This window comes from Stenotrophomonas sp. Steno-Z2 (assembly GCF_056393235.1).
Window position 1 is genome coordinate 1 of sequence record NZ_JBWJOY010000006.1, and the last position, 114649, is coordinate 114649.

The window sequence follows — 114649 nt, forward strand, 5'->3', positions numbered from 1 at the left end:
AGGCCCGCGCCACCCGTGCCGGGCGTGATAATCCCCGCACACCCCCTTGGAGCCTCGCCATGTCCCGCTGGATCACCCTCGACACCGCCCACGGCCCGGTACGCGCCTGGCAGGCCCTGCCCGAGGGCCCCGCGCGCGCCGGGCTGGTGGTGATACAGGAAATCTTCGGCGCCAATGCCCACATCCGCCGCGTGGCCGACCAGTACGCGGCCGACGGCTACGCCGTGCTGGCGCCGGCGTTCTTCGACCCGCTCGAACCGGGGCTGGAGCTGGACTACGACGCCGCCGGCACCGCCCGCGGCAAGGCGCTGGTGGGCGAACTCGGCGTGGACCGCGCGGTGGACATCGTGGACGCCGCCGCCCGCGCCCTGGCGCCCTGCGGCAAGGTCGGCACCGTGGGCTACTGCTGGGGCGGCACCATCGCCATGCTCGCCGCGCAGCGGCTGGGGCTGCCCTCGGCCAGCTACTACGGCGCGCGCAACGTGCCGTTCCTGGATGCGCCGTTCAAGGCCCCGGTCATCTTCCATTTCGGCGAGCAGGACCCCTCGATCCCGCCGGCCGCCGTTGCAGCGCATCGTGAAAAGCAACCGTCGATGCAGGTATACGTGTATCCGGCCGACCACGCCTTCAACCGCGAGGTCGGCGCGCACTACCACGCTCCGAGCGCCACGCTGGCGCGCGAACGCACCTTGGCCTTCTTCAGCGAGAACCTGCGATGACCGAAGTTGTGACGTCCGATTTCGAGCTTGACACCCGCCTTGCCGCCGACAGCGTGCTGATCGCCGACGGCCCGCTGTCCCAGATCCGCCTGATGAACGACGACCGCTTCCCCTGGGTCGTGCTGGTCCCGCGCGTCCCCGGCGCCAGCGAGTGGATCGACCTGGACGGGAACCAGCAGCGCCTGCTGCTGGCCGAGATCAACCAGATCTCCCGCCACCTGAAGCAGAAACCCAACGTCACCAAGCTCAACATCGGCGCGCTGGGCAACATCGTGCCGCAGCTGCACGTCCACCTGGTCGGCCGCCACGAAGGCGATGCCGCCTGGCCGGGGCCGGTCTGGGGCAGCGGCCCGGCGCAGCGCTTCGACCCGGCCGTGCTCGCCGAGCGTGTCGAAATCTGGCGCCAGCGGCTACGATAGCCGCCACTTCAACCAAGGACCCGCAAGTCGATGCGCTCCAACCTGATCGCCGCCCTGATCCTGATCGTCGTCGGCCTGTTCTTCCTGGCCAAGAACCTGGGCTGGATCAACGGCAACATCGGCTCGATGCTGGCCACCTGGTGGCCGGCCATCCTGGTGGCCGTGGGCATCGGCATGCTGTTCGGCCGCGGCAAATAGCCCGGCAGCCGATGCAAATGAAAAGGGCGCGGAGTTCCGCGCCCTTTTCCATCGAGGCGTCCGCCACCGCCGCTCAGGTGCGCGGCAGGGTCACCCCGGTCTGGCCCTGGTACTTGCCGCCGCGATCGCGGTAGGAGGTCTCGCAGATGTCGTCCTTGTCGGCCTGGAAGAACAGCATCTGCGCCACGCCCTCGTTGGCGTAGATGCGCGCCGGCAGCGGCGTGGTGTTGGAGAACTCCAGGGTCACGTGGCCTTCCCACTCCGGCTCCAGCGGCGTCACGTTGACGATGATGCCGCAGCGCGCGTAGGTGCTCTTGCCCAGGCACACCACCAGCGTGTCGCGCGGGATGCGGAAGTACTCCACCGTGCGCGCCAGCGCGAACGAGTTCGGCGGGATGATGCACTCGTCGGCCTCGATGTCGACGAAGCTCTTCGGGTCGAAGTGCTTGGGGTCGACGATGGTCGAGTTGATGTTGGTGAACACCTTGAACTCGCGCGAACAACGCACGTCGTAGCCATAGCTGGAGGTGCCGTAGCTGACGATGCGCTGGCCGTCGACCCCGCCATTGTCGGCGAAGCGGACCTGCCCGGCCTCGTACGGCTCGATCATGCCGTGCTGCTCGGACATGCGGCGGATCCAGCGGTCGCTCTTGATGCTCATTCGAAGTTCCTGGTGGCGATGGAACCCGGCCCGCGGGCCGGAGGGAACGCGATTCTAGCCCAAGCCCGGCGCCGGGCAGCGGCGCCGCGCCCGGGCCGGCGCCAGGTTCAGACCAGCGAGGAAACGATGGGGATGCCCGCGCGCGGGCGCCTGCCCAGCTCCTCGACCATGCGCTGCGCCGCGGCCACGTAGGCCCGGGCGGCCGCCGACTCCGGCGCCGCCGCCACGATCGGCGTGCCGGCATCGCCCTGCTCGCGGATGCCGATCTCCAGCGGCAGCGAGCCCAGCAGCGGCACGCCGTACTGCGCGGCCATGCGCTGGCCGCCGCCCTCGCCGAACAGATGCTCGACGTGGCCACAGCTGGAACAGGTATGCACCGCCATGTTCTCCACGATGCCCAGCACCGGCACCTCGACCTTCTCGAACATCTTCAGTGCCTTGCGCGCGTCCAGCGTGGCGATGTCCTGCGGCGTGGTCACGATCACCGCCCCTGCCACCGGGATCTTCTGCGCCAGGGTCAGCTGGATGTCGCCGGTACCGGGCGGCAGGTCGATCAGCAGGTAGTCCAGGTCGTCCCAGCGGGTGTCGTTGAACAGCTGGGTCAGCGCCGACGTCGCCATCGGCCCGCGCCAGATCATCGGCGAGTCCTGCTCGACCAGGAACCCGATCGACATGGTCTCCACCCCGAACGCCCGCATCGGTTCGATCGACTTGTTGTCCGGGCTCTCCGGCCGCCCGCTCAGCCCCAGCATCGCCGGCACGCTCGGCCCGTAGATATCCGCGTCCAGCACCCCCACCCGCGCGCCCAGCCGCTGCAGCGCCACGGCCAGGTTCACCGCCGTCGTGGACTTGCCCACCCCCCCCTTGCCGGAACCGACGGCGATGACGTTGCGGATGCGGGGATGGGGGGAAAGGCCCTTCTGGACGCGGTGGGCGGGTGCTGGCGAAGCAGAGGGCGGGCTTTTCATATCACAAAATTTCCTATGAAACTTTTCCAAGACGGGGTGTTTTCTGATCAAAAGTTGGTTAAAGTCACGTTACGTTCACGTGATATTTCATGTCCATTCAGAGACATAAGCGTCGTGAGCACACCCATTCTAGCTACTAAGGGGATACATCCAGTGCAGATCCGTAATCGCACCATGGCCAAGCGCAGCGTTCTGAGCAGCGCGCTGTTCGCGGCCCTCGTGATGCCCGGCATGGCCTTGGCACAGGACGCCGACAAGTCCAGCAGCGCGCAAGGAAGCCAGGCTGACAACTCCACCACCAATCTGGATCGTGTCTCGGTCGTCGGGTCGCGCATCAAGCGCGTCGACGTCGAAGGCCCGGCCCCGGTCACCGTGATCACCCGCGCGGACATCGATCGCGAAGGCTTCCAGACCGTCGGCGACATGCTGCAGACGCTCTCCCAGAACACCAGCGCGTCATTCACCGGCGACCTGGCGGTCAACGGCTTCACCCCCAACGCACAGGTCGTGAACCTGCGCAATCTGGGCCCGGGCTACACCCTGACGCTGATCAATGGCCGCCGCCCGGCCCAGTATCCCCAGCCCTATAACCGGGACAACAACGTCGTCAACGTCAAGGCGATCCCGATGTCCATCGTCGAGCGCGTCGAAGTGCTCACCGGCGGCGCGTCGGCGATCTACGGTTCCGACGCCGTCGCCGGCGTGGTGAACCTGGTCCTGCGCGAGAACTATGACGGCAACCAGCTGCGCGGCACGGTGGGCACCACGCAGGAAGGCGGCGGTGACAGCGTCAACCTGGAGTACACCGGAGGCCGCACCGGCGACCGCTGGAGCACGACGTTCGCGCTGCAGTATGCCGAGAACGAACCGGTATTCGGCACCCAGCGCGACTTCATGGCCGACACCCGCAACAACCCGTGGGGCCTGAAGCTGCAGCCGTCGCTGTCGCTGGTCGCCATCAGCGCCGCCGGTCTGGCGGGCCCGCCCGGCCACAACATCCTGGAGCTGACGCCCGAGCAGTGCGCGGCGTTCGGATATGAACCCGGCCAGTCCGCCACCCGCGGCAACTGGTGCGGTTCGTACACCCAGGACGGCTCGCGCAGCATCTGGAACAAGAACCGCAGCTATTCCGGCTACATCAACGGCAAGTACAACTTCAACGACAACATCGAAGGCTTCTCCAGCCTGACCTACTACAAGGCCGACTCCAAGGCCAGTAGTGGTACCGAGTTCTGGGGCACCGCTGGCAGCCCGTTCACGCCATCCGGCGTGTTCTACGATCCCAACTTCGGCGACCTGCTGCAGTTGCAGCGCGTGTTCAACCCGTTCGAACTGGGCGGCAACGAAGCTGCGTCCACCTTGTACAGCGAGAAGACCTGGGACGCTACCGTAGGCGTGCGCGGCACCTTCGCCGATCGCTTCGACTGGGAGGTGTACGCCAGCCATTCGGAGTACAGCTATTCCTCCGACCAGCCGCGACTGCTCGCCAAGGCCGTCAACGACTACTTCCTCGGCCAGCGTCTGGGCACGATCTCGGGCTATCCGATCTATGAGCTGAACATGGATCGCTATACCTCGCCGATCACCCCGGAGATCTACCGCTCGTTCTCCACGCGTGTCCGCAACGAAGGCGAAACCGCGTCGTCCACGGTGAACTTCAACTTCTCGGGCGATCTCTTCGAACTGCCCGCCGGTCCGGTTGGCTTCGCCGGCGTGATTGAAGGCGTGCGCCAATCCACCACGCTCGAGAGCGATCCCCGTACCAATCCGTTGCGCCCGGTCGACGACCAGACTGTCTACAACCTGGTCAGTTCTGGCCGCACCGATGGCCAGCGCGACCGCTACGCGGTTGGCGCCGAGTTCCGCATTCCGATCCTGAGCAGCCTCAGCGCCAACCTGGCTGCGCGCTGGGACAAGTACGACGACATCACCGCGGTCGACGACGCCGTCACCTACAACGCCGGCCTCGAATGGCGCCCGTTCAGCAACCTGCTCGTCCGCGGCACCTACGCCACCAGCTTCAAGGCACCGGACATGCAGCTGGTCTATGCCGAAGGCGCCGCTTCCTACTCCAGCATCCTCGATGAGTATGCTTGCCGTTCGGGCATCGGCCTGGGCCAGGCGCTTGATGGCAACGGCAAGCCGATCCCGCGCCGCACCGTGGACTGCAACGTCAGCGGCGACAAGACCCTCTACCAGACGCAGAGCACCATCGCCGGCAACCCCGGCCTGAAGGAAGAAGAAGGCACGTCGATCAGCGCCGGCTTCGTCTGGGACATCATGGACGGCATGTCGCTGTCGGTGGACTACTGGCGCATCAAGCTCGAGGACGCGGCATCCCAGCTCAGCTCCGCGTACCTGCTGGAAACCGAAGCCGCTTGTCGCCTCGGCTCCTACGAGGATCCCGACAAGGCCCCGCCGAGTGCGAGCCTGTGCAACAACGTCCTCTCGCTGATCACCCGTACCAGCGCCCCCGGCACGACGCTGGACGGCCGCATCGAACGCATCAACCAGGCCTACATCAACACCGCGCTGCGCGACATCAGCGGCATCGACAGCACCTTCCGCTACCGCAAGACCACCGACCGCTGGGGCACCTTCCGCTTCGAGGGCAGCCACTCGCTGAACCTGACCAACAAGTACAAGCAGCTGCAGGATGAAGAACTGATCGACTACCGCGACCTGCGCCCGATCGTCTTCTACCCGGAGCGCAGCCGCCTGCGTGCTTCCGGCAGCTGGGAGTACAACGACTGGACCACCACGCTGTACGCCACCCGCATGGGCTCGGCCTGGACGGCCCGCGCCACCACGCCGAACCAGTGCTACACCGGCGTGAACAGCGGTATCTGCTGGGGGCGCCGCCTCGCTCCGTTCTTCCTCTGGAATGCGTCGGTGGCCAAGAACTTCGGCCCCAACGTGACCGCCCAGTTCACCGTGGTCAATGCGTTCAACAAGCAGTACCGCAACGACCCGGGCAACAGCACGTATCCGTACTTCAACTCGTATATCGGCGCGGACCCGCTGGGACGGCGCTTCTACATGAGTGTCTCGTACAGGTTCTGATCACCAACCCGAGAGCCCGGCTACCTGCCGGGCTCTCTTCATCAGGGCCATACACCCGCAATCGTGCTCCAGGAGCAAGGACTCACCCCATGGAATACCTGAAATCAGCGGTGTTCGCTGCGGCCATGCTGGCGGCGAACTCCGCGATGGCTGCACCGCAGCCGTCGGTCAAGGACTTTGTCGGCCACCCGGCCTACGGGACCGCCCGCATATCGCCGAACGGCGACTATCTCGCCGTCACCGTGGATCACGGCGAACAGGACATACTCACGATCCTGCGCACTTCGGATCTGAAACCGCTCAAGGTCGTCCAGCTGCCGGACCAGAAGAGCGTCGGGCAATTCGTCTGGATTTCCCCCGAACGCATCATGTTCAACTCCGTCAAGAAGCTGGGCGGCTACGCGCAGCCGTTCGCGCTCGGCGAATGGTACGCGGTCAATGCGGACGGTTCGCAGTCGGTGCCCGTGATCTTCCGCGGTACGCGTGATGCCACCCAGCGCGGCAAGACGGTCGGCTCGGAGTCGTATTCGCTGCTGGACACGCTCAAGGGCGATGACCGCAACGTCATCATGCAGGCGCGCTACCCCCGTTCGAGCGAGGGTGCCGGCACCGAGGTCGTGCGCGTCGATACGATCAGCGGCAGGCGCACTTCGCTGGGGCGCGCGCCCAAATCCAACTGCTCCATCGCGCTGGATGCAGAGAAGGCCCCGCGTTTCGCGGTGTGTTCGTCCACCCGCGACGAATCGGGCGAGTACGACGAACGCACCGAGCTCTATCGCCGCGATGGCCAGAACTGGACGCTGGTCAATGCATCGAAGACCGACGGCAAGCACCTGTCCGTGGAACGCACTACGGACAACGGCACCGTTTTCGCCTGGCAGGACGACGGCAAGGCCCCGGCGGCGCTCGGCACGCTTGATACGACGACCGGCGAATTCAAGCAGCTTTTCGTCGATCCCGTGGCCGAAGTGTCGCAGCTGATCTGGTCCACCGACCGGAACAGCCTGATCGGCGCCGTCACCGAAGCGGGCGCCCCGAAAGTCACCCTGATCGACGAGACCAGCCCGGATGCCGAGCTCTATGCATCGCTGGCGGCCGCGTTCGAGGGCCAGAAGGTCGACTTCTCCAGTTACACCGAAGACGGCAGCCGCATCCTGGTTTCCGTATACAGCGACAGCAACCCGGGAGAGCTCTACCTGTTCGACCGCGCCAGTGGCAAGGCCCGTTTCCTGATGTCGCGCATGGCGCATCTGGACAAGGACAAGCTGGCCACGACCAGGCCATTCTCCTTCACTTCCCGTGATGGACGCCTGGTCCATGCGTTCCTGACCCTGCCGCGCGGCTCGGAAGGCAAGAACCTGCCGCTCATCGTCAATCCGCATGGCGGCCCCATCGGCCCCCGCGACAACTGGGGATTCAATCCCGAGGCGCAGCTGTTCGCCAGCCGCGGCTACGCCACCCTGCAGGTCAACTACCGCGGCTCGGGCGGCTACGGCAAGGCGTTCCAGGACGCGGGTCACCAGCAATGGGGCCAGGGCATCCAGAACGACATCCTGGACGCGACGCACTGGGTCATCGACAACGGCTATGCGGACCGGGACAGGATCTGCATCTACGGCGGCAGCTTCGGCGGCTACTCTTCGCTGATGGCCCCCATCCGCGAACCCGGGCTGTTCAAATGCACCTTCGGCTACGTAGGCGTCTATGACGTCGACATGATGTTCAAGAAGGGGGACATTCCGCAGAGCGAGTTTGGCCAGCGCTATCTGCGCCGGACCCATGGAACCGACCAGGCGTCATGGGCGCAGAACTCGCCGGCACGCCGTGCCGCCGAAGTGAAGATTCCGGTTTACCTCGCTGCCGGCGCGCGCGACGTGCGCACGCCGCCGGAGCAGACCGAGCTGATGAACAAGGCGCTTATCGAAGCGGGCAACAAGCCGGAGGGACTGATCATCCAGCCAGGCGAAATGCACGGCTTCTATGGCGAGGAAGCGCGCGTCAACCTTTATACCGAGATGCTCGACTTCTTCCGCCGCCATATCGGAGATGGCTCGGTGACCGTAGGCCAGGCGTCTTCGGTTCCGAACGCGAAATGACGTGACGGGTCACTTTTTCGGCTTCGCCGCGTCTTTGTGGTGAAGCTCTCGGACGGGGGGCGTTGCCCCCCGTTTTTTTTTGCGGGGTGACTTTCAGCCGTTGACCGGAACAGCCAGCAACGGACAATCCAGATGCGACAGGGAATGCCCAAGGAACCACAGGAATGAACAGCAGACACACACCACTTGCAGCCCTTCTTCTCTCTCTGGCCCTGGCCTCATCGCCCGCCGGAGCCGCGGAAAAGCCGCCTGCCGATCCGACCTCGGATCCGGTGATGGTTACCTCCGGTTTTCTGAGCGGACATCCGGACCTGCGTTTCCGGCTGCTTGCGCTGCAGAAACGGAGCGAAGGAAAAATGGAGGCGGCGTTCGGCTTCTTCCAACGCGCAGCCTATTATGGCGACAAGCCGTCTGCCGGCATGGTCGCGGAAATGTTGTGGGATGGCACGGGCACTTCGAAAGACCGGGCTTCGGCGTATGCGTGGATGGACCTGGCCGCCGAACGCGGCTATGAAGGGTTCCTCGATCTCCGCGAGCGGTACTGGGCCATGCTCGATGAGGCGGAACGCAAACAGGCAATCATCGCCGGGCAGGACATCTACGCTCGATACGGCGATGCGGCCGCTCTGCCCCGTATTGCCACGGCCCTGCGCTTCGAGCGCCGCCGGATGACAGGCAGCCGCACCGGGTTCAGCGCGAACCTGCGCATCATTGTTCCCACCCCGGGCGGCGGCACGGAATTGATCGAAGGCTCGAAGTTCTATGACGAGCGCTACTGGGACCCGGTCCAGTACCAGCAATGGCATGATTCGATCTGGCGCAAGCCGCGGGTTGCAAGAGTCGATATCGGCGAAGTATCCCAACTGCCGCAGGCAGATCTCGATACGCGTATTCCCAAGGTCGAACCGGCTCCCGAAATGATGGAGCCCGAGCCCACGGACGAGATGCCGATACTGGACAACGGGCAGACCCGCCCCTGAGGGGGATTCCGCGCCCGGTCCGCCGCTGGAAAGCGGACCGGCGCTCCTCATGGCCTGCTCTTCCTCGACAACGCAGCGAGCTACGGAACGTTCATCCCGGCATCGGGTGTAGCGAGGCCCGAGGAGATGCCATCCGGCGATTTCGCCGCACCCGTTCAGCCTCCCAGGATGACGTGCGCGGCATTATGCCCCGGCGCCCCCGTCACGCCTCCGCCCGGATGCGTGCCTGAGCCGCACAGGTACAGGCCGGGAATCGCGCCGCGGTAGTCGGCCTGGCCCAGCATCGGGCGGGCGCTGAACAGCTGGTTGAGGCTGAGCGCGCCGTGGAAGATGTCGCCGCCGACCAGGCCGAAGGTGCGTTCGAGGTCCAGCGGGCTGAGGATCTGCCGGCCCAGTACCGAGGCGGCGAAGCCGGGAGCGTGGCGTTCGACGGTGGCGATCATCAGGTCGGCCACTTCCTCGCGGTGGTCGTCCCAGCTGCGGCCTTCCGGCAGCTGCGGGGCGACGTGCTGGCAGAACAGGCTGGCCACGTGCTGGCCCGGCGGCGCCAGCGAGTCGTCCAGGGTGCTGGGAATCAGCATCTCCACCACCGGTTCGCGCGACCAGCCATGGCGGCGCGCGTCCTGCCAGGCGCGGTCCATGTAGTCCAGGCTGGGGGCGATGATGATGCCGGCGGTGAGGTGGTCGCCCTGCCCCGGCAGCACGCTGAAATCCGGCAGGCGCGACAGTGCCACGTTCATGCGGAAGGTACCCGAGCCGCAGCGCCAGTTCGCCATCCGCTCGCCGGTGGCGGCGGGTACGTCGGCGGGATCGAGCAGCCGCTCGTACAGCAGTTTCGGGTTCACGTTCGCGACCACCGCCCTGGCGCGGATCACCTCGCCGCTGCCGGTCACCACGCCCACCGCGCGCCCGCCTTCCACCAGCACCCGCTCCACGCCGGCGCCGGTGCGGATCACCGCGCCAGACCCGATCGCCGAACGCGCCATCGCCTGGGTGATCGCGCCCATGCCGCCGATGGCGTGCCCCCATGCGCCCTTGACGCCGTTGCTCTGCCCGAACACGTGGTGCAGCAGCACATAGGCGGTGCCCGGCGCATACGGGCTGGCGTAGTTGCCGACGATGCCGTCGAAGCCGAACAGGGCCTTGATGGGTTCGCCCTCGAACCAGCGGTCCAGGTACTCGGCGGCGGAGATGGTGAACAGGTCCAGCAGCTCCTGCTTCAGGCCGGCGTCCAGCCCCTGCAGGCGCCGCCCCAGCTGGCCGGCCTTCCACAGTTCGGGCAGCGCGCGCAGCCAGCCGCCTTCGGTCACGTTCGGCGGCGGCTGCAGCGCCACCGCGCGCAGCACGTCGGCGAACACCTCCAGGCGCTGCTCGTAGGCCGGCAGGCGTTCGGCATCGCGGGCGGAGAACTTCGCCACTTCCGCGCGGGTGCGCCCGCCGCCGGCCAGCAGGTAGCGGCCATCGGGCAGCGGCAGGAAGTTGTTGATCCGTCGCGGCACCACCCGCAGGCCGTGGCGTTCGAGCTGCAGGTCCTCGATCACCCGGGGCTGCAGCAGGGACACCGTATAGGAGGCCACCGAGTTGCGGAAACCGGGGTGGAATTCCTCGGTGACCGCGGCGCCGCCGACCACGTCGCGCCGCTCCAGCACCAGTACACGCTTGCCCGCCCTGGCCAGGTAGGCCGCGCATACCAGGCCGTTGTGGCCGCCGCCGACCAGGACCGCATCCCACTGCCGTGAAGAACTGTCTGTCATGGGCCCTGTATATCACTCCGCACGCCCCGCCGGCCCCGCCCCACCGGCATGACCTTCGACACCCTTTCGGCGACGGTTACAGGCGTATCTTCTGCGCACGCCCCTGTGATCGGGGTCTCACCCCATGCACCGAATCCGGCCTGGAGGCCTCCTGTGATCGTTCGCAAACCCCAGATTCTCCTGCTGACCCTGGCCGTCTCGGCCGCGCTGGTCGGCTGCAAGAAAGAAGAAACCCCGGCGGCCGCCGCCGCGCCGGCGCCCGAAGCCGCCGCCGAACTGAAGCTGGACGAGTCCAAGCTGCCGGCCTACAACGCCTTCACCGCGGCCGACCTGGATCCCGGCAAGGACGCCTGCACCGACTTCGGCGGCTACGTCAACGACAAGTGGCTGAGCGCCAACGAGATCCCGGCCGACCGTACCAGCTGGGGCGCCTTCACCATCCTCGACGAGCGCTCGGTCGCCGTGCAGCACCAGCTGGCCGAGCAGGCCGCGGCCATGAAGAACGCCACCGGCGTTGAAAAGATCGTCGGCGACTTCTGGGCCTCGGGCATGGATGAGGCCAGGATCAACGCGCTGGGCATCACCCCGCTGAAGGCCGACCTGGAGGCCATCGACGCGCTGGCCGACAAGGACGCCATCGCCAACTACCTGCGCACCAGCGCGGCCAAGGGCGAGAACGTGCTGTTCGGCTTCGGTCCGGAAGCGGACTTCAAGAATTCGTCGATGAACATGGCCTACGCCAGCCAGGGTGGCCTGGGCCTGCCGGACACCACCTATTACACCGACGCCAGCAAGGCCGACAAGCTCAACGCCTACAAGGCGCACGTGGCCAAGGTGCTGGAGCTCAGTGGCGTTGCCGCGGCCGACGCCGCCAAGCAGGCCGAGGACGTGGTCAAGTTCGAAACCCGCCTGGCCAGGGCCTCCAAGTCCAGCGTCGAGCTGTCGCGCGACGTGTCGCTGTACTACAACCCGGTCACCGTCGCCGACGCCGACAAGCTGACCCCGAACTTCAGCTGGAGCCAGTTCTTCCAGGCCCAGGGCATCGCCACGCCCGAGAAGTTCTCGCTGGCCATCCCGGGTTTCCACCAGGAAGTGAGCAAGATGCTGGGCGACACCGACCCGGCCGTGTGGCGCGCCTACCTGCGCTTCCATACCGTCGACGGCGCCTCGCCGTACCTGAGCGATGCCTTCGTGCAGGAGAACTACGCGTTCTACGGCAGGGAGCTCAACGGCCAGAAGGAAATCAAGCCGCGCTGGAAGCGCGTGCTGGGCACCATCGAGAACGACGCCGGCGAAGCCTTCGGCCAGATGTACGTCAAGGTCGCCTTCTCCCCGGAAGCCAAGGCCAAGATGGAAGAGCTGGTCAAGAACCTGGCCGCCGCGCTGAAAGACCGCATCCAGAACCTGCCGTGGATGAGCGCCGAGACCAAGGCCAAGGCCATCGCCAAGTGGGAGACCTTCACCCCGAAGATCGGCTACCCGGACAAGTGGCGCGACTGGAGCGGCCTGCAGACCTCGCATGACGACTACCTGGGCAACATCCGCGCCGCCACCGCGTTCAACTACAAGTTCGCGCTGTCCAAGATCGGCCAGCCGGTGGACAAGACCGAGTGGGGCATGACCCCGCAGACGGTCAACGCCTACTACAACCCGCTGCAGAACGAGATCGTGTTCCCGGCCGCCATCCTGCAGCCGCCGTTCTTCGATCCCAACGCCGACGACGCGCTGAACTACGGCGGCATCGGCGCGGTGATCGGCCACGAGATGACCCATGGTTACGACGACCAGGGCAGCCGCTTCGGGCCGACCGGCAACTTCGAGAACTGGTGGACCGAGGCCGATGCCAAGGGCTTCTCCGGCCTGACCGGCAAGCTGGTCAAGCAGTTCGACGAGTACAAGGTGGGCGACCAGAACGTCAACGGCTCGCTGACCCTGGGCGAGAACATCGCCGACCTGGGCGGCCTGGCCACCGCCTACGACGCCCTGCAGAAGGCCAGCGCCGGCAAGGAAGATCCGAAGATCGACGGCTTCACCCGCGACCAGCGCTTCTTCTTCAACTGGGCGACCGTGTGGCGCACCAAGTACACCCCGGAGAACGCCAAGGTCCGCCTGGCCACCGACCCGCACGCACCGGCGCAGTTCCGCGCCATGGGCGCGCCGTCGAACCTGCCGACCTTCGCCGCTGCGTTCCAGTGCAAGGCCGGCGCGCCGATGGTCCGCACCGGCGACAAGCAGGTGGTGATCTGGTAAGCCGCGGCTGACGCCACGGCAACGACGAAGGCCCGGAGCGATCCGGGCCTTCGTTTTTCCAGGCAGGACCGCGGCCACACCCGCGCCGCTGCCGGCTTGTTAAACTCCGCCCACTTTCAATCCATGATGGATTCGCTGCACATGCCCAACGTTCGCCCGCTTTCCCTGGCACTGACCCTCGGCCTGGCAGCCCTGCTGTCGGCGCCCGGCGCCGACGCCGCGCGCAAGAAGGCGGCCCCGCGCGCGCCAGCGGTCAGCCCCGCCTGCACCGATTTCCACGACCAGGCCAACGCGGACTGGCTCAACGCGAACCCGGTGCCGCAGGTCGGCGCGGTGACCGCGCTGGGGCAGCTGGCCGAAAACGCACGCAACCAGCAGCGCCAGCTGCTCGAGCGCGCGGCGACTGCGCCGCAGGGCAACGTGCAGAAGCTGCTGGGCGACTTCTGGGCCAGCGGCCTGGACGAAGCGGCGGTGGAGGCCGATGGGTCCAAACCGATCGCGCCGCTGCTGGGCCGCATCAACGCGATCAGGAAGGCCAAGGACATCCCCGCCTCGATCGCCGCGCTGCACCAGGTCGGCATCCCGGTGGCGTTCAACTTCGCCCCGGACGTGGACCTGAAGGCACTGGACCGCCACATCGGCTACTTCATGCAGGGCGGCATGGGCCTGCCCGACCCGGCGTTCTACACCCGCACCGACGCCGATACGGTGGCGCTGATGGGCCGCTACCGCGCCTATGTGAAGCAGATCCTGGCGCTCACCGGCACACCGGCCAACCGGCTCGACGCCGAATCGGCGCTGGTGATCCAGCTGGAAACCGAACTGGCACGCAGCGCGCAGCCGCTGGCCGGCATCAACAATCCGTTCAACAACTACGCGCCGGTGGCCACCAGGGACCTGACCGGCCGCTACCGCAACCTGCAGCTGGACGCCTTCCTCAAGGCGCAGGGCGTCAACGACGACCTGGTGTCGCTGTCCGATCCGGCGCTGTTCCAGCAGCTCAACGGCCTGATCACCCGCCTGCCGGCCGAGCAGTGGAAGGCCTACCTGCGCTGGCGCGTGGGCGATGCGATGGCGCCGTACCTGTCCAAGGCCTACCGCGACGCCGAGTTCGAGTTCCGCGGCCGCGTGCTGCGCGGCCAGGCCATCGCGCCGGCGCGCTGGGAGCAGGTGCTGGATGCGATCAATGTCGCCGCCGGCCCGATGCTCGGCCACGAATACGCCGCCGCCTATGTCAGCCGCGACGCGTTGCGCCAGGCCGGGCTGATGGTCGACCAGATCCGCGAAGCGCAGATCGCCGCGGTCAAGCGCAGCACCTGGATGAGCGCCGAGGCCAGGAGCGAGGCCGAAGCCAAGCTGGCCGCGCTGAAGATCGAGATCGGCAAGCCGCTGCGCGACCTGGACTACACCGTGCAGCCGATGGGCCGCGGCAGCTTCGGCGGCAACATGCTGATCGCCTCGACCTGGCGCCACGCCCAGGAGATGAAGCGCATCGGCAAGGGCAATGCCGACCGCCGCTGGGACGTGCTGCCGCAGCAGCCGGCGCTGTCCTACGACCTGGCGCAGAACCGCCTGATCGTCACCGCCGCCGCGCTGCAGGGGCCGATCTTCACCGATGCGGCCGGCCTGCCGGGCCAGTTCGGCGCCTATGGCGCGCTGGTCGCCCACGAGATCAGCCGTGCCATCGACGCCAAGGGAGCGCTGGTCGATGCCAGGGGCGAACTGCGCAGCTGGTGGACGCCGGCGGACAAGAGCGCTTGGACGCTGATCGGCAACCGCGTCGCCGCGCAGTACGGCGCCTATGCGTTCCCGGGCGTGAAGGACGCCAGGGTCAACGGCGAACTGACCCGCGACGAGAACATGGCCGACCTCTCCGGCGTGGAGATCGCCTGGGACGCGTTCGTCGCCGCCCAGCCCGATGCCAAGCCGGCCGACCACCAGGCCTTCTTCCGCGCCTGGGCGTCGCTGTGGCCGCAGCAGCTCTCGCCCAACGAAGCCGTGCAGCGCCTGACCTCCGAGCCGCGTGCACCGGGCCGCTGGCGCACCAACGGCCCGCTGGCCAACCTGCCGGCCTTCGGCGCGGCGTTTCAGTGCAGGCCGGGCCAGCCGATGCAGCGTACCGAGGCCGAGCAGATCAGGATCTGGCGCTGACCGGCGCCACCGCAACGAAGCACGAAAAAGGCGCGGAAATCCCGCGCCTTTTTTCGTTTCCCGCGTCTGCAGATGCGGGGGTTCACCCGCATCGGGCCCTGGCTTGAACCTCAGGCAGGCCCGGCATGCATGACGCGCATCCGCGCGTCACTTCACCCGGCGCAGGTGGTTGGGCCGCCCGCCACCGCCACGGCGGTTGAACGGCGGCTGCCCGCGCCAGTAGCGGATCAGCAGCCAGCCGAACAACATGCCGCCCAGGTGCGCGAAATGCGCCACGCCCGGCTGCCAGCCGGTGAAGCCCAGCATCAGCTCGATGGCGCCGAACACGATGACGAAGGTGCGCGCCTTCATCGGGATCGGCGGGAACAGCAGCATCACCCGCTGGTTCGGGAACAGCATGCCGTAGGCCAGCAGCAGGCCGAACACGCCGCCGGACGCGCCCAGCACCGGGCCGCCCTCGCCCACCAGCGCCGCCACCAGCAGCTGGCACAGGCCGGCGCCGGCCACGCACACCAGGTAGTACGTGGCGAAGCGCTTCTCGCCCCAGGTCAGTTCCAGCGGCGCGCCGAACATGAACAACGCCAGCATGTTGAAGAACAGGTGGCTGAAGCCGCCGTGCAGGAAGCCGTAGGTCAGCAGCTGCCAGGGCTGGAAGTTCTGCCCCGGCGAGAACGGATCGAAGCCCCCGGAACTGATCGGCCACAGCATGAACGGCTCGAACGTTTCCATTCCCAGCAGGAAGGGTTGCTGCAGGACGAACAGGACGACGTTGGCGATCAGCAGCGCCTTGGTGACGGTGGGCAGTCGGGGAAACATGGCGGCATCCTTGGGAACTGCCGCCATGATAGCCGGGGATGCGGCGCGGCCTTCCGCTGCGTCATCGCTTCGCGCTGACGCCCCACGGTTTGCATGGCAAACCGCAGGCCCCATCTCGTGCTTCCATACCCCCGCCGCTTCGCGGCCGCCCCCTGACTCAGGGGGAATGCGTCATCGCTTCGCGCTGACGCCCCACGGTTTGCATGGCAAACCGCGGGCCCCATCTCGGGCTCCCATACCCCCGCCGCTTCGCGGCCGCCCCCTGACTCAGGGGGAATGCGTCATCGCTTCGCGCTGACGCCCCACGGTTTGCATGGCAAACCGCGGGCCCCATCTCGTGCTTCCATACCCCCGCCGCTTCGCGGCTGCCCCCTGACTCAGGGGGGAATGCGTCATCGCTTCGCGCTGACGCCCCACGGTTTGCATGGCAAACCGCGGGCCCCATCTCGGGCTCCCATACCCCCGCCGCTTCGCGGCCGCCCCCTGACTCAGGGGGCTTTCCTCCGGTTACAACGGCGGGTGCTGGCGGTCAGTTGTGCGCTCGATCCGCGCATGTGAAACCCACTGGCGCGGAGTCCTCTCTCTCCGCCCCTGCTTCAGGCTGGCCCCCAGATCTGGGCATCCAGATCGCGCGCCGGGCGCGCGCGCCGGACCCGGCCGTTCTCGACCTGGACGCCCTCGGCGCGCAGGCGCTTGGCCTGTTCGCGCCAGCCGGCCGAGCCCTCGGGCAGGGCGATGCGCCCGTCCGAGCGCAGCACGCGGTGCCATGGCAGGGTCCGGTCGTCGTTGTCGGCCAGCAGCCTGGCCACCAGCCGCGCGCGGCCCGGCAGCCCGGCGCTGGCCGCGACTTCGCCATAGCCCATCACCTGCCCGCGCGGGATGGCGCGGATCGCCGCCAGGATGCGTGCACGGACCGTGCCGGCATCGTCGGCGCGGCTCACCGCCTGCGGGCCACGCCGCTGCCCACCAGCAGCACGCCCAGCAGCACCAGCACGGTGCCGGCGCTCTGCCACGGGCCCATCGGTTCGTCGAGCAGCCATACGCTCAGCACAATCGTGGATACCGGCCCCAGCATACTCACCTGCGCGGCCAGCGAGGAACCGATGCGCTTGACCCCGACCATGATCGCCAGCACCGGCAGCACCGTGCACACGGTGCCGTTGAGCAGCGACAGCCAGTACACCGGCGCCGGCTGCCTGCCCAGCGCCGCCAGCGGCTGCAGCAGCAGGTACTGACCGATGCACAGCACGCAGGCCACGGTGCTGGCGTAGGCGGTCAGGCGCACCGCCCCGATCCGCGCCACCGCCTGCCCGCTGCCGAACAGGTAGACGGCGTAGCTGAGCGCGCTGGCGAACACCAGCGCCGAACCGAGCAGCGTGCGCCGGCCATCGAGCTGGATGTCGTGGCCGAACGCCAGCAGCACGCCCAGGTAGCTGACCAGCAGCGCCGCCACCTGCAGCCGCGTCGGCCGCTGCCGCAGCACCACCAGCGCGATCAGCACCACCAGGGTCGGGCTGAGATAGAGGATCAGCCGTTCCAGCGTGGCGGTGATGTACTGCAGGCCGAGGAAATCCAGGTAGCTGGACAGGTAATAGCCGCTGAAACCCAGCACCGCCACCCGCCACAGGTCGCCGCGCGACAGCGCCTGCGCCCGGCGCGCGGCCCAGGCGCCCATCGCCACGAAGAACGGCAGCGCGACCAGCATGCGCAGCGCCAGCAGGGTGGTGGCGTCGGCGCCGTGGCGGTAGGCGAGCTTGACGATCACCGCCTTGCCTGAGGCGGCGATGGCGCCGATGCCGGCCAGCAGCAGGCCGCTGGCGAGCAGCCGGCGCGAGGAGGTGGGCAGCGGCGAAGCCGCGGCCGCCGACGGCGCCGCATCGGCGGCGCGCCTGGAAGAAGCATTCACGGGATGACGGCATCCGGGGGAGATGGCCCGGGCATTATCCCGCCTGCGGCGCGCTCAGCGCATCAACACCACTTCCTCGGCCGCGGTCGGGTGGATCGCCACCGTGTCCTCCATCTGCCGGCGGGTCACACCGGCCTTCAGCGCCACCGCGAAGCCCTGCAGGATTTCATCGGCGCCCTCGCCGAGCAGGTGGATGCCGACCACCTTCTCGTCCTCGCCGGCGCAGACCATCTTGAACAGCGCGCGCATCGGCCCGTCGCCGAGCGACTGCAGCATCGGCCGGAACCGGCTGTGGTAGGTGCTGACCGTGTCGAAGCGCGCGCGCGCCTGTTCCTCGCTCAGGCCGACGCTGCCCAGCGGCGGATGCGAGAACACCACGCTGGGCACGTTGTCGTAATCCAGCCGCGCCTCCGGCTGGCCGCCGTACAGGCGGTCCATCAGCCGGCGCGCGGCGGCGATCGCCACCGGCGTCAGCATCGCCTGCCCGGTCACGTCGCCCACCGCGCTGATGCCGGGCACGGAGCTGTCCTGGAACGCATCGACGACGATGGCGCCCTGCTCGTCGAGCGCCACGCCCACCGTTTCCAGCCCGAGCCCGCGCGTGCTCGGCGCGCGGCCGGTGGCGAACAGCACGGTATCGAACGCGGCACCGGCCGGTTCGTCCTGCAACTGCACGCCGATGCCGCCGGCGCGCCGCTCCAGCGCCTGCAGCCGGCAACCGAAGCGCACGGCGATGCCCTGCTGGCGCAGGTTGTCCGCCATCTGCGCGGTCATCTCGGCGTCGAACCCGGACAACAGGCGCTGCCCGCGCGCCAGCAGCGTCACCTCGCTGCCCAGCCCGTGCAGCACCCCGGCCAGTTCGACCGCGATATAGCCGCCACCGACGATGGCCACGCGCGACGGCGCGGCCTGCAGGGCGAAGAAATCGTCCGAAGTGCCGCCCAGCGCGGCACCGGGCAGGTCCGGCTTCAGCGCATGCGAACCGGTGGCGATGACGATGTGCCGGGCCTGCAGCCGCGTGCCGTCGTCGCATTCCACCGTCCGCGCGTCCAGCAGGCGGCCGCGCCGCGCGATGTGCGCCACGCCGCTGTCCTGCAGCCGCTGGCGGTAGCTGGCGTGGATGCCATCGATATAGCGTTGCCGACGCTGCAGCAGCCGCGGCCATGCCAGCTGCGGCGCCGCCGGTACGTCGAACCCCAGCTGCGCGGCGAGCGCGATGCGTTCGGCCAGGTCGGCCGCCAGCCACATCGCCTTCTTCGGCACGCAGCCGACGTTGACGCAGGTGCCGCCCAGCAGCGCGGGCTCCAGCATCGCCACCTTCGCGCCATGCGACGCGGCGCGGAACGAGGCCGCCAGGCCACCGGAACCACCGCCGAGCACGACCACGTCGAAGGACTGCGTACTCACGGGAAGAACTCCGCAGCGCGGGTGCAGGGCGCGATCATCGGCGCGCGTCCGCTGGTGAAGTCGGCCATTGCTCTCTCGTCCCATTGCCCATGCTGGCTGCGAGCATGCCATGCCCGGCCGCGGGACAGGTTCGCGCCGGCATCGGACGGTGACAGTCCCGGGGACGCCCCGCCCTCGCCCAGCGGGCAGGCCCTGCTGTCAGGCGTCCGTTTCAATGCGGCGCAGCGGCGGCAGGCGCCAGTAGGTGATCGCCCGCCACAGCCATTCCATCGGCCCGAAGCGGAAATGGCGCAGCCAGACCCGGCTGAGCGCCACCTGCGCGGCGAACAGCGCCACCGCGAACAGTAGCTGCCACGCCCGCCCCATCTGTTCGAACCCGCCCAGTCCGTAGCCATAGAACAGCAGCGTGCAGAGCAATGACTGCCCCAGGTAGTTGCTCAACGCCATGCGCCCGGCCGGCGCCAGCCCACGCAGCGCGTGGCTCCAGCGCACGCCCCAGGCCAGGTAGCCCAGGCACATCAGCAGGCCGGCCACCGAGCTGGCGGCATAGGCCACGGCCGAGCGCAGGTCGAACCGCCCCGGCGCCAGCCACGGCTGGTACCAGGCACTGGCCAGCATCAGCGCCAGGCCCAGCGGCAGCGCGCCCCAGCGCAGCCAGGCGAACAGGCGCCGGTGGTCGGCGGGGCGGGCGATGGCGCCGCTGCGCGCGAACCAGCTGCCGATCAGGAACATGCCCAGCACCTGCGGCCCCACCACCAGCAGCGCGCCCAGCGACGCGCCGAAGTCGCGCAGCCGCTGCAGCACCGCCTGTGCGTAGGTGCCATGCCCGTAGGCCTGCCGCTGCGCCTCGATCGCCGCCTGCGCCTGGGCCGCCTGCGTGGCCAGCGCGTCGGCCGGCATCAGCATCACCACCGCGCCCAGCAGCAGCATCAGCCCCACCGCCGCCAGGTAGGCCAGCACGCCCATTACCGGCAGCCAGCCGCGCGGCGCCTCGCGGAAGGGCAGCAGCAGGAAGGACAACAGGGCATAGGCGACCAGGATGTCGCCGGACCACAGCAGCAGCGCATGCGCCAGGCCGATGCCCAGCAGGCCCAGGCTGCGGCGCAGGTAGAAGCGGTTGAAATCACGCCCGGCCACTTCGGCGCGCTGCGCCATCACCGCGAAGCCGGCGCCGAACAACAGCGAGAACAGGGTGAAGAACTTGCCCTGCACGAAGAGGTAGACGAAGGCGTCCGCCCAGCGGTCTACGCCCTGCCAGTGCGGGTCGATGCCGCTGGTGGACAGGTCCAGCGGGCCGACGAAGGCCTCCATGTTCATCAGCAGGATGCCCAGCAGCGCCAGCCCGCGCAGGACGTCGAGCGTGGCGATGCGCTCGGCCGGCGCGATGGGCTGGAAGGTGGCGATGGACACGTTACGCGGTTCCCCCGTGGATGGACCGGCGATTAGAGCATGCGCTCATCGCCAGCGCCCCCCCGGCACGCCGCCCGCCGCAAACGAAACGGCCCGCACAGGGCGGGCCGCTCGCTGCATCGTTGCCGGTCGGCGATCAGTGGTGGTGGCCGCCGTCGCCGTGCACGTGGCCGTGCTGCACTTCTTCCTCGCTGGCCTCGCGGACTTCGACGATCTCCACGTCGAAGTGCAGGTCCTTGCCGGCCATCGGGTGGTTCAGGTCGACGTCGACCACGGTCATGCCGACCTTCTCCACGGTCACCGCGCGCGGGCCGAAGTTGGTCTGCAGGATCACCTGCTGGCCCGGGGCCAGGCGGGTATTGCCGAAATGCTTCTTCGGCACGCGCTGGGTCAGGCCCTCGCGGCGCTCGCCATAGGCATCGGCCGACTTCACGTCCACGCCGAAGCTCTCGCCGGCTTCCTTGTCCATCATCGCCGTCTCCAGGCCCGGGATGATGTTGCCGTGGCCGATCAGGATCGCCAGCGGTTCGCCACGCTCCCGGGAGCTTTCGATCGGCTCCTGGCCGACTTCGGAAACGGTGTAGTGGAAACGGACGACGCGGTCTTTTTCGATCTTCATGCGCAACTCTTCAGTGGCTGCCCGCTGGCAGACGTTGGGGCGGCCTTGCCGGCCGACGGGGAGGCGGCCATCATGGCAGCCGTCTTGAGGTGGCGCATTATCCGGGCTCCATGCACATCACGCCAGTTTTACGGTACCGCCGCTGGCGGCTGCCGGCCCTGTTCGCCGCGGCCGCCGTCCTGGCCGCCTGCGGCCACGCCCCTTCCAGAAAGCCGCCGCCTCCCCCGGCCTCCCACGCCTGGCCGCAGGTGACGCCGGCCAACCCGGCCGCCGCTTCGTCGGTGCTGATGCGGGCGCTGGGCCTGGTCGGCACGCCCTACCGCTACGGCGGCAACACGCCCGAGTCCGGCTTCGACTGCAGCGGGCTGGTCAGCTACGTCTACCGCGACATGCTGGCGCTGAACCTGCCGCGCACCTCGCGCGAGCTGGCCGCGCTGCAGGGGCCGCGCATCGCCCCGCGCCAGCTGGCGGCCGGCGACCTGGTGTTCTTCGGCGACAAGGGCAATGTCTGGCATGTCGGCATCTACGTCGGCGAAGGCCGTTTCGTGCATGCGCCGAGCACCGGCGGCACGGTCCGGCTGGACTATCTGGAAGGCCCGTACTGGCGGGACCATTACACCGGCGCCAAGCGCGTGCTGCGCTGAAGCATGATGAAAGTCACGCTTCATAATGAAAATTTAACGAAATTTGTACCTATACAAGCTGTTCACAAGGCATGATCGCCCATCGATTTTTTCCGTGACTGCCGCGTGACGAACGAAAATCCGTCCCTTCCGGGTCAACCCGGTCACCGAATTCCCGCATTCCGCCGGCTGCTGTGCGCCGTGGCGCTGAGCTTCGCCGCCGTTCCGGCCTTCGCCCAGAGCGCCGCTGACGCCGATCCCGCCGCGACCAGGCCGGCCGCCGCCAGGCCCGACACCCAGCGCAGCAAGGCCGACGCCGCCGCTACCGCCACCCTGGCCGCCCTGCTCCCGCACCTGGCCGCCAACGACACCATTCCGCTGATGGACCGCTCGGCCATGTTCGCCGGCGACCTCGGCCGCCTGCTCTCGGCCTACGACGCGTCCAAGAGCGTGGCCAGCGCCACCGATTCGGCACTGGCCAACGACAGCGACGGCAAGGTGCAGTCGATCCTGCGCCGCGCCATGACCCTGCTGGGCACCCCGTACCGCTGGGGCGGCACCTCGCCGGACGCCGGCTTCGACTGCAGCGGCCTGGTCGGCTACGTGTTCCGCACCGCGCTGGGCATCGAGCTGCCGCGCGTCTCGCGCGAGATGGCCAGCCAGGCCAGCAACGAACTGATCAAGGACCGCTCGGCGCTGGTCGCTGGCGACCTGGTGTTCTTCGGCCGCCGCGGCCGCGTCGACCACGTCGGCATCTACGTCGGCGAAGGCCGCTTCCTGCATGCGCCGAGCACCGGCAAGGACGTGCGCACCGATACCCTGCTCAGCGGCTACTGGGGCGACAAGTTCATGCAGGCGCGCCGCCTGGACCTGTAACCGGCGCGTCCCTCCCCGATCCCCGGAAAGCCGCGGCCCCGCCGCGGCTTTTTTGTTGCCGGCGGGTCCGCCGGGCGGCTGAATGCCCGGCAGGGGGTTTTTCCAGCGCATTCAGGCACATATTCCGCTTTCCCGCGCATTTCCCGCGGTTCACGAAAGGTATAAGTTGGCCGCTTGCAGCAAGGTGACCGCCATGTCCGCAACACCTGCTCCCTCGCGCCGCTGCGTCATCTGGTTCGGCACGCCCTGTTCCTCGGAACGGGCGCTGCTGGCTTCCGGCGGCTGGCATATCCGCGCGGTGTCGCTGTCGCAGACCGGCGGCGTGGGCATGCGCAGCGAGGACATCGTGATCGGCGTGCTGGATTTCAGGACATGCGCCGGCCGCGATCTTGCGGCCGCCGCCGAAGTGGCCACGGCGTACCGCCATCTTCCGCTGTTCGCGCTGCTGCCGCCGGTGCCGGACGAGAGCGATGCCCAGCTGCGGCACGCGCTGTCCCGTTGCCGGCACCGGTTCCCGCATCCGCTGGACCATGCCGACCTGCTGCGGCAGCTGGCGTCGCTGCAGGAAACCTCGACGCCGGGCGGAGCCGACGACGCCTTCGCCTGCCTGCTGGGCGAGAGCAGCGCGATGCTCGCCATGCGCGCGACCCTGCGCAAGTTCGCGCCGGTCGACCTGCCGGTGCTCATCACCGGCGAAACCGGCACCGGCAAGGAAGCCGCCGCCCACGCGCTGCACCGCCTGTCGCCACGCAACGGGCATCCCTTCCACGCGGTCAACTGCGGCGCGATCGCGCCGACCCTGCTGCAGTCCGAACTGTTCGGCCACGAGCGCGGCGCCTTCACCGGCGCCACCGCCCGCCGCGCCGGGCTGTTCGAGAGCGCGCACCGCGGCACCGTGTTCCTGGACGAGATCGGCGACCTGCCGATGGAGGCGCAGACCAGCCTGCTGCGGGTGCTGCAGGAAGGCACGATCGAGCGGATCGGCAGCAACCAGTCGATCCAGGTCGACGTGCGCGTGCTGGCCGCGACCCACGTGGACCTGGAGCAGGCGATGGCACAGGGCCGCTTCCGCAGCGACCTGTATTACCGCCTGAACGTGCTGCGCCTGTCCATGCCGGCGCTGCGCCAGCGCGAGGGCGACATCGAACTGCTGGCCATGCACTTCCTGCAGGAGTTCCGTGCGCGCCACCTGATCCGCGCGCGCGGCTATACCGCGGCCGCATGCCGGGCGCTGGCGGATTTCCACTGGCCGGGCAATGTGCGCGAGCTGCTCAACCGCGTGCTGCGCGCGGCCATCACCAGCGACAACGAGCTGATCGACTGCGCGGAGCTGGAGCTGCCCGCGCCCGCCGAAAGCCGGGCGCAGCAGCAGGACGCGCGCCTGCGCGACGAGCGCGAAACGCTGGTGGCCTGCCTGGCGCGCAGCCAGTACAACGTCAGCGCCTGCGCGCGGCTGATGAAGGTCTCGCGCGTCACCGTCTACCGCCTGTGCCGCAAACACCGCCTGCAGCTGGAGAGCCTGCGCTGAGCGGCGGGCGTGCCCACCGCTACAGCATGTAAGGCACCTTGAACGCCAGGCTGAAATCGGGCGCGTCGGGCGTAAGGCCGATGCCCAGCATGCTCACCAGCGTGGTCCTGGGCGTCAGCGCATAGGTCACGCCCAGGTTCAGGGTGCCCGCGTTGGCGTCGCTGCCGATCACCTTGACCCATTGCCCGCCCCTGTAGCGGGTCGAGGCGCGGGCACTGAGCCTGTCGCTGAAGGAAATGCTCAGGCTGGTGCGCTCGTTGAACGCGAACGCGACGCCGGCGCCGAAATAGTAGGCGTCGCCCAGCTGCACCTGGCCCGGGTTGACGGTATCGGGGTTGGAGTCGATGTCGCCGAAGCCGCGCTTGAACGAGCGGACGTAGCCGATGTTGCCGAACAGGATGGCCGGGTCGGCGGTCTTCACCGCCGACAGGCCGATGCTGGCCTGCCACAGCCCGTTGCCGGTGGGCTGTTCGGCCGGCACCGCGAACCGGATGAAGTCGTCGTCGTCGCGCTCGATCACCTTCCAGTCCAGTCCGTAGGGCTCGCGGCCGGTGGGTGCGGTGATGCCCACCGTCATCACCGTCTCCGGGCGTCGTCCCTTTTCCTGGAACAGCCGGTAGTTCGCGCTGGCGGTGATGTCGCCGATGCCGGCGCCGTGGGTTTCCTCCTGCGCGATGGCCGCCGCCGAGCCCCCGGCGCCGCCCTTCTGGTAGATCGTCTTGCGCGCGATGTACGGCACGTCGAGGTTGAGCGTCAGCCGTGGATTGACGCCCCAGCGCGCGGCGAAGTCGTAGGTCAGCGAATCGGACTCCACGTTCTCGATGGCGATGTTGCCCAGGAAGATCGCATCCAGCGCCAGGAAGCCGTTGAGGGTGAGCTGCTTGCGGTCGTAGCGCGCGTAGGTGAGGCTGTTCTCCAGCGTCAGCCGGCGGTTGAACAGGGCCGACTGCTGCTGTTTCACGTCGTCCACGCTGCGCCGCGCCGCTTCCTTCGCGGCGTGCGCCTCGCTGGCGCTGCTGGCATAGCCCTCGCCCGCGTCGGGCGGCGCCGTGGGCATCGTGGCCGGGGCCGCGGGCGCCGCCGTCGCGGCCTTGCCACCGAGGCGCGCCTGCATCGCCTGCACCTGCATGTCCAGCTCGCGCAGCCTGCGGACCTCCTGCGCATAGCTGGCCTTGAGCGCTTCCAGTTGCGCCATCAATGCCTTGACGCCCGCCTCGTCGTCGACGGCCTGCGCCGCGACTTTCGACGGGCACAGCGCAAGGCCCACCAGCGCCGCCATCGCCAGCTGTTTCATTGTCGGATTCCTCGATCGATGCCCGGTTGCCACTGCCGGCCACGCCGGCTCATTGCCCTGCCGCGATGCCGCCGCCACGGGTCAGCGCGATGGCCTGGGCCACGTTCTGCACCAATGACGGATTGCCGGCCACGCCCTGCCTCACCAGGTCGATCTGCAGGCGGTTGGCGGCCTGTTGCCCGTCTCCGGCCAACGCGATGCGCTGGCCCACGCTGCCGCTGCGCAGCCACTGCTCCACCGCCCCCTGTCCGTCGATCTGCAGCAGCACGCGCGCCGCGTCGCCGTCGAAAGCGGCCACGGCGCTGGCGCCCTCCACCTGGCGCCGCGCCTGGCCGCTGGCGGCGGCGCTGCTACCGTCGGGCATCGCGCCAGCGTCGCGCACGGTCAGCTGCAGGGCATTGCTGGCCCGGTTGCCGTCGCCGGCCACCTGCACGCTCTGCACCAGCCCGGCCACGTTGCGCAGCCCGCTGCCATCGATGCTGCGCCCGCCGCCGCCGGTATCGGGCAGCGGCGCATCGGCCGCGGTGATGCTCACGCTGGGCGTGAAACTGACCCTGGGGATCTTGCCGTTGCCGAAATCCATCGCCAGCGTCAGTGCGCCCTGCAGTTGCTGGCCGGAAGCGGTCTGCCAGCTGGAGATCATCGTCACCCCGAACCACGCCACCGCGTTGCCGCCCACGGTATAGCGTCCGCGCATCAGCCCCAGTTCCGCGTCCGGGATTTCCTGCAGCTTCCGGCCCGGCGCGCTGCCGGCATCGGCAGCAAGCACGGGGAAGGCCGTGGCCAGTGCCAGCACCAGGCCGGCATGCATCGCGATGTTCATGATCCTTGTCCTTCAAAACAGGTCGGCGTGGGTAAAGCCGAAGTCCACCAGCTCGGCGTCGGTGATGGCGCCCGCTCCCTGCCGCGCGTAAAGCGCGCGGGCACTGGGCCTTTCGCCGGGCGCCAGCAGCACGGTGTTGCGGTCGAAATCGCTGCCGATCACGATGAACACCGCACGCGAGGGCCATGCGGCGAGGAAATCCGTCAGCGGCACCGACCGGTTGCCCAGGATCGGGTCGGCCAGTTCGGCCGTGTCGCCGCGCACCTGCTTGAGCACGACGAAATGGCGGAAGCCGCGCACGTCCATCAGCACCAGCCCGGGAACGCGCAGCGAACGCAGCCGCTCTTCGCTGATCCGGTAACCGCGGCCACGCATGCCCAGCGATTCGACATAGCGCTTGATGTCCAGCAGCGAGAAACCGCGCTGGCGTACCAGCGCCGGGTCCGCCACGCCCATCATTCCCTCGATCACCGTCGATTCGTCGGCTTCCAGGTGGTAGGCGTAGCGCAGCACCGTGGCCAGCGCCGCCGCCCCGCAGCTGTAGTCGGTGTGCTGCCTGACCAGGTGGCGGAAACGCCGTTCCTGCATGCTCTCCACCGGCTGCCGGTAGAGCGCGCCATTGGGCAGCACGCCGCCGAAGGCGACGTCCGCGGCGGCGCAGGGCCAGGCCATGCACACGGCCCAGGCCAGCAGCAACATCCTGCGATACATGGCGGTTCTCCGGGGTGTGTTCGACAGGTGGGAGCCCCTGTCCGCAGGGGACGGGCAAGGGCTCCCGGGATCGCCCGGCCATTGGCGGATGGCCGGGCGCTCGCTTGCGCCATGGCGCGCCGTTCAGCGGCGGGCCACGACTGTCACTGGCCGCCTTCGCCGCCACCGCCTCCACCGCCGCCGGTGGACGGCTGCGCCACCGCAAGCGCCAGGCTGTTGGCCTGCAGGTTGCCGGTGCCGGAGGAGACGTTCACGCCGATGTTGCCCGAGGCCCCGCTGAAGGCGCTGCCGGACAGGCTAGCGGTGTTGGTGGCGTCGACCGCGATCCAGTCGATGTCGACCACCTGGCCGCTCAGGCTGGCCACCAGGTCGGCCGTGCCCATTTCCGAGAACGACAGGTTGCCGTGCTCATCCGTGTCCCAGGCCATGCCGCCCACGCCCGGGCGGTTGGGGTTGGCGACCGCGCCCTGGGTCTGGAAGTCCCAGTCGCTGTGCCCGGTCTGGTTGCCGCCCGGATGCGTGTTGCCGGTCCAGTTGTCCGGGTAGAAGTTGGTCTTCTGGTAGGCGTTTCCGGTGCCGTTGTAGGTGCCGGTGCCGGTGCTGCGGGTGGTGCCCGCCACGCGGCCGCTCAGGTTGAGCGTATAGCTGTTCACCACGTAGTCGTAATACCCGTTGTTCTCCACGTGGTTGCCGGTGGAGACCTGGTTGGAACTGATGCTCGACTGCGCGTAGGCGGACGTGGCGACGGAAGCGGCGAGCGCGTTCTTCTGCTCGTTGTTGTTGCCCGAGGTCACGTTGACGCCGATGTTGCCGGCGGCGTTGGCGAAGGCGTTGCCGCCGACGCCCGCGCTGTTGGTCACGCCGTGGTTCATGGTGGCGTTGTTCATGCCGCTCTGGTTGACGAACACCTCGGCGTCGGCCATGCCGAAGCTGAAGGAGGCATCGGCCGCCGACAGCGAGGCGGCGTTGTCCTGGGCATTGTTGTCGCCGGCGGCGACGTTGAAGCCGAGGTTGCCCGAAGCGGCGGAGCCGACGTCGTCGGCGATGGACGCCGTGTTTTCCACCAGGCCGTTCTCGGTCGTGTTGCCGGAGATCGACTGGCGGTTGTCGACCACCGCGATCGCGGCCGAGTCGATGTCGATGTCGCCGCTGATGGTCGGGTCGCCGGAGAACTGGATGTCCGAACCCAGGCGCAGGTCCTTCTCCAGGTTCACGTCCACGCCGTGGTTGTTCTTCTCCCTGCGTTCGTCGGAACTCACGTTGGAGGTCTTCTGCACGTTCTCGTGCACCTCGGTGTTGGAGCGCGAGTCGGAGTAGCGCAGCGTCGCGGCGGCATCCAGCTTCAGGTCGACGTCGGTATCGACCGTGGTGTTGGTGGTGGTATTGGTGGTGGTGTTGGTGCGCGTCTCGGTCACGTTGTGCTTGTGATCGATGTTGGCGCTGGCGTTCTGGTCGTCCGCCGCACTCGCAGCCGCGCTGGCGACCAGCGTGGCAACGGCCATGGCGAGTACCGTCCATTTGACATTCGCTTTCATGGTGCCCTCTTCAGGTTTCTCGATCGGGTGGATGGAACATGGCTCACGGGATGCCTTGCACGGAAATGCCGATGCTGTTTTCCACGGCATTGCCTGATCCCGCTGTCTGGTTGAGTTGCAGCACACCACCGAAGCCGCGCAACGCGGATGCCTCCACCGCCACCTTGCGGATGGCGCGTGGATCGCCGGCAACGAACCGCTCCCCTGCCGACGCGAACGCGGACGGCGCGGCCATCGCCTCGTCCCCCGCTTCGCGTATGCCCTGTGCGGCCAGGGAAACGACCACGGAGTTGAGCTCCGTATTGCCGCCACCACTGGCCTGGTTGATCGAAACGATGCCGCCGGCGCCGGCCAGCGCATTGCCGCCGATGCTGGCTGACGCCGCCAGCGGCGCGTCGGCATGGCCGTCCGTCTGCGACTGGCGCGCATGGCCGCCGGCATCGGCGCGGCGGCCGACCGCCACGCTGCGCAGGTTGGCCTGCAGGTTGAGATCGCCCGCCGCCTGGTTGATGCCGATGGCGCCCTGGCTGCCGGCCAGCGCATTGCCGTCGATGCGGCTGCTGTGCTCCTGCAGGTAGGCGAGCATCGGCGCGTACGGGTCGGCGGCCTGCTGCGCCCGGGCGGTGGTGCTGCCCGCCAGCAGGAGCGCCGGCAGAAGCAGGACCGGCAGGCGGCCGACGGGAGCGTGCGTGGCCATTCAACGGCCTCCCGGTCCGGCCGGCTGGCCCATCGGGAACTGCGCCAGCGCACCGCGTACCTGGTCGCCGATGCCACGGGTGGCGCCACCGACCGCGCCCATCGGCCCGCCGATGGTGCGCGCGAGTTGGGCGCCGGACAGCGCCCCGCCCTCGCCCATGGCACGGCCCAGCGTGGTACCGACCATGCCGCTGGTCACCCGTTCGACGGTGGTATGCCCGGCAGGTGCGGACGGGGACCGGTCCGTCGCCGAGTCGATGGCGGCATAGCCGTCCTCATCCAGCTCGTCGATGCCGCCGCCGATGCCCAGCGCGGCGGCCAGTTCGCGGCGCGGCGAGGGATCGACGATCAGCGCCATTCCCGGCGGCTGCATGCGGTACGCCGGCCGGGTGGGAACATCGCGCAGCAGCACGATCTCGCCGGGTTGCGGCTTCACGCCCTGGCGCGCGCCCGAAGCCTGGACGGTGGCGCTGGCGCCCATCGCCAGCAGCCCGCCGATCAGAATCGGAAACAGTGGTGGGTTCCTGCCTGCCATCGCCCTGCCCTCCCCGGTCAACGCGGGAGGCGGAGCAGCATCCGTGCCAAGCCTCGTTTTCATTCAAAAACAAAGACTTGAAGCACTACGCCCGGTGACTGGCCTGTATCACCCTTTACATCGCGCAGCGCCCCGGGCCGTCGGCCGGCGCGCAGGGCGGCGCGGCGCACGGGCGCCGCACCGCGGTGTATCAGTCAAGTTACAGTTGCCGCTGCCCGGCGTTACACCCGGTGCGGTTGCCGGATCGGCGGGCCGGCGCGGCCTTGGCGGGAACGCCGGGGCAATGCGCATCCAGGTCAGGCGACGGCGCATGCCGCGGCAAACCCACGACCACCACGCGCAGGCGGCAGCGCCGCCATCCGGGCCGGAAACGCTCCGGCCCGGATGCGGTCGCCTCAGCGTTCCTCGACGCCGAAGCTGCCGAACGGCGCCAGCTGCGGGGCCACCGCGTCGCGGTCGCCCACCACGATCACCGACTGCGCGTCCGGCGCGTAGTAGCGCGCGGCCACGTCCTGCAGCTTCGCCGCATCGACCGCGCGGATCCTGCCCACGTACTGGCCCAGGAACTCGGCCGGCAGGCCGGCCAGCCAGTTGCTGGCCAGGGTGCCGGCCACCGCGGCCTGCAGCTGGTTGCTGATCAGGTAGCCACCGGCGACGTAGCGCTTGGTCGACTCCAGCTCCGCGGCCGGCACCGGCTCCCTGCCCAGCCGCTCGAACTCCCTGAAGAACTCCTTCAGCGACGCGCCGGTGACCTCGTTGCGCACGTCGGCCGACGCCACCAGGTTGCCTCCGGCGCGCAGCGCCGCCAGGCGCGCGCCAGCGCCGTAGGTGTAGCCCTTTTCCTCGCGCAGGTTCTGGTTGAGGCGGCTGCTGATGCCGCTGCCCAGCACGGTGCTGGCCAGCTGCAGCGGCACGTAGTCCGGGTCGGTGGCGGCGATGGCCGGGCGGCCGATCCGGAACGTGGACTGCACGCTGCCGGGCCGCGGCAGGATGGTGCGCTGGGCTGCCGCCTGCCGCGGTGCCGGCGCCGTGTCCGCCGCCGCCTCGCCCTGCCCCTGCCAGTCGCCGAAGGCGCGTTCGGCCTCGGCGAACGCGGTCGCCGCATCGATCCGGCCGGTGATCACCAGCAGGCCGTGCGCCGGACGGAAGCGGCGCGCGTGCTCCTGTTTCAGCGCCGCCGGGGTCAGTGCAGGCAGGGTGGCCTGGTCCAGCTGCGTGCGTGCATAGGGATGGTCGCCATAGACCGCCTTCAGCAGCGCGCGCGAGGCGCGGAAACCCGGCTGGGCCTCGGCGGCCTTGAGTTCCTGGGCGGCATTGGCGCGGGCCAGCTCCACCTCGTTGTCGGCGAAGGACGGCGCGCGCGCGACTTCGGCCAGCAGCGCCAGCATCGGCTTGGCCTGCGAGGCCAGCGCCTGGGCGCTGAGCAGCAGGCCATCGACGCTGGCGCTGGCGCCGATGCTGCCGCCCATGCCCTGGGCCAGCTCGGCGATCTGGCGCGCGTCGTGCGCCTGGGTGCCCGCGGTGAGCAGCTGCGCCAGCACGCTGGCGAAACCCGGCGTGGCGGCGGCATCGGCGGCCAGCCCGGCGTCGCGCATGGCCAGCACGTAGTCCACGCGCGGCAGCCCGTCGCGTGGCACCACCCACACTTCCAGCCCATTGCCCAGGGTCCTGCGCGAGATGTCCGGCACCGGCAGCGGCTTGTCGGCGGCGTAGCCCGGCAGGCCGGCGGGCAGGTCCGGCGTGGCGGCGTTGGCGCCAGCGGAGGCGAGCGACAGGGCCAGGCCCATCGCGAGCAGGCACGGCATTGGCTTGATCATGGCGGTGTCCTCACTTCTGCGCGGCGGGGGCCAGCATCGCCGCCGGCTTGCGGTCGATGACGGTGCGGTTGGCGGTGGTCAGGTAGGTGCGCGCGGCGCGCTGCACATCGGCGGCGCTGACCGTTTCGATCCAGCCCGGAATGCGGTTGACCACGTTGGCATCGCCCCACAGGGTCTGCAGCTTGGCCAGGGTGTCGGCGCGGTCCAGGAACATTTCCAGGCCGTCGTACCACTGCGCCAGCAGCTGGGTCTTGACCCGCGCCAGCGTGGCTGCATCCACGCCCTCGGTGGCGACCCGGGCGATCTCCGCGTCGATGCCGGACAGCACCGCGTCGGCGTCGTGGTCGGGCTTGTACATCGCGAACACCACGAACAGGGTCGGGCCGTCGTATTCCCAGGCGCTGGTCAGGCCGTAGAGCGATTCGACGTTCAAGGCCAGCTGGCGGTCCTTGACCAGCCCCTGGTGCAGGCGCGAGGCCTCGCCATCGGCCAGCAGCGCGCCCAGCACCGCCATCGGCGCCTGGTCGCGGCTGCCGCGGTCGGGCATCTTCCAGCCCACCGCCAGCGCCGGCACCTGCGCCAGCGCGTCGGACTGCTGCAGGCGGATCTCCTTGGTATTGAGCCCTTCGGCGTAGTCCGGGCGCGGCGGCGTCGGCCGTGCCGGGATGTCGCCGAAGTAGCGTTTGGCCAAGGCGAAGCCCTGTTCCGGGGTGACGTCGCCGGCGATGGACAGCACCGCGTTGTTGGGGCCGTAGAAATCACGGTGGAAGCCACGTACGTCGTCGAGGCTGGCGTTCTCCAGGTCGTCGAAGCTGCCGTAGCCGTCATGGTTGTTCTCCCATTTGGAGAACGCGTGCTGGCCGATGTCGATCCACATGAACGCGCCGTAGGGCTGGTTCTGCACGTTGTTGCGGATTTCCTCCTTGACCACGTCCTGCTGGTTCTTCAGCGTCTCCGGGTTGAAGTCCAGGGTGCGCATGCGGTCCGCTTCCAGCCACAGCATCGGCTCCAGCGCCGACACCGGCGCGGTCTCGATGTAGTTGGTGAAATCGGCGCGGGTGGAGCCGTTGTTGCGGCCGCCGCCGCCGGTGATCACGCTGTCGAACACGCCCTTGCGCGCCTGCGGCGTGCCCTGGAACATCAGGTGCTCAAACAGGTGCGCGAAGCCGGTGCGGTTGCGCGGTTCCAGGCGCATGCCGACGTGGTAGACCACGCTGACGCCGACCACCGGCGCGCTGTGGTCCTCGGACACCACCACGGTCAGGCCGTTGTCGAGTTTCTCGACCGCCACCGGCACCCGCCACTGATCGGCGTTGGCGGCAGCCGCCGTGCCGGCCAGCGCGCAGCCGGCCAGCAGGAGCATGCGTTGCAGCATCATGGAGCGACTCCTTTCGTTGTCATGGGCAGGCCGGACGGCCGCCGCCACCATAATGCCCCCGCGCCGCGCGGGTATCCGCCGGAGGTCACTCCTCCGACGGACGGTCAGTCCACCCCGACGCCGGCGCGGACCGGGGCGTCGTAGACCTGCTGGTCCAGCAGCCCGGTTTCCTTGGCCACGATCACCGGCACCACCATCTGCCCGGTGACGTTGGTCATGGTGCGCATCATGTCCAGCACGCGGTCGATGGCGTACAGGTAGCCGATGGTCTCCAGCGGCAGGTTGGCCGCGCTCAGCACCACGGTGGCCATCACCACCGCCGTGCCCGGCACGCCGGCGGTGCCGAAGCTGCCCAGCACCGAGGCGATCAGCACCACCACGTACTGTTCCGGGGTCAGCGGCACGCCGGTGTACTGGGCGATGAACACCGCGCACAGCGCCGGGTAGATCGCGCCGCAGCCGTCCATCTTGATGCTCGCGCCCAGCGGCACCGCGAAGGAGGCGTAGTCCTTGTTGACGCCGAGGTTGGCGGTGATCGACCGCATCGCCGCCGGCATCGCCGCGAAGCTCGAGGAGGCCACGAAGGCCACCTGCATGCCCGGCGCGGCGCCACGGAAGAACTTGATCGGGTTCAGCCCGTGCGCCAGCAGCAGGCCGCTGTAGACCACCACGATGTGCAGCGCGCAGGCCACGTACAGCGCCAGCACGAAGCTGCCCAGCGGCAGCAGCTTCTCGAAGCCGTAGCTGCCGACCAGGCCGGCGATCAGGCCGAAGGTGCCCAGCGGGGTCATCTCCAGCACGAAGCGGGTGACCTGGATCATGATCTCGCTCATCTGCCCGGTGAGCTTGCGCGCCTCGCTCACCTTGTCGCCGAGCTTGACCATGGCGAAGCCGAGCAGGCCGGCGAAGAAGATCACCGGCAGGATCGAGCCGCGCCCGGCGGCCAGCACGGTCTCGCCGGCGGCGTTGACCCTGGTGCCGATGCCCGACAGCGCGTAGAACACGTTGGACGGCACCACGTCCATCAGCACCTTGGCCACCGACGGCACGTCGCGCGGGGTGTAGGCGCTGTCCATCGCCAGGCTCAGGCCACCGGTGCCCGGCTGCATCACCGTGCCCACGCCCAGGCCCACGCATACCGCCAGCGCGGCGGTGACGATGAACCACAGGAAGGTGCGCCCGCCCAGCGCGGCCACCGACTTCTGCCCGTGCAGCGAGCCGATGGCGCTGATCACCGCGAAGAACACCAGCGGCACGGCGATCATCTTGATCAGGGTGACGTACAGCTCGCCCAGCGGGCCGAACCAGACCTCGGCGGCCGGGCCCAGCACCCAGCCGGCCAGCGCGCCGAGCACGAAGCCACCTGCCACGCGCTGCCAGAACGGAATCCGCAACCAGGCAGAGACCAGCTTCATAGAGGGGATCCGGGAACTTTTTCAGGGACCGGCACGATAGCGCAAGCCCGGTGACGGCACGATCCCCGTGCGGAAAAGCTGCGTGTCATCGGCATGCCTTTTCGGGATTGTCATAATGGCCGTCTGTTCATGATCGATGGTCGACCGCATGCGCCACGCCACTCCCCTGCTCGCCGCCCTGTCCACCCTGCTGCTCGGCGCCTGCGCCAGTACCGCCGCGCCCAGGGCGCCGCAGGCCTTCGCCGTCGAGGTACCGGCGGTCAGCCACCCGCAGGGCGAGACCCCGCAATGGTGGTACCGCAACGGCGCCGCGCAGGCCGCCGCCAACGGCGCGATGGCCGGCAGGGCGAAGAACGTGATCCTGTTCCTGGGCGACGGCATGAGCCTGACCACGGTGGCCGCCGCGCGCATCCTGGAAGGCCAGCGCCACGGCAACCCGGGCGAGGAGAACCTGCTGTCCTGGGAACGCTTCCCGGCCACCGCCTTCAGCAAGACCTACAACACCGATTCGCAGACCCCGGATTCGGCCGGCACCATGACCGCCATCACCACCGGGGTGAAGACCCACATGGGCGCCATCGGCGTCAGCGCCGGCAGCCGCAGCGACTGCGCCGACAGCCTGGGCAAGCACGCCCTGACCTGGCTGCAGCTGGCCGACAGCGCCGGCATGGCCACCGGCGTGGTGTCCACCGCGCGCCTGACCCATGCCACCCCGGCGGCGACCTACGCGCATTCGCCGGACCGCAACTGGGAGAACGACACCGACCTGCCGGAAAAGGCCCGCGCCGCCGGCTGCGTGGACATCGCCCAGCAGCTGCTGTCGACCTCGCGCTATGGCCGCGGCCCGCTGGTCGCGCTGGGCGGCGGCCGCGGCCAGTTCACCACCATCAACGAGCAGGACCCGGAATACGCCGACAAGGTCGGCCTGCGCCTGGACGGTCGCAACCTGGTGGCCGAATGGCAGGCCGCCCACCCGCAGGGCGCCTACGTGTGGAACGCCGAGCAGCTCAAGGCCGCCGCCGATGCGCCGGCGCTGCTGGGCCTGTTCGAGCCCGACCACATGCAGTACGAGCAGGACCGCGCCAGGGACCCGGCCGGCGAGCCGTCGCTGGCCGAGCTGACCCGCGCCGCCATCGCCAACCTGTCCAGGCATCCGGAAGGCTACGTGCTGATGGTGGAAGGCGCGCGCATCGACCACGCCAACCACAGCGGCAACGCCGCGCGTGCGCTGGGCGACACCATCGCCATGTCCGACGCGGTGCGCGCGGCGGTCGAGGCGACCTCGGCCGAGGACACCCTGATCATCGTCACCGCCGACCATTCGCATACGCTCAACTTCGTCGGCTACCCGGCGCGCGGCAACCCGATCCTGGGCAAGGTCCGGGACAAGGGCGGCGAGGATGGCGCCGGCGGCCTGGACCTGGCCCGCGACGCCACCGGCCTGCCCTACACCACGCTCAGCTACGCCAACGGCCCGGGCTACACCGGCGCCAGCAACCGCCAGCCGGCCGGCCCCAAGACCTTCCCGCACATGCCCAGCAGCTACGAGCCGGCGCAGGGCCGTCCCGACCTGACCCATGTCGATACCGAGCACCCGGACTACATGCAGGAGGCGCTGGTCCCGGCCAAGGCCGAGTCGCACGGCGGCGAGGACGTCGGCATCTGGGCGCGCGGCCCGGGCAGCACCGCGGTGCGCGGCACGATGGAACAGAACGCCATCTACCACCTGATCGTGCAGGCCACCCCGCGCCTGCGCGAGCGCCTGTGCGCGCAGGGCACCTGCGATGCGCAGGGCGTGCCGGTGGAGCTGCCGCAGCCGGCGAAGTTCGAACGCAGGGCGCCGTGAACCGCACGCGACAACATGCGTCGGGGCCAGCGGCGGCACTGCTGTCGCTGGCCCTGCTGCCCGCCCTGGCCTGCGCCGGGGAAGCCTGCCATCGCCGCGACACCGAGCGCTTCGAGGTACTGCCCGGCTGCATGCAGACGGCGCCGGGCACGCTCGCCCTCGGCGCCGGCGCACTGGCGCGGCTGCGCTTCGACGAAAACGGACTGGCCACGCTGCAGGCCGGCCGCCAGTACTACTACGTGCGCCGCGACGGCACCTACCTGCCGGTCATCACCTACGACAACGGCCCGGACTACTTCGCCGAAGGCCTGGTCCGCGCGCGCGTGGACGGCCGGATCGGCTATTACGACACCGGCCTGCAGCCGGCCTTCGCCGCGCGTTTCGACTGGGGCTTCCCCTTCCGGAACGGCAGCGCAGAGGTCTGCAACGGCTGCCGCGAGGGCACGCCCGACGCCGGCGGCCATACGGATATCGTGGGCGGCACGCGCTTGCGCATCGACCGCCAGGGCAACGCGCTGCCCGATTCCCCGTAACGGAGGGGGCGGCCCCTCCCGCGTGGCCGGCGCGCATCGAAAACACATGGGACAGGGTTCACCTGCACCGCATTGGCCGCCGATGCGCGGAAGGAGGATCCGTCCGCATGCCCCTCGCGGCTGAAGCCGCTCCTACAATGCGGCGATGGAATCGTGCCTGTCACCGCTGACTGACGTCGCCACGCCGGTGCTGGTCGGTTTCAGCGGCGGGCTGGACTCGACCGTGCTGCTGCACCTGCTGGCGGACGCCCCGGCTGCGCGCACGCATGGCCTGCGCGCAGTGCACGTGCACCACGGGCTGCAGCCCGCCGCCGACGCATGGGCCGCGCACTGCCAGCGCGTCTGCGATCAATGGCAGGTGCCGCTGCAGGTCGTGCGCGTGCAGGTGGACATGGCGGCCGGCGAAGGCCTCGAAGCCGCCGCGCGCCGCGCCCGCTACGCGGCGTTCGCCGGCCTGCTGCAGGCAGGGGAACGGCTGGCGCTGGCACACCACCGCGACGACCAGGCCGAGACCTTCCTGCTGCGCGCCCTGCGCGGCTCGGGCGTGGAGGGACTGGCGGCGATGCGCGGACACCGCCAGTTCGGCGCCGGCCAGCTGTGGCGGCCGCTGCTGCACACCCCGCGCGCGGCGCTGGAAGCCCATGCCCGCCGGCACGGCCTGCACTGGATCGAAGACCCCAGCAATGGCGACGAGGCCTTCGACCGCAATTTCCTGCGCAACGCGGTGATGCCGCTGCTGGCCAAGCGCTGGCCTGACGCGGCCGCCGTATTCGCGCGCAGCGCAACGCTGGCCGGCGAGGCCGCGGCGCTGCTGCAGGCGCAGGACGAACGATGGCTGCACGCCTGCCGAGCTGGCGATGGCGATGACGGCGACGCGCTGTCGGTCGCGGCGCTATCGGCGCTGCCGGAGCCCGCCTGCGCCCGCGTGCTGCGGCTGTGGGTCCGGCAATGCGGCCTGCCGCCGCTGCCGGGCAACGGCGTGGCGCGCATCCAGCACGACCTGCTGGGCGCCGGCCACGACCGGCAGGCGGAGTTCCGCTGGCAGCAGGCGCGCATCGTGCGCTGGCGCGACCGCCTGCATGCCGTGGCCGGGCTGCGTGGCTGGCCGCCCGGCTGGCAGGCCGATTGGGACGGCCGCGCGCCGCTGGCGCTGCCCGATGGCGGCATGCTGGCCCTGCAGGGCGCGCCCGGCTTCGACGCGCCGCTGCAGGTACGCCAGCGCGAGGGCGGCGAACGCATCCAGCTGCCCGGCCGCGGCCACTCGCACCTGCTCAAGCACCGCCTGCAGGCCTCGGCCATCCCGCCCTGGCTGCGCCCGCACCTGCCGCTGCTGTGCGATGGCACGCAGGTGCTCGCCGCCGGCGACCGCATCCTCGCCGCACCGCTGCACGACTGGCTGCAGGCGCGCGGCGCGCAGCTGCGCTGGCAGGCGCCGGACGGCGCGAATTGACCCGTTACCGCCCGCCGCTCACACTTGCCCCATGTCCAAGAAGTCCCCCAACGAGACCTCGCCGGTCGCCCACTTCGAGCAGTCGCTGGAAGAACTGGAGCAGCTGGTGGAGAAGATGGAAACCGGCGAACTGAGCCTGGAGCAGTCGCTGGCCGCCTACGAGCGCGGCGTCGGCCTGTACCGGCAATGCCAGCAGGCGCTGGAACAGGCCGAACTGCGCGTGCGCATGCTCACCGACCCGGCGCAGCCGGAGAAGTCCGAACCGTTCCAACAGGCCGGCGATGTCGACTGAGGCCCTGTTCGCCGGCTGGATCGAACGCACCGGACAGCACCTGCACGCCGTATTGCCCGACCCCGACACCGCGCCGCAGCGCCTGCACCAGGCCATGCGCTACGCCGCGCTGGGCGCCGGCAAGCGCATGCGGCCGCTGCTGGTGCGCGCCACCGGCCACCTGTTCGGCGCCGACCCGGCGCTGCTCGACGCACCGGCCAGCGCGGTCGAGCTGGTCCACGCCTATTCGCTGGTGCACGACGACCTGCCGGCGATGGACGACGACGCCCTGCGCCGCGGCCGCCCCACCACCCACGTCGCCTTCGACGAGGCCACCGCCATCCTGGCCGGCGACGCGCTGCAGACCCGCGCCTTCGAGCTGCTGGCCGAAGCGGCGCTGCCGCCGGCGCTGGCCGTGGCCTGCCTGCGCACCCTGGCCACCGCCTCCGGCGCGGCCGGCATGTGCGGCGGGCAGGCGCTGGACATCGACGCCACCGGCCGCCAGCAGCCGCTGGCCGCCCTTGAGCGCATGCATTCACTGAAGACCGGCGCGCTGATCCGCGCGGCGGTGCGCATGGGCGCGCTGTGCGGCGGCGCCGGCGACGCCGACCTGGCAAGGCTGGACGGTTTCGCCGATGCGCTCGGCCTGGCCTTCCAGGTACGCGACGACATCCTCGACGTCGAGGCCAGCTCCGAGCAGCTGGGCAAGACCGCCGGCAAGGATGCGGCGCAGGACAAGTCCACCTTCCCCGCGCTGCTGGGCATGGACGGCGCCAAGGCGCGGCTGGAAGCGCTGGCCGTGGTCATGCGCGATGCGCTGGCGCCGTTCGGCCCGCGCGCCGACGCGCTGTCGGCGCTGGCCGAACTGGCGATCCGCCGCTCGCATTGACGCAGCGCCCGTGCGCGCCTCGGTGCGCGGCGGTACCTGCCCGGGAAGCACCATCGCGCCGCAGGGCGCGCTCCCGCGCATGACCGGCAGGAAGCCGGCCGGCGCGGTTTTTCGCGAAGGCTTCCCGCCAGGGATGCGGCAACAAAAACCGCCGGGAGCGGTTTTTGACATCGCCTGCCGATGGCCCAAAGGGTTCCCGCCAGGGATGGCGGGAACAAAAAAGGCCCGGGAATCCCGGGCCTTTTCGTTGCGCTGCCGCCGGATTACTTGATCAGGCGGATGGCGAACGGATAGCGGTAAGCCTGGCCCTTGTTGGCTGCCAGACCGGCGACGATGCTGAGCACGATGCAGGCGATCCAGGCGATCAGGTTGATCAGCGCGCCGATCAGGATGATCGAAAGGATGGTGCCGATGATGTAGACGCCCAGCAGCGTGAGCTGGAAGTTCAGCGCTTCCTTGGACTGGTCGGTGAGGAACGACTTCTGCGGGTTGTCCTTGTTCACCAGCCACATGATCAGCGGCACGATGAAGCCCAGGATGATGCCCGACAGGTGCACCAGCATGGCCAGGGTGTTGTCGTCGGAGCCGGCCGCCGGCGGAGTGCTGTTCTCGTAATCGCTCATGGTGTTTCCTTTACCTTGGTCTATGGAATGTGTGGGGTGCTGTCATCCGCGGTCCCCCGGATCGCCCCGCCGCGGCGGCTGCCGAAGAATACGTCAATCGTCGCCCGCGACCGTCATTCTCCCGACAAGGATCGATCCTGTCGAGACATGCGAGCGCGGATCGACGTCGCTGCCCACCGCCTCGATGCTGGCGAACATCTGTTTCAGATTGCCTGCGATGGTGATGCCGTCCACCGGCCAGACGATCTCCCCGTTCTCGACCCAGAAGCCGCCGGCGCCGCGCGAGTAGTCGCCGGTCACGCCGTTGACGCCCTGGCCCATCAGTTCGGTGACCAGCAGGCCGGTTCCCATGCCCGACAGCAGCGAGCGCAGGTCGCCGGCATTGGCCGCGACCTTGAGGTTGTGCACGCCACCGGCATTGGCCGTGGTCTGCAGGCCCAGCCGGCGCGCCGAGTAGCTGCCCAGCACGTAACGCTGCAGCACGCCGCCGCTCACCAGCGCCGAATCGCGCGTGGCCACGCCCTCGCCGTCGAACGCGCACGAGCGCAGGCCATGGCGCAGCCGCGGCTGTTCGTCCATGTGGAACCAGTCGGGGAACAGCTGCGTGCCGGCGCTGTCGAGCAGGAAGCTGGCGCGGCGGTACAGCGCGCCGCCGGAGATGGCCGACAGGAGATGGCCGACCAGCGAGCGCGCGACTTCGGCGACGAACAGCACCGGCACCTGTCCGGTCGCCAGCGAACGCGGCTGCAGGCGGGCGACGGTGCGCTCGGCCGCGCGCCGGCCGATGGCTTCCGGGTCCTGCAGGTCGGCCCGTGCGATCGCGCTGCTGTACCAGCCGTCGCGCTGCATGCCGTCGCCCTGCCCGGCGATCAGCGCGCAGCCGATGGAATGGTGGCTGCTGCGCTCGCGGCCGATGAAGCCGTGCGAGTTGGCATAGACCGACAGGCTCTGCGCGGTCGCCACCGAGGCGCCATCGGAATTGGCGATGCGCGGGTCGGCGCCGCGCCCGGCCGCCTCGCAGGCCAGGGCCAGGTCCACCGCGTGGCGGGCGTCCAGCGCCCACGGGTGCCAAGTGTCCAGGTCGGGGAAATCACGCGCCATCAGCGCGGCGTCGGCAAGGCCCGCGGCCGCATCGTCCTCGGTGTGGCGAGCGATGGCGCAGGCCTGGGCCACGGTCGCCTCCAGGCTGCTCTCCTGCAGGTCGGCGGTGCTGGCGCTGCCCTTGCGCTGGCCGAAGTACACGGTGACGGCGATGCCGCGGTCATGGGTGGATTCGACCGTTTCCACCTCGCCCAGGCGCACGTTCACCTCCAGGCCGAGGTCCTCGCTGCAGCTGACCTCGGCCTGGCTGGCGCCCAGCGCGCGGGCCTTTTCCAGCAGCCGCTGCGAGATGCCGGCCAGCTGTTCCAGCCGCTGCAGGCTGTCGTCGCTGGAGTGGGTTTCGGTGGGGTTGGTGTCCAATGCTTTATCCTTTCAGGTCTTCAGCCATGCCGCCGTTCCCTTCTCCCCCTCGGGGGAAGGTGGCGCGGAGCGCCGGATGAGGGTCGACGGAGCCAGCGATGCTTGAAGCATCCGGACTCCATTTCCCCTCACCCCAACCCCTCTCCCGGCGGGAGAGGGGCTTTCCACGGCAGCTGGCGGGTACATGCGAACTTTAATCGAGTAACAAGGCAATGCGCGGACGCGACGAAGAGACCGGCGAATTTTTCAGCGAGAGCCGCAGCCAGAACCGGCGCGAGGCGCTGGAAGTACTGGCGCTGGGCGAGAAGCTGGTGGAACTGACGGCCGCGCAGCTGGCGCGCCTGCCCATCCCCGAGGACCTGCTCGAGCACATCGAGTACAGCAAGCGCATCACCTCGCACGGCGCGCGCAAGCGCCAGCTGGCGTTCCTGGCCAAGCAGATGCGCCGCGAGGACGACGCCACGCTGGACGCGATCCGCGACGCGATGGAGGCCAACAGCGAGACCTCCAAGCGCGCGGTGGCGCTGATGCACCGCATCGAGCGCTGGCGCGAGCGCCTGCTGGCCGAAGGCGACGCCGCGCTGGCCGAGCTGCTGGACGAATACCCCGGCGCCGACCGCCAGGCCCTGCGCACCCTGGTGCGCAACGCGCTGGCGGAAAAGGCGAAGAACAAGCCACCGCGTGCGTTCCGCGAGCTCTACCAGGTGCTGCGCGAGCTGATGCTGCCGGCGCAGGCCGCCGCCGGCCAGGACGGGGAAGAGGACAGCGACGCCGAACACGATTTCGACGACCTCGACGACGAAGCCGGCACGCGCGATTGAACCTGAAGCCCCTCTCCCCGCGGGAGAGGGGTTGGGGTGAGGGGCATCCCCGAAGGCAAACAACCCCGCAGGGAGAAGGGGAAGCAGCAAGCAACCGGCACTAGGCCTGCGTACCGCCCACGGTGAGGCCGTCGATCAGCAGCGAGGGCTGGCCGACGCCGACCGGCACGCTCTGCCCGTCCTTGCCGCAGATGCCCACGCCTTCGTCCAGCGCCAGGTCGTTGCCGACCATGCGCACCTTCTGCATGGTTTCCGGGCCGTTGCCGATCAGGGTCGCGCCCTTCACCGGCGCGGTGATCCGGCCGTCCTCGATCAGGTAGGCCTCGGTCGCCGAGAACACGTATTTGCCGCTGGTGATGTCCACCTGGCCGCCGCCGAAGTTCACCGCGTACAGGCCCTTCTTCACCGAACGGATCATTTCCTGCGGGTCGTGGTTGCCGGCGCGCATGTAGGTGTTGGTCATGCGCGGCATGGTCATGTGCGCGAACGATTCGCGGCGGCCGTTGCCGGTCGGCGCCACGCCCATCAGCCGCGCGTTGAGCGTGTCCTGCATGTAGCCGACCAGGATGCCGTCCTCGATCAGCGGGGTGCACTGGGTGGGCGTGCCTTCGTCGTCGATGTTGAGCGAACCGCGGCGGCCATCGAGCGTGCCGTCGTCGACGATGGTCACGCCCGGCGACGCCACGCGCTCGCCGATGCGGCCGGCGTAGACGCTGGTGCCCTTGCGGTTGAAATCGCCTTCCAGGCCGTGGCCGACCGCCTCGTGCAGCAGCACGCCGGGCCAGCCCGGGCCCAGCACCACCGGCATCACCCCGGCCGGCGCCGGGATCGCCTCCAGGTTGACCAGCGCCTGCCGCAGCGCCTCGCGGGCGAAGGCTTCGGGGCGGCCGTCGGCGAACAGTTCCGCGTAGCCGTAGCGCCCGCCGCCGCCGGCATAGCCGGATTCGCGGCGGCCGTCCTGCTCGACGATCACCTGCACGTTCAGCCGCACCAGCGGGCGCACGTCGGCGCCCAGCACGCCGTCGCTGCGCGCGATCAGCACGGTATCGACGCCGCCGGACAGGCTCACCATCACCTGCTGCACGCGCGGGTCGGCCGCGCGCAGGTAGCGGTCCAGGCGCCTGAGCACCTCCACCTTGGCCTCGTTGCCGAGGCTGTCCACCGGATCCAGCGCCGGGTACAGCGCGCGGCTGCCGCCCCGCACCAGCGCACGGGCGTTGCAGGTGCCGCCATCGCGCGAGATCGCCCGCGCCGACTGCGCGGCGGCCAGCAGCGCGGCCGGCTGGATGTCGTCGGAATAGGCGAAGCCGGTCTTCTCCCCGGCGATGGCGCGCACGCCCACGCCCTGCTCGATGGAATGGGCGCCGTCCTTGACGATGCCGTCCTCCACGCTCCAGCTCTCGCGCCGCGAGTGCTGGAAATACAGGTCGCCGAAGTCCACGCCCGGCCCCAGCAGGGTGCCGAAGGTGCGTTCGAGGCGGTTGGCGTCCAGCCCGGCCGGCAGCAGCAGGCGGGATTCGGCGAGCGTCAGGGCGTTGTCGGTCATGGCTTTCCAGATGGGGGCAGGCCTGCGGTTCGCAAGCATGCGGCAGAAGCGGTCAGAGCGTGCCGGCGCTGGCCGGGCCCACCGCCGGCGGCGGCAGGCGCGGGGCATCGCGGTCCACCACCTCCACCTTGGGGTCGGACCACGGGCCGGTGACGCGGTAGGTCCTGGCGCCGATTTCGCCCAGCGGCTTGCCCAGCACGGCGTTGGCGGCGGCGCCCACCGCCGCGCCGACCGGGCCGCCGGCGACGGCGCCGACCACGGTGAGCAGGTTGCCCGAGCGCGGGTTGACCTCGATGGTCTGGTCGAACTGCTGCGCGCGCAGGTCGGCCTGGCCGCGGATGGCGATGTCCGCCGCCGGCCCCTGCATGCCGATGCGGTCGGTGCGGGCCAGCCCGCCGCCGAAGGCCACGCGGCCTTCGGCATGGTTGAAGGCCAGGCCCTTGGAGAAGAAATCGCGGAAATCCAGCATCAGCCGGCGCGGCAGCTGGGCGACGCTGAGCAGCCCCAGCACGCGCCCCGCTCCCGGTTCGACCTCGAGGATCTGGCCGTTGCGGACATCGATATCCAGCGTGCCCTCCAGCCCGGCCAGGTTGAACGCCGACGGCGCGCCCTTCCAGCCGGCATTGAACTGCAGTTGCCCCTGCCCGCCGCGCAGCTGCCCGCCGTAACCCAGGTTGTCCAGCAGCCCGCCCAGGTTCTCGCTGCGCACCGCCGCCTCGAACCGGGTCCGCGCCTGGGCGCCGGTGCCGCGCCACTGGCCGGTCACGTCGATGGCCTGCTTCGGCGAGCGGAACTGCAGCTGCGTCACCTGCAGGCCATCGGCCAGCGGGCGGGTGCGCAACGTGGTCTGCCCCAGCTCGGCCTTGCCGAAGGACAGTTCGCCGATGTCCAGCGCCAGCGGCGGGATCCGGGCCGGGTTCATCGGCTCGACCGGGTGGTCGCCGGCCTCGCTGGCCACGGCCGCCGCCGCCTGCCAGCGCACCCGCGCCAGCGTGCCGCTGACGGTGCCGCCCTCGGCCTCGGGCACCCGCAGGTCGCCGGCCAGCGCCGGCCCTTCCAGCTGCACCGCGACGGCATCGCTGCCCGGGCGCAGGCGCAGCCGGGTCTGCTCGAAGCGGCCGCCGACCAGCAGCAATTGGTCGGCCAGCACATCCACCTGTTTCAGCGCGACGCCATCGGCGTCGCCGCCGCCCTGGCTGCCCTGCCCGCGCGCCAGGCCGATCCACTCCAGCGCGTCCAGCGACGGCGTGCGCCCGTCCACCACCAGCCCGTCGGCCGGCGGCTCGCGGCTCACCCGGTCGCTGCCCAGGGTCACCTGCACGCCGGTACGGCCGTTGCGGGTGCGCGCGGCCAGCGCCATGCGCCGGCCGAAGGCGACCTCGGTGGTGCCGCTGCCCAGCGGCAGGCTCGCGCTCACCTGCGTCGGCAGGGCGTCGGCGGCCGGCTTGTCCAGCGGCGCCGGCAGCTGCAGCCGCGTGCCCTGCAGGTCCGAGCGCAGGCTGAGCGTGGTCGGCGGTTCGACGCCGCTGCCCGCCGGCGTCTTCGGCAGGGCCACGCCGATGGTCCAGCGCGAGGTGCCGTGCAGGTAGGGCTGCAGCCATTTCAGCTCCGGCGCGCGGTCCAGCAGGTCGTTGGCGCCGAGCGAGGCGGTCAGCTCCGCCTCGAACGCATTGGCCGGATCGTTCACCGGCGTGCCGGCGGCGAGCGACAGCACGCCGTCGCGCTCCTTGTGGCGGACCTGCAGCGCCGGTGCGCGGAAGCCGTCGCTGCCGTACTCGGCCTTGCCGCGCACGTTGTCGAAGCGCAGGTCCCAGCGGCGGTCGGCCAGGGTGGCGCCACGCAGTTCGACGTCGCCGCTGACCCGGCCCTGGCCTTCGTGCAGCGGCAGCGACAGGCCGAAGTTGACCGCGGCCGGCCCGCTGGCGCTCAGCGCGTCCAGCGTTTCGCCGTACGTGGCGTGCAGCGGGCTGCGCCGCAGCAGCGCCAGCAGGTATCCGCTGTCGTCGAGGCTGCGCGCGTCCACCTTCAGCAGCGATTCGTGGAAATCGGCGATGCCGGCGCGGAAGGCATCGACCTTGACCCCGCCCAGGTTGCCCTTGCCCTGCAGCGCGAACCCGTTGGCGATGAAGGCGATGTCGGCGTCGACGCCGGTCATGGCCGGCCAGCCGTGCGAGAAACGGATCGTGCCGTTGTCGATGCGCCCGCCCGCCTCGAAGCGGCCATCGTTGCCGTCGAACGGCCAGTCGTCGAGGTCGCCCACGGCCAGGCCGACGCCGCCGCGCAGCTGGCCATCCACCAGCGCCCCGTCCAGCCAGTCCACCGTGGCCTGGCTCATGCGCGAACGCACCCAGAACCCCTTGGCGGCGGTGATCGGCACGTCGTCCAGTTCCGCCGCCACGCTGATCCACGGCCGCGTGCCGTCGCCCTGGAACCACAGCCCGCCGCGCACGTTGGCGGCGTAATCGCGGCCCTGCACGCGCAGGGCGGGCGTGGCGACGCGCCAGCCGGCGCCCTCGCGCCAGGCCACCGCCTGCCCGTCCAGTTCCAGGTCGTGGACCACGCCGAAACCGGTCGGCCAGTCGAAACGCACGGCATGCTCCGGCTGCAGCCGCAGCGCCACCGCCTGGCCATCGCCCTCGAAGCGGCCGCGCAGGCCGCTCAGCCCCGGGCTGCCGCCGACCGCGGCGAAGGCCGCTTCCTCCAGTTCGCCGGCGCCGTGCATGGCGCCGCCCGCCTGGCCGGCGATGTCGACGTCGGCCAGACGCAGCACCGGCGCGGCGCGGTACAGCCATTGCCGCAGCCCCGGTTCCACCGCGCCGCTGAGCGCGGCGACCCGCAGCAGCGGCGTGGCGTCGATGCGCCGGCCGCGCAGCGCGAAATCGTGGCCGCCGCCCAGGTGCAGGCCGTCGAGCACCTGCAGGCCGCCCTTGCCGGTGGCGACGCGCAGCTGCGGCGCGTCCACCCGCCAGTCGTCGCCGTCATGCCGCCAGCGCGCGCGCAGCTGCAGGCTGTCGAAACCGGTGGTGGGCGGCTTGCCGCCGGCGGCGAACGGCGCGCCGGCCAGTTCCACCTTCTCCAGCGTGGCGTCGGCGATGACCGAGGCCACGCGGTGGTCGCTCAGCGCCACCCAGCTGCGGATCGTGCCGGTGCCGTGGCGCACGTCGATGCCGCCGAAATGCAGCAGCGCGCTCCACGCGGACAGGTCGGCCGGCGCCGCGGCGATCCAGGCGGTGCCGTCGCCGCGCTGGCGCTGGAAGTCCAGCACCGCGGTCACCGGCGCGGCGTCGGTGGCGATCCAGGCGCGGGCGCCGGCGCGCAGGCGCTGGCCGTCCACGCGCAGGCGCAGGTCGATCCGCGGCAGCTCCGCCTCCAGCCCCAGCGAGGGCGCGTCCAGCCGCAGGCGGCCGCCGATCACCTGCAGCTCGCCCAGCCGGCGCAGGGTTTCCAGCGGGTCGCCGGCATCGCCGGCACTGGGCAGGCCGCGCACCGACCAGCGGCCGTCGTCGGCCCGCTGCAGGGTCAGCGCCAGCCCGCGCAGGCGCAGCTCGGTCAGCGGCGCGCCCGGCAGCAGGCCCGAGTACAGCGACACCAGCACCTCGGCCTGGCCGATGCGCACGCCTTCGCCCTGGCCGATGCGCAGGCCGTCCAGCCGCAGCAGCGGCCCGCGCCGGGTCCAGGCGGTGTCCAGGCGGTCGAACGCCACCGGCTGGCCGGCACGCTCGCTCAGCCAGGCGGCCACCTTCTGCGGATGCCGTTCCACCAGCGGCAGCAGCTGGTTGAGCGTGCCCACCAATACGGCCACGACCACCAGCACCACGGCCAGCGCGTAGATCGCATGGCGGCGCAGGTGGCGGAGGCGGTAGCGCGACAGCACGGGCATCGGGTTCAGGGGCCGGGGATCGGGGCCGGAGGTCAGGGAGACGCCGGGGCGGCAGCCAGCGGCAGGGAGCGCGCCACATTGCCACAGGTGCAATGAACGCGGCCCCTTCCCCCCGGCCTCCGGCCCCTGGTCCCCTGCCTCACAGCAGGACCACGTCGAACTGCTCCTGCAGGTACTGGTCGTCGGCCTGGAAGCGGATGCTCTTGCCGAGGAACTCTTCCAGCTCGGCCACCGCCGCCGACTCCTCGTCGGTGATGCGTGCCACCACCTTGGTCGAGGCGATCACCAGCAGCCGCGCCGCGTCGAACTGCCGCACCGCGCGGGTGATCTCGCGGAAGATCTCGTAGGTGACGGTTTCGGTGGTCTTGATGCTGCCGCGCCCGCTGCATTCCGGGCAGGGTTCGGACAGCTGCCGTTCCAGGCTCTCGACCGTGCGCTTGCGGGTCATCTCCACCAGCCCCAGCGGCGAGAAGTCGTAGACCGTGGTCTTGGCGTGGTCGCGCGCCAGCGATTTCTCCAGCGTGCGCAGCACCTGGCGGCGGTGCTCGGGATCGACCATGTCGATGAAGTCGATGATGATGATGCCGCCGAGGTTACGCAGCCGCAGCTGCCGCGCCACCGCCTGCGCCGCCTCCAGGTTGGTGCGGAACACGGTCTCTTCCAGGTTGCGCTGGCCGAGGAAGGAACCGGTGTTGACGTCGATGGTGGTCATCGCCTCGGTCTGGTCGATGACCAGGTAACCGCCGGACTTGAGCGGCACCTGCTTGTCCAGCGCGCGGCCGATCTCGTCCTCCACCCCGTACAGGTCGAAGATCGGGCGGTCGCCGGTGTACAGCTCCAGCTTCTCGGCCAGCACCGGCATGTACTTGGCGACGAAGGCCTGCAGCTGGGCGAAGGTTTCCTTCGAGTCCACCTTCACCTTCTCCACGTCCTTGCGGATCAGGTCGCGCACCGAGCGCAGCGGCAGGCTCAGGTCCTCGTAGATGATGCTGCGCGGCGCCGCCTCGCGGCCGCGGCGCTCGACCACGTTCCATACCCGCGACAGGTAGGAGATGTCCTCGGCCAGCGCCTCGGCCGGCTGGCCTTCGGCATTGGTGCGCACGATGTAGCCGTAGCCGCCGTGCTGGGCGGAGATCTCGGTCACCAGCGCCTTGAGCCGGGCGCGCTCCGCCTCGTCCTCGATGCGCGCCGACACCCCGACCATCTTCGACTGCGGCAGCAGCACCAGGTAGCGCGAGGGGATGCTGACCTGGGTGGTCAGGCGCGCGCCCTTGCTGCCGATCGGGTCCTTGACCACCTGCACCACCACGTCCTGGCCGTCGCGCAGCAGTTCGACGATCGGCACCGACGACGGCAGCGGCAGGCTGGGCGCGGTCTCCTCGGTATCGGCGGCCACCGGCGCCGGCCGCACCACGTCGTTGGCGTGCAGGAACGCGGCGCGCTCCAGCCCGACCTCGACGAAGGCCGCCTGCATGCCCGGCATCACCCGCTGCACCCGCCCCTTGTAGATGTTGCCGACCACGCCGCGGCGCCAGCCGCGCTCGATGTGCAGCTCCTGCAGCATGCCGTTCTCGATCACCGCCACGCGGGTTTCGCGCGGGGTGACGTTCACCAGTATTTCTTCGGACATCCGTTCAATCCTTGCCCACGCCGAAAGCGCGCAGCAGCGCGGCGGTCTGCTGCAACGGCAGCCCCATCACGCCCGAATAGCTGCCCGCCAGCCGGCTGATCCAGCGTTCGGCGCCGCCCTGTATGGCGTAGGCGCCGGCCTTGCCCATCGGCTCGCCGCTGGCGACGTAGGCGGCGATCTCGTCCTCGGCCATCGCCGCGAACGTCACCTCCGATTCGACCACCGCGACGTCTTCCCTTGCCTGCGCCACCAGCGCCACCGCGGTGACGACCAGGTGGCTGCGCCCGGCCAGCGAGCGCAGCATGGCCGCGGCGTCGGCGGCGTCGGCGGGCTTGCCGTAGACCCGGTCGCCCAGGATCACTTCGGTGTCCGAACCGAGCACCACCGCCCGCGGGTCGCCGGCGACCCGCGCCAGGCCGGCGCGCGCCTTGTCCAGCGCGACGCGGCGCACATAGGCCACCGGCGGTTCACCGGCACCGCGGACTTCCGGGACGTCCAGGTCCAGCGCGCGGAACGGGATGTCCAGGCGCGCAAGCAGTTCGTTGCGGCGGGGGGAGCGGGAAGCGAGATAGAGCATCGGCGAAGCATAACCCGCGCCCGTTGCGGCCGCGCCTGCCATCGGGCATGCCAGGCCGCTCGCCATGCACGCCGTTCCCGCCTACGCTTCGCCCCGTTCCAGCTGAACGATCGGCAAGGCCGCCGCCGCCCCCGCGACCCCGTCCGACCTCACCGCCCGTTCATCGCCATCGCACCACCCTCGCATCCATCCAAGGAGGATCCACATGCGCCATTACACCTTCGCCCCGCTGCTGCTCGCCCTGTCCCTCGCTTCGGGAGCCCCGATGACCGCCCACGCCCAGAACGCCCCGGCCATGGTGGCCAGCGACGCCACCCTGCTCAACATCTCCGCCCAGGCCGAAGCCCGGCGCGTGCCGGACGTGGCCATGCTGTCGGCCGGCGTGGTCACCCAGGCCGCCGACGGCAATACCGCCATGCGCGAGAACGCGGTGCAGATGGACAAGGTGATGGCCGCGATCAAGGCCGCCGGCATCGCCGAGCGCGACATCCAGACCAGCGGCATCAACCTGAGCCCGCAGTACCGCTACGCCGACAACGAGGCGCCGAAGATCACCGGCTACCAGGCCAGCAACACCGTCAGCCTGAAGGTGCGCGACATCACCAAGCTGGGCAAGGTGCTCGACAGCCTGGCCGCGCAGGGCGCCAACCAGATCAACGGCCCCAGCTTCGAGATCGACCAGCCCGAGCCGGTCTACGACGAAGCGCGCGTAGCCGCGCTGAAGAAGGCCCAGGCCCGCGCCGAGACCTACGCCAAGTCGCTGGGCCTGCGCGTGCGCCGCATCGTCAGCATCTCCGAGGGCGGTGGCGGCGGCTTCCGCCCGCCGATGCCGATGATGACGATGGCGCGTTCGGCCAAGGCCGAGATGGACACGGCGGTGTCGCCGGGCGAGACCACGCTGTCGGTCAGCCTGGACGTGGTGTTCGAACTGGGCCGCTGAGCCTTCGCCTCCGCGTTCCCCGGAAACGGCGCCTGCGGGCGCCGTTTTCCTGTCTGGCGGCTGACCGGAAAATCCGCCCCCGCTTGCCGGACCGCCGCTTTGCAGGCGCACTGGCTGCACGCGGGCCGGAACGGATGCAACCCCGTCCCGCGTCACCGAGCGTTGTTCTCCAGCACACACCACGCAATGGAGGTGGCACATGGTCCGCACGCAGCCCGGCATTTCCCCGATCCGTTTCGACACCTCCCGCATCCTCGCCTACAGCACGGCCATCGCCCTGCACGCGCTGGCGGCGGGACTGCTGCTGATTCCGCTGTCGCAGGTTCCCGTCCGCAGCGATGCCGCCCGCCAGGAGCCGCGCTGGCAGCTGCCGGAAATCGTCCCGGTGGCGCCGACGCCGCCACCGCCGGTCCCGGTCACGGTGCCGGTGGTCAGGCAGACGCCGCCGCCGACCCAGCACGCCCTGCCCGCGCCGGTGGACAACGCGCCGATGCCGGTCTTCGCCACCGAGGCGGTCATCCCGCAGCAGGCCGGGCCGGCCACGCCCAGCGACGCCATCGGCCCGGTCGCCGACTCCATCGCCCCGGCGACGCCGCTGGGCGGCGTGCAGCTGCGCTACCTGCATGCGCCCGCGCCGGCCTACCCGCGCGATGCGCTGCGCGCCGGTGCGCAGGGCACGGTGACCCTGCGCGTGCTGGTCGGCGTCGATGGCTCGCCGCTGGAAGTGAGTATCGAGCGCAGCAGCGGCAACCGCAGCCTCGACACGGCCGCGCGCGCCCAGGTGCTGCGCCAGTGGAAGTTCCAGCCGGCCATGGACAACGGCCGCCCGGTGCAGGCGTACGGCCTGGTGCCGGTTGATTTCAAGCTGAATTGAGCCCGCCGACGCCCGCAGGGAAGCGCAGCTGAACGCTTCCTTGCGGGCGCTTTGCGCACGCCCGCCTATTAATCGATTTTTCACAGTTGCCTCACCCGGGAAAAACATAGATTCGCGGCCGTCGATGTCCCCCGGCCGCCTTTCCGGCGGCCACCTGCCGCAGTTCCCCTGGAGAGAAGACTGTGAAACATCCGACCCATCGGCAGCCCGCCTGCCGCCCGAACCGCCTCTGCGACTCCATCTCCACCAGCCTTCGCCTGCTGCTGGTGCCGGCCACCCTGGCCCTGGCCGCCCCCCTGGCCATGGCCCAGGAGCAGCAGGAGAAACCCACCACGCTCGACCGCGTCACCGTCACCGGCTCCAACATCCCGCGTACCGATACCGAAACGCCCTCGCCGGTCCAGGTCATCACCCGCCAGGAGATCGACCGCACCGGCAAGAACAACGTCGCCGAATACCTGCAGACGCTGACCGCCGACGGCGCCGGCTCCATTCCCAAGACCTTCGGCAACGGCTTCGCCGGCGGTGGCGCCGGCATCTCGCTGCGCGGCCTTGGCGCCGGTTCGACCCTGATCCTGCTCAATGGCCGGCGCATGGCCACCTATGGCCTGGCCGACGACGGGCAGAAGGTGTTCACCGACCTGAGCACCATCCCGCTGGACGCGGTCGAGCGCATCGACGTGCTCAAGGACGGTGCCTCGGCCATCTACGGTTCGGACGCCATCGCCGGCGTGGTCAACATCATCCTGCGTTCGGACTTCACCGGCGCCATCCTGCGCGCGTCCTACGGCCTGTCCGGCGACAGCGACGGCGACCAGCGCAAGGCCACCCTCACCGCCGGCACCGGCAGCCTGGCCGAGGACGGCTGGAACGCATTCTTCAGCCTGGACGTGGGCAAGACCGATGCGATCCGCACCTCCGACCGCCGCAACCGCAAGTGGATCGGTACCGGCGACCTGCGCCCCTGGGGTTACGACATAGACGGCAGCCAGTTCCTGGGCGGCGCCTTCAACGGCACCGCCGGCCAGGGTTCCTCGCCCACCGGCAGCATCTACTCGCCCGATGACAGCATCATCACCAGCCTGCCGGGCTGCGCCGCGCTGTCGTCCGTGTCGCCGCAGGATCCGCGCGGCGGCTGCGTGTGGGACGCCACCCGTTTCCGCGACCTGGCGCCGGAAGAGAAGTACGCCAACGTGTTCGGCCGCGCCACGTTCGCCTTCGGCGACAGCTCCGAGGTCTACGTGGAGATGGGCTATTCGAAGAAGAACACCACCTTCCGCAACACGCCGTCGAACATCTCCGGCAGCTGGGGCTACCCCGGCGGGCCGGTCAACGCCAACAGCGGACCGGGCGCGATCATGCTGGGCGCCGATCACCCGGACAACCCCTACGGTGTCCCGGTGCGCGTGCGCTATTCGGCCTTCGACGTCGGCCCGCGCGTGACCGACAACACCAACGAGTTCATCCGTTTCCTGGCCGGCGTCAAGGGCACGTGGGGCGACTGGGACTACGACACCGCCTACCTGCACTCGAGCACCAGCCTGCTGAACGAGCGCACCGGCTTCCTGCGCTACAGCGCGGTGCAGTGCGCCCTGTCCGGGCCGTCCTGCCCGGGCGGGATGTGGAACATCGGCCAGGGCGCGGAGAACAACCCGCAGAGCCTGTACGACTACATCTCCCCGACCATCAGCGCGCGCGCCAAGAGCGAACTGGACATGTTCGATTTCAAGGTGTCGCGTTCGCTGGCCGACCTGGCGGGCGGACCGCTGGGCCTGGCGCTGGGCACCGAGTGGCGCAAGACCAGCAACTCGCTGACCCCGCAGACCTATACCGACCAGGGCGACATCATCGGCCTGGGCTACTCGGCCTATGACGGCACCCAGAACGTATACGCCGCCTACGCCGAACTGTCCGCGCCGGTGCTGGAGCAGCTGGAACTCAACGCCGCGGTCCGCTACGACAAGTACGAAAGCGGCGACGACGCGGTCAAGCCGAAGGTCGGCTTCAAGTGGACGCCGGCCGAATGGATCGCCCTGCGCGGCACCTTCGCCGAAGGCTTCCGCGCGCCCAACCCGGCGGAAAACGGCGTGGGCGGCCTGGCCGCGTTCTCGCGCGCCAACGACCCGGTGCGCTGCCCCGGTGGCACGCCCGCGCCCGGCGCCACCCAGGCCGACTGCGGCCTGCAGCCGGTGGCCATCATCACCAAGCCCAACCCCGACCTGAAGCCGGAAGAGTCCAAGAGCTACTCGCTGGGCATCGTGCTGCAGCCCACCCGCACCACCTCGATCACCATCGACGCCTGGCGCATCAAGCGCACCAACGAAATCGCCCAGGGCGACACCGACGCGGCCATCGCCGCCGGCAGCGTGCTGCGCGACTCCAACCTGCTCAACGGCGTGCCGGGCACCGGCTCGATCCTGGCGGTGAACACCTCGTACGTGAACGCGAGCCAGTCGAAGGTGGAAGGCGTCGACGTGGACGTGCGCCAGGACATCCCGATGGGCAATGCCGGCGACCTGCGCCTGGACGCGCAGTGGAGCCATACCAGCAAGTTCGAGCGCACCGATGGCGGCGTCACCCACGAATACGCCGGCAGCCACGGCAACTGCGACGTGACCAACTGCATCGGCACGCCCAAGGACCGTGCCAACTTCGGCGCGACCTGGAGCCGCGACACCTGGTCGGTCAGCGGCATCGTCAACTACATCGGCAAGATGGACAACAAGGACGAGCGCGGTGGCGACTACCTGTCGTTCTACGCCGATGGCACGCCGGTGAGGAAGATCTCCTCCTTCACCACCTTCGACCTGTCCGGGCGCTGGAACGTCACCGATGCGCTGGAACTGAGCGCCTCGGTGCAGAACGTGTTCGACCGCATCGCGCCGCTCGACCCGGCCACCTACGGCGCGGTCAACTACAACCCGCTGCACTACAGCGGCGCCATCGGCCGCTACTTCACCGTCGGCGCCAAGTACACCTTCAACTGATCCGCAACCGGATGACAGCGGTAGCCAGAACCCGGGCATGCCCGGGTTTCGGCTTTGTGGACACAGGAAAACCCGGCACGCGCATTCGCCGCCGGCATGCTGCCCGCACGCGCCTTGCTGGAGCGGCATCACGCGCCAGCGGTGCGACCGATAGCAGCGCATCGCCCGCCGCGTCGGGCAGGATCGTTGTGGGCCTGCCGGACCTGCGCTCCCCTGCAGATCACCGGCACAACAAAAAGGCCCGCATCTGGCGATGCGGGCCTTCGAAATCTGGCGCCCGAAGTTGGACTCGAACCAACGACCCCCTGATTAACAGTCAAGTGCTCTAACCGGCTGAGCTATTCGGGCGGGGACGCGCATTCTATACGCATGTCAGGCGCGATGGTAGGGGTGGTTGGCGAGCATCGCCGCGGCGCGGTACAGCTGTTCGGCCACGACCAGCCGCACCAGCATGTGCGGCAGGGTCAGCGGGCCGATCGACCATTTCTCGTCGGCGATCGCCGACACCTCGGGCGAATGTCCTTCCGGGCCGCCGATCAGGAACGCGAGGTCGCGGCCCTGCGCACGCCAGTGCTCCAGCCGCTGCGCGAGCTGTTCGGAACTGAGCTGGCGGCCGGGCACGTCCAGCGCCACCACGTACGGATTCTTCGGCAGCGCCGCCAGCACGCGCCGGCCTTCGTCCTCGATGGCGCGCTTCGGGTCGCGGCCCTTGCCGCGCAGGCCGGGCTCGATCTCCACCAGTTCCAGCGGCAGCCAGTGCGACAGGCGCTTCTGGTACTCGGCGAAACCCTGCGCCACCCAGGATGGCGCGCGTTCCCCGGTGGCGATCAGTCTGGCTTTCATGGCGCGGCTCCCGGCATGGCGTCGAAAACGAAGACGGCGCCCTGCGGCGCCGTCGCAAGGCAGGTCGCCAGGCCGATCAGCCGGCTTCCTGCTCTTCCCCGTCGGCGGACGGCGGCTGGTCGCCCACCGTCCACAGGCGCTCGAGCGCGTAGAACTCGCGCACGCGCGGCAGCATCACGTGCACGATCACGTCGCCCAGGTCCACCAGCACCCATTCGGCCTCGCGCTCGCCTTCCACGCCCAGCGGCATCACGCCCAGGTCCTTGGCGAAGCGCACGACTTCGTCGCCGATGGACTTGACGTGCCGGGTCGAGGTACCCGAAGCGATGACCAGGTAATCCGCCACGCTGGACTTGCCGCGGACGTCGATCTCGACGGCGTCCTTGGCCTTGAGTTCTTCCAGCGCCGCATGCACGGAGGCCAGCAGGGCGGGAACGGACGGCGGCGGATTGGGCAACTGGGTCTTGATGACTTGGGCTTCGGAGGTCAAAGCGGCGGAACTCGATGAATGAAGGGGCGATTATAGAGAACCCGGCCCCGCCCGGCATTCACGCCGTGGCGCAGCCGTACAGGCGGTGGGTGGCGATGTAGTCGGCGACGGCGGGCGGCACCAGGCCGCGCCAGTCGCCGCCGGTGGCGATCAGGCCGCGCACGGCGGTGGCCGATTCGGCGTGCAGCGGCTGGCGCAGGCGCCAGACCCGGCCCGCCGGGCGTGCGCGCAGGCAGTCGGGAGCGTCGGCCCAGGCCCGCTGCAGCCGCGCGGCCAGCACCCCGGGCAACTGCCCGTCCAGCGCATTGCCGGGGCGCTCGGCGACCACGATATGCGCCAGATCGAGCAGGTGCTCCCATTCATGCCAGGTCGGCAGGCCCAGCAGGCTGTCGGCGCCCATCAGCAGGGCCACCGGCGCGGTGGCGCCGATCCCGGCACGGATCTCGCGCAGGGTATCCACCGTCCATGAAGGCGTGCCCGGCTGGCGCGCGGCGCGGCGCAGTTCGCGTGGGTCGACCCGCAGGCCCGCCTCACCGGCGATCGCCAGCTCCAGCATGCGCGTGCGCTGCCGCGCATCGGCGCCCGGCGGCGGGCGGTGCGGCGGGTCGGCGGCCGGCATCAGCCGCACCGGCGCGCGCAGTTCGTCGCGCGCGCAGCGGGCGATGGCCAGGTGGCCGTTGTGCACCGGGTCGAAGGTGCCGCCGTAGAGCAGCAGCAGGTCCGGAGCGGGCCGGCCTGCGCGTGGCCCCGGCGTCGGGGTCACGGTCAGCGCGTCCCGCGCGCCAGCAGGCGCACCGCCTGCGCTTCGGCCACGGCCAGCAGCAGGCGCTCCAGCGCCAGCCACGGATCGCCCTCGGCGCGGCCCTTGGCCATGCGGTCGACCTGCCCGGCCTCGGCCACGAAACGCTCCCAGCGCTGCGGCGCCGGATGCCGCTGCAGCGCGCGCTTGAACGGCGCCTGCCGCGATTCCCAGATGCCGCGCGCCTTCATTTCGCCGGCGAGGTTGCCGCCGCCGGCCTGCACCCGCGCCAGGCCGGCGGTGAGCAGCAGTTCGCGGATCAGGATCGGGGTCAGCGCGGCGACCGCCTCGCCCTCGGCGCGCAGCCCGGCAAGCATGCGGATGACCGCCGGCGGCTGCCCGGAGAACGCCGCCTCGACCAGCCGGAACACGTCGTAGCGCGCCGCATCGGCGACCAGCGCTTCCATTTTCGCCACGTCCAGGGTCTGGCCCTCGGCCAGCAGCGCGAGCTTGTCGATTTCCTGCGCGGCGGCCAGCAGGTTGCCCTCGACGCGCTCGCTCAGGCGCTGCACCGCGGCCGGCTCGGCGCGCAGGCCCCTGGCGCGCAGGCGGCGCTCGATCCAGTCGCCCAGCTCGTGCGGCTTGATCGCCCAGGCCACCGACAGCACGCCGATGCGCGCCACCGCGTCGGCCCATTTGCCCTGGTGCGACTTGCTCCACTCGCCGGCGGTGATCAGCAGCACCACGTCGGCCGGCGGCTGCGCGCAGAATTCGCTGATGACCTCGGCCCCCTCCTTGCCCGGCTTGCCGCTGGGCAGGCGCAGTTCGACCAGCCGGCGCGCACTGAACAGGCTCGGCGCGTTGAAGCTCGACGCCAGCTGGCCCCAGTCGAAGTCGCGCCCGTCGGCATCGAACACCTCGCGCTCGCCGATGCCTTCGGCGCGCGCCCGGGCGCGCACCGCGTCGGCCGCTTCCAGCACGCGCAGCAATTCCGGGCCGGCGATCAGGTAGGCCGGCGCCAGCGGCTGCGAACCGGCCTGGCCGGCGAGCTGTTCGGGACGCAGCTCCATCGCGTCAGCGCCCGTGCGCCGGGGCCGCCATCGTCGGCATGCGTCAGTCGCCTTTGCCGGCCGCCGGCACGGTGCTGCGTTCCTTCTCCATCTGCGCGCGCACCACGCTGTCGATGCGGCGCAGGATCGAGGCGGACATCTCGCGGCGCAGTTCGTCGGCCAGGATCTCGCGTTCGGTCGTGGTGCCGGTGGCGTCGGTCGGCTCGGACACGTAGTCACGCGACAGCTCGATCACCTGCTCCGGCACCAGCACGCTGCCGTCCGGGCGCTGGAAGGCGAATACGACCGCATAGCGCATGCTGTATTCCTGGGTGCGGCCCTGCGCGTCGATGGCAATGGGCAGGTCGCCCCAGCGCTCGGAGCGGATCTGCAGCCGCGCCGCGCCCTTGCCGGACTCGTCCTCGCCGACGACGACGGCGCCGGAGGCATGCAGCCCGCGCCCCAGCAGCTTGACCAGTTCGCTGTAGCGCACCGTGGATTCGACCTTCACCGCCGGGGTGTCGTCCGGCAGGGTGAGCTTGTTGCGCAGGTGGAAGCCGCAGCCGGTGAGGCTCACGGCGAGGATGAGGGCGGTCAGGTATCGGGTCATGGGCACAGTCTGGCGGAGCCGGCCGGGAGCGGCAACAGAAAACGGCCCGCATCATCGCCCATCGGGTGTGAGCGGGGATGAAACCGGGATCGCTGATCCACTGTTCGCAAACGCACTCCGGGCGTGCTGAGGCAACACGGAGCCCGAGCCGGCACTCACGCGCTCCTGGCCGGGAAGCATTCGCGAAAAAGCCGGTTGCCAAGCCCCCGCCCCCCAGGTTGGGGGGCGATCCGCGCGCAAGCGCGGATGGGGGGATGGAAGCTCAAGCCGCGGGGCCCAAAGTTCCGCAAGCGGAACTTTGGGGGGTGATCCGCCGCAGGCGGATCACCCCGCCACGATGTTGACGATCTTGCCCGGGACGATGATGACCTTGCGCACGGTCAGGCCTTCCAGGAACCTGGCCGCGTTGGGCTCTTCCCGGGCGGCGGCCTCGATCAGCTCGCGGCTGGCGTCGGCGGCCACCTCGATGGTGCCGCGCAGCTTGCCGTTGACCTGCACCGCCAGGGTCAGCGCCTCCCTGACCAGCGCGCCAGGGTCGGCCTGCGGGAACGGCAGGTCTTCCAGCAGCGTCTCGGCGTGGCCCAGCGCCTGCCACATCGCATGGCAGGCATGCGGGGTGATCGGGTTGAGCAGCAGCACCGCGGCCTGCAGCGCTTCCTGGCGCACGGCCCGGCCCTGGTCGCTGGCGTCGTCGAACCTGCCCAGCACGTTCAGCAGCTCCATCACCGCGGCGATGGCGGTATTGAAGGCGTGGCGGCGGCCGTAGTCGTCGCCGACCTTGCCGATGGTTTCGTGGGTCTTGCGGCGGATGGCCTTCTGCCCGGCGTCCAGCGCGGCGACATCCAGCGCCGGCGCGCTGCCGTCGGCGGCGTGCCGGTGCACCATGGTCCACAGCCGGCGCAGGAAGCGCGCCATGCCGTCCACGCCGGCCTCGTTCCACTCCAGCGACTGCTCCGGCGGCGCGGCGAACATCGAGAACAGGCGCACGGTGTCGGCGCCGTACTTGGCCACCATCGCCTGCGGATCGACGCCGTTGTTCTTGGACTTGGACATCTTCTCGGTGCCGCCGATCACCACCGGCTGGCCGTCGCTGCGCAGGGTGGCGCCGGTGATGCGGCCGCGCTCGTCGCGCACCACGTCCACGTCGGCCGGGTTGAACCAGTCTTTGGAACCGTCGCTGTTCTGGCGGTAGAAGGTCTCGGCGATGACCATGCCCTGGCACAGCAGGTTCTGCGCCGGTTCGTTGCTCTCCACCATGCGCGCGTCGCGCAGCAGCTTGTGGAAGAAGCGGAAATACATCAGGTGCAGGATGGCGTGCTCGATGCCGCCGATGTACTGGTCCACCGGCAGCCAGTAGTTGCCGCGCTTGTCCACGGCCTCGCGCGCGCCCGGCGAGGTATAGCGGGCGTAGTACCAGCTCGACTCCATGAAGGTATCGAAGGTATCGGTCTCGCGCTCGGCATCGCCGCCGCATTCCGGGCACTTGCACTTGCGCCATTCCGGGTCGGCCTTGATCGGCGAGCCGGTGCCGGTGAACTGCACGTCCTCCGGCAGCACCACCGGCAACTGGTCTTCCGGCACCGGCACCGCGCCGCATTTGCCGCAGTAGATCACCGGGATCGGGCAGCCCCAGTAGCGCTGGCGGCTGACGCCCCAGTCGCGCAGGCGGTAGTTCACCCGGCGCTGGCCCTGGCCCTTGCGCTCGAAGCGCTCGGCCAGCGCCTCGAAGGCGCCCTGGAAATCCAGCCCGTCGAATTCGGCCGAGTTGACCAGCTCGGTTTCGCGGGTCTTGTCGCCGTACCAGTCCTGCCAGCGGTCCGGGTCGTAGCTGCGCTCGCCGTCGTTCTTCGGGTGCCTGAGCGCGATGACCTGCTTCTTCGGCAGGCCGTACTTGCTGGCGAATTCGAAATCGCGCTGGTCATGGCCGGGCACGGCCATCACCGCGCCGGTGCCGTAGCCCATCAGCACGAAGTTGGCGACCCAGATCGGCACCTGCTCGCCGCTGATCGGATGGACGGCCTTCAGGCCGGTGTCCATGCCGCGCTTTTCCTGGGTTTCCAGTTCGGCCTCGGAAACGCCGCCCTGCTTCAGCTCGGCCAGCATCGCCGCCAGCGCCGGGTTGTTCTTCGCCGCATGCAACGCCAGCGGGTGTTCGCCGGCGATGGAGACGAAGCTCACGCCCATCACCGTGTCCGGGCGGGTGGTGAACACGCGCAGCGGGTCCAGCGCGGTGCCGTCCACGTCGCGCACGTCGAACTGGATCTCCAGGCCTTCGGAACGGCCGATCCAGTTGCGCTGCATGGTCTTGACCGAGTCCGGCCAGCCGTCCAGTTCGTCCAGGCCGTCCAGCAGCTCCTGGGCATAGTCGGTGATGCGCAGGAACCACTGCGGGATCTCGCGCTTCTCCACCAGCGCGCCGGAGCGCCAGCCGCGGCCGTCGATGACCTGCTCGTTGGCCAGCACGGTCTGGTCCACCGGGTCCCAGTTCACCACCGCGTTGCGGCGGTAGGCCAGGCCCTTGCGCATCAGCCGGGTGAACATGCGCTGCTCGTGCACGTAGTAGTCCGGCGTGCAGGTGGCGAACTCGCGCGACCAGTCGATCGCATAGCCCATCGCCTTGAACTGGCCACGCATGTGCTCGATGTTGGCGTAGGTCCACTTGGCCGGCGCGGTCCGGTTCTTGATCGCGGCGTTCTCGGCCGGCAGGCCGAAGGCGTCCCAGCCCATCGGCTGCAGCACGTTGTGGCCGGTCATGCGCTTGTAGCGGCTGATGACGTCGCCGATGGTGTAGTTGCGCACGTGGCCCATGTGCAGCGCGCCGGACGGATACGGCAGCATCGACAGGCAGTAGTACTTCGGCTTGTCCGAGGTTTCGTCGACCTCGAAGGCGCGGGTGGTTTCCCAGTACTTCTGGGCAGCGGTTTCGACCTGCTGGGGATCGTAGATGTGGGTTTCGACGCTGGACATGAAAGCGTTGGGGCTGCGGCAAAGCGGGACAGCGTACCGCAGTGCACCAGAGTGCTCCAATCCAGCCCGCCCGGCGTGCCCGCGGGAAAAGCCGTTTCCTGCAATATCAATCGCTTGCGCATCTTTGCCCGGCAGCGGCCACGGCCGCCACGGGCACCCCGCCGGTTTCCCGCGCCGGCCCGCTATGCTGCCGCCTCCACCCCTGGGGAATGACACCGATGCCGATCCGCCGCCACCTCGCCTCCCTCCTGCTGCTGGCCTGCGCCCCGGCCTGGGCCGAACCCGTCGCCGTGCAGTGCGGCCGCCTGTTCGACGCGCGCAGCGGCCAGCTCAAGGGGCCGCACACGCTGCTGGTGGCCGACGGCCGCATCCAGCAGGTGCTGGCCGGCGCCGATGCCGGCACCGGCGGCGCGCGTGCGGTCGATCTGCGCGACAAGGTCTGCCTGCCCGGCTGGACCGACCTGCACGTGCACCTGGGCAGCCAGTCCAGCCCGCAGAGCTATTCCGAAGGCTTCCGCCTGGATCCGGTGGACTACGCCTTCCGCGCGGTCGGCTATGCCGAGAAGACGCTGATGGCCGGCTTCACCAGCGTGCGCGACCTCGGCGGCGAGGTCGGCCCGCACCTGCGCGACGCGATCAACCAGGGGCTGGTGAAGGGGCCGCGCATCTTCGCCGCCGGCAAGTCCATCGCCACCACCGGCGGCCATGCCGACCCGACCAACGGCTGGAACGACCAGCTTTCGCACTTGATCGGCCCGCCCGGCCCCACCGAGGGCGTGGTCAATTCGGTGGACGACGCGCGCCAGGCGGTGCGCCAGCGCTACAAGGACGGCAGCGACGTCATCAAGATCACCGCCACCGGCGGCGTGCTCAGCTATGCGCGCTCCGGCGACGCGCCGCAGTTCACCGTGGACGAGGTCAAGGCCATCGTCGATACCGCGCGCGACTACGGTTTCCGCGTGGCCGCCCACGCCCACGGCACCGAGGGCATGAAGCGCGCGGTGCTGGGCGGCGTCACCAGCATCGAGCACGGCACCTACATGGACGAGGAGGTCATGCGGCTGATGAAGCAGCACGGCACCTGGTACGTCCCCACCTTCTACGCCGGGCGCTTCGTCACCGAGAAGGCGGCCATCGACGGTTATTTCCCCGAGGTGGTGCGGCCCAAGGCGGCGCGCATCGGCGCGCTGATCAGCCAGACCGCGGCCAGGGCCTACCGCAACGGGGTCAAGATCGCCTTCGGCACCGACCAGGGCGTGGGCCCGCACGGCGACAACGCGCGCGAGTTCATCTACATGGTGGAAGCCGGCATCCCCGCCGCGTACGCGCTGCAGGCCGCCACCGTGCACGCCGCGCAGGTGCTGGGCGTGGACGACCAGGGCGTGCTGGAAGCCGGCAAGCGCGCCGACGTGATCGCCCTGGCCGGCGACCCGCTGCAGGACATCAACGCGGTGATGGACGTGCGCTTCGTGATGAAGGACGGGGTGATCTACAAGCAGTAATGGCCGCGCGCACTCCGCCGCAGGGAGTGCGCGCCGCCCGGCTCAGCGCGGCGCCAGCCGCGCCAGCAGCGCCAGCCACAGCGCCCAGCCCAGGAAGGCCAGCCGCTGCGCCATCGCCACCGGCATGACGCTGCCGAACACGAAGGCGCTGCACAGCATCCACACCGCGCAGGCCACCGCCAGGGTGGCGACCGGTCGCCACGCCGCATCGCGCGTGGCGCCCACGCGCAGCATCGCCGCACCGGCGCAGAACGCCACCAGCCACAGCAGCCAGACGCTGGCATGGGCCTGGCTGGCGCGGTTCTCGATGTCGTCCACGTCCAGCGGGAAAACGCCCATGGCGGCGAACGCCAGCCCGGCCAGCAGCAGCATCTGCCCGGCCACGCGCAGCGGGCGCGAGGCGGCGGCGGGCATGCGCAGCACCAGGCCGAGCGCGGCCAGCGCCGCCAGCAGGCCGGGCAGCACGAAACCCACGGCGTTGAACATTCCGGCCCCGGGAACACCGGTCGCGCCCAGCAGCGAAACCGGGTGGCGCATCTGGTCGTAGAACGGCAGCCGTGCGCCGAACACCGCCAGCGCCACCAGCCATGTCACCACCGACGCCGGTCCCGCCCAGCGCAGCAACTGCTTCCACACCATCCGCATCCGATCCCTTCGACGCCGGCGCAGGCGCGCGCCGGTCAACACCGGCGATTGTGAAGCCTGCGCCGACTCCACGCACGCGCGCGCCGGCGGCGGCCGGCTCAACTGCCGATCCCGGCGATCTCCACGCGGCGGTTGGGCGCCAGGCAGCGCACCAGTTCGGCGTGCGGCGCGTTGCCGCATTCGACCAGCGGCTGCGCGCTGCCGCGCCCTTCGGCGCGTACGGCGGCAGGCGGAATGCCGCGTGCCACCAGGTAGTCGCGCACCGCCTCGGCGCGGCGCCGGGACAGCTGCTGGTTGTAGGCGTCGCTGCCGATGCGGTCGGTGAAGCCGGTCACCGTCAACGCCACCGTGCTGGCGCGTGCGCCCAGTTGCGCGACTACTTCATCCAGCTTCGCCCTGCCCGCGTCGGAAAGCTCGGCACTGTCGAAGGCGAACAGCGCGTCGGCGGAAATCCGCAGCGGCGCCGGCGGCGCGGCCGGTGCCGCTGCCACGGGCGCCGGGGCCGGCACCGGCTCCAGCAGGGCCGCGCAGGTGGCCGGCTTCCACGACTGCCCCACCGCCACGCCCTGGGCGTCGAAATGGATCTGGAACTGGCACTGCAGCGGCGGCGCGCCCACCGAGCGGCGGAAGTTGAACAGGTAGTTCCATTCGCGCACGCCCCACATGCCCTCGCCGAAATGCGGCGTTCCCAGCAGGGCGTACAGCTGCTGCTTGTTCATGCCCGGCGCGTACTGGCGCAGGCCGTCCAGGCTCACGTAGGTGCCGCCGGCCGGATGGGCGCGGGCCGGGTCGGGAAAGTCCCCGCGCACCGGCGCGCCGCCGCAGCCGGCCAGCAGGGCCGCCACCGCCATCGTCATCCATTTCATGTTCATTCGATGCACCCCGCTCCGTTCAGTCCGCCATGGCCAGCGGGGCCGGACCGGCCGGCCCCGCGGCAGCCTCACCACTGGATGCCCGCACCCACGGTCACGCCGCCGTCGCCGCGGGTGTTGGCCGAGCCGCTCAGCTTGTAGATCCAGCGCCCGCCCTCGGTGACGCCGGAGACGCCCACCGCCATGCTGGATTCGCCGTGGAAGGTGCTGGCCGCGAACGAGGCCATGCGCCGGCCGGCCTCGGTCGGCTGCGGCAGGCCGGCCATCGCCATGGCCGAGGCGATGCCCGCCGAAGCGCGGTTGTCGACCCGGTTGATGTCGCGGCCGATCTCGCCGAAACGTTGATCGGTGTAGTTCTTCGACCAGTCCATGACCTCCCCCAGTCCCTTGTTGAGTTGTGCCACGTTCACCGCGTCGGTGTCGGCCACGCCCGTGCCGACGTTGTGCATCACCACGCTCCTGCCCGGCTGGCCCAGGGTCACGCTGCCGTAGTTGGTGCTGCCGTCGCTGTTCTGGTCGTAGCGCACCGTGCCCTGCTGCGAGGCCTGCAGCTGGCGCAGGTTGACCGCGTCGGTGGCCTGCGTGGCGTCGGCCACGTGGGTGATCTGGCGCTCATGGCCGGCGCTGCCCACCGACACCGCGTTGGCACGGTCAGCCACCGAGCCGGCGCCCAGGGCGACGCTGCCGTCGGCCGAAGCCCTGGCGCCGTCGCCCAGCGCGACCGCCTGCTTGCCCGATGCGGTGGCCTGCGGGCCGGCGGCCATGCTGTCCTGGCCGGTGGCCGCGGCCGGGGCCTTGCTCGAATTCACCGCGAAATACGCGTTGCCGGCGCCACCGGACTGGAGGTTGTCGATGCGCCGGTTGACGTTGACGATCGAGCCGTCCAGCGCCGCCAGCGCATCGCCGACGTTGCCGAGCACCTGCTGCTGGGTGCCGCCGCCGACACCGATCGCGGTGATGTTGAAGCTCGGCCCGGTCCACTGCCCCGACGCGCTGTCGTAGGCCATCGAGCCGCCCATCGCCGCGGCCAGCGCGCCGTTGGTGGCCGCCAGCTGCGTGCCGTTGACCGCGTCGGTGCTGCCCGCCGCGACGCTGCCCGCGGCGACGTTGCGCAGCGCCACGGCCGCGCCGTCGCCGGCGCCGCCCAGCACCACTTCGTTGGTCGGCTGGCCGTTGCCGTCGGCGGTGTAGCGCACCGCCAGCGGATCGGGATTGCCGGGGGTCGTCGTGTCCCCGACCAGGCCACGCAGGTGCGCGAGCGAATCGCTGATCGAGCCGAAGGCCGCGCCGATGCCGGCATACTGGTTCAGCGACAGCTGGCCGTTGGCGCCGACCGCGTTCAGCGCATAGGACGGCATCGACAGCGTGCCATCGGCGTTCATCACCGCGCCGCCGCCGATGAACGCCGCCAACGAGTTGCCGAAGCCGTACAGCTGGCCGCCATTGATCGCCTGCATGCTGCCCGCCGCCACCGCGCCGGCGGCGAGGTTGGCCACCACCGTGCCCTGCGGCGCGTTGCCGGCGCCCAGCGTCACCCGGCCATAGTCGGGATTGCCCTGCGCGTCCTCGTCGTAGGTGACCGCCGATTGGCTCACCCCGGAGATCAGCGACAGCGCGCCCTGGAGCTGGGCCACGTTCACCGCGTCGGTCAGCGCCTCGCCGGCGGCGACATGGGTGATCTGCCGCTCGCGACCGGCCGAGCCGACCGCGACCTCGCCGATCGAGTTCTGCGGCGCCGTCAGGCCGAAGGCCGCGTAGCCGGTCCTGCCGCCGCGGTCGGCATTGGACTTGTAGCCCAGCGCGACGCTGTTGGCCTTGTCCGACGTGGCGCCCGCGCCGATCAGGGTCTGGCCGTTGGCCGTGCCGGACGCACTGTCGCCGATCACCACCGAATGGCCCAGCCGCGCGTCGTAATCGGCCGTCGGCACGCCGGCCGGGCCATCGCCCGCGCCGGGGAAGGCCACGTTGGCATCCTGCTGCGCCAGGCGGTGCTGGGCGTTGGTGCCGATCACCACCTCCTTGGAGCCGTTGGCATAGGCGCCGTCGCCGATCAGCACCTGGTAGTCCTGCGCCGCGTTGACGCCCCAGCAGTCGATCGTGACCAGCCCCAGCCCCAGCGGGTCGGCGCACTTGGCCGCCCACGCCGGCGCGCCATCCGGCAGCACCAGTCCCAGCAGGCCGTTGGGCTTGCCGTTGTTGATGTTGTAGAGGTAGTTGTCGGAGGTGACGCCGCCGATCAGCGTCATGTGCGAGTTCCCGCCGGTGACCAGGCCGCCCAGGCCGTCGAGCACCTGCCCGACCGGGCTGAGGTTGACCACCGGCAGGCCAGCCACCGTGGTCACCGAGTACGCCTGGGCGATGTTGGCATTACTCATCGCCAGCCCGCCGTTGCGCAGGTAGCCGTCGCCGCCGAACAGGGTCGACAGCGTGGGGCCGGCCAACTGGTCGACGGTTCCCACCAGGCCGCCGTTGCCGACCACCAGGCCGGTGGGACGCGCGCTGGCCGCTGCGCCGCCGACCGCGGCCGGCTGCCCGGTCAGCTGGCCGACCACGTTGGACAGGCCGCCGGTCACCCCGCCGGTGATGCCGTCGATCACCTGCTGCAACCCGCCCAGCCCGGACGCCGAACCGGTGATGCCCGACAGCGTGCCGGTGACGGTGCCGGTCGCGGTGGACACCGTTCCGCCGACGGTCTCCAGCACGGACTGCACGGCACCGCCCAGTTCGCCCTTGTCCAGCGCGCCGGTCGTCGCCTGCAGCCCCTGGGTGGCGGTGGCGACGGTCTGCGACAGGCCGGCGCCGAGCGTGGCCGAGCCGGTGACATGGCCGACCAGGCTGCCGGCCTTGTCGCCGACGCCGTCGAGCACCGGGGCGACCCCATCGACCACGCCATCGAGCACCGCGCCGGCGTGGCTTCCCTTGACCAGCCCGCCGGTGAGTTCCTCCACCGCGCTCGCGGTCGAGACCAGCGTATTGCGCAGCGGATTGCCGCCGCCCTCGTCCTTGCCCGGCGGCAGCACGCCGCCCAGCGCCTGCAGGCCGGCGTGCACGGTGCCGACGATGCCGCCGGCCACGCCGTCCTGCTTGAGGACCAGCGCCTGCGGCAGCTTGCCGGCAGCGCCCGGCAAGGCCGCCACGGCCTGGGTGGCGCCGCTGACCACATGCGCCGCGGGCTTCACCAGCGCGGCCTTGGCCGTGGCCGCAACCTGCAGCCGTGTCGCGGAGGCGGCGACCGCCTTCACCGGCGCGGCCACCGCGCCGACCGCCTGCGGCAGTGCCGGCAGCGCCTGCCCGGGCGTGCCGCCGACCTGCACCGGCGCAGGCACGGTGGGCACCACCGGTACGGTCGCGATGGACGCATTGGCCACGGGCAGCGCCGGCACCGACGCATCCTGCGCGGCGTACTTGGCCACCAGCGCCTGCAGATCGTCCAGGCGCGCGTCGCCGGCCTGCGCCGGTGGCGCCATCGCCAGCACCAACAGGCTTCCCATGCCCAGCAGCGCGCCGCTCCGGCGCGCATGCAGGCGCCGTGGGCCCGGCCGCTTGCCCGCCGCGCTTGCCAGTTCCGAGCCCACGACGAAGGCATTCAGGGCGCGGTTCCATACCAGTCTGTAGATGCGATTCATGATGAGTCCCCGTGCAATGCGACCGTCCCGCCCCGATGGCGGACTTCATCGCTTGGATCGCACTACATCAGGAACGCGCCGCGCGCTTTGCCTGTATCCGGCACAGCGCTATGGCTATCCGGCAAACCTGTGCGCACTCCCGGCAAGCCCATGCACGGAATCGGCAAACACGGCCGGTGCCGCCGGTTTCAGGGCTCGGAGAACGTGCCCCGCATGAGGGTTTCGCTCGGCAGCTCGCCGAACACCCGCCGGTAGTTGTCGGCGAACCGCGACAGGTCCCACAGGCCACAGCTCAGCGCGACGGACTTGACCGATTTGCGCCCGGCATCGGCGGCGGACAGCGTGCGGCACGCTTCGCACAGCCGCAGCATCGACAGATAACGCACCGGCGATATGCCGACCAGTTCCTCGAACGCATAGCGCAGCGCGCGCTCGCTGACGCCGGCCGCATCGCACAGCTCCTGCATGTAGATATGCCGGCGGATGTTGGCGCGCATCATGTCCTCCGCGCGCCGCAGGATCAGGTAGCGCACGCGGCGGGCGCGGCTGCAGACGCGGCGTTCCACCGGGCCGTTGGCGAACAGTTCGCCGGCATGCGCATCGAGCAGTGCGTCGATCTCGTTGGAGGTGACCTCGCCGCAGCGGATGCGCTGCTGCAGGCCCTGGTAATACGCCTGCAGCGGAGGCAGGTCGCGGCCGCTGATCAGGGGCACGTCGAGCCCGCCGCCGTCCAGGCCGCCCAGGTGGCGGCTGGCGGCGCGCTCCTGGAAACGCCGCAGCGGCACCAGCACGAAGGTCACGCGGCTGTTCGCGCCCAGCGCGAATTCGGTGACGCCCTCCGGCATCACCGAAATGATTCCCCCCGACGACAGCGGCACGCCGTGGCACCAGCTGGTCTCCGGGTCCACCGATTCCATCCAGCCGAGCAGGCACCAGTCCACCGGCAGCATGAAACGCCCACGCGTGCGTGCGGCGATCTCGAAGGTGCACAGCAGCGCCTGGTCGTGGACGAACGAGGTCACCGAGGCCATCGGTGGCTGGCCGTCGAGCAATACCAGTTCGACGTGGCAGACGCGCAGCACGCCCCCCAACGTGGACAGATCGAACGACCTCAAATGCCGATCACAGATCATCGCATCCATGTGAACGCCCATGCCCGGACGGGTATGCCCCCGCCTTGCGCCTGCCGTCCGGATACGCCGATGCCCCCGGCGCATCCCCCCTCGACCGGATCCGGCCTGCGGCGGGACACCGCTGGAGCCCCATCCGGCCAGAACCGTTTCCGCCGTTCCTTCTTATCCAATATGCCGGGACGGCCATGTGTAAACAATGCGCATAAATCGAGCAACCCATCACATATACGAACATCCAAAATAAATTGCCGAATATGTGTATGTGCGTCACAACCGAATTGAAATGATCCTCCCCGGGCATGCCTGCCATGCCACAGGGGGAAACGGGAATATCGCCGGCGGTTATCCGGCGGCCCCGGGCCAGTTGCGCCCACCCCCCTCCGGCCAGGCCGCGTGCCCGTGACGATCCCGGCGGGTGTCGCCCACCCGCGTTCGCCCGGTGCATTCCGGCGTTGCCGGCCCCGGGTTTTCATGGAGAACATCATGAACGCCAAGATCCGCAGGTTTCTCGCAGAAGAAGAGGGTGTCACCGCGCTGGAATACGGCCTGCTTGCCGCCGTGGTCGCCGGCGCGCTGGTGGTCATCGCCGGGCCGGCGCTGCGAGACTTTTTTACAACGCTGTTCGCCCAGCTGACGGCCGCCGTCACCGCCGCGTTCGCCTGACGGAGGGCGGCCATGCCCCCGCTGTCGGCAACCGTCGCGGTGATTCTGGGCCTGCTGGTCATCTGCACCGACCTGTATGCCCGGCGCGTTCCCAACCGCGGGTTGCTGGCGGCGGCGCTGGCCGGCATTGCCGCGATGCTGGTGCTGCCGTCGGTTTCGACGGGGCCGGCCGAGGCGATGGCCGGCCTGCTGCTGGGCCTGGTCCTGCTGCTGCCGTTTTACCTGATCGGCTGGATGGGGGCCGGCGACGTGAAACTGTTCGCCGTGCTGGGGCTGCTGCTGGGAGGCGGCGCACTCCTGCCGCTCTGGATAATCGCCAGCCTGCTTGCCGGGGTGCACGCGGTGGCCTGGATCATGGCGGAGAGAGGGTTCATGGCGGGTTTCATCGCGCTTTCGCCCCCGGCGGCAAGCCTATATAGATTCGTGAAAGAAAGTGGCTTTTCCAGAAGAATGGAAGCGTCGCGCCAGGGGCGCAAGGGAATTCCCTACGCGGCCTACCTGGGCATCGCGAGCCTGCTGATTGTTTTCACCGGGGTTTCACATGGATAAACAACCGGGCCATGGATTGAATATCAAAAGGCAGCGCGGCGTGGTCAGCATCGAATATGCGCTGCTGCTGATGCTGGGGATAGTGCCGCTGCTGCTGGCCACCTTCACCGGGGTAATGGTGTTCGCCGCGCAGCAGTCGCTGACCCTCGCCGCGGGGGAAGGCGCGCGCGCCGCCCTGCGTTATGGCGACATTCCGGCGCGGCGCAGCAGTGCCTGCCAGGCCTCGGCCCGCTCGATGCAATGGCTCCTGGATTTTTCCGGGCAGACCGCCAACTGCCAGAGCGCCGCAGCCGAGCCCATCGTCGTCTCCGACGCCTACCCATGCGTGGGCGATGGCGCCACGCGCTGCATGCAGGTCAGCGTCTCCTACGACTACGACCGCCACCCGTTCATTCCCGGCACCGGGCGCGTGCTGGGCTGGGTGATGGGCGAACGCATGCGCAGCAACGCCGTCGTGCAGCTGGATAGCGACGGCATCTGACACCACACGCTTCCAAGGGGGACCATCATGCCCAGAGCCATACGCATCACGGCGGTACTGCTGCTGGCGATCGCCGTGCTGCTGGCGGTCATCGCCATCGGCATCGGGCGCCGTTCGTCGCAGGCGCAGGCCACCTCGCCGGCGGCCGCGCCGGCCGCGCACCATGACGTGGTGGTGGCGGCCAGAGCGCTGAGCGCGGGCACGCCCCTGACCGCCAACGACCTGACGGTCGCTCCCCTGGCCCAGCAGCCCGCGGGCACCTTCGTCTACGTCGGCGAGTTGACCGGCGGCATCCTGCTGCAGGACGTGGATGCCGGGCAGCCGATCCCGCGCAGCGGCGTATCGCGCGGCATCGCCCTGGCGCTGAACCCCGGCGAGCGCGCGGTGGCGGTGCCGGTGGACGAACTGGCCAGCGCCGGCAACCGGGTCGCGCCGGGCGACCACGTGGACGTGTTCATGAGCCTGCCCGGGGTGGCCGACAGCGGCGGCTCCCACCCGGGCGGCACCCAGGCGCGCCTGCTGCTGTCGCGCCTGCGCGTGCTGGGCTACGGCGAGCGCGACATGCTGGCGGCGGCGCCGGCCGGAACGACGGCGTCCGCGGAAGCCAGGCCGCCGGAAGCGGACAGCCGCGCGTCGTCCCTCATCGGCAGCAGCGGCGCCAGCGGCAATACCGCGCCTGCTCCGGCGCGGACCGCGGTGCTGGCCGTACCGGTGGAGCTGATCGGACGCCTGCTGCTCGGCGCGCAGAACGGCAAGCTGTTCCTGGCCCTGCGCAACCCGATCGACACGGCGGTAGCCGACACCACCCTGTTCGCCGCGCCGGCGCCCGTGCTGGCGCTGCGCCGCGGCCTGGACGGCATGGCGGCCGAGGAAGCGCAGCGGCCGGAGAACCAGGCCTTCGCCGGCGTGGACCTGGGCGGGCTGGCCGGCGCGAGGAACGCGCCGGCCGCGGCCACCACCCCGCAACGCACGCTCCCGCGCCGCGCGCCGGCCCGCGGCGGCATCGAGATCGTGCGCGGCGCCAATCCCGCCACCCCGCTGTCCTCGCCTTGAAACGGAGTTCGACCATGGCCAAGCCTGCCCATCGCCTGCCGCATGTCCTGCTCCGCCTGTCGCTGGGTGGCGGAATGCTGGCGGCCGCCCTGCCCGTCGCGGCCCTGGCCCAGGTGGCGGCCAGCGAGGCGGTGCAGCTGGAACTCCACGAACAACGTCCGTGGACCCTGCCCGCGGACGTGGAACGCATCGCCATCGCCGACCCCGACATCGCCGACGTCACCGCGCTGCGCGACAAGCGCCACGTGCTGCTGGTCGGCAGGAATGCCGGCACCACCACCCTGATGCTGTGGCAGCGGCAGCAGCCCGCGCCGACCCGCATCCGCATCGACGTGCGCAGCGCGGTGCAGCGCGGCCTGCTCGATGCCCGCTCACCGGCGGTAGCCGTGCAGGACGGCCAGGGACTGCTGCAGGGCGAAACCCCCACCCTGCTGACCCACGAGGCGGCGCGCAAGGCGGTCGCCAGCACGGTGGGCGAGAAGGGCGTGATCAACGATGCGTCCACCATCGCCAGCGGCGGCGTGGTGCAGGTGGAAGTGAAGGTGGTCGAGTTCAACCGCAGCGTGCTGCGCCAGATCGGGGTGAACTTCAGGAACACCAACGGCGGTTTCAGCTACGGCTTCACCTCGCCGTCCAGCGCCAGCGGCGGCGGCGCGCTGTCCTCGGCCTTCAAGCTGGTCGCCAGCTCCCTCCCCCACAGCTGGAACGCCAGCATCGACCTGCTGCAGAGCAACGGCATGGCGCGGGTGCTGGCCGAACCGACGCTGGTGGCGCTGTCCGGCCAGAGCGCGAGTTTCCTGGCCGGCGGCGAGCTGCCCATCCTCGAACCGCAGGGCCTGGGCACCACCACGGTGACGTTCAAGCCCTTCGGCATCGGCCTGACGGTCACGCCCACGGTGCTGGCGCCGGACCGCATCGCGCTGAAGGTGGCGCCGGAAGCCAGCGACCTGGACTACACGCGCGGCATCACCCTGGACGGCGTGCAGATCCCGGCCATTTCCACCCGGCGCGCCGACACCACCGTCGAGCTGGGCGATGGCGAAAGTTTCGTCATCGGCGGGCTGGTGAGCAGCCAGCTCTCCTCGATGGTCAACAAGATTCCGCTGCTGGGCGACATCCCGGTGATCGGGTCGTTCTTCCGCAACCTGGACTACAAGCGCGAGGACAAGGAACTGGTGATCGTGGTCACCCCGCGGCTGGTGCGGCCGCTGGCCAGGGGCACGGACATCCCGCTGCCGGGCCAGCGCGAAGCCACGCCGCGGCTGCCGGTGTGGGGCGCGTGGCTGCTGCATCCGGCCTCGTCCGACCAGCTGCCTGGCTTCTCGCGCTGACGCACCGCCATGCCATCGGTCATGCCCCTGCCGCTCATGCACCAGACCCCGACCCTGCAACTGGTGCTCTACGCCCCCGACAACCGCCACATGGCGCGGCTGGGATCGACGCTGTCCGGGCAGGCACAGCTCACCTGGGTGGACAGCCGCGAAGTGTCCCCGCAGCAGCTGGCCCGGACCATCGCCGGCGCGCCGCTGGTCCTGCTCGACTACTGCGGCGGCAACGCCAGCTATTCCTCCGAGCTGGCGCGGCAGCTGGCCGCCGCCGCGTGCGCGCTGCCGATGGTCGGCGTGGGGACGGAAGGACCGGAACAGGCCCAGCACCTGCTGGCGGCGGTGCGCGCCGGCGTGCGCGACTTCATCGACATCGACAACAGCGCCGCGCAGATGTTGGAAGTGTTCGACCGCCTCACCCGCCAGCCGGCCCCGCCGCAGGCGACGGCGGGCGCGCCGGCCGCCGCGCCCGCCGGGCGCCTGGTCCTGCTGCACGGCGTGCGCGCCGGCGTCGGCGCCAGCATGCTCGCCGTGCATCTGGCGGCGCAGCTGGCGCTCCGCCTCGGCCACCCCGGCAGCGGCGGGCCGGCCGCCAATCCGGTGCTGCTGCTGGACCTGGGCCAGCCGCACGGCGATGGCGCGCTCTACCTCGGCGTGGAAAGCCACTTCGGCTACGAGGACGCGCTGCGCAGCGTCGAACGCATCGACGCCACCTTCGCCACCACCGCGCTTGCCCACCACGGCAGCGGCCTGGCGCTGCTGGGCATGGCCGGCACCGCCCTGCCGCCGGTGCATGAGCCGGCGGCATTGCTGCGCCAGCTGCGCGGCCTGTTCCCGCTGGTCCTCGCCGACACCGGTGGCGTGCCGATGTCCCAGGTGCCCGCGGCGCTGCTGAAACAGGCGCAGGAAATCTGGCTGGTCGCCGACCAGGGCATCGGCTCGCTGGTCTCGCTGGACCAGGCGGTGCGCGACCTGGAACAGCGCGAACTGCGCGACGAACGCCTGCACCTGCTGGTCAACCGCTACGACCCGGACGGCGGCCTCGGCGACCGCCAGATCGCCGAGCGCTTCGGCCTTCCGCTGCTGGCCACGCTGCCCGAGCGCAGCCGGGCGCTGCGCGCCAGCACCGGGCTGGGCCGCCTGCTCACCGAAAGCGCGCCGCGCGACCCCTACGTACGCGCGCTGCAGCCGCTGCTGCAACGCCTGGCCGGTGGCCGCGACGCGGCGCCGATCACCTCCCCCATCGCCCGCCTCGCCTCTCTCCTGGGTCGCTAACCATGGAAGACAAAGTCACTCCGCTGCCGCAGCGCATGGCGCCTCCCGCCGCCGGGGCGGACGCGCCGCCGGGCCTGCCGTTCGACCAGACCGAGCAGTTCCAGAGCATGCTCTCGGCCGCGCACGAGTACCTGCTCAACCACATCGAGGACGAGCGGGTCGACATCGATGCCTGGTCGCCCTCGACCATCGCCCGGTTCGTGCAGGCGCAGACCGCCGCCTTCGTCAAGGAATGGAAGATCCCGGTCAACGCGCAGGAGATGGAAACCGTCGCCATCGCGCTGCAGAAGGAGCTGATCGGCTTCGGCCCGCTGGACGACCTGCTGCGCGACCCGGAGATCGAGGACATCCTGATCAACGGCTACAAGGACGTGCACGTGTCCAGCGGCGGCGTACTGCAGCGCGCGCCGCAGCGCTTCAGCGACGACCGCCACCTGCTGCGCATCCTGCGCCGGATCATCGCCCCGCTCGGCCGCCGCCTGGACGACTCCAACCCCATGGTCGACGCGCGCCTGCCCAATGGCGGCCGGCTCAACGCCATCATCTCGCCGCTGGCCGTGGACGGGCCGATGGTCTCGATCCGCAAGTTCCGCAAGGACCCGTTCACGCCCGACGAACTGCTCGGCCGCGGCGCCTTCGACAAGCCCATCTACGCCCTGCTCAACGCGATGGTGCGCGGCCGCTGCAACATCCTGATTTCCGGCGGCACCAGTTCCGGCAAGACCTCGCTGCTCAACGCGCTGGCCACCTTCATCCCGCACAACGAACGCGTCATCACCATCGAGGACACCGCCGAGCTCTCGCTCAACCATCCGCATGTGGTGCGCCTGGAAAGCCGCTTGGGCGGGTTCGACGGCAGCGGCGCGGTCAGCATCCGCGACCTGGTGCGCAACAGCCTGCGCATGCGCCCGGACCGGATCGTGGTGGGCGAAGTGCGCGGCGCCGAAGTGCTGGAAATGCTGCAGGCGATGAACACCGGCCACGACGGCTCGATGGCCACCATCCACGCCAACTCGCCGCGCGACTGCCTGTACCGGCTGGAGATGCTGGCCGGCTTCGCCGGCTTCCAGGGCAGCGAGGAAAGCCTGCGCCGGCAGATCGCCAGCGCCATCGACTTCATCGTGCAGATCTCGCGCCTGGGCAACGGCCGCCGCGTGATCGTTTCCGTCACCGAAATCACCGGTGTCAGCGACAACATCATCAGCAGCCAGGAACTGTTCAAGCACGAAAGCTGGATCGACAACGACAGCCGCGAGCGCGACCGCTGGCCCGGCCTCGGTTTCCACCCGCATTGCCACAAGCTCGAGCCGTTCCGCATGGAACTGCGCCAGGCCGCGCTCGGGGAACTGCCGTGAGCATGGCCCTGCTGGTGGCCAGCATCGCCCTGCTGCTGGCGGTCGGCGCCATCCACCTGTGGTGGGGCGTGGCCGCGCGCCAGCAGCAGCGCGCCGCCGCGCTGCACGCCGAAACGCGGCTGGCACCGGCCTCGGCCGCCACGCCGGACAGGGCCGCCGTCGCGCCCTTGCCCCGGCAGCGCTGGGCCGAGCTGCTGCGCCGCGCGGGCCTGGGCGACAACCGGCGCATGGTGGTCCTGCTGTGCCTGCCGCTCATCGTCCTGCCGCTCGCCGCCGGCATCCGCCTGGGCTCGGCCTGGTTCGGCGCGCTTACCCTGGCGCTGTGCGCGCTCGGCATGGGCCTGTGGCTGCAGCGGCGCATCGAGAAGGTCCGCCAGCGGCTGGTCGCGCAGATGCCGGACTTCCTGGAGAACATGGTGCGCATGGCCGGCATCGGCAACAGCCTGTCGATGGCCTTCCAGAGCGCGACCCAGAACGTCGCCCCGCCGCTGCGCCCCATCCTCGACAACGCGCTGGGCTATACCCGCGCCGGCATGGACCTGGACCGCGCCCTGCTGCAGGCGGCGCAGGCGTACCGGCTGCAGCCGCTGGAAATGCTGTCGGTGATCCTGGGCACCAGCATCCGCATCGGCGGCCGCAGCGACCAGATCCTGCAGCGCATGAGCGATTTCATGCGCGACATGGAGGAGGTCCAGCGCGAACTGCAGGCCACGACCTCGGAAACGCGCATGTCCGCCTGGGTACTGGGCCTGCTGCCGGTGGTCTCGGCGCTGCTCATGGCCCTGTTCAATCCCGACTTCTTCCAGCCCATGTTCCATGAGCCGCTGGGGCGGAAGATCCTGCTGCTGGCGGTCGCGCTGGAAGTCGGCGGCGCCTTCGTCCTGTACCGGCTGGCGAAATCGATATGAGCCGATGCCCGCCCCTGCCGGCGCACGCCATGCCGGAGACCGGCGCATGACCCTGCTCTTCGCCCTCGCCGTCGGCTGCGTGGCACTGGCGCTGCTGCTGGCCGCCGCCGGGCTGTTGTTCCAGGAGCGGCGCGCGCAGCAGGTCAAGGCGACGCTGCAGCAGGCGCTGGACCACGCGCAGAAGGCACCGGAACCGCCAGCGCCTGCGCGCGGCCGCTGGCAGGCGCTGCTCGCCGAGCTCAGCGCCGTCGGCGAACACTTCGAGGGCAGCCGGCTGCAGAAGATGCTGCTGGCGCCGGAAGACCGGCTGCTGCTCGAACAGGTCGGCTGGAACCACCATGCCGGCGCCACCGCCTTCCTCGCGCTGCGCGTACTGCTGGCCGCGCTGCTGCCGCTGCTCGGCCTGCTGCTGGTGCAGCCGCATGGCCTGCGCGCCGCGGCCCTGGCGGTCAGCGGGTTCGCGCTGGGCATCCTGCTGCCCAAGCTGGCCCTGCGCGCCTGGGCCGGTCGCCTGCGGCGCAGGGTCGACGAGGAACTGCCGCTGCTGATCGACCTGCTGCGCCTGCTGCAGGGCGTGGGCTTCAGCATCGACCAGAGCCTGCAGATGATCGGCGACAGGCTGCAGATGGCGGTCCCGACGCTGGGTGGCGAGATCCGCCAGGCCAACGCGGCCTATACCCGCGGCCGCAGCCGCGCGCAGTCGCTGCGCCGGCTCGCCGAGGACTTCGGCAACGATGACCTGCGCAGCCTGGTGCAGATGCTGCTGCAGGTGCACCAGCACGGCGGCGCGGTGCAGGAGCCGCTCAAACAGTTCGGCATGCGGCTGCGCGAACAGCGGCGGATGAAGATGAAGGAAAAGGTGGGGAAACTGTCCGTGAAGATGACCGTGGTGATGATGTTGACCCTGCTGCCGGCGCTGATGCTGGTGCTGTCCGGCCCGGCCGTGCTGGCCCTGGCGAGCGCGCTCGCCGGGATGGGCAAGCCATGAACCGCGCGGCGCTGCCGCCGCTGCTGGTCCTGCTGCTGTCGGCCTGCGCGCATGCGGGAATGGCCTACCGCGCGCCGCCACCGGAGCCGACCCTGCAACCGGCGCCGCAGGACGACCGCGGCATGTACCTGGCGCTGATCCGCCGGATGCAGGACCAGGGGGCGCATTACGCCTCGCTGGCGCATGTGGAGGCTTTCCGGAAGCGGTTCGGCGACATGCCCGAACTGCGCATACTGGAAGCCGATGCCCTGCGCGGGACCGGCAATGGCGAGGCCGCCGCCACGCTGTACCGCGGCCTGGTGCGCGGCCCGCAGGCCGCTGCCGCCTGGCACGGGCTGGGCCTGGTCGCCGCCGCGGCCGGCGACCGCGACAACGCGCAACAGGCGTTTGCCAATGCCGTGCGCCTGGAACCGCTGGAGCCGCGCTACCTCGGCGACCTCGGCTTCGCGCTGCTGCAGGGCGGGCGCATCGCCGACGCCCGCGCGCCGCTGGCCAAGGCCGCCGAACTGGCCCCGGACAGTTCGCGCGCGGCCGCCAACCTGGCGCTCTGGGCGTTGCTGTCGGGCCAGTCCGGCCTGGCCGAGACCATCATGCGCGGCGCCGGCCTGTCCATGCCGGTGCGCGATGAAATCGCCCGCCTGTACGCCACGCTGCGTTCATCGCCGGCGCAGGGCCAGGCGCAGGCGCAGGCTCCGGCGCCGCCCGCGTCGGCGGTCGTCGCCGGCGATGCCGTGTCGCGCCCTCCTGGTTCCATGCTCGAACGCTTCGCCCCTGCCTCCGACCGCTCCGATGAGGTGCTGCCATGAACCGTTCCATCTTCCTGCTGGGCCTGTTGCTGGCGATGGCGTGGTCGCCGGCGCGCGCCCAGCACCTGCCGCTCACCGCGCGCACCGACATGCCGACGACGCCGCCCACCGCAGCGGCGCCGGCGGTGCGGCAGAACGCGGTACCGATGCCCGTTGCCGATGCCCCCGCCTCCGCGCCCCCGGGAATCGGCGACACCACCCGGGCGCTGCTGCGCCTGCAGGCCGACGGCACCCAGGCCGGCAACGCGCTGCCGATGCTCGGCGAGGCCGCGAGCCGCAGCTACCAGCGCTACCTGGACAGCTTCGGGCATCCCATCCCCGAATGGTTCGACGCCGCACTGCCCGCCCCGAAAGGCGGCGCGTCGGGTCGCTGACGCCCGCCATGAGCGCACCGCATCGCCCTGTGCAGATACCGGCGCCCGCGCCCGGCGTGGGCCCGCGCCATGTCCAGCGCGGCGGCGGCTCGGTGATGATGATGTTGCTGCTGCTGGGCCTGGTGGCGATCCTCGGCCTGGTGGAGATCGGCCATCTCTACTGGGCCAAGCGCGAGGCGCAGAAGGTCGCCGACCTGGCCGCGCTCGCCGGCGCGCAGCGGCTGGAACTGTGCAGCGCCAACGACCAGGACAACCGCGCCGCGCGGCAGAACGCGATCGAGCAGAACCGCTTCGCCGGCAGCGTCGCGATCGCCTGCGGCAACTGGGGCGTGGACAATCCGGCGGCCGACCGCTTCCTGGGCACGGTGGACGACGAGCACCCGCGCAACGCGGTCAAGGTGGTCGCCAGGTACGCCTCCATCCCCTTCTTCGGCCAGAACGCCAGCCTGCCGACGGTCGAGGCGCAGGCCGTGGCCAGGCACGCCCCGGCCGCGCCCGTCGTGCAGTTCAGCGTCGGCTCGCGGCTGGCCGACATACGCGGCGAGGCGATGCTGGGCAATACGCTGCGGCTGGTCGGCGTCGACGTGGAAAATGCCGCCCTGCTCAATTACCGGGGCCTGGCCCAGGCCAGCATCACGCCCTCCGGACTGCTGGACGCGCTGTGCCGGCAGCAGGGCGTGTGCCTGCCGGTCACCGCCGACATGAGCGTGGGCGATTTCAACCAGCTGCTGGCCGCGCACCGCCTCTCGCTGGGCCAGTTGCTGGAAGCCTCCGCCACCGTGCTGTCCACGCAGGAGGTGGCCGATGCCAACGTCCTGCTGCTGCGCAGCCTGGCGCCGCTGATCCGGTCCAGCTCCAGCATCGGGGTCGACCAGGCCAACATCCTGCTGGGCAGCGCCGGCGCCCTGCGCGGCCTGTTCGCCGAAGTCGTGACCCCCGACGGCCTCGTCGGCAACGCGTTGACGACCCGGATCAACGTCATGGACCTGGTGACCACGGCCATCTCCATCGCCGGCAAGGACCATTTCCTCAAGGACGAGACCTCGCTCCTGGGCGCCAGGATCAAGGCCCAGATCATCGAGCCGCCGGCCGTCGCCATCGGCGGGATCGGCACCAGCGCGAACAGTTCGCAGGTACGCGTGGTGATCGACCTTCTTCCGCTGCTGCCGCTCCCCATAACGCCGATCACCCTCGACGTCGCCGCCGCCAGGGGCACCTTGAGGAGCGTCGACTGCCGGCGGCTGGAACCGACGGCGACGATCGACGTGGAACCCTCCCTGTTGAACATCCGCCTGGGCAGTTTTCCGCCGACCACCATTCCGCTGTCGGCGCAGGCGCTGACGCTGGAAGCCGGGCCGTACGCGGAGCCGCCGTCGCGCTCGACCGGATCGACCGGCGGCGCATTGAACCTGGGCGATACGATCAGGCAGATCGTGAAGAGCCTGCCGGTTCCGCTGCTGGACCTGGTGCTGGGCGCGGTGCTCGACATGCTCAAGCCCATCCTCGACGGGCTGGGCGCCGTTCTCGCCAATCTGCTGGGCCTGCAGCTGGGGCGCACCGACGTACACGTGCAGTCGATCGCATGCGCCTCGGCGCCGGCCGCGCAGCTGGTCTACTGAGGGCGCCAGGCGCAGCAGAAAACAGCGACCGGCGACGGATTTCCGGTGGTTTTCCACATGCTAGACTCGGGACAAATCACCGCCGGCATGGACAGTCCGGCGGTCGTCGCGAACCGGGGGATTCGAGGACCATGAGAACGATGGAGACGTTGCCCGCGTGGCTGTGCTGCACCCTGCTCGTACTGGCCGGCCTGGCCGCCACGCCCGAGGCGCATGCCGGGCGCTGGCAGCGCGGCGAGGCCGAGGTTCCCGCCGCGCCTGCCCGCAGCGAGGACAGCGTCATCGGCAATACGGTGAACGACCTGCAGCGGCTGATGGGCAACCGCGAGCTCACCGAGATGCGCACCACCTACAACGGCAACTACGGCGCCAGCCTGCTGTTCCACGCCGAGTCGCTGAACTACTACGTCGCCCTGTTCCATGAGAAGGAATTCTGGCGCGTGATCCGCACCGAGTCGGCCGAGAACGCCGAGACGCTGTACCAGACCTTCGCCGAGCAGACCAAGGAACTGGCCCAGGTCTACCTGGACACCATCCGCCTGCAGGCGGGCAAGGCCTACAGCGAGAAACTGGTCGCGCTCAACGAGCGCCGCCTGCGCGGCCTGCAGCAGGAAGTCGAGCAGCAGCGCCAGCAGTCGCTGCAGGTGAGCAACGCCATCCAGGAACGCAAGCAGCAGGCGGTGGCGCTCAGCTCGGACCTGCGCGCCACCAACAGCCAGCTGGAAGCGCTGAACCAGCAGATCAAGGCGCTGCAGGCGCTGCAGGTCAACCCGGAGCTCTCGCTGCCGGCCAGCGCCGCGCCGGCGCCGGCACCCGTGGCCGACAACGCCGCGGCGCAGGAACAGCCCGCGCAGCATTGATCCATCCCGTCGCGGGGACAGGCAACGGCCCGCCGCCCGGCGGGCGATGCCAGGTATTCCGCATCGACTTGCATCCGGGCGTTCTGCCACCATCTCGTGCCAGAACCTCTCCTGCGAGTCCCGCGATGTCCGACCTGCCCCACGTTTTCGACGCCACGACCGAGACCTTCGAAACCGACGTCCTGCAGAAATCGCTGCAGACGCCGGTGCTGGTGGATTTCTGGGCGACCTGGTGCGGGCCGTGCAAGACGCTGGGGCCGATCCTGGAGAAGCTGGCCGGCGAGTACCACGGCGCCTTCGAGCTGGCCAAGGTCGACGTGGACAAGGAACAGCAGATCGCCGCCGCGTTCCAGATCCGCTCGGTGCCCACGGTGTTCCTGGTCAAGGGCGGCCAGATCGTGGACGGCTTCCCCGGCGCGCTGCCGGAAGGACAGCTGCGCGAGTTCCTGGCCCAGCACGGCGTGACCCCCGCCGAAGCGCCGGCCGAGGTCGAAGCCGAGGCCGCGCCGCTGGACCCGCTGTCGCAGGTGGCTGCGCTGCGCGAGGCCATCGCCGCCGAGCCGGACAAGGCCGAGCTCAAGCTGGACCTGGCCCTGGCCCTGATCAGGACCGGCGGCGTCGAGGAAGCCGGCCAGCTGCTCGACGCCCTGCCCGCCAACCTCGCCACCGACGACCGTGCGGTGCGCGCCCGCGCGCGGCTGGACTTCCACGCCGCGCTGGCCGACGCACCGCCGACCGAGGCGCTGGCTGCGCGGGTGCAGGCCGACGGCAACGACCTGGAAGCCCGCCACCTTCTCGGCATCCGCCACCTGCTGGGTGGCGCCGACGAAGCGGCGCTGGAACAGTTCCTGGAAATGCTCAGGATCGACCGCACCTACCGCGACGGGCTGCCGCGCAAGGCGCTGATCGATGCGTTCCGGGTCGTCGAGGACGAGGACCTGGTCGGTCGTTACCGTCGCCGGATGTCGTCGCTGCTGTTCTGAGTGTCACTGCGCGTTCAGGCAGGTGAAACATGGCCTGCCGGATAATGCGCCGTTCATCGTAGCGATGACGCACGGCACCCCTGCCGTGCCATCTGGGGGATGGAGGGCGCGAGCAATGCCGGGCTCCGGTTCCCGCGACTGAAGGACCGATTGCCCATGATGTTGTTCGACCGACGTGCGTTGCGCCTGACCGTCCTGCTCCAGATCGCGCTGGCGATACTCCCGCTGTCCTGCGCGGCCGCGGCCCATGCCCAGGACTGGACCTACCGCGTACGCCCCGGCGACACCCTGTGGGACCTGGGGACGCGCTACCTCAAGCCGACCGTGTCCTGGGAAGAGCTGCAGAACCACAACGCGGTCGCCAATCCCTACCGCCTGCCGCCGGGCCAGGTGCTGCGCTTCCCCATCGCCTGGCTGCGGGTGGAGCCGGCCCCGGCCCGTGTCGTGGCCGTGCGCGGCCAGGTCGAGGTCAGCGGCGACGGCGGTTCGACGGCCGCCGCCCGCGAAGGCATGCACCTGCCCATCGGCAGCCGCATCCGCACCGGGGCCGATGCCAGCATCACCCTGGCGTTCGCCGACGACTCGCGCCTGCTGCTGCGCGAGAACTCGGAGCTGCAGCTGGACCAGCTCAGCAACTATGGCGCCACCGGCATGGTGGATACCCGCCTGCGCCTGCAGCGCGGCCGCAGCAGCAGCCGGGTCACCCCCGCGCAGGGACCGGCGTCGCGTTACATGATCACCGCGCCCACCGCCACCAGCAGCGTGCGCGGCACCGTGTTCCGGGTCAGCGCCGGGCAGGACGGCAACCCGGCCGCCACCGAGGTGGTCGAAGGCCGGGTGCAGGTGGGCAACCAACATGGCCAGCGCATGGTCGCTCCCGGCCAGGCCACGCTCAGCGCCTCGGCCACGCAGGCGCCGGCGCCGGTGCAGCCGCTGCTGCCCGCGCCCGGGCTCGACCCGGCGCAGCTGCGGCTCGAGCCGCTGCCGCTGCTGGCCGCCTGGCAGCCGGTGCCGCAGGCGCGCGGCTACCGCGTCGAAGTGGTGCGTGCCGATGCGCCCGACATCCTGCTGTTCGCGCGCAACACCCCCGATTCCAGCATCCGCATCGACGACCTGCCGCCCGGGCGGCTGCGCCTGCTGGTGCGCGCGGTCGCCGCCGACGGCGTCGAGGGCCATGACAGCGCGCACGACTTCCAGGTGCCCGACGGCCTGCCGCCGCCGCTGACCACCGCGCCGCTGCACGGCCAGACCCTGGACCAGGCGCACCCGCGTTTCGCCTGGGCGCAGGTCCCCGGCGCCGCCGGCAGCGTGCTGCAGATCGCGCGCGAAGCGGATTTCCGCCAGCCGCTGGCCGAACGCCGCACCGATGCCACCCGCCTGCGCTCGCCCGTCGCGCTCGCGCCCGGCGACTATTACTGGCGCGTCGCCTCGGTGGACGCGCAGGGCCAGGGCGGCCGCTACGGGCAGGCGCTGCCGCTGCGGATCAGCGATGCGCCGCCGGAGCCCGGCCTGCAGCCGGCGCAGGCCGGCAGGGGCCAGCTGACGCTGCGCTGGCAGGCGGGAGCCGAGGGCCAGCGCTATCGCGTGCAGGTGGACCGCCGTGGCGATTTCAGCGCCCCCCTGCTCGACCGCGAAACCACCGCACCGGAGATCACGATGAAGCAGCCCTGGCGCGGCGGCACCCTGCACGTGCGCGTGCAGTACATCGACGACGACGGCTACGCGGGCCCCTTCTCCACCGCCCAGCAGATCCGCCTGCCCTGCAAGCTGTGCTACGGCGCCGGTGCCGGCGCGCTGCTGCTGTTGGCCTTGTGAGGGCCCTCCTGCTGCCCTGGCCGCAGCGGCTGCTGCTGGCCATCGCCCTGGGCGCCCTGGCCGGATGGGCCAGCCAGGCGCGCCTGTTCTGGCAGCAGGATGAGCATGTCTACGACCGGCTGGTGGGGGGCTGGGACTACCCGCCCGACGACCGCCTGGCCATCGTGGCCATCGACGAGCGCAGCCTGCAGCAGCTGGGGCAATGGCCGTGGCCGCGTGGCACCCACGCCCGCCTGCTCGACCGCCTGCACGAGGCCGGGGCCCGCCGCGTCGCACTGGACCTGATGTTCCCCGAGCCGGACCGCAAGGACGCCTCCCAGGACCAGGAACTGGCCGCCGCGATCAAACGCAGCGGCAACGTCGTGCTGCCGGTGCTGGCGGCCGCGGCCGGCGGCGACGCCGTGCCCGAGGAGCTGCTGCCGGTGCCGGTGCTGGCCTCCGTCGCCAGGGGGCTGGCCCATACCGACATCGAGGTCGATGGCGACGGCGTCGCCCGCGGCCTGTACCTGAAGGCGGGCGTGGGCTCGGCCTACTGGCCGGCACTGGGCCTGGCGCTGAGCGGCGGGGATGGCCCGGTCCCGGGCCTGGGCGACCCGGCCCCGGCGGCCGCTTCGCCCTACCAGTGGCGGCGCGACAACTACGTGCGGCTGCGCTACGCCGGGCCGCCCGGCACCTTCCCGCAGGTGTCCTACATCGACGTGCTCGAAGGCCGGCTGCCGCCCGGGCTGCTGCGCGACCGGCTGGTGATCGTCGGCATGACCGCCAGCGGCATCGCCCCGCGCCTGCTCACGCCGACCTCGCGCGAATACTGGATGAGCGGCAGCGAGTACCAGGCCAACGTCGCTTCCATGCTGCTGGGCGGGCACGTGATCCTGCCGTTGCGCCCGCCCGTGCAGCTGGGCGTGGTGGTGCTGCTGGTCGCGCTGTGTGCGCTGGGCATGACCCAGCGCCGGCTGCCGCCGTGGCTGGTCGCGGTGGTGGCACTGGCGCTTCCGCTGCTGCTCAGCGCGGTCCTGCTGCGCGGCTTCAACCTGTGGTTCGCGCCGGCGGCGGCCATCGGCGGCGCGCTGCTGATGCTGCTGGCCTGGGGCCTGTGGCAGATGCGCTACTGGCGTCGCCAGGCCAACCGCGACCCGCTCACCAGCCTGGCCAACCGCATGCGCTTCGAGGAAGCGCTACAGCTGGAATACGAAGCGGCCCGGCGCAGTGGCCGCCCGCTGAGCCTGGCGCTGATCGACGTGGACAACTTCAAGCACTACAACGACACCTTCGGCCACCACACCGGCGACCTCGTGCTGCAGCAGACCGCGCGCATGATCCGCGAGCTGGCGCGGCGGCCGCGCGACCTGGCCGCACGCTTCGGCGGCGATGAATTCGCGCTGGTGCTGCCCGACACCGGCAGCGAGGGCGCGATCCAGCTGATCGACGCCCTCGTCAGCCGCGTGCGCCAGGCCGGCATTGCCGTGGGCAAGGGACGCCAGGCCCGGATCAGCGTCACCATCGGCCTGGCAACCGTCGTGCCCGCTGCCGACGGCGTGCCGGCGCAGCTGTTCCGCGATGCCGACGCCGCGCTCTACCAGGCCAAGGCCGCCGGCCGCGACGGCTACCGGGTGGCGCCACCCGGCTGACCCGCCGCGCACATCCATACGGGTGCGAATGCTAGACTCGATGCCCCGCCCCCGCCGCCACGCCATGAAAGCCAGCACGTTCCGCCTCGGCATCAACCTCTGGCCGCCGTTCCTGTTCACCGGCATCCACGTCACCGACATCGCCGCGGACTACCGCCATGTGCGGGTGGAACTGCGCCAGCGCCCGTGGAACGTCAACTACGTGCGCACACATTTCGGCGGCAGCCTGTTCGCCATGACCGACCCGTTCTGGATGCTGTGCCTGCTGCATAACCTCGGCCGCGACTATTTCGTATGGGACAAGGCCGGCGAGATCGAATTCGTCAAACCCGGCAAGGGCACGGTCGCCACCGAATTCCGGCTCGATACGGCCACGCTCGACGAGGTGCGCGCCGCCACCGCCGATGGCGGCAAGTACCTGCGCTGGTTCGTCAACGACATCCGCGACGCGCAGGGCGAGGTGGTCGCCCGGGTGCGCAAACAGGTCTACGTGCGGCTCAAGCCGGAAGCGCGCCAGCGCGGCGCATAGCCGCGCACGCCGGTGCGCGCCGGGCCCTCCCCGGCGCCTGCCGTGCATCAGTGGCGGGACAAGGCCGGCGGCAAAGGCATGCGCAGGGTGTCCCTGCCATCGCGCCGCGCACGCGAGGCCACTTCCAGCGCGGTGCCATCGGCGGACACGCTGATGGGCCGCTGCGCACCACGCAGCCCGGCCGGAAGTGCGTCCAGGCGTTCGACCAGCGGCCTGTCCGCCCGCTGCGCCGCATGCCCGCGCAGCCACAGCGCCGCATTCAACAGCCGCAGCCGGGCGGCGGTGTCCTGCTGCTGCGCTCCATAGCGGGCATACGCCGGCCCGGCAATGCCGCTCAGGATGCAGCCGACGGCGTTGGCGGCGCATTCCAGCCGCCACACCGACGGCACCGGCGCCGGCGGCAACGGGCGGTCCCCGGCGATGGCCTGCAGGGTTTCCGGCAGGCAGGCCTGGCCCATCGTTTCGGCCACGCGGGCCACGCTCCTGTCGCGGTCGTACAGCAGCTTCGCCGTCTGCGGCGTGACCCACCAGGGCGCATCCTGCGCCAGCTGCGCCACCCTGGGATAGCCGCCGCGCACCATGGCGAATTCTCCCTGCATGCCCGCGCAGTTGCTGGCTTCCTGCGGCGTCAGCGGCGCGAGCGCGGCGGCGCACCCCTCCGGTATCGGCGCATCCACCGGCAATTCGGCCAGCACGTCCGCGAACAGCTCCGCGCTGGCGGCCAGCAGCGCGCCGCCGACCATGCTGGTGAGCAGGCTGTCGCCATGGCCCAGCAGCACGCGCCCGATGCCGGCATCGCGGCACAGCCCGGCCAGTGCGCGCTGGCTGTCGCCCTGCACGTGGGCCAGCGCGTGCGCCGCCAACGGCACGAACAACGGCCGCATGTCCGGCACCGGCGTGGCCGCATCCAGCGGCAGCAGCGACTGGTAGTGGCCATGCGTGGCCAGTTCGTCCATCTGCGCCAGCACGGCGGCCTGCGGCAGCAGGGCCTCGGCCACGGCCTGCGCTTGCCCACGCACCCGCGCCAGGCAGCCTGTGGCCTGCCTGCACAACACCGGATCGAACGGCTCGGTGTTCCCGCCGGCGCCAAGCCGTGGCTTGGCTTCCATCGTTCCCTCCTCCCGCTGGCCACCGCTTTCGAGGGTGTGGGCGGAACCGGCATGCCAACGGAGGTACTCGGCCACATGGGCGTCCACCCGTGCCTGGCGCTGCGCGGGCGTCCCCGCCATGCCCAGCGTGGCGAGCGTGGCGTAGGCGTTGCTGCCCGGCATGTCGCGCGGCGCTTCCAGTACGGCCAACGCGCGCTTCTGCGTCGCCGACAACGGCCACAGCGACGACAGCAGCAGGACCGCCGCCGCCAGCAGCAACACCCCGGCCAGGCCCGCGGCCATCCGTCGCAATACCTTGCCCATGGTCCTACCCTCCCGATGTTTCATGGCACCTCCTTCCCTGGCCGACCGACAGCGCCGGATTGATGAACGATATCCGACGTCGCCCCGCATCGCCCACCCGCAACCGCCATCCCCGGCCAAGCCGCTCACCGCTACAATCCACGCATGTCGCCCGAAGCTCCCCCCGCCCCACACCGTCCCTCCCTGCAGCGGCTGTTCCTGACCGGCCTGCTGACCCTGCTGCCGATCTGGCTGACCTGGGTGGTGATCAAGTTCGTGTTCGTGCTCCTGTCCGGCATCAGCAGCCCGCTGGTGGTGCCGCTGTCCGAACGCATCGCCGCCTCCTTCCCGCATTACCTGGGCTGGGTGCGGGTGGAATGGATGCAGGACGTGTTCGCCCTGCTCGCCACGCTGCTGGTGATCCTGATGGTCGGCGCGCTCAGCCGCCGCATGGTCGGCCAGCGCCTGCTGCGCTGGTTCGGCGCGGTGATCCGCCGCATCCCGCTGGCCAGCGTCATCTACGACAGCGCCAGGAAACTGCTGGACATCCTGCAGACCCAGCCGGGCAGCACGCAGCGCGTGGTGCTGATCGACTTCCCGCACCGCGACATGAAGTCGGTGGGCCTGGTGACGCGCGTCATCCGCGAGCACGGCACCGGCCGCGAGCTGGCCGCGGTGTATGTGCCGACCACGCCCAACCCGACCTCGGGCTATCTGGAGATCGTGCCGGTGGAACTGCTGACGCCGACCGACTGGAGCGTGGACCAGGCCATGAGCTTCATCATCTCCGGTGGCGCGGTGGCCCCGGACAGCGTGCCGTTCACCCGCGCCGGCGACAGATGACAACGCACGAAGCGGTGGCCGGGGACAACGGCATCCGCCCGAACTGGATGACTGGCGCTTTTACTGGTTCGGCGTTCCCCTTCCCTGCTTCCCCGCTCTGAGGCAAGCTCCGGGACTTGTGCGTTTCCGGAACCACCGATGTCCTCCAGCCCGCTTCGCCTTCTCGCGCTTGCCGTAGCCTCCGTCCTGATGTTCTCCGCCGCCACGCCCGCCGAGGCGGCGAAGAAGAAGAGCCAGCGCCCGACCGCGACGCAATCCCGCGCAGCCAAGCCCAAGGCGCGCAGCAGCCGGCCCGCGCCGCGGCCGGCGGCCCGCCCGGCCCGCGCGCCGCTGCCGGTCACCCAGGACAACGCCACCCGCCTGAACCGCCTCTACGATGAATACTGGGATGCGTCGATGCGGCTGAACCCGCTGCAGGCAACGTTCCAGGGCGATCCGCGCTTCAACGACCAACTGCCCAATTTCCTGTCGCCGGCCGCGCGCCAGCAGGCGCACGACTTCATGGTCGAATGGCAGGGCAAGGTGGAGGCGGTGGGCAGGGACGGCCTGCAGGGCCAGGACCTGCTCAGCTACGAGATCTTCGTGCGCGACGCGCATATCTCGCTGGCCGCCGAGCAGTACCCGTCGTGGATGCTGCCGATCAACCCCTACAACAACCTGGCCAGCCTCATCGCGGTACTGGGCTCGGGCGCCGGCGCGCAGCCGTTCCGCACGGTGAAGGACTACGAGAACTGGTCGCGGCGCTCGCTGGGCGTGCCGGCGCTGTTCGACCAGGCCATCGCCAACATGCGCGAAGGCATGGCCGCCGGCGTGGTGCAGCCGCGCGCGCTGATGGAGAAGGTGCTGCCGCAGCTGGACGCGGTGATCAAGCCCAGCGCCGAGGAAAGCATCTTCTGGGCGCCGATCCGCAACATGCCGCAGGACTTTTCCGCCGAGGACCGGGAGCGGCTGAGCGCCGAGTACAAGCGCATGATCGAGTACCGGCTGCTGCCGGCCTACCGCGCCCTGCGCGGCTTCATCGCCACCCAGTACCTGCCCGCCGCGCGCAGCACCGACGGCCTCGGCGCCCTGCCCAACGGCCAGGCCTGGTACGCGCACACCATCGCCGGGCTGACCAGTTCCACGCGCACGCCGGCGGAGATCCACGCGCTCGGCGAGCAGGAGGTCAAGGACCTGCAGGAACGCATCGCCGCGGTGATGAAGGAAGCCAAGATCCGCGGCTCGGCGCAGAAGGCCTTCGCCGCCATGCGCAACGACCGCCAGTTCACCTTCCGCGACGAGGCCGCGCTGCTGGCGCGCTACCGCGAGGTCGGCCAGCAGGTGGACGCGGCGCTGCCGGCGCTGTTCGGCACCCGCCCCAAGGCGGCGCTGGACATCCAGCCGGTGCCGGCCGAACACGCCCTGACCGCCAGCGCCGCCAGCTACCAGCCGCCATCCGCGGCCGACGGCAGCCAGCCCGGCGTGCTGCAGGTCAATACCCGCGACCTGCCCTCGCGCAGGCGCTGGGCGGTGCCGATGCAGTACCTGCACGAAGGCATTCCCGGCCACCACCTGCAGCTGGGCCTGCAGCAGGAACTGTCCACCCTGCCGCGCTTCCGCCGGCTCGGCGGCGACGTCGCCTTCGTCGAGGGCTGGGGCCTGTACGCCGAATCGCTGGGCGATGAAATGGGCATCTACCGCGACCCCTACGACCGCCTCGGCTACCTGCAGACCACCCTGCTGCGCACCGTGCGCCTGGTCGCCGACACCGGTCTGCACGCGGCCGGCTGGAGCCGCCAGCAGGCGATCGACTACATGGTGAAGAACGCCGACATCAGCGCCGCCGATGCCGCCGCGGAAGTGGAGCGCTTCATGGCCCTGCCCGGGCAGACGCTGGCCTACCGCGTGGGCGAGATCAGGATCCGGCGCCTGCGCGAGAAGGCGCAGGCCGCGCTGGGCGGCCGCTTCGACCCGCGCGAGTTCCACAACGAAGTGCTGAAGGACGGCTCGATGCCGTTGGATATCCTGGAAGCCAAGATCGACCGCTGGATCGCCAGCAAGAACAACTGACCCAAGGAGCCGCCATGTTGCCGTGGATGTCCCGACTCGCCCCGCTGTGCCTGTTCGCGTTCTCCACGGTGGCCGGTGCTGCCGCGCCGGTCGCGCCGCCCGACGCCGGTATCGACGGTCTGATGCAGCGCTACGACGGCCGCGTGCCCGGCGCCGCGGTGCTGGTGCTGAAGGACGGGCAGCCGGTGTTCCGCCGCGGCTATGGGCTGGCGGTGGTGGAGGACGGCACGCCGGTCTCGCCGGCGACCAACTTCCGCCTGGCCTCGGTGAGCAAGCAGTTCACCGCCGCCGCCATCCTGCTGCTGGCCGAGGACGGCAAACTGTCCATCGACGACCCGCTGAAGAAGTGGCTGCCCAGCCTGCCGGCAGTGGCCGACGCGATGACCCTGCGACAGCTGCTCAGCCACACCAGCGGCCTGCTCGACTATGAAGACCTCATGGACCCGGCCGACACGCGCCAGGTGCACGACATCGACGTGCTGCACCTGCTGGAGAAGGAGAACCGCACCCTTTTCGCGCCGGGCAGCGGCTACCGTTACAGCAACAGCGGCTACGCGCTGCTGGCGCTGGTCGTCGGCAAGGCCTCGGGCGGCGACTTCGCCGGTTTCCTGCGCCAGCGCATCTTCCTGCCGCTGGGCATGGACGCCACCTTCGCCCACCAGGACGGCGTGGACGAAGTGCCCAACCGCGCCTACGGCTACAGCGAGATCGACGGCCGCTGGCAGCGCACCGACCAGAGCACCACCAGCGCCGTGCTCGGCGACGGCGGCATCTATTCCTCCCTGGACGACCTGGCCCGCTGGGACGCCGCGCTGTACGACGAGCGCCTGCTGCGCCGCGCCTCGCTGCAGCTGGCCTTCAGCCCGGCCACGAAGACGCCGGAACCGGACGTGCCGTTCTACGGCTTCGGCTGGCGCATCAACGGCGACCTGCTGTGGCACAGCGGCGAGAGCATCGGCTTCCGCAACGTGATCCTGCGCTACCCGAAGCAGAAGCTGACGGTGATCGTGCTGACCAACCGCAACGACCCCGAACCCTATCCGCTGGCGCGCGAGATCGCCCGGCGCTGGCTGGAAACGCAACGATGAACCTGCTGGACGGCATCCACCACGTCGCGCTGATCGCGTCCGACTACGCGCGCTCGCGCGACTTCTACACGCGCATCCTCGGACTGGAGGTGGTGGCCGAGCATTTCCGCGCCGAACGCCAGTCCTGGAAACTGGACCTGCGCCTGCCCGACGGCGGCCAGCTGGAACTGTTCTCCTTCCCCGCGCCACCGCCGCGGCCCAGCCGCCCGGAAGCGCGCGGCCTGCGCCACCTCGCCTTCCGCGTGACCGCGCTGGACGCGGCCATCGCCCACCTGCAGGCCGAAGGCGTGGCCTGCGAGCCGGTGCGCGTGGACGAGTACACCGGCCGCCGCTTCACCTTCTTCGCCGACCCGGACGAGCTGCCGCTGGAGCTGTACGAGGACGCGCGCGGGCCATAACGGGACCACGTGCCGATGACGCGGTTCTCAGCGCGGCGGCCGCCGGAAGCCCGTGGGAGCGTCGCATCAACAGGTCGTGCCGCGCACACCCTTGTAGGAGCGGCTTCAGCCGCGAACGCCTTTCTGGCGGAGCGCAGGGCGTTCGCGGCTGAAGCCGCTCCTACGGGAGGTTGTGCGGGCCCGGCAGCGCCCCGTCACGTTCCGCCCGCGGCTGCGTCCCTGGACCTAATGACTTCCGGCGCATTGCCCGGCCTGGCGGCGACCGGAAAGATGCCACATCAACGAAAAGGGGGCTCGTCCATGCTGCAGATCCGCGGTCTGTCCAAAACCTACGCCAATGGCGTGCACGCGCTGAACAACGTCGACCTGGACATTCCGCGCGGCATGTTCGGCCTGCTCGGCCCCAACGGCGCCGGCAAGTCCTCGCTGATGCGCACCCTGGCGACCCTGCAGGAAGCGGACACCGGCAGCGCCGTGCTGACCACCGCCGATGGCGCCAGCATCGACGTGCTGCGCGACAAGGACGCGCTCCGGCGCCGGCTCGGCTACCTGCCGCAGGATTTCGGCGTCTACCCCAAGGTCAGCGCGCTGGACCTGCTGGATCATTTCGCGGTGCTCAAGGGCCTGACCGCGCGCAGGCAGCGCAAGGAGGTGGTCGAAGGGCTGCTGCAGCAGGTGAACCTGTGGGATGCGCGCAAGCGCAGGCTCGGCACCTACTCCGGCGGCATGCGCCAGCGCTTCGGCATCGCCCAGGCGCTGCTGGGCGACCCGCAGCTGGTGATCGTCGACGAACCCACCGCCGGCCTGGACCCGGAAGAGCGCAACCGCTTCCTCAACCTGCTGGCCGAGATCGGCGAGAACGTGGCGGTGATCCTGTCCACGCACATCGTCGAGGACGTCACCGACCTGTGCCCGAACATGGCCATCATGAACAAGGGCCAGGTGCTGCTGAGCGGCAGGCCGGCCGATGCGATCGCGGCGCTGCAGGCGCAGGTCTGGCGCAAGCAGGTCAGCAAGGCCGCGCTGGCCGAGTACGAATCGCGCTTCACCGTGCTGTCCACGCGCCTGGTCGGCGGCCATCCGGTGATCCATGTGTTCAGCGCCGCCCAGCCGGACGCGGGCTTCGCCCCGGTCGAGCCGGGGCTGGAGGACGTCTACTTCCAGCGCCTGCGCCTGCAGGCGCAGGCCGCCTGACGGAGACGGCCCATGACCTTCGCCTTCCTGCGTTTTGAGCTGCGCGAGCAGCTCCGCTCGCCGCTGCTGTGGCTGCTGGCGGCCCTGTTCGCGCTGATCGCCTTCGGTGCCGCCTCCAGCGATGCCGTCCAGATCGGCGGCGGCATCGGCAACGTGCATCGCAATGCGCCGTCGGTGATCGCCACCTTCATGACCTCCTTCACCCTGCTCGGCCTGCTGGTGGTCACGCTGTTCGTCAGCAATGCGCTGCTGCGCGACTTCGAGCTGGGCACCGCCGAACTGGTGTTCTCCAGCCCGATCAGACGCCGCGACTACCTGCTGGGGCGGCTGGGCGCGGCGCTGCTGGCCAGCCTGCTGATGTACCTGGTCATCGCCATCGGCCTGTTCGTCGCCCAGTTCATGCCATGGATCGACGCCGCGCGCCTGGGCCCGGTGTCGCTGCAGCCGTACCTGTGGTCGTTCGTGTACATGGTGCTGCCGAACGTGCTGTTCACCACCGCGCTGCTGGCGGTGCTGGCGGTGACCACCCGCAACATCCTGTGGGTGTACATCGGCGTGATCGTGTTCTTCGTGCTGTACGGCGTCAGCCGCGCGGTCCTGGCCGACATCGACAACCTGCGCCTGTCCTCGCTGCTCGACCCGCTGGGCATGCGCGCGATGGCGCAGGCCATGCGCTACTGGTCGGCCGAAGAACGCAACACCGGGCTGCCCGCCTTCACCGGCTACCTTCTGGAAAACCGGCTGTTGTGGCTGGGCGTGACCGGCGCGCTGTTCGCCGCCACCTTCGCCCTGTTCCGCACCGAACGCAGCGGTACCGGCCGCCGGCGCGGCGGGAAGGCGGGCAGCGCCGCCACCACCGACGCCAGGCGCCCCGCCGTCGTCGCGCCGAGGGTGGCGCCCGCGTTCACCGCCGCCACCGGCTGGAAGCAGCTGCGGCGGCAGGTCGGCTTCGACGCCCTGGGCGTGTTCCGCAGCGCGCCGTTCCTGGTGCTGCTGGTACTGGGCATGGCCAACTTCATCCCCAGCGCGCTGTTCCGCAGGACCCTGTACGGAACGCCCAGCTGGCCGGTGACCTCGCAGATGCTCGAGGCGCTGCAGCAGAGCTACAGCTTCCTGTTGATCATCATCGTGCTGTTCTACGCCGGCGAACTGGTCTGGCGCGAACGCAGCGCGCGCATCGCCGGCATCAGCGATGCCATGCCCGTGCCCAACTGGGTGCCGCTGCTGGGCAAGTTCCTGACCCTGGTCGCCGTGGTCGGCGCGTTCCAGGCCGTGGGCGGGCTCACCGCCATCGCCCTCCAGCTGGGCAAGGGCTACACCCAGATCGAGCCGCTGCTGTATGTGAAGACGCTGGCGCTGGATTCGGTGGTGTACATCCTGATGGGCGGCATGGCGCTGGTGCTGCAGGTGCTGAGCAACAACAAATTCCTCGGCTATGCCCTGCTGGTCCTGCTGCTGATAGGCCAGTCGGTGCTGGGCATGCTCGACTACACCCAGAACCTGTACAACTTCGGCAGCTGGCCGATCGCGCCGTATTCGGACATGAACGGCTATGGCCACTTCCTGGCCGGACAGCTGGCGTTCCAGGGGTACTGGGCGTTGTTCCTGCTGGCGCTGCTGCTGGTCTGCGCCGCGTTGTGGGTGCGTGGCGTCGATTCGGGCCTGCGCCAGCGCCTGAAGCTCGGCCGCCAGCGGCTGCGCGGCCGGCTGGGCGTGGCGCTCGCCACCGCGGTCGTGGCCTTCGCCGCCTGCGGCACGTGGCTGTACTGGAGCACCAACATCCGCAACGAGTTCGTCTCGCCGGACCAGATGCTGGACCGCCAGGCGCGCTATGAGCGCGAGTACCGCAAGTACAGGGACCTGCCGCAGCCGCGCATCATCGCCGTCGACAACACCGTCGACCTGCGCCCGGAAACGCAGTCGGTGCGCATCGACGGCCGCTACCGCGTGCGCAATACCCACGCGGCCGCGATCCCGGCCATCCACGTGGTGATGGGCGAGGACCGCACGCTGGCCAGCATCGAACTGGGCGGCGCCAGGCTGACCACGCACGACGAGGAACTGGGCTACCGCATCTACACGCTGGACAGGCCGATGCAGCCGGGCGAGGAACGCGACATCACCTTCACCGTTGACATCCACCCCACCGGCATCACCGCCGACCAGGCGCAGAGCCGCATCGTCGGCAACGGCAGCTTCTTCAACAGCCGCGTGCTGCCGGCGTTCGGTTACGACACCGGCGCGGAGATCAGCGACCGCAACGAACGCCGCAAGCGCGGCCTGGGCGAACCCACGCGCATGCCGAAGCTGGAGGACCAGGCCGCACGCGCCAACACCTACATCTCCAACGACGCGGACTGGCTGGACTTCCGCACCACGTTCTGCACCGCCCCGGACCAGATCGCGCTGGCGCCGGGCTACCTGCAGAAGGAATACCAGCGCGATGGCCGCCGCTGCTTCGACTACGCCATGGACCGGCCCATGCTGAACTTCTACGCCTACCTGTCGGCACGCTGGGCGGTGAAGAAGGCGGCGTACAAGGACATCCCGATCGAGGTCTATTACGACCCCAAGCACCCGTACAACGTGGACCGGATGATCGAGGGCGTGCAGAAGTCGCTGGCGTATTACGAGGCCAACTTCAGCCCGTACCAGCACCGCCAGGTGCGCATCATCGAGTTCCCGGGCTACCAGTCGTTCGCGCAGAGCTTCGCCAACACCATTCCCTACTCCGAATCGATCGGCTTCATCGCCGACCTGCGCGACAAGGACAACATCGACTATGTGTTCTACGTCACCGCGCACGAGGTCGCGCACCAGTGGTGGGCGCACCAGGTGATCGGCGCCAACGTGCAGGGTGCGACCGTGCTGTCCGAGTCGCTGTCGCAGTACTCGGCGCTGATGGTCATGGAGAAGGAATACGGCCGCGGCCACATGCGCCAGTTCCTGAAGGACGAACTGGACAGCTACCTGTCCGGGCGCGGCGGCGAGGACGTGGAGGAACTGCCGCTGTACCGGGTCGAGAACCAGCAGTACATCCATTACCGCAAGGGCTCGGTGGCGTTCTACCGGCTGCGCGAGGAAATGGGCGAGGACGCGCTGAACCGGGCGCTGGCGCGCTTCCTGCAGGCCAAGGCCTTCCAGCAGCCGCCGTACACCACCTCGGCCGAACTGCTGGACTTCATCCGCGCCGAGGCCAGGCCGGAGCAGCAGGCGCTGATCACTGACCTGTTCGAGAAGATCAGCTTCTACGACAACCGCGTGGTCGATGCGACCGCGAAGCGGCGCGCCGACGGCCGCTACGACGTGACCCTGAAGCTGCACGCCGACAAGCGTTACGCGGACGGGATCGGCAAGGAGACGCCCGGCACGCTCGACGACTGGATCGAGGTCGGCGTGTTCGCCAAGGGCCCGTCGGGCAAGGAACGCGACGAGAAGGTGCTGTACCTGCAGCGCCACCACATCACCGCGGCGGCGCCCGAGCTCACCGTGACCGTGGACGGGCGCCCGGACGAGGCCGGCTTCGACCCCTACAACAAGCTGATCGACCGGGTTTCGGCCGACAACCGCAAGCGGATCACGTTGCAGTGAGACACCCCGCCGGCCGCTGACCGGAGTGCTGCGGTGCGGATTCCGTACCGCAGCGAATGGGTATACATTCGCCTGCAACCGGCAACGCCGGACCACGACATCCGCCCTGGGAGGGGACACATGCGCAAGACCTTCAAGACCCTGTTGCTGGCCCTGCCGCTGGCCATGGCCGGCATCACCGCCGCGCAGGCCGACAACACCAGCGCCGAGGGCCGCTGGCGCCAGATCGATCCGGATACCCAGCGCGCCAAGTCCATCGTCGAGATCAGCCGCGCCAGCAACGGCACCCTGCACGGCCGCATCGTCGAACTGCTCAACCCGAGCCGCCCCAACCCGACCTGCGACAAGTGCAGCGACGACCGCAAGGGCAAGCCGATCACCGGCATGGAGATCATCCGCGGCATGCGCGCCGACGGCGCCAACAAATGGAGCGGCGGCAGCATCCTCAAGCCCGACGAGGGCAAGGTCTACAAGTCCGAGATGGAACTGATCGAAGGTGGCGCCAAGCTGAAGGTTTCCGGCTGCGTCCTGTTCATCTGCAAGTCGCAGACCTGGGAACGCATGTAAGGCCCGCCGTCCCTGCTGCTCCCGCGAAACCCGGCCCCGGCCGGGTTTTCGCATATCCGGTGGCCGGTTTTCCGGCCGCCGTGGCACGGCATGCGATAATCCGCGGTCCCCTCGTTCCCCCCAACGGCCATGACCCGTACCGCGCTCGTCACCAACGCCCTGCCCTATGCCAACGGCCCGCTGCACCTGGGCCACCTGGTCGGCTACATCCAGGCCGACATCTGGGTGCGCGCGCGCCGGCTGATGGGCGGCAAGGTCTGGTACGTCTGCGCCGACGACACCCATGGCACGCCGATCATGCTGGCCGCGGAAAAGGCCGGGGTGAGCCCGGAAACCTTCATCGCCAACATCCAGGCCAGCCACGAGCGCGATTTCGCCGCCTTCGGCGTGGCATTCGACCACTACGACTCGACCAACTCGGCCGCCAACCGCGAGCTGACCGAGGCGCTGTACAACAGGCTCGACGCCGCCGGCCACATCAGCCGGCGCTCGGTGGCGCAGTTCTACGACCCGGCCAAGGGCATGTTCCTGCCCGACCGCTACATCAAGGGCACCTGCCCGAACTGCAAGTCGCCGGACCAGTACGGCGACAACTGCGAGGTCTGCGGCGCCACCTACGGCCCGACCGACCTGATCGACCCGAAGTCGGTGGTGTCCGGCGCGACGCCGGAGATCCGCGACTCGGAGCATTACTTCTTCGAGGTGGGCCGCTTCCAGGACTTCCTGCGCGACTGGCTGGCCGGCGACGTGGCCCTGCCGGGCGTCAAGGCCAAGCTGGCCGAATGGCTGGACGCCGAGGGCGGCCTGCGCGCCTGGGACATCTCCCGCGACGCGCCCTATTTCGGCTTCGAGATTCCCGGCGCCCCGGGCAAGTACTTCTACGTGTGGCTGGACGCGCCGATCGGCTACCTGTCCAGCTTCCGCAACCTGTGCGCGAAGACCGGCGACGACTTCGACGCGGTGCTGGCCGCCGGCAGCGACACCGAGCTGCACCACTTCATCGGCAAGGACATCGTCAACTTCCACGGCCTGTTCTGGCCGTCGGTGCTGCACGGCGCCGGCCTGCGCGCGCCGACGAAGCTGCACGTCAATGGCTACCTGACCGTGGACGGCGCCAAGATGAGCAAGTCGCGCGGCACCTTCGTCATGGCCCGCACCTACCTGGACGTGGGCCTGGCGCCGGAAGCGCTGCGCTACTACTTCGCCGCCAAGTCCTCCGGCGGCGTGGACGATCTGGACCTGAACCTGGCCGACTTCACCGCACGTGTGAACGCCGACCTGGTCGGCAAGTTCGTCAACCTGGCCAGCCGCTGCGCCGGTTTCATCTCCAAGCGTTTCGACGGCCGCCTGGCCGACGCGCTGCCGGACCCGGCCCAGTACGACCGCTTCGTCGCCGCGCTGGCGCCGGTGCGCGAAGCCTACGAGCGCAACGACCCGGCCGCCGCGATCCGCCTGACCATGGCGCTGGCCGACGAGGCCAACAAGTACATCGACGACACCAAGCCGTGGGTGATCGCCAAACAAGAAGGCGCCGACGCCGAACTGCAGGCGGTCTGCACCCAGGGCCTGAACCTGTTCCGCGTGCTGGTCGCCGCGCTCAAGCCGGTGCTGCCGGCCACCGCGCAGCAGGCCGAAGGCTTCCTCAACGCGCCGATGCACGGCTGGGGCGACATCGCCGCCCCGCTCACCGCCCACACCATCGCGCCCTACGTGGCGCTGTTCACCCGTATCGACCCCAAGATGATCGACGCCATGACCGACGCCTCCAAGGACACCCTGACCTCCCCGCCCGCCGCCGAGGCCAAGCCGGCCAAGGCCGAAAAGCCCGCCAAGGTCGAAGCGAAGGTGGAGGCCAGCGCCGAAGGCGAGGCACCGGCGTACATCGGCATCGACGATTTCGCCAAACTCGACCTGCGCATCGGCAAGGTGATCGAATGCGGCTTTGTCGAAGGTTCGGACAAGCTGCTGCGCTTCCTGCTCGACGCCGGCGACCTGGGCCAGCGCCAGATCTTCTCCGGCATCCGCGGCAGCTATGGCGAGCCGGAAAAGCTGGTGGGCCGCAGCGTGGTGTTCATCGCCAACCTGGCGCCGCGCAAGATGCGCTTCGGCCTGAGCGAGGGCATGATCCTGTCGGCCGGCTTCGACGGCGGCGCGCTGGCGCTGCTGGATGCCGACGCGGGCGCCCTGCCCGGCATGCCGGTGCGGTGAGGCGGGGACCGGGGAAGGGGGAGAAGGGAATGATGCAACGCCGGTACGGATGATCCATGTCAGGTTCAAAGCCTGCTTCACAACCGACCTTTCAAGCGCGCCCCGCCCCTTCATTCCCGCCTCCCACCTCCCCGCTCCCCATGGAACTGGCCCTGTTCGATTTCGACCACACCATCACCACCTGCGACACCTACGGCCGCTTCCTGCGGCGCGTGGCCACGCCCGAGCAGCGTGCGCAGGCGTGGTGGCGGGTCGGGCCGTGGCTGCTGGCCTACCGCCTGAAACTGATCCCGGCCGGGCGCATCCGCCGCCGCGTCACCGCGCAGGTGTTCGCCGGCCGCCATGCCGGCGAGATCGCGCAGATGGCCGCCGACTATGCGCGCGACCACCTGCCGGGCATGATGCGCCCGGAGATGCTGGAGCAGATCCAGTGGCACAAGGCGCAGGGGCATACCGTGGCGGTGGTCTCGGCGTCCATCGATCTGTACCTGCAGGCCTGGTGCGACGAGCTGGGCCTGCGCCTGATCTGCAACCGGCTGGAAGCGCGCGACAATCGCCTGACCGGTCGCTACGTCGACGAAGACTGCGGCCCGCGCAAGGTGGCGCACATCCGGCGCATGTTCGATCTGGGCGCGTTCCAGCGCATCCATGCCTACGGCGACAGCGGCGAGGACAAGCCGATGCTGGCGCTGGCGCACGAGCGCTGGTACCGCGGCAGGCCGGTGTCCTGAGCCCTTCATTCCCACGCCACATGCACGACATGCCGGACAACCTGATCGAACGCCTGGACCGGGTGCTGCCGCAGACCCAGTGCGGGCAATGCGGCTACGACGGCTGCCGTCCGTACGCCGAGGCGATGGCGCGCGGCGAGGCGGGCATCGACCACTGCCCGCCCGGCGGCGATGCCGGCGCACGCACGCTGGCGCGCATCCTCGGGGTGCCGGCGCGGCCCTTCGACCGCAGCCGTGGCGAGCACAAACCGGCGCAGGTGGCGGTCATCGTCGAAGCCGACTGCATCGGCTGCACCAAGTGCATCCAGGCCTGCCCGGTGGACGCCATCGTCGGCGGCGCCAAATACATGCACACCGTGCTGGCCGACCTGTGCACCGGCTGCGAGCTGTGCATCCCGCCCTGCCCGGTGGACTGCATCGTGCTGGAGCCCGCGCCGGCGCGTCCGTAGAAGCCCCGGGCGCGATGGGTACTCCCCCGCGGGATCGCAGGGATTCCGATGCACGCAGGAGCGGCTTCAGCCGCGATGAGGCTTTCCCGCGATTCATCACAGGCACGGATCATCGGGAAGGCTCCTTTCGCGGCTGAAGCCGCTCCTGCCGTCCTCGATGACGCGCCGCGCTATGGCAGCCGCTGCAGCTCCCACGCGCGGTGGATGCGCGCGTTGCGCTCGAAATCCGGGCCGATGGTCCTGGCGCTGATCTCGCGGCAGCGCGCGAATCCGGCAATGGCATTTTCTTCCAGCTTGAAGCGGCGGAAGTTGTTGGAGAAATACAGCACGCCGCCCGGCGCCAGCCGCGCCACCGCCGCGCGCAGCAGGCGCAGCTGTTCGCGCTGCACGTCGAAGTCCTCGGCGCGCGCGGAGTTGGAGAAGGTCGGCGGGTCGCAGAAGATCACGTCGTACTGGCCCTGTTCGGCTTCCAGCCACTGGATCGCATCGGCCTGCACCAGCTGGTGGCGGCTTCCGCCCATGCCGTTCAGCGCCAGGTTGTCGGCGCACCACTGCAGGTAGGTGCCGGACAGGTCGACGCTGGTGGTCGAGGCCGCGCCGGCCACCGCCGCTTCCACGCTGGCCACGCCGGTGTAGCAGAACAGGTTGAGGAAGCGCTTGCCGCGCGCCTGTTCGGCCATGTGCCGGCGCAGCGGGCGGTGGTCCAGGAACAGGCCGGTGTCCAGGTAGTCGAACAGGTTCACCCGCAGCAGCGCGTCGTTCTCGCGCACCAGGATGAACTCGCCGCGCTGTTCGAAGCGGCCGTACTTGCTGCCGCCCTTGCCGCGCTCGCGCGATTTCAGCGCCACCTGCTCGGCCGGCACCTCGAACACCTCGCGCGCGGCGGCCAGCAGTTCGTTGCGGCGGCGGCGCACGTCGGCGTCGGGAATCGCGGCCGGCGCGGCGTATTCCTGCACGTGCAGGAAGGTGCGCCGCTTGCCGCCGTCCTCCTGGTAGACGTCGATCGCCGCCGCGTATTCGGGCAGGTCGGCGTCGTAGGCGCGGAAGCAGCTCACGTTCTCCCGCGCGCGCCAGCTCTTGAACTTCTTCAGGTTCTTGCGCAGGCGGTTGGCCACCATCTGCGCGCCCTCGCTGAGTTCGCGCGGGCGGCCGTCGTCCGCGCGCCCGGCCACCGCGATGGAGTCACAGACGATCAGCGTGCATTCGATGGCGCCGTTGAACAGCTGGTAGGTCCTGCGCGCGCGCAGGCCGGTGGCGAAGGCCAGCTCGGCATTGCCGCACAGCAGGCTGGCGCGCCACTGCGGCACCGCCTGCTTCAGCGCATCGCCAAGACGACGGTACAGCGCGGCATCGGCGGCCAGGCGTTCGTCATAGGGCGGGTTGCAGACCACGCAGCCGGTTTCCTGCGGCGGCACCTGCATGTCGGCCACGTCGCGCACACCGAACCAGATCGCCTCGCCGACGCCGGCCTCCTCGGCGTTCTGCTTGGCCGCGCGGATCGCCTGCGGGTCGAGGTCGCTGCCGTGGATGACCTGCTTCAGCGCGGCGCGGCCGACGCGTTCGCGCTCGCGCGCCTCGGCCACCAGTTCGCGCCACTGCGCCTGGTCGAAACCGCGCCAGCGGCTGGGCGGCAGGCTGCCGTGGCGCTGCAGGCCGGGCGCGACGTCGGCCGCCATCAGCGCGCCCTCGATCAGCAGCGTGCCGCCACCGCACATCGGGTCGAGCAGGCCGCCGCCTTCGGCGTGGATCTTCGGCCAGCCGGCGCGCAGCAGCACCGCGGCGGCCAGGTTTTCCTTCAGCGGCGCGTCGTTCTGCGCCAGGCGCCAACCGCGCCGGTGCAGCGAACCGCCGCCGAGGTCGATGGAAATCGTGGCCCGGCCCTTGCGCAGCGACAGGTTGATGCGCACGTCCGGCAACTCGACGTTCACCGACGGCCGCTCCAGTCCTTCCGCGCGCAGGCGGTCCACCACCGCGTCCTTGATCCGCTGCGCGGCGAAGCGCGCGTGGGTGATGGCGGTACCGGACACATGCGCATCGACCGCCAGGGTCAGCTCGGCATCGAGATGCTCTTCCCACGGCATCGCCAGCACGCCGTGGTACAGCGCGCCCTCGTCCGGGCAGTCGAATTCGACCAGCGGCCACAGCACCCGGCTGGCCAGGCGCGACCACAGCACCACGCGCTGCGCGTCGCGCAGGTCCCCTTCGGCGTTGACCCCGGCGATGGTGGCGGTGGCCTTGGGCAGGCCCAGCGCCAGCAGTTCGTCGGCCAGGAGGTACTCCAGGCCCTTGGCGCAGGAAACGAAGAATTTCACGGGGGACATCACGGGGGAACGGCAACGGGCCGGGGGCGCCATTGTACGGGGCCGGGCCGCGGCACCGGGCAGCCGGCGACGGCCTGCGCGGGCGACGTAAAGGCGGGGCTTGCTCGCATGGGCTTCACCGGGAAGGCATCGTGCGGGGCGAACCCCGCGTCACAACGTCTGCAGCAGGGCCTCGAATTCGCGCGCCGAAGCCTCGACATGGTTCTCAAGGCGATGGCCGTCGTCGACCAGCAGCAGCCGTGCGGCGCGGGCCTGCGCCCACTCGATCACCGCCGTCGGCGCGATCAGTTCATCGCGCCAGGCATGGACCACGCTGGTCGGCACGGGCGCTGCGTCCAGCGCCGGCATCGGCCCCATCTTCGTCGGCGGCACCATCAGGAACAGCCCGCGCACCGGCACGTGCAGCGAGGCGATGGCCGAGATATAGGCGCCGAGGCTGGAACCGGCCAGCACCACCGGGCCGCGCGCGGCGGCCTCGCCGGCCAGGCGGATCAGCCGCTGCAGGCGCCCGGGCACGTCGCCCACCTCGCTGACCGCGCGGCGCGCGTCCAGGTCGGTGTAGTCCGGGCGCTCGTGGGTCCAGCCCAGGCGCTGCGCCACGTCGGCCAGCGCGGTGACCTTGGTCGCCTCGGGACCGCTCTCGAAACCGTGGGAAAGAATGCAGTGGCCGCGGCTCATGGAACACCGGAAGACGAAGCGGAACGGGGCGGCAATGCTAGCATCCGCCGATGCACGCCATGCCCGCCATCCACCTCGCGCCCCTGCCCTACGAGCCGCTGCTGCCGCTGCGCGAGCCGGCGGCGGTCGACCTGGTGGTGATCCACTGCACCGAGCTGCCGGACCTGGCGATGGCGCGCGAATACGGCGAGCGCGTGCTCTACGACAGCGGCACCGGCAACAGCGGCCATTACTACATCGACCGCGACGGCAGCATCCACCAGTACGTCGCGCCCGAACGCAGCGCCCACCACGTGCGCGGCATCAACCCGCGCGCGCTCGGCATCGAACTGGTCAACAGCGGCCGCTATCCGCACTGGCTGGATTCGCGCCACCAGGCGATGGACGAGCCGTATGCGCAGGCGCAGCTCGATGCGCTGGTCGCGCTGCTGCGCTGGCTGCCGCAGCGCCTGCCGGCGCTGCGCTGGATCGCCGGCCACGAGGACCTGGATACCGAACAGGTGGCGGCCAGTGACAATCCCTCGCTGTCGGTGCCGCGCAAGCGCGACCCGGGACCGCGGTTCCCGTGGAATGAGGTGCTGGCGGCGATCCCGCTGCACCGCCTGCCGGTAACCCCGTAGGAGCGGCTTCAGCCGCGATGGGGCCTGCCCGAAACCGCCTGCACGGCAGCGCCGCCCTCCATCACCGGATTGCAATGGGACACCCCGTCGCGGCTGAAGCCGCTCCTACGGGCGCGCCACCGGGCGCGAGGGGTCGGACGACCAGCCGCTCCACGAATCGGCGAACACCCGCGCACCCGTCAGCCCTGCGATCTCGAAGGCCAGCAGCAGGTGGCAGGCGGTGACGCCGGAGCCGCACATCATCACCGCCTCGCCCGGCGCGTGGGCGCCCAGCAGCGGTTCCAGTTCGGCGCGCAGTTCCGCCGCCGGGCGGAAACGGCCATCGCGCAGATTGAGCGCGAACGGGCGGTTGAGCGCGCCGGGCACATGGCCGGCGACGCGGTCCAGCGGCTCGACCTCACCGCGGTAGCGTTCGCCGGCGCGGGCGTCGATCAGCCAGCCCGGCGCCTGCGACAGGCGTGCGGCGATCTCCTCGGCGCTGGCCACCTGGGCGAGGTCGAAGCGCCCCGGATACGGCGGCAACGCCGGCACCTGCACCGCGTCGGCCACCACCGGCTGGCCCGCGGCCTGCCAGGCCGCCAGCCCGCCGTCGAGCACCGCGACCCGGCGATGGCCGATCAGCCGCAGCAGCCACCACAGCCGCGCGGCCGCCATGCTGCCGTCGCCGGCGTCGTAGACCACCACCTGCGTGTCCGGGCCGATGCCCCAGCGCCCCAGCGTGGCGGCGAAGGCGTCGCTGTCCGGCAGCGGATGACGGCCATGGCCCTGCCGCGACAGGTCGGAAAGATCGCGGTTGAGATCGGCGTAGACCGCGCCGGGCAGATGCCCTGCCGCGTACTGCGCGGCGCCGGACTGCGGATCGGCCAGCGAGAAGCGCGCGTCCACGACCCGCGTGGCGGTACTGGCGGTGGCGCGCGCATCGACCAGGCGCGGCGGCGCGGCAGCCAGGGCGGCGGCAAGCGGGGCCACGTCCACCAGCGTGGTCCACGGCGGGTCGATGGCATTCATGGGGTCTGCTCCAGTCGGCGACGCAGGTTGTAGAGGATGGCCGCGGTCGCGCCCCAGATGCGCTGGCCCGGCCAGGTGTATTCGAGCACGTGGCGGATGCGGCCACGGTGGTCGATCTCGACCTGGCGCAGGTTGGCCGGGTCCATCAGGAAATCCAGCGGCACTTCGAATACCTCGGCCACTTCCGCCGGCTGCGGTACCGGCACGAACGCCGGGTCGATCACCGCCACCAGCGGGGTGACGCGGAAACTGGAAATGGTGACGAACGGGTCCAGGTAGCCCAGCGCCTGCACCCGCTCGGCGGGCAGCGCGATTTCCTCGCCGCTCTCGCGCAGCGCCGCGGCCGCCGGGTTGCGGTCGCCCGGCTCGATGCGCCCGCCGGGGAAGCCGACCTGGCCGCCATGGTTGCGCAGCGTCTCGGTGCGGCGGGTGAGCAGCACCTGCACGCCCTGCGGCCGCGGCACCAGCCCGGCCAGCACCGCCGCCTCGGCCGGCGGGCCGGGCGGCAGCAGGTCAGCCAGTTCGCCGTAGTTCCAGCCCTTGTCGCTGGGCGCGCTGGCCAGCGGGTTCAGCGCGCGCAGCAGGCGTTCATGCCCGGGCAGCGTGGCGGCCAGCGAACCGGCCTCCAGCGCGCGCGCCGGCAGCACGTCCCGCATCAGTTGCTGGCGGTGTTGCTCGCTCATGCGCATCCAGCCGGCGATCTCCTCGCCCGTGCGCTGGCAGCCGCGGCAGCGGCCGCCGCCGTCCAGCGAGCAGATTCCGATGCAGGGACTGGAAATGGCACGGCGCACGGCATCCATCGGTCACGACACTCCAAGCCTACTGCAATCGCCCGCAACGCGATCGCGCTGCAGGGCCGGCCGGCCACGGAACGGCAGGCCGCACAAACGAAAAACGCGCCGGTGGAGGCCACCGGCGCGTCGTTCCGTCACTTGCTGGTTACTTGACGCTGACCAGCTTGATCTCGAACTGCACGGCCACGTTCGGCGGGAACGGGGTGCGCGGGTCGGCGCCGTAGGCCTTCTCCGGCGGCAGGGTGACTTCCCACTTGGCGCCGGTCGGCATCTGCAGCAGGGTCTCGCGCATGGCCTGCATTTCCACTTCGCTGACCTTGATCGACGGGATCTGCTGGGCCGGGCGGGCCTCCTGCGGACGCTGGCCGTACGGGAACGGACCGGCCACTTCCAGCGCGACGGTGCTGGCCTGGGTCGGCTTGGCGCCGGCGCCGGCTTCGATCACGCGGTACTGCACGCCGCTGGGCAGGGTCTGCACGCCGGCCTTGGCCTTGTTGGCGGCAATGAACTGGTCGCTGCGGGTCTTGTTCTCGGCGGCGGCCTTTTCGTACTCGGCCTTGGCGGCCTCGGCGCGGCCCTGCTCGCGGCGCTGGAACGCCTCGACGGCCGGCTTGAGCTGGTCGCTGGTGATCGCCGGCTGCTTCTTCGCGTAGGCGTCCTGCAGGCCCTTGACCACCGAGGCGATGTCCAGCTGTTCGCCGCGGGCGGTGAGCTCGGCCAGGTTGTTGCCGTAGTCGTATCCGAAGTAGTAGCTCAGCTTGCCCTTCTCGGACGAGACGTCCTGGGCGATTGCAGTGCCGGTGAGGGCCAGGGCGGCCACGGCGACCGCGATAGAACGCAACTTCATCAAACAGTTCTCCAGGAAAGATGTCTCAGGGCAACCATGCCGCTAGAGGCGACGGGTTAGGATAGCCGCCACAACGGCGGACCGCCACTGACGACAAGGGCTTCTGACCAACGGTCATGGCCGGAGTTCCCCGATTACCTTTTCTTAACTTTTTCCTGGAGTCAGCATGTCCGACGCACCGGTTTCCATCAGCACCCGCGATGGCGTGCGCACCCTCACCGTGCAGCGCCCGGAGAAGCTCAACGCGCTCAACCGCCAGACCCTGGAGGCGCTGGACGCCGCCTTCGCCGAGGCCGCCGGGGCCGCGGACGTGCGGGTGGTGGTCCTGACCGGCGCCGGCGCCAAGGCCTTCGTGGCCGGCGCCGACATCGCCGAGATGAACAGCCTCACCCCGGTGCAGGGGCGCGACTTCTCGCTGCTCGGCCAGCGCCTGATGCGGCGCATCGAGCGCCTGCCCAAGCCGGTGATCGCGATGGTGAACGGTTTCGCCCTGGGCGGCGGCCTGGAACTGGCGATGGCCTGCCACCTGCGCATCGCCGCCGACAGCGCCAAGGTCGGCCAGCCGGAGATCAACCTCGGCCTGATCCCGGGCTTCGGCGGCACCCAGCGCCTGCTGCGCCTGGCCGGCCGCGCCGCCACCCTGGAGCTGTGCCTGCTGGGCGCGCCCATCGACGCCGCCCGTGCCCAGCAGTTGGGCATCGTCAACCGCGTGGTGCCGGCCGCCGAACTGGAGGCCGAAACCCTGAAGATCGCCACGCAGCTGGCCAACGCCGCGCCGCTGGCCCTGCGCGGCATCCTCGACGCGGTCAACGTCGGCGGCGAATGCGCCATCGAGGAAGGCCTGGAGTACGAAAGCGCGCAGTTCGGGCTGATGTTCTCCACCCAGGACATGCGCGAAGGCACCGGCGCCTTCCTCGAACGCCGCAAGCCGGAATTCCGCAACTGCTGATCCGCGCCGCGATGCCCGTTCCTTCCGCCTCCCCCCGCCAGTTGCTGCAGTACGTACTGGATGACGACCTGGACGCCGCGCTGGACGCCGGCCTGATGGACTACGTGCCGCAGCCCGGCGACGCGGCGCTGGACCCGCAGCAGCCGGACCTGCCACGGCAGCTGGCGCAGGCGCAGCAGCGCCTGCGCGACGCCTGGGCCGCGCGTGGACGCCACCGCGCCCGTGCCGCGCGCCTGGCGCGCCGCGCCGCCGAGCGCGAGGCGCGGCGCGCACCGCCGCCCGTGCCGGACCGCACACCCGCCCTGCCGGCGGCGGCCGCGGCGATCCTGGCCCGCGCCCAGGCGAAAGCCAGGAAAGAGTGAAGAGGAACCAGTGAAAGCAAAGGCCACGACAAACGCCACCGTCAAAGCGGATGCGGGCGCCGCACAGGCGAAACAGGCGAAGAAGCAGCGCGCTTCCCTCCCGCGTTCCCCTGCACCCGCTCCCCGCTCCAGGCGCATGACCCGCGAAGAGGTGCGCGAGATGTTCACGCGCCTGCGCGAACTCAACCCGCATCCGACCACCGAGCTGGAATACAGCACGCCGTTCGAACTGCTGGTGGCGGTGACGCTGTCGGCCCAGGCCACCGACGTGGGCGTGAACAAGGCCACGCGCAGGCTGTTCCCGGTGGCCAACACCGCGCAGGCCATCCTCGCGCTGGGCGAGGAAGGGCTCAAGCCCTACATCTCCACCATCGGCCTGTTCAACGCCAAGGCGAAGAACGTGATCGCCGCCTGCGCGATCCTGGTCGAGAAGTACGGTGGCGAAGTGCCTGCCGACCGCGCCGCGCTCGAAGCCCTGCCCGGCGTCGGCCGCAAGACCGCCAACGTGGTGCTCAACACCGCCTTCGGCGAACCGACCATGGCGGTGGACACGCACATCTTCCGCGTCTCCAACCGCACCGGCCTGGCGCCGGGCAAGGACGTACGCGCGGTGGAGGACGGGTTGTTGAAGGTGATTCCGGCCGAGTTCCTGCAGGATGCGCATCATTGGTTGATCCTGCATGGACGTTATGTGTGCAGGGCGCGTAAACCAGACTGCCCGCAGTGCGTCATCCGCGACCTGTGCCACTACAAGGACAAGACCGTCGCCTGACGGCGGCAACATGGCCAGCCGCGGCCGCGGCATCACCCCGATGGCGCCGATCCGTCGCTGCGGGCCGGCGCGCAAGCCGGACTGCCCGCAGTGCGTCATCCGCGACCTGTGCCACTACAAGGACAAGACCGTCGCCTGATGCGGCGGCATGGCCAGCCGCGGGCGCGGCATCGACCCCGATGGCGCCGATCCGTCACTGCGGGCCGGCGCGCAAGCCGGACTGCCCGCAGTGCGTCATCCGCGACCTGTGCCACTACAAGGACAAGACCGTCGCCTGATGCGGCGGCATGGCCAGCCGCGGGCGCGGCATCGACCCCAACGGCGCCGATCCGTCACTGCGGGCCGGCGCGTTGACTGCCATCTGCACGACACCTGCCGGTAACAGCGGGCCCGTCCAATATGCCAGGGTGGGCGCGGCGGCAACCGGCGCGCGTCGCCGGACTGTCATATTTACGCAATCCTTACGCTTTAGGCTGCGCAGCATCCTCAACCTGCCTGCAAGGCTACCCACCCCATGAAACTGCATCGCCAACTCCTTACTGCGGCCGTCGCCGCGGCACTGTTCGCGCCGGCTGCTCACGCTGAAGTCGCCATCGACGTCATTGGCGGTTCCGAAATCACCTTCGAGGGCCTGGTGCAGGCCGATGGCAACTGGTTCAGCAACGACAAGGCCGATCTCAACGGCACCACCGGCCTGAACGGCAAGAACAGCGAGTTCGAGCTGCGCCGCGCCGAGCTGGTGCTCAAGGGCAAGGGCCCGGGCAACATCGAGTGGGTGGTGGGTTACGACGCCAAGGCCGACAAGTTCCTGGACACCAACCTCAAGTACAAGCTGGGCGGCGACGCCAACCACTACCTGCAGGCCGGCCAGTTCAAGCAGCCGAACAGCCTGGAAGAGCTGTCCAGCACCAAGAACAACGATTTCATCTCCAAGGCCACGGTGACCAATACCTATGCCGTCGCCCGCCGCCTCGGTGTGGGCTACAGCATCGGCGATGCCGACTGGTCGGTGACCGCGTCGGCCTTCGGCCGCGAGCTGACCCGCAAGCTGGCCCATGGCAGCGGCTACGGCGTGCGCGGCACCTTCGCCCCGATCAACGAGAAGGGCAACATCCTGCACTTCGGCCTGAGCTACGCCGATTACGACACCGACGCCGATACGCTGCGCCTGCGCGCCCGCCCCAACGCCGACCTGGCCACCGTGCGCCTGGTCGACAGCGGCGACCTCAAGGACACCGACCGCATCGGCACGCTCGGCGCCGAGGCCATGTACGTGCACGGCCCGTTCAAGGCCCAGGGCGAGTACTACAGCGCCAAGGTCAAGCGTTACGACCACGGCAACTACACCAGCGACGGCTACTACGTCAGCGGCGTGTGGAACGTCACCGGCGAGACCTGGGGCTACAAGGGCGGCACCCCGAGCCTGGGCCTGCCGGACGAACCGGGCCGCGGCATGTGGCAGCTGGGCGCGCGCTTCGACCACATCGACCTGAACGATGGCGGCCTGCGCGCACCGGCCGTCGCCGGCGGCGCCCCGCTGGTGGACGGCGTGCTGGGCGGCAAGATGGACATCTGGACCGTCGGCGCCAACTGGTACTGGCGCTCCAACTTCAAGGCCTCGCTAAACTACGTGATGGTCGACAGCAAGAAGTACTCCTCCAGCGCGCGCGGCTTCGTCGCCGACAAGCCGGACATCCTGGAAGCCCGCCTGCAGTTCTTCTGGTAAGCGGCACTCCCCAGGCAGCAACACGGACGCCCCGCAAGGGGCGTTTCGTCGTTTCCGGCTTGCGGCAGGACGGCATCCGCGGCAATGGTACCTGCACCCTCCCCGGCGATGCCTCCCGCTGCGGCAGCCGATGGCGACCGGCGGTTGTCCGCCAGCGAGCCGAGCACCATCCAGCGGAGCGCAGGCGAACGGGATACCGGCTGTGCCGGGGATACGCATGGCGCCGCACGCACAACACCGCGCATCCGGATGCGCCCTCTCATGGGCATGGGCGCTGGCGCAATCGCAGCGGAACCGGGCATCGGTTTTCCGGCAGGGCCCCGCACGCTCCACGCCAAGGCTCCCTGCCTTTCCGGGCGGGATGTCGCTCCGTTCCGGCCAGCACCTGTAACACCTGCGTCACATGACAGACGCGGCGGTGTCATCGAATGGTTATGCAATAGGCGCCGGGCGGAACTCACCGCACATTCACCTCCCAGGAGCCATTCGTGATCCACGCCATCAAATCGCGCGCCGTCGTCGCCATCCTCGCCGCGTCGTCCGTGTTCGCCGCCAATGCCGCCGATGTCACCGGCGCCGGCGCTTCCTTCATCTATCCGGTCATGTCCAAGTGGTCGGCCGACTACAGCGCCGCCACCGGCAAGAAGGTGAACTACCAGTCCATCGGTTCGGGCGGCGGCATCGCCCAGATCAAGGCGAACACGGTGGATTTCGGCTCCTCCGACGCCCCGCTGAAGCCGGAAGAACTGGCCGCCGCCGGCCTGGTGCAGTTCCCGTCGGTGATCGGCGGCGTGGTGCCGGTGATCAACGTGGCCGGCGTGGAAGCCGGTGCGATGAAGCTGGACGGCCCGACCCTGGCCAACATCTTCCTGGGCAAGATCACCAAGTGGAACGACCCGGCCATCGTCGCCCTCAACGCCGGCCTGGCCCTGCCCGACGCCAAGATCACCGTCGTGCACCGCTCCGACGGTTCGGGCACCAGCTTCAACTACACCAACTACCTGTCCAAGGTCAGCGCCGACTGGAAGAACCAGGTCGGCGAAGGCACCACCGTGCAGTGGCCGGTGGGCATCGGCGGCAAGGGCAATGAAGGCGTGGCCGCCTACGTCAAGCAGATCCGCGGCTCGATCGGCTACGTCGAATTCTCCTACGCGCTGCAGAACCGCCTGACCTTCTCGCGCATGAAGAACGCCGCCGGCAACTTCGTGCAGCCGCGCGACGAGACCTTCTCGGCCGCCGCCGCCAGCGCCGACTGGGCGAACGCCAGGGACTTCTACCTGGTGATGACCAACGCCCCGGGCGAGCAGTCCTGGCCGATCACCGCCACCAACTTCATCCTGATGCGCAAGCAGCCCAAGACCGCCGAAGGCGCCAGGGCCACCGTCGAGTACTTCCGCTGGGTCTATGCCAACGGCGGTGCCCAGGCCCGCCAGCTGGACTACGTGCCGCTGCCCGCCCCGCTGGTCCGCCAGATCGAGACCTACTGGCAGCAGAACATGCGCTACTGAGCAAAGAGCCGGCGGGCCCTCTCCCTCGTCGCCTCGGGCGCGGATCAAGTGATCCGCGCTTTTTTTTTGAGCGGGAAGCGGGAACGGGGAAGCGGGAAGTGGTGGTGCGCCAAGGGCGTCTACCCGTAAAACGCGGCCGGATCCTTGGAATGAAGCCCTACCGGAGCCTCCCTTCCCCGTTCCCGCCTCCCCTTTCCCCGCCCCATGTAATCAGCCTGTAACAAAAACATCATTTCATAGCCGCATCCGCCGGCGACGCCGGTCCTTTCCCGCCATGGAGCCCCCATGAAACTGCACACGACCGGCCTTGCCGCCCTTTCCCTTGCCATCGCGCTGGGCCTGTCGGCCTGCGGCGGCAAGAGCGACACCGCCGCTTCCAGCCCCGGATCCGCCACGCCGTCGGCGCCTGCCGCCGGCGACAAGGTCGCCGCCGAGATCTCCGGCGCCGGCGCGTCGTTCATCTTCCCGCTGGTGTCCAAATGGTCGGCCGACTACAACGCCGCCACCGGCGCGAAGGTCAACTACCAGTCCATCGGCTCCGGTGGCGGCATCGCCCAGATCAAGGCCGGCACCGTCGACTTCGGCTCGTCCGACAAGCCGCTCTCCTCCGAAGAACTGGCGCAGGCGGGCCTGGGCCAGTTCCCGTCGGCCATCGGCGGCGTGGTGCCGGTGGTGAACCTGGAAGGCCTGCAGCCGGGCCAGCTGCGCCTGAGCGGCGCGCTGCTCGCCGACATCTTCCTGGGCAGGATCAAGACCTGGAACGACAAGGCCATCGCCGACGCCAACCCGGGCGTGGCCCTGCCGGATACCAAGATCACCCTGGTGCACCGCTCCGACGGCTCGGGCACCACCTTCAATTTCTCCAACTACCTGTCCAAGGTCAGCGGCGAGTGGAAGGACAAGGTCGGTGAAGGCACCTCGGTGCAGTGGCCGGACGGCGTCGGCGGCAAGGGCAACGAGGGCGTGGCCTCCTACGTGCAGCAGATCAAGGGCGCGCTGGGCTACGTCGAACTGGCCTACGCGCTGCAGAACAACATGCCGTACGCGTCGATGCAGAACGCCGCCGGCAACTGGGTGCAGCCGACCGCCGAGACCTTCGCCGCCGCCGCGGCCAGCGCCGACTGGGAAGGCGCCAGGGACTTCAACCTGGTCATCACCAATGCCCCGGGCGCCAACGCCTGGCCGATCACCGCCACCAATTTCATGCTGATGCACAAGCAGCCCAAGGATGCCAAGCGCAGCCGCGACACGCTGGCCTTCTTCAAGTGGGCGTTCGAGAACGGCCAGCAGCAGGCCAACGAACTGCACTACGTGCCGCTGCCGGCCGAACTGGTGACGCAGATCGAGGGCTACTGGGCCAGCGAGTTCAAGTGACGCACCGGCGCGGGGCCGCCCAGCGGCCCCGCCTCTGCCAGTGCGTCATCCCCGCGCAGGCGGGGATCGCTCTCGATTCTGCCGTTGTTGTTGCTCTGAAGTCCCACGCAAGGCAACAGCAGGAGCGATTCCCGCCTTCGTGGGAATGACGGCCGAAAAGCAGTTCCCGCCACGCAGGAATGACGGTTCTCCCCCTGCCTCAGCTCCCCCGCCTCTCCCTTGGGCCCCCGCCGCTGCCATGAATGCCATTGCGCCGTCCCTAGCCTCCTCGCCCACCTCGCGCGACCTGCGCGACGCCCGCAACGACCGCCTGTTCCGCGGGTTCCTGATCGTCACCGTGGTGCTGGTGCTCACCGCCCTGGCCTGCGCCGCGCTGTCGATGCTGTGGGGCGGACGCCATGCCCTGCAGGAACAGGGGCTGAGCTTCTTCTACACCGCCGACTGGAACCCGGTGGAGAACCGGTTCGGCGCGCTGGCGCCGATCTACGGCACCATCGTCACCGCGGTCATCGCCATGC

The 114649-nt window shown here is 70.1% G+C and carries 97 protein-coding genes and 1 tRNA gene (1 of these 98 cut by a window edge); 57 read left to right on the top strand and 41 right to left on the bottom strand.

Annotated elements, in window-relative coordinates:
* The first annotated feature begins 59 nt into the window (after nt 1-59).
* Genes AC06FP_RS12715 through AC06FP_RS12725 form a run of 3 tightly spaced genes read left to right on the top strand, consistent with a single transcriptional unit; the run spans nt 60 to nt 1336 of the window.
* Nucleotides 60-719, top strand: a complete 660-nt coding sequence (locus tag AC06FP_RS12715; protein ID WP_478075752.1) for a dienelactone hydrolase family protein — start codon at nt 60-62, stop codon at nt 717-719.
* The gene (locus AC06FP_RS12720; protein ID WP_478075753.1) at nt 716-1138 is read left to right on the top strand and encodes an HIT domain-containing protein; all 423 of its coding nucleotides are present in this window, start codon (nt 716-718) and stop codon (nt 1136-1138) included. The genes AC06FP_RS12715 and AC06FP_RS12720 overlap by 4 nt, the downstream gene beginning before the upstream one ends.
* Before the next feature lie 30 nt (nt 1139-1168).
* Entirely contained in the window at nt 1169-1336 is a 168-nt protein-coding gene (locus AC06FP_RS12725) for a LiaI-LiaF-like domain-containing protein (RefSeq protein WP_162838910.1), read from the top strand.
* A 73-nt stretch (nt 1337-1409) separates the two neighbouring features.
* On the opposite strand, the gene dcd is transcribed toward AC06FP_RS12725, so the two are convergent.
* Nucleotides 1410-1997: a dCTP deaminase gene (gene dcd, locus AC06FP_RS12730; protein ID WP_433851891.1), complete on the bottom strand. Its 588-nt coding sequence runs from the start codon at nt 1995-1997 to the stop codon at nt 1410-1412.
* 107 nt (nt 1998-2104) lie between these two features.
* Complete coding sequence (gene apbC / locus AC06FP_RS12735; protein WP_478075754.1) at nt 2105-2965, bottom strand: iron-sulfur cluster carrier protein ApbC; 861 nt, start codon at nt 2963-2965, stop codon at nt 2105-2107.
* A gap of 153 nt (nt 2966-3118) precedes the next feature.
* Between apbC and AC06FP_RS12740 the strand changes: the two genes are divergently transcribed.
* The 3 genes from AC06FP_RS12740 to AC06FP_RS12750 all read left to right on the top strand — a co-directional run bounded on the left by AC06FP_RS12740 (nt 3119) and on the right by AC06FP_RS12750 (nt 9104).
* Nucleotides 3119-6028 carry a TonB-dependent receptor domain-containing protein gene (locus AC06FP_RS12740; protein ID WP_478075755.1) on the top strand — a complete coding sequence of 970 codons (2910 nt, stop codon included), beginning with the start codon at nt 3119-3121 and terminating at the stop codon, nt 6026-6028.
* Between the two features lie 89 nt (nt 6029-6117).
* Nucleotides 6118-8124: an alpha/beta hydrolase family protein gene (locus AC06FP_RS12745; protein WP_456116500.1), complete on the top strand. Its 2007-nt coding sequence runs from the start codon at nt 6118-6120 to the stop codon at nt 8122-8124.
* Between the two features lie 164 nt (nt 8125-8288).
* Nucleotides 8289-9104, top strand: coding sequence for an SEL1-like repeat protein (locus AC06FP_RS12750; RefSeq protein WP_456116501.1), 816 nt, complete (start codon nt 8289-8291; stop codon nt 9102-9104).
* A gap of 155 nt (nt 9105-9259) precedes the next feature.
* On the opposite strand, the gene AC06FP_RS12755 is transcribed toward AC06FP_RS12750, so the two are convergent.
* A complete protein-coding gene (locus tag AC06FP_RS12755; protein WP_478075756.1) occupies nt 9260-10858 on the bottom strand; it encodes a phytoene desaturase family protein in 1599 nt (532 codons plus the stop codon).
* A gap of 156 nt (nt 10859-11014) precedes the next feature.
* Between AC06FP_RS12755 and AC06FP_RS12760 the strand changes: the two genes are divergently transcribed.
* Together AC06FP_RS12760 and AC06FP_RS12765 are read left to right on the top strand one after the other, a co-directional pair.
* Nucleotides 11015-13108, top strand: coding sequence for a M13 family metallopeptidase (locus tag AC06FP_RS12760; RefSeq protein WP_478075839.1), 2094 nt, complete (start codon nt 11015-11017; stop codon nt 13106-13108).
* A 141-nt stretch (nt 13109-13249) separates the two neighbouring features.
* Nucleotides 13250-15259, top strand: a complete 2010-nt coding sequence (locus AC06FP_RS12765; protein WP_478075757.1) for a M13 family metallopeptidase — start codon at nt 13250-13252, stop codon at nt 15257-15259.
* Between the two features lie 147 nt (nt 15260-15406).
* On the opposite strand, the gene AC06FP_RS12770 is transcribed toward AC06FP_RS12765, so the two are convergent.
* The 6 genes from AC06FP_RS12770 to AC06FP_RS12795 all read right to left on the bottom strand — a co-directional run bounded on the left by AC06FP_RS12770 (nt 15407) and on the right by AC06FP_RS12795 (nt 21417).
* Nucleotides 15407-16075, bottom strand: coding sequence for a rhomboid family intramembrane serine protease (locus AC06FP_RS12770; protein WP_456116504.1), 669 nt, complete (start codon nt 16073-16075; stop codon nt 15407-15409).
* Between the two features lie 596 nt (nt 16076-16671).
* Entirely contained in the window at nt 16672-17115 is a 444-nt protein-coding gene (locus AC06FP_RS12775) for an MGMT family protein (protein ID WP_478075758.1), read from the bottom strand.
* A complete protein-coding gene (locus AC06FP_RS12780; protein WP_456119445.1) occupies nt 17013-17921 on the bottom strand; it encodes a DMT family transporter in 909 nt (302 codons plus the stop codon). Before AC06FP_RS12780 ends, AC06FP_RS12775 begins: the two co-directional genes overlap by 103 nt.
* Before the next feature lie 114 nt (nt 17922-18035).
* Nucleotides 18036-19388 carry a glutathione-disulfide reductase gene (gorA, locus tag AC06FP_RS12785; RefSeq protein ID WP_478075759.1) on the bottom strand — a complete coding sequence of 451 codons (1353 nt, stop codon included), beginning with the start codon at nt 19386-19388 and terminating at the stop codon, nt 18036-18038.
* Nucleotides 19389-19586: 198 nt separating this feature from the next.
* The gene (locus tag AC06FP_RS12790; RefSeq protein ID WP_478075840.1) at nt 19587-20831 is read right to left on the bottom strand and encodes a DUF418 domain-containing protein; all 1245 of its coding nucleotides are present in this window, start codon (nt 20829-20831) and stop codon (nt 19587-19589) included.
* A 103-nt stretch (nt 20832-20934) separates the two neighbouring features.
* Nucleotides 20935-21417 carry an FKBP-type peptidyl-prolyl cis-trans isomerase gene (locus AC06FP_RS12795; RefSeq protein WP_456116507.1) on the bottom strand — a complete coding sequence of 161 codons (483 nt, stop codon included), beginning with the start codon at nt 21415-21417 and terminating at the stop codon, nt 20935-20937.
* A 110-nt stretch (nt 21418-21527) separates the two neighbouring features.
* Between AC06FP_RS12795 and AC06FP_RS12800 the strand changes: the two genes are divergently transcribed.
* From AC06FP_RS12800 to AC06FP_RS12810, 3 genes are all read left to right on the top strand, one after another.
* Entirely contained in the window at nt 21528-22061 is a 534-nt protein-coding gene (locus AC06FP_RS12800; protein ID WP_456116508.1) for a C40 family peptidase, read from the top strand.
* Between the two features lie 105 nt (nt 22062-22166).
* Nucleotides 22167-22916 carry a C40 family peptidase gene (locus AC06FP_RS12805; RefSeq protein WP_456116509.1) on the top strand — a complete coding sequence of 250 codons (750 nt, stop codon included), beginning with the start codon at nt 22167-22169 and terminating at the stop codon, nt 22914-22916.
* Nucleotides 22917-23109: 193 nt separating this feature from the next.
* Nucleotides 23110-24444: a sigma-54 interaction domain-containing protein gene (locus AC06FP_RS12810; protein WP_478075760.1), complete on the top strand. Its 1335-nt coding sequence runs from the start codon at nt 23110-23112 to the stop codon at nt 24442-24444.
* 19 nt (nt 24445-24463) lie between these two features.
* Here the strand turns inward: AC06FP_RS12810 and AC06FP_RS12815 are convergent, their stop codons facing one another.
* The 9 genes from AC06FP_RS12815 to AC06FP_RS12855 form a co-directional block, all read right to left on the bottom strand.
* Entirely contained in the window at nt 24464-25738 is a 1275-nt protein-coding gene (locus AC06FP_RS12815; RefSeq protein WP_478075761.1) for a transporter family protein, read from the bottom strand.
* Between the two features lie 49 nt (nt 25739-25787).
* Nucleotides 25788-26561: a hypothetical protein gene (locus tag AC06FP_RS12820; RefSeq protein ID WP_478075762.1), complete on the bottom strand. Its 774-nt coding sequence runs from the start codon at nt 26559-26561 to the stop codon at nt 25788-25790.
* A gap of 12 nt (nt 26562-26573) precedes the next feature.
* Nucleotides 26574-27260: a C39 family peptidase gene (locus AC06FP_RS12825; protein ID WP_456119447.1), complete on the bottom strand. Its 687-nt coding sequence runs from the start codon at nt 27258-27260 to the stop codon at nt 26574-26576.
* A gap of 155 nt (nt 27261-27415) precedes the next feature.
* A complete protein-coding gene (locus tag AC06FP_RS12830) occupies nt 27416-28807 on the bottom strand; it encodes an adhesin (RefSeq protein ID WP_478075763.1) in 1392 nt (463 codons plus the stop codon).
* Between the two features lie 43 nt (nt 28808-28850).
* Nucleotides 28851-29504: a hypothetical protein gene (locus tag AC06FP_RS12835; protein ID WP_478075764.1), complete on the bottom strand. Its 654-nt coding sequence runs from the start codon at nt 29502-29504 to the stop codon at nt 28851-28853.
* Complete coding sequence (locus AC06FP_RS12840; protein WP_478075765.1) at nt 29505-30038, bottom strand: hypothetical protein; 534 nt, start codon at nt 30036-30038, stop codon at nt 29505-29507.
* Between the two features lie 395 nt (nt 30039-30433).
* Entirely contained in the window at nt 30434-31855 is a 1422-nt protein-coding gene (locus AC06FP_RS12845) for a M16 family metallopeptidase (protein WP_478075766.1), read from the bottom strand.
* Between the two features lie 10 nt (nt 31856-31865).
* The gene (locus tag AC06FP_RS12850; protein ID WP_456116517.1) at nt 31866-33233 is read right to left on the bottom strand and encodes a M16 family metallopeptidase; all 1368 of its coding nucleotides are present in this window, start codon (nt 33231-33233) and stop codon (nt 31866-31868) included.
* 104 nt (nt 33234-33337) lie between these two features.
* Nucleotides 33338-34648 carry a dicarboxylate/amino acid:cation symporter gene (locus AC06FP_RS12855; protein WP_478075767.1) on the bottom strand — a complete coding sequence of 437 codons (1311 nt, stop codon included), beginning with the start codon at nt 34646-34648 and terminating at the stop codon, nt 33338-33340.
* A 148-nt stretch (nt 34649-34796) separates the two neighbouring features.
* On the opposite strand from AC06FP_RS12855, the gene AC06FP_RS12860 reads away from it, so the two are divergent.
* The 5 genes from AC06FP_RS12860 to AC06FP_RS12880 all read left to right on the top strand — a co-directional run bounded on the left by AC06FP_RS12860 (nt 34797) and on the right by AC06FP_RS12880 (nt 39637).
* Entirely contained in the window at nt 34797-36494 is a 1698-nt protein-coding gene (locus AC06FP_RS12860) for an alkaline phosphatase family protein (protein ID WP_478075768.1), read from the top strand.
* Entirely contained in the window at nt 36491-37027 is a 537-nt protein-coding gene (locus tag AC06FP_RS12865; RefSeq protein WP_478075769.1) for a WG repeat-containing protein, read from the top strand. Before AC06FP_RS12860 ends, AC06FP_RS12865 begins: the two co-directional genes overlap by 4 nt.
* Before the next feature lie 145 nt (nt 37028-37172).
* Complete coding sequence (gene tilS / locus AC06FP_RS12870) at nt 37173-38477, top strand: tRNA lysidine(34) synthetase TilS (RefSeq protein WP_478075770.1); 1305 nt, start codon at nt 37173-37175, stop codon at nt 38475-38477.
* A 31-nt stretch (nt 38478-38508) separates the two neighbouring features.
* On the top strand, nt 38509-38769 hold the full coding sequence (locus tag AC06FP_RS12875; RefSeq protein WP_456116522.1) for an exodeoxyribonuclease VII small subunit: 261 nt from the start codon (nt 38509-38511) through the stop codon (nt 38767-38769).
* On the top strand, nt 38759-39637 hold the full coding sequence (locus AC06FP_RS12880; RefSeq protein ID WP_478075771.1) for a polyprenyl synthetase family protein: 879 nt from the start codon (nt 38759-38761) through the stop codon (nt 39635-39637). The genes AC06FP_RS12875 and AC06FP_RS12880 overlap by 11 nt, the downstream gene beginning before the upstream one ends.
* Nucleotides 39638-39900: 263 nt before the next feature.
* On the opposite strand, the gene AC06FP_RS12885 is transcribed toward AC06FP_RS12880, so the two are convergent.
* Both AC06FP_RS12885 and pmbA read right to left on the bottom strand, forming a co-directional pair.
* Nucleotides 39901-40260 carry a DUF4870 domain-containing protein gene (locus tag AC06FP_RS12885; RefSeq protein ID WP_478075772.1) on the bottom strand — a complete coding sequence of 120 codons (360 nt, stop codon included), beginning with the start codon at nt 40258-40260 and terminating at the stop codon, nt 39901-39903.
* Nucleotides 40261-40353: 93 nt separating this feature from the next.
* Complete coding sequence (pmbA, locus tag AC06FP_RS12890) at nt 40354-41721, bottom strand: metalloprotease PmbA (protein WP_478075773.1); 1368 nt, start codon at nt 41719-41721, stop codon at nt 40354-40356.
* A 212-nt stretch (nt 41722-41933) separates the two neighbouring features.
* Between pmbA and yjgA the strand changes: the two genes are divergently transcribed.
* Nucleotides 41934-42542, top strand: coding sequence for a ribosome biogenesis factor YjgA (gene yjgA, locus AC06FP_RS12895; RefSeq protein WP_478075774.1), 609 nt, complete (start codon nt 41934-41936; stop codon nt 42540-42542).
* A gap of 100 nt (nt 42543-42642) precedes the next feature.
* Here the strand turns inward: yjgA and tldD are convergent, their stop codons facing one another.
* The 4 genes from tldD to AC06FP_RS12915 all read right to left on the bottom strand — a co-directional run bounded on the left by tldD (nt 42643) and on the right by AC06FP_RS12915 (nt 50175).
* Nucleotides 42643-44088 (bottom strand): metalloprotease TldD, encoded by a 1446-nt coding sequence (tldD, locus tag AC06FP_RS12900; protein WP_478075775.1) that lies wholly within the window; start codon nt 44086-44088, stop codon nt 42643-42645.
* Nucleotides 44089-44140: 52 nt separating this feature from the next.
* On the bottom strand, nt 44141-47968 hold the full coding sequence (locus AC06FP_RS12905; protein ID WP_478075776.1) for a YhdP family protein: 3828 nt from the start codon (nt 47966-47968) through the stop codon (nt 44141-44143).
* 139 nt (nt 47969-48107) lie between these two features.
* Nucleotides 48108-49598 carry a ribonuclease G gene (rng, locus tag AC06FP_RS12910; RefSeq protein WP_478075777.1) on the bottom strand — a complete coding sequence of 497 codons (1491 nt, stop codon included), beginning with the start codon at nt 49596-49598 and terminating at the stop codon, nt 48108-48110.
* Nucleotides 49599-49602: 4 nt separating this feature from the next.
* Nucleotides 49603-50175, bottom strand: a complete 573-nt coding sequence (locus AC06FP_RS12915) for a Maf family nucleotide pyrophosphatase (protein WP_456116530.1) — start codon at nt 50173-50175, stop codon at nt 49603-49605.
* Nucleotides 50176-50380: 205 nt separating this feature from the next.
* Here AC06FP_RS12915 and AC06FP_RS12920 point away from each other — a divergent pair, with 205 nt between their 5' ends.
* From AC06FP_RS12920 to AC06FP_RS12930, 3 genes are all read left to right on the top strand, one after another.
* Nucleotides 50381-51115: an SIMPL domain-containing protein gene (locus tag AC06FP_RS12920; protein WP_456116531.1), complete on the top strand. Its 735-nt coding sequence runs from the start codon at nt 50381-50383 to the stop codon at nt 51113-51115.
* Between the two features lie 199 nt (nt 51116-51314).
* On the top strand, nt 51315-51989 hold the full coding sequence (locus AC06FP_RS12925; protein WP_478075778.1) for an energy transducer TonB: 675 nt from the start codon (nt 51315-51317) through the stop codon (nt 51987-51989).
* Between the two features lie 182 nt (nt 51990-52171).
* Nucleotides 52172-54976, top strand: a complete 2805-nt coding sequence (locus AC06FP_RS12930) for a TonB-dependent receptor (RefSeq protein ID WP_478075779.1) — start codon at nt 52172-52174, stop codon at nt 54974-54976.
* 271 nt (nt 54977-55247) lie between these two features.
* Here AC06FP_RS12930 and AC06FP_RS12935 read toward each other — a convergent pair.
* The 7 genes from AC06FP_RS12935 to leuS form a co-directional block, all read right to left on the bottom strand.
* A tRNA-Asn gene (locus tag AC06FP_RS12935) sits at nt 55248-55324 on the bottom strand.
* Nucleotides 55325-55348: 24 nt separating this feature from the next.
* Entirely contained in the window at nt 55349-55819 is a 471-nt protein-coding gene (rlmH, locus tag AC06FP_RS12940) for a 23S rRNA (pseudouridine(1915)-N(3))-methyltransferase RlmH (protein ID WP_273082062.1), read from the bottom strand.
* A 76-nt stretch (nt 55820-55895) separates the two neighbouring features.
* Entirely contained in the window at nt 55896-56309 is a 414-nt protein-coding gene (gene rsfS / locus AC06FP_RS12945) for a ribosome silencing factor (RefSeq protein ID WP_456116534.1), read from the bottom strand.
* A gap of 58 nt (nt 56310-56367) precedes the next feature.
* The gene (nadD, locus tag AC06FP_RS12950; protein ID WP_456116535.1) at nt 56368-57072 is read right to left on the bottom strand and encodes a nicotinate-nucleotide adenylyltransferase; all 705 of its coding nucleotides are present in this window, start codon (nt 57070-57072) and stop codon (nt 56368-56370) included.
* Between the two features lie 2 nt (nt 57073-57074).
* A complete protein-coding gene (gene holA, locus AC06FP_RS12955; protein WP_478075780.1) occupies nt 57075-58118 on the bottom strand; it encodes a DNA polymerase III subunit delta in 1044 nt (347 codons plus the stop codon).
* Nucleotides 58119-58161: 43 nt separating this feature from the next.
* The gene (locus tag AC06FP_RS12960) at nt 58162-58707 is read right to left on the bottom strand and encodes an LPS-assembly lipoprotein LptE (RefSeq protein ID WP_478075781.1); all 546 of its coding nucleotides are present in this window, start codon (nt 58705-58707) and stop codon (nt 58162-58164) included.
* A gap of 324 nt (nt 58708-59031) precedes the next feature.
* Nucleotides 59032-61674, bottom strand: coding sequence for a leucine--tRNA ligase (gene leuS, locus AC06FP_RS12965; protein ID WP_456116538.1), 2643 nt, complete (start codon nt 61672-61674; stop codon nt 59032-59034).
* A gap of 218 nt (nt 61675-61892) precedes the next feature.
* On the opposite strand from leuS, the gene AC06FP_RS12970 reads away from it, so the two are divergent.
* On the top strand, nt 61893-63176 hold the full coding sequence (locus AC06FP_RS12970; protein ID WP_478075782.1) for a metal-dependent hydrolase family protein: 1284 nt from the start codon (nt 61893-61895) through the stop codon (nt 63174-63176).
* A 42-nt stretch (nt 63177-63218) separates the two neighbouring features.
* Here the strand turns inward: AC06FP_RS12970 and AC06FP_RS12975 are convergent, their stop codons facing one another.
* From AC06FP_RS12975 to AC06FP_RS12990, 4 genes are all read right to left on the bottom strand, one after another.
* Complete coding sequence (locus AC06FP_RS12975; protein WP_478075783.1) at nt 63219-63821, bottom strand: DUF998 domain-containing protein; 603 nt, start codon at nt 63819-63821, stop codon at nt 63219-63221.
* 98 nt (nt 63822-63919) lie between these two features.
* Entirely contained in the window at nt 63920-64687 is a 768-nt protein-coding gene (locus AC06FP_RS12980) for an OmpA family protein (RefSeq protein WP_478075784.1), read from the bottom strand.
* 74 nt (nt 64688-64761) lie between these two features.
* Nucleotides 64762-68319 carry an ESPR-type extended signal peptide-containing protein gene (locus AC06FP_RS12985; protein ID WP_478075785.1) on the bottom strand — a complete coding sequence of 1186 codons (3558 nt, stop codon included), beginning with the start codon at nt 68317-68319 and terminating at the stop codon, nt 64762-64764.
* A gap of 188 nt (nt 68320-68507) precedes the next feature.
* Nucleotides 68508-69434, bottom strand: coding sequence for an AraC family transcriptional regulator (locus AC06FP_RS12990; RefSeq protein ID WP_456116542.1), 927 nt, complete (start codon nt 69432-69434; stop codon nt 68508-68510).
* A gap of 501 nt (nt 69435-69935) precedes the next feature.
* Here AC06FP_RS12990 and AC06FP_RS12995 point away from each other — a divergent pair.
* The 17 genes from AC06FP_RS12995 to AC06FP_RS13075 all read left to right on the top strand — a co-directional run bounded on the left by AC06FP_RS12995 (nt 69936) and on the right by AC06FP_RS13075 (nt 86663).
* Nucleotides 69936-70115 carry a Flp family type IVb pilin gene (locus AC06FP_RS12995; RefSeq protein WP_478075786.1) on the top strand — a complete coding sequence of 60 codons (180 nt, stop codon included), beginning with the start codon at nt 69936-69938 and terminating at the stop codon, nt 70113-70115.
* A gap of 12 nt (nt 70116-70127) precedes the next feature.
* Complete coding sequence (locus AC06FP_RS13000) at nt 70128-70664, top strand: prepilin peptidase (protein WP_478075787.1); 537 nt, start codon at nt 70128-70130, stop codon at nt 70662-70664.
* 16 nt (nt 70665-70680) lie between these two features.
* A complete protein-coding gene (locus AC06FP_RS13005) occupies nt 70681-71145 on the top strand; it encodes a TadE/TadG family type IV pilus assembly protein (protein WP_478075788.1) in 465 nt (154 codons plus the stop codon).
* A 27-nt stretch (nt 71146-71172) separates the two neighbouring features.
* Nucleotides 71173-72198 (top strand): Flp pilus assembly protein CpaB, encoded by a 1026-nt coding sequence (cpaB, locus tag AC06FP_RS13010; protein WP_478075789.1) that lies wholly within the window; start codon nt 71173-71175, stop codon nt 72196-72198.
* 14 nt (nt 72199-72212) lie between these two features.
* The gene (locus AC06FP_RS13015) at nt 72213-73529 is read left to right on the top strand and encodes a type II and III secretion system protein family protein (RefSeq protein ID WP_478075790.1); all 1317 of its coding nucleotides are present in this window, start codon (nt 72213-72215) and stop codon (nt 73527-73529) included.
* A 21-nt stretch (nt 73530-73550) separates the two neighbouring features.
* Nucleotides 73551-74798, top strand: a complete 1248-nt coding sequence (locus tag AC06FP_RS13020; protein ID WP_478075791.1) for a CpaE/TadZ family protein — start codon at nt 73551-73553, stop codon at nt 74796-74798.
* Between the two features lie 2 nt (nt 74799-74800).
* Nucleotides 74801-76153, top strand: coding sequence for a CpaF family protein (locus tag AC06FP_RS13025; RefSeq protein WP_478075792.1), 1353 nt, complete (start codon nt 74801-74803; stop codon nt 76151-76153).
* 2 nt (nt 76154-76155) lie between these two features.
* Entirely contained in the window at nt 76156-77061 is a 906-nt protein-coding gene (locus tag AC06FP_RS13030; protein ID WP_478075841.1) for a type II secretion system F family protein, read from the top strand.
* 46 nt (nt 77062-77107) lie between these two features.
* Nucleotides 77108-78049: a type II secretion system F family protein gene (locus tag AC06FP_RS13035; RefSeq protein WP_478075793.1), complete on the top strand. Its 942-nt coding sequence runs from the start codon at nt 77108-77110 to the stop codon at nt 78047-78049.
* On the top strand, nt 78046-78855 hold the full coding sequence (locus tag AC06FP_RS13040; RefSeq protein ID WP_478075794.1) for a tetratricopeptide repeat protein: 810 nt from the start codon (nt 78046-78048) through the stop codon (nt 78853-78855). Before AC06FP_RS13035 ends, AC06FP_RS13040 begins: the two co-directional genes overlap by 4 nt.
* Nucleotides 78852-79229, top strand: coding sequence for a DUF3613 domain-containing protein (locus tag AC06FP_RS13045; protein ID WP_478075795.1), 378 nt, complete (start codon nt 78852-78854; stop codon nt 79227-79229). Before AC06FP_RS13040 ends, AC06FP_RS13045 begins: the two co-directional genes overlap by 4 nt.
* A gap of 8 nt (nt 79230-79237) precedes the next feature.
* Nucleotides 79238-80848: a TadG family pilus assembly protein gene (locus tag AC06FP_RS13050; RefSeq protein WP_478075796.1), complete on the top strand. Its 1611-nt coding sequence runs from the start codon at nt 79238-79240 to the stop codon at nt 80846-80848.
* A gap of 140 nt (nt 80849-80988) precedes the next feature.
* On the top strand, nt 80989-81708 hold the full coding sequence (locus AC06FP_RS13055; RefSeq protein ID WP_456116554.1) for a DUF2968 domain-containing protein: 720 nt from the start codon (nt 80989-80991) through the stop codon (nt 81706-81708).
* A gap of 125 nt (nt 81709-81833) precedes the next feature.
* Complete coding sequence (trxA, locus tag AC06FP_RS13060; RefSeq protein WP_456116555.1) at nt 81834-82691, top strand: thioredoxin; 858 nt, start codon at nt 81834-81836, stop codon at nt 82689-82691.
* Nucleotides 82692-82847: 156 nt separating this feature from the next.
* On the top strand, nt 82848-84506 hold the full coding sequence (locus AC06FP_RS13065) for a FecR family protein (RefSeq protein WP_478075797.1): 1659 nt from the start codon (nt 82848-82850) through the stop codon (nt 84504-84506).
* On the top strand, nt 84503-86134 hold the full coding sequence (locus AC06FP_RS13070) for a CHASE2 domain-containing protein (protein ID WP_478075798.1): 1632 nt from the start codon (nt 84503-84505) through the stop codon (nt 86132-86134). Before AC06FP_RS13065 ends, AC06FP_RS13070 begins: the two co-directional genes overlap by 4 nt.
* 64 nt (nt 86135-86198) lie before the next feature.
* The gene (locus AC06FP_RS13075; protein ID WP_478075799.1) at nt 86199-86663 is read left to right on the top strand and encodes a DUF4442 domain-containing protein; all 465 of its coding nucleotides are present in this window, start codon (nt 86199-86201) and stop codon (nt 86661-86663) included.
* A 47-nt stretch (nt 86664-86710) separates the two neighbouring features.
* On the opposite strand, the gene AC06FP_RS13080 is transcribed toward AC06FP_RS13075, so the two are convergent.
* Complete coding sequence (locus AC06FP_RS13080) at nt 86711-88099, bottom strand: hypothetical protein (RefSeq protein ID WP_478075800.1); 1389 nt, start codon at nt 88097-88099, stop codon at nt 86711-86713.
* 120 nt (nt 88100-88219) lie between these two features.
* Here AC06FP_RS13080 and AC06FP_RS13085 point away from each other — a divergent pair, with 120 nt between their 5' ends.
* The 10 genes from AC06FP_RS13085 to rnfB all read left to right on the top strand — a co-directional run bounded on the left by AC06FP_RS13085 (nt 88220) and on the right by rnfB (nt 101172).
* The gene (locus AC06FP_RS13085) at nt 88220-88897 is read left to right on the top strand and encodes a DUF502 domain-containing protein (protein ID WP_456116560.1); all 678 of its coding nucleotides are present in this window, start codon (nt 88220-88222) and stop codon (nt 88895-88897) included.
* 138 nt (nt 88898-89035) lie between these two features.
* On the top strand, nt 89036-90946 hold the full coding sequence (locus AC06FP_RS13090; RefSeq protein ID WP_478075801.1) for a DUF885 domain-containing protein: 1911 nt from the start codon (nt 89036-89038) through the stop codon (nt 90944-90946).
* Nucleotides 90947-90972: 26 nt separating this feature from the next.
* Nucleotides 90973-92034, top strand: coding sequence for a serine hydrolase domain-containing protein (locus tag AC06FP_RS13095; protein ID WP_478075802.1), 1062 nt, complete (start codon nt 90973-90975; stop codon nt 92032-92034).
* Complete coding sequence (gene gloA2 / locus AC06FP_RS13100) at nt 92031-92432, top strand: SMU1112c/YaeR family gloxylase I-like metalloprotein (protein ID WP_478075803.1); 402 nt, start codon at nt 92031-92033, stop codon at nt 92430-92432. The genes AC06FP_RS13095 and gloA2 overlap by 4 nt, the downstream gene beginning before the upstream one ends.
* A 300-nt stretch (nt 92433-92732) precedes the next feature.
* Nucleotides 92733-93626, top strand: a complete 894-nt coding sequence (locus AC06FP_RS13105; protein ID WP_456116564.1) for an ABC transporter ATP-binding protein — start codon at nt 92733-92735, stop codon at nt 93624-93626.
* 12 nt (nt 93627-93638) lie between these two features.
* Nucleotides 93639-97217 carry a M1 family aminopeptidase gene (locus AC06FP_RS13110; RefSeq protein WP_478075804.1) on the top strand — a complete coding sequence of 1193 codons (3579 nt, stop codon included), beginning with the start codon at nt 93639-93641 and terminating at the stop codon, nt 97215-97217.
* 120 nt (nt 97218-97337) lie between these two features.
* Nucleotides 97338-97784, top strand: coding sequence for a DUF2147 domain-containing protein (locus AC06FP_RS13115; RefSeq protein WP_456116566.1), 447 nt, complete (start codon nt 97338-97340; stop codon nt 97782-97784).
* 129 nt (nt 97785-97913) lie between these two features.
* On the top strand, nt 97914-99992 hold the full coding sequence (gene metG, locus AC06FP_RS13120; protein ID WP_478075805.1) for a methionine--tRNA ligase: 2079 nt from the start codon (nt 97914-97916) through the stop codon (nt 99990-99992).
* Between the two features lie 140 nt (nt 99993-100132).
* Nucleotides 100133-100723: an HAD family hydrolase gene (locus AC06FP_RS13125; protein WP_478075806.1), complete on the top strand. Its 591-nt coding sequence runs from the start codon at nt 100133-100135 to the stop codon at nt 100721-100723.
* A gap of 20 nt (nt 100724-100743) precedes the next feature.
* Nucleotides 100744-101172 (top strand): Rnf electron transport complex subunit RnfB, encoded by a 429-nt coding sequence (rnfB, locus tag AC06FP_RS13130; protein WP_478075807.1) that lies wholly within the window; start codon nt 100744-100746, stop codon nt 101170-101172.
* 170 nt (nt 101173-101342) lie between these two features.
* Here rnfB and rlmKL read toward each other — a convergent pair whose 3' ends face one another.
* Both rlmKL and AC06FP_RS13140 read right to left on the bottom strand, forming a co-directional pair.
* The gene (gene rlmKL, locus AC06FP_RS13135) at nt 101343-103484 is read right to left on the bottom strand and encodes a bifunctional 23S rRNA (guanine(2069)-N(7))-methyltransferase RlmK/23S rRNA (guanine(2445)-N(2))-methyltransferase RlmL (protein WP_478075808.1); all 2142 of its coding nucleotides are present in this window, start codon (nt 103482-103484) and stop codon (nt 101343-101345) included.
* Between the two features lie 159 nt (nt 103485-103643).
* A complete protein-coding gene (locus AC06FP_RS13140) occupies nt 103644-104171 on the bottom strand; it encodes a hypothetical protein (RefSeq protein WP_478075809.1) in 528 nt (175 codons plus the stop codon).
* A 50-nt stretch (nt 104172-104221) separates the two neighbouring features.
* Here AC06FP_RS13140 and AC06FP_RS13145 point away from each other — a divergent pair, with 50 nt between their 5' ends.
* On the top strand, nt 104222-104791 hold the full coding sequence (locus tag AC06FP_RS13145; protein ID WP_478075810.1) for an N-acetylmuramoyl-L-alanine amidase: 570 nt from the start codon (nt 104222-104224) through the stop codon (nt 104789-104791).
* 105 nt (nt 104792-104896) lie between these two features.
* Here the strand turns inward: AC06FP_RS13145 and AC06FP_RS13150 are convergent, their stop codons facing one another.
* From AC06FP_RS13150 to AC06FP_RS13160, 3 genes are all read right to left on the bottom strand, one after another.
* Nucleotides 104897-105799 (bottom strand): sulfurtransferase, encoded by a 903-nt coding sequence (locus AC06FP_RS13150; protein WP_478075811.1) that lies wholly within the window; start codon nt 105797-105799, stop codon nt 104897-104899.
* Nucleotides 105796-106599: an NUDIX hydrolase gene (locus AC06FP_RS13155; protein WP_456116573.1), complete on the bottom strand. Its 804-nt coding sequence runs from the start codon at nt 106597-106599 to the stop codon at nt 105796-105798. Before AC06FP_RS13155 ends, AC06FP_RS13150 begins: the two co-directional genes overlap by 4 nt.
* Nucleotides 106600-106738: 139 nt before the next feature.
* The gene (locus AC06FP_RS13160) at nt 106739-107440 is read right to left on the bottom strand and encodes an FKBP-type peptidyl-prolyl cis-trans isomerase N-terminal domain-containing protein (RefSeq protein ID WP_433851968.1); all 702 of its coding nucleotides are present in this window, start codon (nt 107438-107440) and stop codon (nt 106739-106741) included.
* Nucleotides 107441-107606: 166 nt separating this feature from the next.
* Here AC06FP_RS13160 and AC06FP_RS13165 point away from each other — a divergent pair, with 166 nt between their 5' ends.
* From AC06FP_RS13165 to pstC, 8 genes are all read left to right on the top strand, one after another.
* Nucleotides 107607-108389 carry an enoyl-CoA hydratase/isomerase family protein gene (locus AC06FP_RS13165; protein ID WP_456116574.1) on the top strand — a complete coding sequence of 261 codons (783 nt, stop codon included), beginning with the start codon at nt 107607-107609 and terminating at the stop codon, nt 108387-108389.
* 11 nt (nt 108390-108400) lie between these two features.
* Nucleotides 108401-108751 carry a hypothetical protein gene (locus tag AC06FP_RS13170; protein WP_478075812.1) on the top strand — a complete coding sequence of 117 codons (351 nt, stop codon included), beginning with the start codon at nt 108401-108403 and terminating at the stop codon, nt 108749-108751.
* A gap of 136 nt (nt 108752-108887) precedes the next feature.
* On the top strand, nt 108888-109523 hold the full coding sequence (nth, locus tag AC06FP_RS13175) for an endonuclease III (protein WP_456116576.1): 636 nt from the start codon (nt 108888-108890) through the stop codon (nt 109521-109523).
* 10 nt (nt 109524-109533) lie between these two features.
* On the top strand, nt 109534-109662 hold the full coding sequence (locus AC06FP_RS13180) for a hypothetical protein (RefSeq protein ID WP_478075813.1): 129 nt from the start codon (nt 109534-109536) through the stop codon (nt 109660-109662).
* 375 nt (nt 109663-110037) lie between these two features.
* Nucleotides 110038-111249 carry an OprO/OprP family phosphate-selective porin gene (locus tag AC06FP_RS13185; protein WP_456116577.1) on the top strand — a complete coding sequence of 404 codons (1212 nt, stop codon included), beginning with the start codon at nt 110038-110040 and terminating at the stop codon, nt 111247-111249.
* A 488-nt stretch (nt 111250-111737) separates the two neighbouring features.
* The gene (gene pstS, locus AC06FP_RS13190) at nt 111738-112757 is read left to right on the top strand and encodes a phosphate ABC transporter substrate-binding protein PstS (RefSeq protein WP_456116578.1); all 1020 of its coding nucleotides are present in this window, start codon (nt 111738-111740) and stop codon (nt 112755-112757) included.
* Nucleotides 112758-113042: 285 nt separating this feature from the next.
* Nucleotides 113043-114131: a phosphate ABC transporter substrate-binding protein PstS gene (gene pstS, locus AC06FP_RS13195; RefSeq protein WP_478075814.1), complete on the top strand. Its 1089-nt coding sequence runs from the start codon at nt 113043-113045 to the stop codon at nt 114129-114131.
* A gap of 238 nt (nt 114132-114369) precedes the next feature.
* Nucleotides 114370-114649: the 5' end (the start) of a phosphate ABC transporter permease subunit PstC gene (gene pstC / locus AC06FP_RS13200; protein ID WP_456116580.1), read on the top strand. The gene runs 692 nt beyond the window's last position; 280 of the gene's 972 nt are visible here — the first part of the coding sequence; its start codon is at nt 114370-114372; the stop codon falls past the right edge of the window.

Excerpts from the sequence above, each read along its gene's own strand:
- AC06FP_RS12715 (WP_478075752.1), top strand. The coding sequence starts at position 60 with ATGTCCCGCTGGATCACCCTCGACACCGCCCACGGCCCGGTACGCGCC.
- AC06FP_RS12720 (WP_478075753.1), top strand. The coding sequence starts at position 716 with ATGACCGAAGTTGTGACGTCCGATTTCGAGCTTGACACCCGCCTTGCC.
- AC06FP_RS12725 (WP_162838910.1), top strand. The coding sequence starts at position 1,169 with ATGCGCTCCAACCTGATCGCCGCCCTGATCCTGATCGTCGTCGGCCTG.
- dcd (WP_433851891.1), bottom strand. The coding sequence starts at position 1,997 with ATGAGCATCAAGAGCGACCGCTGGATCCGCCGCATGTCCGAGCAGCAC.
- apbC (WP_478075754.1), bottom strand. The coding sequence starts at position 2,965 with ATGAAAAGCCCGCCCTCTGCTTCGCCAGCACCCGCCCACCGCGTCCAG.
- AC06FP_RS12745 (WP_456116500.1), top strand. The coding sequence starts at position 6,118 with ATGGAATACCTGAAATCAGCGGTGTTCGCTGCGGCCATGCTGGCGGCG.
- AC06FP_RS12750 (WP_456116501.1), top strand. The coding sequence starts at position 8,289 with ATGAACAGCAGACACACACCACTTGCAGCCCTTCTTCTCTCTCTGGCC.
- AC06FP_RS12755 (WP_478075756.1), bottom strand. The coding sequence starts at position 10,858 with ATGACAGACAGTTCTTCACGGCAGTGGGATGCGGTCCTGGTCGGCGGC.
- AC06FP_RS12765 (WP_478075757.1), top strand. The coding sequence starts at position 13,250 with ATGCCCAACGTTCGCCCGCTTTCCCTGGCACTGACCCTCGGCCTGGCA.
- AC06FP_RS12770 (WP_456116504.1), bottom strand. The coding sequence starts at position 16,075 with ATGTTTCCCCGACTGCCCACCGTCACCAAGGCGCTGCTGATCGCCAAC.
- AC06FP_RS12775 (WP_478075758.1), bottom strand. The coding sequence starts at position 17,115 with ATGGCTGCTCGACGAACCGATGGGCCCGTGGCAGAGCGCCGGCACCGT.
- AC06FP_RS12795 (WP_456116507.1), bottom strand. The coding sequence starts at position 21,417 with ATGAAGATCGAAAAAGACCGCGTCGTCCGTTTCCACTACACCGTTTCC.
- AC06FP_RS12800 (WP_456116508.1), top strand. The coding sequence starts at position 21,528 with ATGCACATCACGCCAGTTTTACGGTACCGCCGCTGGCGGCTGCCGGCC.
- AC06FP_RS12810 (WP_478075760.1), top strand. The coding sequence starts at position 23,110 with ATGTCCGCAACACCTGCTCCCTCGCGCCGCTGCGTCATCTGGTTCGGC.
- AC06FP_RS12815 (WP_478075761.1), bottom strand. The coding sequence starts at position 25,738 with ATGAAACAGCTGGCGATGGCGGCGCTGGTGGGCCTTGCGCTGTGCCCG.
- AC06FP_RS12820 (WP_478075762.1), bottom strand. The coding sequence starts at position 26,561 with ATGAACATCGCGATGCATGCCGGCCTGGTGCTGGCACTGGCCACGGCC.
- AC06FP_RS12825 (WP_456119447.1), bottom strand. The coding sequence starts at position 27,260 with ATGTTGCTGCTGGCCTGGGCCGTGTGCATGGCCTGGCCCTGCGCCGCC.
- AC06FP_RS12830 (WP_478075763.1), bottom strand. The coding sequence starts at position 28,807 with ATGAAAGCGAATGTCAAATGGACGGTACTCGCCATGGCCGTTGCCACG.
- AC06FP_RS12835 (WP_478075764.1), bottom strand. The coding sequence starts at position 29,504 with ATGGCCACGCACGCTCCCGTCGGCCGCCTGCCGGTCCTGCTTCTGCCG.
- AC06FP_RS12840 (WP_478075765.1), bottom strand. The coding sequence starts at position 30,038 with ATGGCAGGCAGGAACCCACCACTGTTTCCGATTCTGATCGGCGGGCTG.
- AC06FP_RS12845 (WP_478075766.1), bottom strand. The coding sequence starts at position 31,855 with ATGATCAAGCCAATGCCGTGCCTGCTCGCGATGGGCCTGGCCCTGTCG.
- AC06FP_RS12850 (WP_456116517.1), bottom strand. The coding sequence starts at position 33,233 with ATGATGCTGCAACGCATGCTCCTGCTGGCCGGCTGCGCGCTGGCCGGC.
- AC06FP_RS12855 (WP_478075767.1), bottom strand. The coding sequence starts at position 34,648 with ATGAAGCTGGTCTCTGCCTGGTTGCGGATTCCGTTCTGGCAGCGCGTG.
- AC06FP_RS12860 (WP_478075768.1), top strand. The coding sequence starts at position 34,797 with ATGCGCCACGCCACTCCCCTGCTCGCCGCCCTGTCCACCCTGCTGCTC.
- tilS (WP_478075770.1), top strand. The coding sequence starts at position 37,173 with ATGGAATCGTGCCTGTCACCGCTGACTGACGTCGCCACGCCGGTGCTG.
- AC06FP_RS12875 (WP_456116522.1), top strand. The coding sequence starts at position 38,509 with ATGTCCAAGAAGTCCCCCAACGAGACCTCGCCGGTCGCCCACTTCGAG.
- AC06FP_RS12880 (WP_478075771.1), top strand. The coding sequence starts at position 38,759 with ATGTCGACTGAGGCCCTGTTCGCCGGCTGGATCGAACGCACCGGACAG.
- AC06FP_RS12885 (WP_478075772.1), bottom strand. The coding sequence starts at position 40,260 with ATGAGCGATTACGAGAACAGCACTCCGCCGGCGGCCGGCTCCGACGAC.
- yjgA (WP_478075774.1), top strand. The coding sequence starts at position 41,934 with ATGCGCGGACGCGACGAAGAGACCGGCGAATTTTTCAGCGAGAGCCGC.
- tldD (WP_478075775.1), bottom strand. The coding sequence starts at position 44,088 with ATGACCGACAACGCCCTGACGCTCGCCGAATCCCGCCTGCTGCTGCCG.
- AC06FP_RS12905 (WP_478075776.1), bottom strand. The coding sequence starts at position 47,968 with ATGCCCGTGCTGTCGCGCTACCGCCTCCGCCACCTGCGCCGCCATGCG.
- rng (WP_478075777.1), bottom strand. The coding sequence starts at position 49,598 with ATGTCCGAAGAAATACTGGTGAACGTCACCCCGCGCGAAACCCGCGTG.
- AC06FP_RS12915 (WP_456116530.1), bottom strand. The coding sequence starts at position 50,175 with ATGCTCTATCTCGCTTCCCGCTCCCCCCGCCGCAACGAACTGCTTGCG.
- AC06FP_RS12920 (WP_456116531.1), top strand. The coding sequence starts at position 50,381 with ATGCGCCATTACACCTTCGCCCCGCTGCTGCTCGCCCTGTCCCTCGCT.
- AC06FP_RS12925 (WP_478075778.1), top strand. The coding sequence starts at position 51,315 with ATGGTCCGCACGCAGCCCGGCATTTCCCCGATCCGTTTCGACACCTCC.
- rlmH (WP_273082062.1), bottom strand. The coding sequence starts at position 55,819 with ATGAAAGCCAGACTGATCGCCACCGGGGAACGCGCGCCATCCTGGGTG.
- holA (WP_478075780.1), bottom strand. The coding sequence starts at position 58,118 with ATGGAGCTGCGTCCCGAACAGCTCGCCGGCCAGGCCGGTTCGCAGCCG.
- AC06FP_RS12960 (WP_478075781.1), bottom strand. The coding sequence starts at position 58,707 with ATGACCCGATACCTGACCGCCCTCATCCTCGCCGTGAGCCTCACCGGC.
- leuS (WP_456116538.1), bottom strand. The coding sequence starts at position 61,674 with ATGTCCAGCGTCGAAACCCACATCTACGATCCCCAGCAGGTCGAAACC.
- AC06FP_RS12970 (WP_478075782.1), top strand. The coding sequence starts at position 61,893 with ATGCCGATCCGCCGCCACCTCGCCTCCCTCCTGCTGCTGGCCTGCGCC.
- AC06FP_RS12975 (WP_478075783.1), bottom strand. The coding sequence starts at position 63,821 with ATGCGGATGGTGTGGAAGCAGTTGCTGCGCTGGGCGGGACCGGCGTCG.
- AC06FP_RS12980 (WP_478075784.1), bottom strand. The coding sequence starts at position 64,687 with ATGAAATGGATGACGATGGCGGTGGCGGCCCTGCTGGCCGGCTGCGGC.
- AC06FP_RS12985 (WP_478075785.1), bottom strand. The coding sequence starts at position 68,319 with ATGAATCGCATCTACAGACTGGTATGGAACCGCGCCCTGAATGCCTTC.
- AC06FP_RS12995 (WP_478075786.1), top strand. The coding sequence starts at position 69,936 with ATGAACGCCAAGATCCGCAGGTTTCTCGCAGAAGAAGAGGGTGTCACC.
- AC06FP_RS13000 (WP_478075787.1), top strand. The coding sequence starts at position 70,128 with ATGCCCCCGCTGTCGGCAACCGTCGCGGTGATTCTGGGCCTGCTGGTC.
- cpaB (WP_478075789.1), top strand. The coding sequence starts at position 71,173 with ATGCCCAGAGCCATACGCATCACGGCGGTACTGCTGCTGGCGATCGCC.
- AC06FP_RS13015 (WP_478075790.1), top strand. The coding sequence starts at position 72,213 with ATGGCCAAGCCTGCCCATCGCCTGCCGCATGTCCTGCTCCGCCTGTCG.
- AC06FP_RS13020 (WP_478075791.1), top strand. The coding sequence starts at position 73,551 with ATGCCCCTGCCGCTCATGCACCAGACCCCGACCCTGCAACTGGTGCTC.
- AC06FP_RS13025 (WP_478075792.1), top strand. The coding sequence starts at position 74,801 with ATGGAAGACAAAGTCACTCCGCTGCCGCAGCGCATGGCGCCTCCCGCC.
- AC06FP_RS13030 (WP_478075841.1), top strand. The coding sequence starts at position 76,156 with ATGGCCCTGCTGGTGGCCAGCATCGCCCTGCTGCTGGCGGTCGGCGCC.
- AC06FP_RS13035 (WP_478075793.1), top strand. The coding sequence starts at position 77,108 with ATGACCCTGCTCTTCGCCCTCGCCGTCGGCTGCGTGGCACTGGCGCTG.
- AC06FP_RS13040 (WP_478075794.1), top strand. The coding sequence starts at position 78,046 with ATGAACCGCGCGGCGCTGCCGCCGCTGCTGGTCCTGCTGCTGTCGGCC.
- AC06FP_RS13045 (WP_478075795.1), top strand. The coding sequence starts at position 78,852 with ATGAACCGTTCCATCTTCCTGCTGGGCCTGTTGCTGGCGATGGCGTGG.
- AC06FP_RS13050 (WP_478075796.1), top strand. The coding sequence starts at position 79,238 with ATGAGCGCACCGCATCGCCCTGTGCAGATACCGGCGCCCGCGCCCGGC.
- AC06FP_RS13055 (WP_456116554.1), top strand. The coding sequence starts at position 80,989 with ATGGAGACGTTGCCCGCGTGGCTGTGCTGCACCCTGCTCGTACTGGCC.
- trxA (WP_456116555.1), top strand. The coding sequence starts at position 81,834 with ATGTCCGACCTGCCCCACGTTTTCGACGCCACGACCGAGACCTTCGAA.
- AC06FP_RS13065 (WP_478075797.1), top strand. The coding sequence starts at position 82,848 with ATGATGTTGTTCGACCGACGTGCGTTGCGCCTGACCGTCCTGCTCCAG.
- AC06FP_RS13075 (WP_478075799.1), top strand. The coding sequence starts at position 86,199 with ATGAAAGCCAGCACGTTCCGCCTCGGCATCAACCTCTGGCCGCCGTTC.
- AC06FP_RS13080 (WP_478075800.1), bottom strand. The coding sequence starts at position 88,099 with ATGAAACATCGGGAGGGTAGGACCATGGGCAAGGTATTGCGACGGATG.
- AC06FP_RS13085 (WP_456116560.1), top strand. The coding sequence starts at position 88,220 with ATGTCGCCCGAAGCTCCCCCCGCCCCACACCGTCCCTCCCTGCAGCGG.
- AC06FP_RS13090 (WP_478075801.1), top strand. The coding sequence starts at position 89,036 with ATGTCCTCCAGCCCGCTTCGCCTTCTCGCGCTTGCCGTAGCCTCCGTC.
- AC06FP_RS13095 (WP_478075802.1), top strand. The coding sequence starts at position 90,973 with ATGTCCCGACTCGCCCCGCTGTGCCTGTTCGCGTTCTCCACGGTGGCC.
- gloA2 (WP_478075803.1), top strand. The coding sequence starts at position 92,031 with ATGAACCTGCTGGACGGCATCCACCACGTCGCGCTGATCGCGTCCGAC.
- AC06FP_RS13105 (WP_456116564.1), top strand. The coding sequence starts at position 92,733 with ATGCTGCAGATCCGCGGTCTGTCCAAAACCTACGCCAATGGCGTGCAC.
- AC06FP_RS13110 (WP_478075804.1), top strand. The coding sequence starts at position 93,639 with ATGACCTTCGCCTTCCTGCGTTTTGAGCTGCGCGAGCAGCTCCGCTCG.
- AC06FP_RS13115 (WP_456116566.1), top strand. The coding sequence starts at position 97,338 with ATGCGCAAGACCTTCAAGACCCTGTTGCTGGCCCTGCCGCTGGCCATG.
- metG (WP_478075805.1), top strand. The coding sequence starts at position 97,914 with ATGACCCGTACCGCGCTCGTCACCAACGCCCTGCCCTATGCCAACGGC.
- AC06FP_RS13125 (WP_478075806.1), top strand. The coding sequence starts at position 100,133 with ATGGAACTGGCCCTGTTCGATTTCGACCACACCATCACCACCTGCGAC.
- rnfB (WP_478075807.1), top strand. The coding sequence starts at position 100,744 with ATGCACGACATGCCGGACAACCTGATCGAACGCCTGGACCGGGTGCTG.
- AC06FP_RS13140 (WP_478075809.1), bottom strand. The coding sequence starts at position 104,171 with ATGAGCCGCGGCCACTGCATTCTTTCCCACGGTTTCGAGAGCGGTCCC.
- AC06FP_RS13145 (WP_478075810.1), top strand. The coding sequence starts at position 104,222 with ATGCACGCCATGCCCGCCATCCACCTCGCGCCCCTGCCCTACGAGCCG.
- AC06FP_RS13150 (WP_478075811.1), bottom strand. The coding sequence starts at position 105,799 with ATGAATGCCATCGACCCGCCGTGGACCACGCTGGTGGACGTGGCCCCG.
- AC06FP_RS13155 (WP_456116573.1), bottom strand. The coding sequence starts at position 106,599 with ATGGATGCCGTGCGCCGTGCCATTTCCAGTCCCTGCATCGGAATCTGC.
- AC06FP_RS13160 (WP_433851968.1), bottom strand. The coding sequence starts at position 107,440 with ATGAAGTTGCGTTCTATCGCGGTCGCCGTGGCCGCCCTGGCCCTCACC.
- AC06FP_RS13165 (WP_456116574.1), top strand. The coding sequence starts at position 107,607 with ATGTCCGACGCACCGGTTTCCATCAGCACCCGCGATGGCGTGCGCACC.
- AC06FP_RS13170 (WP_478075812.1), top strand. The coding sequence starts at position 108,401 with ATGCCCGTTCCTTCCGCCTCCCCCCGCCAGTTGCTGCAGTACGTACTG.
- nth (WP_456116576.1), top strand. The coding sequence starts at position 108,888 with ATGACCCGCGAAGAGGTGCGCGAGATGTTCACGCGCCTGCGCGAACTC.
- AC06FP_RS13180 (WP_478075813.1), top strand. The coding sequence starts at position 109,534 with ATGGCCAGCCGCGGCCGCGGCATCACCCCGATGGCGCCGATCCGTCGC.
- AC06FP_RS13185 (WP_456116577.1), top strand. The coding sequence starts at position 110,038 with ATGAAACTGCATCGCCAACTCCTTACTGCGGCCGTCGCCGCGGCACTG.
- pstS (WP_478075814.1), top strand. The coding sequence starts at position 113,043 with ATGAAACTGCACACGACCGGCCTTGCCGCCCTTTCCCTTGCCATCGCG.